The organism is Streptomyces sp. ALB3 (assembly GCF_044385685.1).
GTDB lineage: Bacteria > Actinomycetota > Actinomycetes > Streptomycetales > Streptomycetaceae > Streptomyces.
Genome location: NZ_JBISCE010000032.1, coordinates 228111 through 330217, shown reverse-complemented (window position 1 = coordinate 330217; position 102107 = coordinate 228111). Strand labels below are relative to the sequence as shown.

Annotated in this window: 95 protein-coding genes and 1 pseudogene (1 of these 96 only partly in view); 61 read left to right on the top strand and 35 right to left on the bottom strand. The window is 70.7% G+C overall.

Annotated features, from left to right (window positions below; translation table 11 throughout):
* The first annotated feature begins 147 nt into the window (after window positions 1-147).
* Together ACHFIV_RS20945 and ACHFIV_RS20940 are read left to right on the top strand one after the other, a co-directional pair.
* Window positions 148-846 (top strand): HAD family hydrolase, encoded by a 699-nt coding sequence (locus ACHFIV_RS20945; RefSeq protein WP_398971116.1) that lies wholly within the window; start codon window positions 148-150, stop codon window positions 844-846.
* Window positions 847-1212: 366 nt separating this feature from the next.
* Window positions 1213-2805, top strand: a complete 1593-nt coding sequence (locus tag ACHFIV_RS20940; protein ID WP_398971114.1) for an ABC transporter substrate-binding protein — start codon at window positions 1213-1215, stop codon at window positions 2803-2805.
* A 78-nt stretch (window positions 2806-2883) separates the two neighbouring features.
* On the opposite strand, the gene ACHFIV_RS20935 is transcribed toward ACHFIV_RS20940, so the two are convergent.
* A complete protein-coding gene (locus ACHFIV_RS20935; protein ID WP_398971112.1) occupies window positions 2884-3555 on the bottom strand; it encodes a response regulator in 672 nt (223 codons plus the stop codon).
* Between the two features lie 9 nt (window positions 3556-3564).
* A complete protein-coding gene (locus tag ACHFIV_RS20930) occupies window positions 3565-4410 on the bottom strand; it encodes a RecB family exonuclease (protein ID WP_398971154.1) in 846 nt (281 codons plus the stop codon).
* Between the two features lie 170 nt (window positions 4411-4580).
* Between ACHFIV_RS20930 and ACHFIV_RS20925 the strand changes: the two genes are divergently transcribed.
* From ACHFIV_RS20925 to ACHFIV_RS20915, 3 genes are all read left to right on the top strand, one after another.
* Complete coding sequence (locus tag ACHFIV_RS20925) at window positions 4581-5831, top strand: site-2 protease family protein (RefSeq protein ID WP_398971152.1); 1251 nt, start codon at window positions 4581-4583, stop codon at window positions 5829-5831.
* Between the two features lie 42 nt (window positions 5832-5873).
* On the top strand, window positions 5874-6782 hold the full coding sequence (locus ACHFIV_RS20920) for a tRNA (adenine-N1)-methyltransferase (protein ID WP_398971110.1): 909 nt from the start codon (window positions 5874-5876) through the stop codon (window positions 6780-6782).
* A gap of 196 nt (window positions 6783-6978) precedes the next feature.
* On the top strand, window positions 6979-7566 hold the full coding sequence (locus ACHFIV_RS20915; protein ID WP_398971107.1) for a hypothetical protein: 588 nt from the start codon (window positions 6979-6981) through the stop codon (window positions 7564-7566).
* Between the two features lie 4 nt (window positions 7567-7570).
* On the opposite strand, the gene ACHFIV_RS20910 is transcribed toward ACHFIV_RS20915, so the two are convergent.
* Window positions 7571-7882 carry a ferredoxin gene (locus ACHFIV_RS20910; protein ID WP_398971104.1) on the bottom strand — a complete coding sequence of 104 codons (312 nt, stop codon included), beginning with the start codon at window positions 7880-7882 and terminating at the stop codon, window positions 7571-7573.
* 241 nt (window positions 7883-8123) lie between these two features.
* Between ACHFIV_RS20910 and arc the strand changes: the two genes are divergently transcribed.
* From arc to prcA, 6 genes are all read left to right on the top strand, one after another.
* Entirely contained in the window at window positions 8124-9890 is a 1767-nt protein-coding gene (gene arc, locus ACHFIV_RS20905; protein ID WP_398971102.1) for a proteasome ATPase, read from the top strand.
* Between the two features lie 227 nt (window positions 9891-10117).
* Window positions 10118-11629, top strand: coding sequence for a depupylase/deamidase Dop (dop, locus tag ACHFIV_RS20900; protein WP_398971099.1), 1512 nt, complete (start codon window positions 10118-10120; stop codon window positions 11627-11629).
* 120 nt (window positions 11630-11749) lie between these two features.
* The gene (locus ACHFIV_RS20895) at window positions 11750-11968 is read left to right on the top strand and encodes a ubiquitin-like protein Pup (protein WP_203185214.1); all 219 of its coding nucleotides are present in this window, start codon (window positions 11750-11752) and stop codon (window positions 11966-11968) included.
* 105 nt (window positions 11969-12073) lie between these two features.
* Entirely contained in the window at window positions 12074-12262 is a 189-nt protein-coding gene (locus ACHFIV_RS20890) for an endonuclease domain-containing protein (RefSeq protein ID WP_398971150.1), read from the top strand.
* Window positions 12214-13059 (top strand): proteasome subunit beta, encoded by an 846-nt coding sequence (gene prcB, locus ACHFIV_RS20885; RefSeq protein WP_398971095.1) that lies wholly within the window; start codon window positions 12214-12216, stop codon window positions 13057-13059. The genes ACHFIV_RS20890 and prcB overlap by 49 nt, the downstream gene beginning before the upstream one ends.
* Window positions 13060-13114: 55 nt before the next feature.
* The gene (gene prcA / locus ACHFIV_RS20880) at window positions 13115-13933 is read left to right on the top strand and encodes a proteasome subunit alpha (protein ID WP_398971092.1); all 819 of its coding nucleotides are present in this window, start codon (window positions 13115-13117) and stop codon (window positions 13931-13933) included.
* 63 nt (window positions 13934-13996) lie between these two features.
* On the opposite strand, the gene ACHFIV_RS20875 is transcribed toward prcA, so the two are convergent.
* Window positions 13997-15025: a LacI family DNA-binding transcriptional regulator gene (locus ACHFIV_RS20875; protein WP_398971090.1), complete on the bottom strand. Its 1029-nt coding sequence runs from the start codon at window positions 15023-15025 to the stop codon at window positions 13997-13999.
* Between the two features lie 129 nt (window positions 15026-15154).
* Here ACHFIV_RS20875 and ACHFIV_RS20870 point away from each other — a divergent pair, with 129 nt between their 5' ends.
* The 12 genes from ACHFIV_RS20870 (at window position 15155) to ACHFIV_RS20815 (ending at window position 27142) form a co-directional block, all read left to right on the top strand.
* Window positions 15155-16414: an MFS transporter gene (locus ACHFIV_RS20870; protein WP_398971087.1), complete on the top strand. Its 1260-nt coding sequence runs from the start codon at window positions 15155-15157 to the stop codon at window positions 16412-16414.
* A gap of 9 nt (window positions 16415-16423) precedes the next feature.
* Window positions 16424-17785, top strand: a complete 1362-nt coding sequence (pafA, locus tag ACHFIV_RS20865) for a Pup--protein ligase (protein ID WP_398971084.1) — start codon at window positions 16424-16426, stop codon at window positions 17783-17785.
* Window positions 17786-17906: 121 nt separating this feature from the next.
* Window positions 17907-18842 carry an FKBP-type peptidyl-prolyl cis-trans isomerase gene (locus ACHFIV_RS20860; protein ID WP_398971080.1) on the top strand — a complete coding sequence of 312 codons (936 nt, stop codon included), beginning with the start codon at window positions 17907-17909 and terminating at the stop codon, window positions 18840-18842.
* A gap of 43 nt (window positions 18843-18885) precedes the next feature.
* A complete protein-coding gene (locus ACHFIV_RS20855) occupies window positions 18886-19260 on the top strand; it encodes an FKBP-type peptidyl-prolyl cis-trans isomerase (protein WP_356740094.1) in 375 nt (124 codons plus the stop codon).
* Window positions 19261-19376: 116 nt separating this feature from the next.
* Window positions 19377-20330, top strand: coding sequence for a helix-turn-helix transcriptional regulator (locus ACHFIV_RS20850; RefSeq protein WP_398971077.1), 954 nt, complete (start codon window positions 19377-19379; stop codon window positions 20328-20330).
* Window positions 20331-20344: 14 nt separating this feature from the next.
* Window positions 20345-21301: a helix-turn-helix transcriptional regulator gene (locus tag ACHFIV_RS20845; RefSeq protein WP_104790274.1), complete on the top strand. Its 957-nt coding sequence runs from the start codon at window positions 20345-20347 to the stop codon at window positions 21299-21301.
* 37 nt (window positions 21302-21338) lie between these two features.
* Window positions 21339-21614: a hypothetical protein gene (locus ACHFIV_RS20840; RefSeq protein ID WP_398971074.1), complete on the top strand. Its 276-nt coding sequence runs from the start codon at window positions 21339-21341 to the stop codon at window positions 21612-21614.
* Window positions 21615-21637: 23 nt separating this feature from the next.
* Complete coding sequence (locus tag ACHFIV_RS20835; RefSeq protein ID WP_398971071.1) at window positions 21638-21835, top strand: hypothetical protein; 198 nt, start codon at window positions 21638-21640, stop codon at window positions 21833-21835.
* Between the two features lie 214 nt (window positions 21836-22049).
* Window positions 22050-22343 carry a Sec-independent protein translocase subunit TatA gene (gene tatA, locus ACHFIV_RS20830; protein ID WP_398971069.1) on the top strand — a complete coding sequence of 98 codons (294 nt, stop codon included), beginning with the start codon at window positions 22050-22052 and terminating at the stop codon, window positions 22341-22343.
* A gap of 49 nt (window positions 22344-22392) precedes the next feature.
* A complete protein-coding gene (gene tatC, locus ACHFIV_RS20825; RefSeq protein ID WP_398971066.1) occupies window positions 22393-23355 on the top strand; it encodes a twin-arginine translocase subunit TatC in 963 nt (320 codons plus the stop codon).
* A gap of 18 nt (window positions 23356-23373) precedes the next feature.
* Window positions 23374-24264: a diacylglycerol kinase gene (locus ACHFIV_RS20820; RefSeq protein ID WP_398971063.1), complete on the top strand. Its 891-nt coding sequence runs from the start codon at window positions 23374-23376 to the stop codon at window positions 24262-24264.
* 49 nt (window positions 24265-24313) lie between these two features.
* The gene (locus ACHFIV_RS20815) at window positions 24314-27142 is read left to right on the top strand and encodes a DEAD/DEAH box helicase (RefSeq protein ID WP_398971060.1); all 2829 of its coding nucleotides are present in this window, start codon (window positions 24314-24316) and stop codon (window positions 27140-27142) included.
* A gap of 118 nt (window positions 27143-27260) precedes the next feature.
* Here the strand turns inward: ACHFIV_RS20815 and ACHFIV_RS20810 are convergent, their stop codons facing one another.
* The 3 genes from ACHFIV_RS20810 to ACHFIV_RS20800 form a co-directional block, all read right to left on the bottom strand.
* A complete protein-coding gene (locus tag ACHFIV_RS20810; RefSeq protein WP_398971058.1) occupies window positions 27261-27728 on the bottom strand; it encodes an SPW repeat protein in 468 nt (155 codons plus the stop codon).
* 432 nt (window positions 27729-28160) lie between these two features.
* Window positions 28161-28808 (bottom strand): fasciclin domain-containing protein, encoded by a 648-nt coding sequence (locus ACHFIV_RS20805; RefSeq protein ID WP_398971055.1) that lies wholly within the window; start codon window positions 28806-28808, stop codon window positions 28161-28163.
* 70 nt (window positions 28809-28878) lie between these two features.
* Window positions 28879-30444, bottom strand: coding sequence for a molybdopterin-dependent oxidoreductase (locus ACHFIV_RS20800; protein WP_398971147.1), 1566 nt, complete (start codon window positions 30442-30444; stop codon window positions 28879-28881).
* 221 nt (window positions 30445-30665) lie between these two features.
* On the opposite strand from ACHFIV_RS20800, the gene ACHFIV_RS20795 reads away from it, so the two are divergent.
* Genes ACHFIV_RS20795 through ACHFIV_RS20775 form a run of 5 tightly spaced genes read left to right on the top strand, consistent with a single transcriptional unit; the run spans window position 30666 to window position 36181 of the window.
* Complete coding sequence (locus tag ACHFIV_RS20795; RefSeq protein ID WP_398971052.1) at window positions 30666-31937, top strand: NAD(P)/FAD-dependent oxidoreductase; 1272 nt, start codon at window positions 30666-30668, stop codon at window positions 31935-31937.
* Window positions 31934-32659: a DUF1365 domain-containing protein gene (locus ACHFIV_RS20790; RefSeq protein WP_398971049.1), complete on the top strand. Its 726-nt coding sequence runs from the start codon at window positions 31934-31936 to the stop codon at window positions 32657-32659. The genes ACHFIV_RS20795 and ACHFIV_RS20790 overlap by 4 nt, the downstream gene beginning before the upstream one ends.
* The gene (locus ACHFIV_RS20785) at window positions 32656-33981 is read left to right on the top strand and encodes a class I SAM-dependent methyltransferase (RefSeq protein ID WP_398971046.1); all 1326 of its coding nucleotides are present in this window, start codon (window positions 32656-32658) and stop codon (window positions 33979-33981) included. Before ACHFIV_RS20790 ends, ACHFIV_RS20785 begins: the two co-directional genes overlap by 4 nt.
* Window positions 33978-35372 carry a class I SAM-dependent methyltransferase gene (locus tag ACHFIV_RS20780; RefSeq protein ID WP_398971044.1) on the top strand — a complete coding sequence of 465 codons (1395 nt, stop codon included), beginning with the start codon at window positions 33978-33980 and terminating at the stop codon, window positions 35370-35372. The genes ACHFIV_RS20785 and ACHFIV_RS20780 overlap by 4 nt, the downstream gene beginning before the upstream one ends.
* The gene (locus ACHFIV_RS20775) at window positions 35369-36181 is read left to right on the top strand and encodes a DUF1295 domain-containing protein (protein ID WP_398971041.1); all 813 of its coding nucleotides are present in this window, start codon (window positions 35369-35371) and stop codon (window positions 36179-36181) included. The genes ACHFIV_RS20780 and ACHFIV_RS20775 overlap by 4 nt, the downstream gene beginning before the upstream one ends.
* Before the next feature lie 66 nt (window positions 36182-36247).
* Here ACHFIV_RS20775 and ACHFIV_RS20770 read toward each other — a convergent pair whose 3' ends face one another.
* The 4 genes from ACHFIV_RS20770 to ACHFIV_RS20755 form a co-directional block, all read right to left on the bottom strand.
* Window positions 36248-37003, bottom strand: a complete 756-nt coding sequence (locus ACHFIV_RS20770; RefSeq protein ID WP_398971037.1) for an anti-sigma factor — start codon at window positions 37001-37003, stop codon at window positions 36248-36250.
* Complete coding sequence (locus ACHFIV_RS20765) at window positions 37000-37584, bottom strand: sigma-70 family RNA polymerase sigma factor (RefSeq protein WP_250289256.1); 585 nt, start codon at window positions 37582-37584, stop codon at window positions 37000-37002. The genes ACHFIV_RS20770 and ACHFIV_RS20765 overlap by 4 nt, the downstream gene beginning before the upstream one ends.
* Before the next feature lie 90 nt (window positions 37585-37674).
* Entirely contained in the window at window positions 37675-38136 is a 462-nt protein-coding gene (locus ACHFIV_RS20760) for an ABA4-like family protein (RefSeq protein ID WP_398971034.1), read from the bottom strand.
* Window positions 38133-39095, bottom strand: a complete 963-nt coding sequence (locus ACHFIV_RS20755; protein ID WP_398971032.1) for a hypothetical protein — start codon at window positions 39093-39095, stop codon at window positions 38133-38135. The genes ACHFIV_RS20760 and ACHFIV_RS20755 overlap by 4 nt, the downstream gene beginning before the upstream one ends.
* Window positions 39096-39241: 146 nt before the next feature.
* Between ACHFIV_RS20755 and ACHFIV_RS20750 the strand changes: the two genes are divergently transcribed.
* Entirely contained in the window at window positions 39242-39868 is a 627-nt protein-coding gene (locus ACHFIV_RS20750) for a MerR family transcriptional regulator (RefSeq protein WP_398971029.1), read from the top strand.
* 64 nt (window positions 39869-39932) lie between these two features.
* On the opposite strand, the gene ACHFIV_RS20745 is transcribed toward ACHFIV_RS20750, so the two are convergent.
* Both ACHFIV_RS20745 and ACHFIV_RS20740 read right to left on the bottom strand, forming a co-directional pair.
* Window positions 39933-40775 carry a siderophore-interacting protein gene (locus tag ACHFIV_RS20745; RefSeq protein WP_398971026.1) on the bottom strand — a complete coding sequence of 281 codons (843 nt, stop codon included), beginning with the start codon at window positions 40773-40775 and terminating at the stop codon, window positions 39933-39935.
* Between the two features lie 65 nt (window positions 40776-40840).
* Window positions 40841-41749, bottom strand: coding sequence for a 5'-3' exonuclease (locus ACHFIV_RS20740; RefSeq protein WP_398971144.1), 909 nt, complete (start codon window positions 41747-41749; stop codon window positions 40841-40843).
* Between the two features lie 264 nt (window positions 41750-42013).
* Here ACHFIV_RS20740 and ACHFIV_RS20735 point away from each other — a divergent pair, with 264 nt between their 5' ends.
* From ACHFIV_RS20735 to ACHFIV_RS20720, 4 genes are all read left to right on the top strand, one after another.
* Window positions 42014-43105 carry a glycine betaine/L-proline ABC transporter ATP-binding protein gene (locus ACHFIV_RS20735; protein WP_398971023.1) on the top strand — a complete coding sequence of 364 codons (1092 nt, stop codon included), beginning with the start codon at window positions 42014-42016 and terminating at the stop codon, window positions 43103-43105.
* Complete coding sequence (locus tag ACHFIV_RS20730; protein WP_398971021.1) at window positions 43098-45728, top strand: ABC transporter permease/substrate binding protein; 2631 nt, start codon at window positions 43098-43100, stop codon at window positions 45726-45728. The genes ACHFIV_RS20735 and ACHFIV_RS20730 overlap by 8 nt, the downstream gene beginning before the upstream one ends.
* Before the next feature lie 194 nt (window positions 45729-45922).
* Complete coding sequence (locus ACHFIV_RS20725; protein ID WP_398971018.1) at window positions 45923-46468, top strand: helix-turn-helix domain-containing protein; 546 nt, start codon at window positions 45923-45925, stop codon at window positions 46466-46468.
* Between the two features lie 13 nt (window positions 46469-46481).
* Entirely contained in the window at window positions 46482-47186 is a 705-nt protein-coding gene (locus ACHFIV_RS20720; protein WP_398971015.1) for a helical backbone metal receptor, read from the top strand.
* Here the strand turns inward: ACHFIV_RS20720 and ACHFIV_RS20715 are convergent.
* A complete protein-coding gene (locus ACHFIV_RS20715) occupies window positions 47125-48279 on the bottom strand; it encodes a TDT family transporter (protein WP_398971013.1) in 1155 nt (384 codons plus the stop codon). The two genes, ACHFIV_RS20720 and ACHFIV_RS20715, sit on opposite strands and share 62 nt — an antisense overlap.
* 70 nt (window positions 48280-48349) lie before the next feature.
* Between ACHFIV_RS20715 and ACHFIV_RS20710 the strand changes: the two genes are divergently transcribed.
* Complete coding sequence (locus tag ACHFIV_RS20710) at window positions 48350-49285, top strand: LysR family transcriptional regulator (protein ID WP_398971010.1); 936 nt, start codon at window positions 48350-48352, stop codon at window positions 49283-49285.
* Window positions 49286-49306: 21 nt separating this feature from the next.
* Here ACHFIV_RS20710 and ACHFIV_RS20705 read toward each other — a convergent pair whose 3' ends face one another.
* Together ACHFIV_RS20705 and ACHFIV_RS20700 are read right to left on the bottom strand one after the other, a co-directional pair.
* Window positions 49307-50020 carry a gamma-glutamyl-gamma-aminobutyrate hydrolase family protein gene (locus ACHFIV_RS20705; protein ID WP_398971007.1) on the bottom strand — a complete coding sequence of 238 codons (714 nt, stop codon included), beginning with the start codon at window positions 50018-50020 and terminating at the stop codon, window positions 49307-49309.
* Between the two features lie 111 nt (window positions 50021-50131).
* The gene (locus tag ACHFIV_RS20700; protein ID WP_398971004.1) at window positions 50132-50896 is read right to left on the bottom strand and encodes a FadR/GntR family transcriptional regulator; all 765 of its coding nucleotides are present in this window, start codon (window positions 50894-50896) and stop codon (window positions 50132-50134) included.
* A 38-nt stretch (window positions 50897-50934) separates the two neighbouring features.
* On the opposite strand from ACHFIV_RS20700, the gene ACHFIV_RS20695 reads away from it, so the two are divergent.
* The 4 genes from ACHFIV_RS20695 to ACHFIV_RS20680 are packed head-to-tail and all read left to right on the top strand — an operon-like array spanning window position 50935 to window position 55405.
* A complete protein-coding gene (locus ACHFIV_RS20695) occupies window positions 50935-52296 on the top strand; it encodes a glutamine synthetase family protein (RefSeq protein ID WP_398971002.1) in 1362 nt (453 codons plus the stop codon).
* Window positions 52297-52304: 8 nt separating this feature from the next.
* The gene (locus tag ACHFIV_RS20690; protein ID WP_398970999.1) at window positions 52305-53669 is read left to right on the top strand and encodes an aldehyde dehydrogenase family protein; all 1365 of its coding nucleotides are present in this window, start codon (window positions 52305-52307) and stop codon (window positions 53667-53669) included.
* 4 nt (window positions 53670-53673) lie between these two features.
* Window positions 53674-54465 (top strand): 3-oxoacyl-ACP reductase, encoded by a 792-nt coding sequence (locus ACHFIV_RS20685; protein ID WP_398970996.1) that lies wholly within the window; start codon window positions 53674-53676, stop codon window positions 54463-54465.
* 19 nt (window positions 54466-54484) lie between these two features.
* Window positions 54485-55405 (top strand): DUF2510 domain-containing protein, encoded by a 921-nt coding sequence (locus ACHFIV_RS20680; protein ID WP_398970993.1) that lies wholly within the window; start codon window positions 54485-54487, stop codon window positions 55403-55405.
* Window positions 55406-55432: 27 nt separating this feature from the next.
* On the opposite strand, the gene ACHFIV_RS20675 is transcribed toward ACHFIV_RS20680, so the two are convergent.
* Window positions 55433-56635, bottom strand: coding sequence for an amino acid deaminase/aldolase (locus ACHFIV_RS20675; protein WP_398970990.1), 1203 nt, complete (start codon window positions 56633-56635; stop codon window positions 55433-55435).
* A gap of 398 nt (window positions 56636-57033) precedes the next feature.
* On the opposite strand from ACHFIV_RS20675, the gene ACHFIV_RS20670 reads away from it, so the two are divergent.
* A complete protein-coding gene (locus tag ACHFIV_RS20670) occupies window positions 57034-57999 on the top strand; it encodes a hypothetical protein (RefSeq protein WP_398971141.1) in 966 nt (321 codons plus the stop codon).
* Entirely contained in the window at window positions 57996-59231 is a 1236-nt protein-coding gene (mycP, locus tag ACHFIV_RS20665; RefSeq protein ID WP_398970987.1) for a type VII secretion-associated serine protease mycosin, read from the top strand. The genes ACHFIV_RS20670 and mycP overlap by 4 nt, the downstream gene beginning before the upstream one ends.
* 42 nt (window positions 59232-59273) lie before the next feature.
* On the opposite strand, the gene ACHFIV_RS20660 is transcribed toward mycP, so the two are convergent.
* Window positions 59274-59978, bottom strand: a complete 705-nt coding sequence (locus tag ACHFIV_RS20660; RefSeq protein ID WP_398970984.1) for a serine hydrolase — start codon at window positions 59976-59978, stop codon at window positions 59274-59276.
* A gap of 188 nt (window positions 59979-60166) precedes the next feature.
* On the opposite strand from ACHFIV_RS20660, the gene ACHFIV_RS20655 reads away from it, so the two are divergent.
* Complete coding sequence (locus tag ACHFIV_RS20655; RefSeq protein WP_398970981.1) at window positions 60167-60895, top strand: SseB family protein; 729 nt, start codon at window positions 60167-60169, stop codon at window positions 60893-60895.
* Between the two features lie 72 nt (window positions 60896-60967).
* Here ACHFIV_RS20655 and ACHFIV_RS20650 read toward each other — a convergent pair whose 3' ends face one another.
* Window positions 60968-61333 (bottom strand): DUF1844 domain-containing protein, encoded by a 366-nt coding sequence (locus ACHFIV_RS20650; RefSeq protein WP_391772798.1) that lies wholly within the window; start codon window positions 61331-61333, stop codon window positions 60968-60970.
* 386 nt (window positions 61334-61719) lie between these two features.
* Here ACHFIV_RS20650 and infC point away from each other — a divergent pair, with 386 nt between their 5' ends.
* The 10 genes from infC to ACHFIV_RS20600 all read left to right on the top strand — a co-directional run bounded on the left by infC (window position 61720) and on the right by ACHFIV_RS20600 (window position 72198).
* Window positions 61720-62382 (top strand): translation initiation factor IF-3, encoded by a 663-nt coding sequence (infC, locus tag ACHFIV_RS20645; protein ID WP_398971137.1) that lies wholly within the window; start codon window positions 61720-61722, stop codon window positions 62380-62382.
* Between the two features lie 120 nt (window positions 62383-62502).
* Window positions 62503-62697: a 50S ribosomal protein L35 gene (gene rpmI / locus ACHFIV_RS20640; RefSeq protein WP_030918579.1), complete on the top strand. Its 195-nt coding sequence runs from the start codon at window positions 62503-62505 to the stop codon at window positions 62695-62697.
* A gap of 106 nt (window positions 62698-62803) precedes the next feature.
* Complete coding sequence (rplT, locus tag ACHFIV_RS20635) at window positions 62804-63187, top strand: 50S ribosomal protein L20 (RefSeq protein WP_003970214.1); 384 nt, start codon at window positions 62804-62806, stop codon at window positions 63185-63187.
* A 164-nt stretch (window positions 63188-63351) separates the two neighbouring features.
* Window positions 63352-64191, top strand: a complete 840-nt coding sequence (locus ACHFIV_RS20630) for a TrmH family RNA methyltransferase (protein WP_398970976.1) — start codon at window positions 63352-63354, stop codon at window positions 64189-64191.
* A gap of 148 nt (window positions 64192-64339) precedes the next feature.
* Complete coding sequence (locus ACHFIV_RS20625) at window positions 64340-65488, top strand: sensor histidine kinase (protein WP_398970973.1); 1149 nt, start codon at window positions 64340-64342, stop codon at window positions 65486-65488.
* Window positions 65489-65605: 117 nt separating this feature from the next.
* Window positions 65606-66733 carry a phenylalanine--tRNA ligase subunit alpha gene (gene pheS / locus ACHFIV_RS20620; protein ID WP_398970970.1) on the top strand — a complete coding sequence of 376 codons (1128 nt, stop codon included), beginning with the start codon at window positions 65606-65608 and terminating at the stop codon, window positions 66731-66733.
* The gene (pheT, locus tag ACHFIV_RS20615; protein WP_398970967.1) at window positions 66733-69243 is read left to right on the top strand and encodes a phenylalanine--tRNA ligase subunit beta; all 2511 of its coding nucleotides are present in this window, start codon (window positions 66733-66735) and stop codon (window positions 69241-69243) included. Before pheS ends, pheT begins: the two co-directional genes overlap by 1 nt.
* Before the next feature lie 357 nt (window positions 69244-69600).
* Complete coding sequence (locus ACHFIV_RS20610; RefSeq protein ID WP_398970965.1) at window positions 69601-70941, top strand: transcriptional regulator; 1341 nt, start codon at window positions 69601-69603, stop codon at window positions 70939-70941.
* 87 nt (window positions 70942-71028) lie between these two features.
* Window positions 71029-71559: an NUDIX domain-containing protein gene (locus tag ACHFIV_RS20605; RefSeq protein ID WP_398970963.1), complete on the top strand. Its 531-nt coding sequence runs from the start codon at window positions 71029-71031 to the stop codon at window positions 71557-71559.
* A 363-nt stretch (window positions 71560-71922) separates the two neighbouring features.
* Entirely contained in the window at window positions 71923-72198 is a 276-nt protein-coding gene (locus ACHFIV_RS20600) for a GlsB/YeaQ/YmgE family stress response membrane protein (RefSeq protein WP_398970960.1), read from the top strand.
* A 110-nt stretch (window positions 72199-72308) separates the two neighbouring features.
* On the opposite strand, the gene ACHFIV_RS20595 is transcribed toward ACHFIV_RS20600, so the two are convergent.
* The 13 genes from ACHFIV_RS20595 to ACHFIV_RS20535 form a co-directional block, all read right to left on the bottom strand.
* Window positions 72309-72758 (bottom strand): MarR family winged helix-turn-helix transcriptional regulator, encoded by a 450-nt coding sequence (locus ACHFIV_RS20595; protein ID WP_398970957.1) that lies wholly within the window; start codon window positions 72756-72758, stop codon window positions 72309-72311.
* A gap of 100 nt (window positions 72759-72858) precedes the next feature.
* On the bottom strand, window positions 72859-73725 hold the full coding sequence (locus tag ACHFIV_RS20590; RefSeq protein WP_398970954.1) for a fumarylacetoacetate hydrolase family protein: 867 nt from the start codon (window positions 73723-73725) through the stop codon (window positions 72859-72861).
* Window positions 73726-73763: 38 nt separating this feature from the next.
* The gene (locus tag ACHFIV_RS20585) at window positions 73764-74804 is read right to left on the bottom strand and encodes a cupin domain-containing protein (RefSeq protein ID WP_398970951.1); all 1041 of its coding nucleotides are present in this window, start codon (window positions 74802-74804) and stop codon (window positions 73764-73766) included.
* A 23-nt stretch (window positions 74805-74827) separates the two neighbouring features.
* Complete coding sequence (locus tag ACHFIV_RS20580; protein WP_398971134.1) at window positions 74828-76096, bottom strand: FAD-dependent monooxygenase; 1269 nt, start codon at window positions 76094-76096, stop codon at window positions 74828-74830.
* A gap of 114 nt (window positions 76097-76210) precedes the next feature.
* Window positions 76211-76861: a CoA transferase subunit B gene (locus ACHFIV_RS20575; RefSeq protein ID WP_398970950.1), complete on the bottom strand. Its 651-nt coding sequence runs from the start codon at window positions 76859-76861 to the stop codon at window positions 76211-76213.
* Window positions 76861-77616, bottom strand: a complete 756-nt coding sequence (locus ACHFIV_RS20570; RefSeq protein ID WP_398970948.1) for a CoA transferase subunit A — start codon at window positions 77614-77616, stop codon at window positions 76861-76863. The genes ACHFIV_RS20575 and ACHFIV_RS20570 overlap by 1 nt, the downstream gene beginning before the upstream one ends.
* A 154-nt stretch (window positions 77617-77770) precedes the next feature.
* On the bottom strand, window positions 77771-78508 hold the full coding sequence (locus ACHFIV_RS20565) for an SDR family NAD(P)-dependent oxidoreductase (RefSeq protein WP_398971131.1): 738 nt from the start codon (window positions 78506-78508) through the stop codon (window positions 77771-77773).
* A gap of 14 nt (window positions 78509-78522) precedes the next feature.
* A complete protein-coding gene (locus ACHFIV_RS20560; protein WP_398970945.1) occupies window positions 78523-79494 on the bottom strand; it encodes a fumarylacetoacetate hydrolase family protein in 972 nt (323 codons plus the stop codon).
* 90 nt (window positions 79495-79584) lie between these two features.
* A complete protein-coding gene (locus tag ACHFIV_RS20555; RefSeq protein WP_398970943.1) occupies window positions 79585-80523 on the bottom strand; it encodes a VOC family protein in 939 nt (312 codons plus the stop codon).
* Window positions 80524-80536: 13 nt separating this feature from the next.
* Entirely contained in the window at window positions 80537-81541 is a 1005-nt protein-coding gene (locus ACHFIV_RS20550) for an amidohydrolase family protein (protein ID WP_398970940.1), read from the bottom strand.
* Entirely contained in the window at window positions 81538-82668 is a 1131-nt protein-coding gene (locus ACHFIV_RS20545) for an FAD-dependent oxidoreductase (RefSeq protein WP_398970939.1), read from the bottom strand. The genes ACHFIV_RS20550 and ACHFIV_RS20545 overlap by 4 nt, the downstream gene beginning before the upstream one ends.
* A 23-nt stretch (window positions 82669-82691) precedes the next feature.
* Window positions 82692-83654, bottom strand: coding sequence for a cyclase family protein (locus ACHFIV_RS20540; RefSeq protein ID WP_398970936.1), 963 nt, complete (start codon window positions 83652-83654; stop codon window positions 82692-82694).
* Complete coding sequence (locus ACHFIV_RS20535; protein WP_398970933.1) at window positions 83651-84649, bottom strand: fumarylacetoacetate hydrolase family protein; 999 nt, start codon at window positions 84647-84649, stop codon at window positions 83651-83653. The genes ACHFIV_RS20540 and ACHFIV_RS20535 overlap by 4 nt, the downstream gene beginning before the upstream one ends.
* A gap of 128 nt (window positions 84650-84777) precedes the next feature.
* On the opposite strand from ACHFIV_RS20535, the gene ACHFIV_RS20530 reads away from it, so the two are divergent.
* Window positions 84778-85710 (top strand): LysR family transcriptional regulator, encoded by a 933-nt coding sequence (locus tag ACHFIV_RS20530; protein ID WP_398970931.1) that lies wholly within the window; start codon window positions 84778-84780, stop codon window positions 85708-85710.
* A gap of 222 nt (window positions 85711-85932) precedes the next feature.
* Window positions 85933-87180 (top strand): MFS transporter, encoded by a 1248-nt coding sequence (locus ACHFIV_RS20525; protein ID WP_398970928.1) that lies wholly within the window; start codon window positions 85933-85935, stop codon window positions 87178-87180.
* Between the two features lie 10 nt (window positions 87181-87190).
* On the opposite strand, the gene ACHFIV_RS20520 is transcribed toward ACHFIV_RS20525, so the two are convergent.
* Both ACHFIV_RS20520 and ACHFIV_RS20515 read right to left on the bottom strand, forming a co-directional pair.
* The gene (locus tag ACHFIV_RS20520) at window positions 87191-88228 is read right to left on the bottom strand and encodes a LacI family DNA-binding transcriptional regulator (protein ID WP_398970926.1); all 1038 of its coding nucleotides are present in this window, start codon (window positions 88226-88228) and stop codon (window positions 87191-87193) included.
* 72 nt (window positions 88229-88300) lie between these two features.
* Entirely contained in the window at window positions 88301-89314 is a 1014-nt protein-coding gene (locus tag ACHFIV_RS20515; protein ID WP_398970923.1) for a LacI family DNA-binding transcriptional regulator, read from the bottom strand.
* Window positions 89315-89602: 288 nt separating this feature from the next.
* Here ACHFIV_RS20515 and ACHFIV_RS20510 point away from each other — a divergent pair, with 288 nt between their 5' ends.
* The 7 genes and pseudogenes from ACHFIV_RS20510 to ACHFIV_RS20480 all read left to right on the top strand — a co-directional run.
* Window positions 89603-90919 (top strand): ABC transporter substrate-binding protein, encoded by a 1317-nt coding sequence (locus ACHFIV_RS20510; RefSeq protein ID WP_398970920.1) that lies wholly within the window; start codon window positions 89603-89605, stop codon window positions 90917-90919.
* A 102-nt stretch (window positions 90920-91021) separates the two neighbouring features.
* The gene (locus ACHFIV_RS20505) at window positions 91022-91906 is read left to right on the top strand and encodes a carbohydrate ABC transporter permease (RefSeq protein ID WP_398970917.1); all 885 of its coding nucleotides are present in this window, start codon (window positions 91022-91024) and stop codon (window positions 91904-91906) included.
* 4 nt (window positions 91907-91910) lie between these two features.
* On the top strand, window positions 91911-92819 hold the full coding sequence (locus ACHFIV_RS20500; protein ID WP_398970915.1) for a carbohydrate ABC transporter permease: 909 nt from the start codon (window positions 91911-91913) through the stop codon (window positions 92817-92819).
* 71 nt (window positions 92820-92890) lie between these two features.
* Window positions 92891-95461 carry a family 78 glycoside hydrolase catalytic domain gene (locus ACHFIV_RS20495; protein ID WP_398970913.1) on the top strand — a complete coding sequence of 857 codons (2571 nt, stop codon included), beginning with the start codon at window positions 92891-92893 and terminating at the stop codon, window positions 95459-95461.
* Between the two features lie 562 nt (window positions 95462-96023).
* The gene (locus tag ACHFIV_RS20490) at window positions 96024-97286 is read left to right on the top strand and encodes an ABC transporter substrate-binding protein (protein ID WP_398970910.1); all 1263 of its coding nucleotides are present in this window, start codon (window positions 96024-96026) and stop codon (window positions 97284-97286) included.
* A gap of 131 nt (window positions 97287-97417) precedes the next feature.
* A complete protein-coding gene (locus tag ACHFIV_RS20485) occupies window positions 97418-99892 on the top strand; it encodes a glycoside hydrolase family 3 protein (protein ID WP_398970907.1) in 2475 nt (824 codons plus the stop codon).
* 341 nt (window positions 99893-100233) lie between these two features.
* A pseudogene (locus tag ACHFIV_RS20480) lies at window positions 100234-100564 on the top strand (IS256 family transposase); the annotation flags it as partial.
* Window positions 100565-100651: 87 nt separating this feature from the next.
* On the opposite strand, the gene ACHFIV_RS20475 reads toward ACHFIV_RS20480, so the two are convergent.
* Window positions 100652-101512, bottom strand: a complete 861-nt coding sequence (locus ACHFIV_RS20475) for a 3-hydroxybutyryl-CoA dehydrogenase (RefSeq protein ID WP_398970904.1) — start codon at window positions 101510-101512, stop codon at window positions 100652-100654.
* 196 nt (window positions 101513-101708) lie between these two features.
* Here ACHFIV_RS20475 and ACHFIV_RS20470 point away from each other — a divergent pair, with 196 nt between their 5' ends.
* Window positions 101709-102107, top strand: the 5' portion of a protein-coding gene (locus tag ACHFIV_RS20470) for a glycoside hydrolase family 10 protein (RefSeq protein ID WP_398970901.1). The gene runs 858 nt beyond the window's last position; 399 of the gene's 1257 nt are visible here — the first part of the coding sequence; its start codon is at window positions 101709-101711; its stop codon lies off the right edge, out of view.

Here is a 102107-nt window from a genome sequence, read left to right as displayed (position 1 = left end):
ACGGTAGGACACCGTTCAACGCGCGGTAATGCATCACTCCACGCGTCGTGAGCAGACGAGTCGTAGAATTGTCGGTCCAGTGCAGGCCGGTCGCCGTTCCCACCGGGACGGCGGCCGGCCTTCTCGTCCCTCATGGAGGTGTGCCGGATGACCAGTACGGTCCCCGCGTCCCTGACCCGTACGGCCGAAGGGTCCGCGCTGCAAGCGGTCCTTCTCGACATGGACGGCACACTGGTCGACACCGAAGGATTCTGGTGGGACGTGGAGGTGGAGGTCTTCGCCGACCTCGGTCACCGGCTCGAGGAGTCCTGGCGTGAAGTGGTCGTCGGCGGGCCGATGACCCGCAGCGCCGGCTATCTCATCGAGGTCACCGGTGCCGACATCGCCATCGAGGAACTCACCGTGCTGCTCAACGACCGCTTCGAGAAGCGCATCGGCCGCGGGGTGCCGCTGATGCCGGGCGCCGCCCGGCTGCTCGCCGAACTCGCCGCGCACCAGGTGCCCACCGCCTTGGTCTCGGCCTCGCACCGGCGCATCATCGAGCGGGTCCTGGACTCCGTGGGGCGCCACCACTTCGCGCTCACGGTGGCGGGGGACGAGGTCACCCGTACCAAGCCCGACCCCGAGCCGTACCTCGCGGCTGCGGCGGGCTTCGGGGCGGATCCCTGGCGCTGCGCCGTCGTGGAGGACACCGCGACAGGAGTCGCCGCGGCCGAGGCGGCGGGGTGCCGTGTCGTCGCCGTGCCGTCCGTGTCGCCCATCGCCCCCGCGCCCGGGAGGGCGGTCGTACCCTCCCTGGAGCACGTGGACCTCGCCTTCCTGCGGGGCCTGGTCGACCACGAGTGACCGCCGGTGTCCCGGAGACCTCCTCGTCGGAGGCGGCGGCCGCACCGGTGTGAAGACCGCCCGCCGACGGCGGCCATCCCCCGCGCAAATCAGGTCCATGTCAATCTAGTCGATACCGGGGGAGCGTGACGTTCGTCACTTGACGTGACGTCCCGCAGCCCTCGGGATGGGCCCGGCTGTCCGTTTCGTGACCCCCATACGTCCGCATTGGTAGAGGTGCGCACGAAACATTCCTGAGCGTGACATGGACAACCCGTCATCGGTGATCACCGAGCGAATTCACGGCCGTCCGGCACCGGTCAAGTCCCCCTTCGGCGCCTACTAATCTCAGTTTTCTCACATGCCGGACTGAGGGAGAACGTCCAGATGAACCGCAAGACGCTGGTGCTGCCGGCCGTAGTGGGCCTGCTCGCGCCCGTACTCGCCGCCTGTGGCGGGTCGGACGACGGGGGCGACGCCATCGTGGTCGGGACGACGGACCAGTTCATCGCCTCGAAGGACAACCCGGCCCCGCTCGACCCGGCCATCGGCTACGAGGCCGGAGTGTGGAACGTGCTGCGCCAGACCGTGCAGACCCTGACCCACATTCCGCGTGGCGGTGGTGAGCCGGTGCCCGAGGCGGCCGAGAGCTGCGCCTTCACCGACACGGAGAACGAGAGCTACCGCTGCACGCTGCGCGACGGACTCACCTTCGCCGACGGCACCCCCGTCACTCCGGAGGACGTGAAGTACTCGATCCAGCGCGTCCTCGACATCAAGGACGAGAGCGGCCCGGTCGGTCTGCTCGCCAACATCGACACGATCGAGACCAAGGGTGACAACCAGGTCGTCTTCCACCTGAGCACGCCTGACGCGACCTTCCCCTACAAGCTCGCCACGCCGTCCGCGGGCATCGTCCAGAAGGACAAGTACCCGGCGAAGGCCGCCCGGGACGGCTTCCAGGTCGACGGGTCCGGCCCGTACACCATGGAGCCGGAGGTCAAGGACAACCAGGTCGTCAAGGTGGTCTTCACCAGGAACCCGAAGTACAAGGGCGACCTGAAGATCAACAACCAGAAGGTCGAACTGGATCTCTTCCCGGACGCCGAGGCGATGGGCAAGGCGCTCGACGACAAGAAGATCGACATGATGACGCGCACCATGTCGCCCGAGCAGGCCCAGACGATGCTGGCGGAGCCCGAGGAGGGCGTGAAGCTCACCGAGATGCCCGGCCTCGCCATCAGCTACCTCGCGTTCAACACCGAGGACCCCGTGGTGAAGGACAAGGCCGTGCGCCAGGCGATGGCGCAGGTCATCGACCGCGGTGCCATCGCGAGCAAGGTGTACGGCAGCACCGCCGAGCCGCTCTACTCGCTGATCCCGTCAGGCATCACCAGCCACACCAACTCGTTCTTCAACAAGTACGGCGAGCCCAGTGTCGCGAAGGCGACGGCAACCCTGAAGAAGGCCGGCGTCACCACCCCCGTGAAGTTCACGCTGAACTACACGACCGACCACTACGGACCCGCCACCAAGTCCGAGTTCGAGACGCTGGCGAAGCAGCTCAACGACTCGAAGCTGTTCCAGGTCGACGTCAAGGGAACGCCCTGGGACAAGTACCGCCCCGCACAGAAGAAGGGCCAGTACGCCGTCTACGGCATGGGCTGGTTCCCCGACTTCCCGGACGCGGACAACTACACGGCGCCGTTCCTCGACGAGAACAACTTCCTCAACTCGCCGTACGAGTCGATCGAGGCGCAGAAGACGCTCATCCCGCAGTCCCGCCGCGAGGCGGACCGCAGTGCCGCGGCTCCGGCCTTCGAGAAGCTCCAGGACATCGTTGCCAACGACGTCCCCGTCCTCCCGGTCTGGCAGGGCAAGCAGTACGTCGCCTCGCTCGACGGGGTGACCGGGGTCGAATGGGCCGTCAACTCCTCGGCCGACCTCCAGCTCTGGGAACTCGGGCGCGGAGAGTCCTGACCCGGCATCCTCCGGAAACCGGCGCGGGCCGGGGCCCATGGCCCCGGCCCGCGCCGGTTTCGTCCCCGCCCCGCCCCGCTACTGGGCTCCGGGCCGCACCAGTCCGCTCTCGTACGCGTAGACGGCCGCCTGCACGCGGTCGCGCAGGCTCAGCTTCGTCAGCACATGGCCCACGTGCGTCTTGACCGTCGTCTCGCTCACGAACAGGTCGGCCGCGATCTCCGCGTTGGACAGTCCGCGCGCCACCAGCTTCAGCACCTCCAGCTCGCGCTCGGTGAGGGTGTGAAGGGCGTCCGGGACGGGATCCTCGCCCGAGGGCAGATGGTCGGCGTACTTGTCGAGCAGCCGGCGGGTGATGCTCGGCGCCAGCATCGCCTCTCCCGCGGCCACCACCCGGATGGCCTGCACCAGCTCGACGGCCGGTGCGTCCTTCAGCAGGAAGCCGCTGGCGCCGGCACGCAGGGCCTCCACCACGTATTCGTCGAGATCGAACGTCGTCAGCACCAGTACCTTCGCCGGGCCGTCCCGTCCCGGACCCGTGATCTGGCGGGTCGCCTCGACCCCGTCCATCCGCGGCATCCGGATGTCCATGAGCACCACGTCGGGCTGCAGCGCCCGCACCTGGTCGATGGCCTGCAGGCCGTCACCGGCCTCACCGACCACCGCGAGATCGCCCTCCGCCTCCAGGATCATCCGGAAACCGGTGCGCAGCAGCGGTTGGTCATCGACGAGCAGGACGCGGATAGCCACATGAACTCCTTAAGGGCCTTCGAGGGCCACCGGACGACCGGCCTCGGACCGGGCCGGCTCCATTCTGCCCTGCACAGCCTCCCCGGCTTCCCTCGGGCGGACGGACAGCGGATAGACCGGGGGAGTCCCCCCGAATTCCGGACAGACCGACCGGTGGTCGCACCAGCCGCAGAGCTTCGTCGGCCTCGGACGCCACTCGCCCGTCTCGGTGGCCGTCCGGATCGCGTCCCACAGCGCCAGCAGCTTGCGCTCGACCCGCTCGAGGTCCGCCGGGACCGGGTCGTACGTCAGCACGTCGCCGCTGCCCAGATAGACCAGCTGGAGTCTGCGCGGCACCACGTTCTTCAGGCGCCACACCACCAGGGCGTAGAACTTCATCTGGAACAGCGCGCCCTCCGCGTACTCCGGCCGGGGCGCCTTGCCCGTCTTGTAGTCCACGATGCGGACGTCACCCGTCGGGGTCACGTCGACGCGGTCGATCACGCCGCGCAGCTTCAGCCCTGAATCCAGCTCCGTCTCGACGAACAGCTCCCGCTCGGCCGGCTCCAGGCGGGTGGGGTCCTCCAGGGAGAACCACCGCTCCACGAGCCGCTCCGCCTCGCTCAGCCACCCCGCGAGCCGCTCTCCCGCGGGATCCCCCTCGAACAGGTCCGACAGCTCGGGCTTCGCCTCCAGCAGCCGGTCCCACTGACCGGGGATCAGGGCCTTGGCCTTCGGCGGCGTACGGTCCACCGCCGGGGCGTCGAACAGACGCTCCAGGACGGCATGCACCAGCGTGCCACGGGTAGCGGCTTCACTGGGCTTCTCGGGGAGCTTGTCGATGACCCGGAAGCGGTACAGCAGGGGGCACTGCATGAAATCGCTCGCGCGCGACGGCGACAGGGACGAGGGTGGCTGAGGCGGGCGCGGTGCGGACGTCATGTCGCAGACCCTACGGCCCGCCACTGACACCCAGCGGCATACCATCGACCCCAGAGCTCGCGCACAGCATGATCGTGGCAGAGGCCACCGACCGGAGGGACCCCGTGGACGAGAGCGGCGACAGCGGGCGCCCACAGCCCGGCGCAGGGGGCACGGACCCCGGCTCCGGACCCGGCAAGGGCAAACCGCGACGCCCGGCAGACCCGGGCGGCGGCCTCCTCATGGGCCGCCCGTTCGGAGTGCCGGTGTACGTGGCACCCAGCTGGTTCGTCGTCGCGGCACTGATCACCTGGGTCTTCGGCGGCCAGCTCGACCGGGTCCTTCCCGAGCTCGGCGGAGCCCGTTACCTGGTCGCGCTCTTCTTCGCGATCGCCTTCTACGCGTCCGTGCTCGTGCACGAACTGGCCCACACCGTCGCCGCCCTCCGCTACAAGCTGCCGGTGCGCCGTATCCAGCTCCAGTTCTTCGGCGGGGTCTCGGAGATCGAGAAGGAATCGGAGACGCCGGGCCGCGAGTTCGTCCTGGCCTTCGTCGGGCCTCTGCTCTCCCTCATTCTCGGCGGCCTCTTCTACATCCCGCTCCAGTTCGTCGAGGCGGGCACCGTGCCGGGCGTGCTCCTCGCCGGCCTGATGATCTCCAACCTCATCGTCGCCGCCTTCAACCTCCTGCCCGGCCTCCCCCTGGACGGCGGACGCATGCTCCGCGCCGTCGTCTGGAAGATCACGGGCAAGCCGATGAGCGGCACCGTCGCCGCCGCCTGGGTCGGCCGGGGCCTGGCCATCACCGTCTTCGTCGGCCTGCCGCTGCTCACCCACACAGGTGCCCTCGGGAGCGCCACCGGTGAGATCAGCGGGTTCGAGACCGTCACCGACGCCCTCCTCGCGGCGATTCTCGCGGCGATCATCTGGACCGGCGCGGGGAACAGCCTGCGGACGGCCCGGCTCCGGGAACACCTCCCCGAACTGCGCGCCCGCACCCTCACCCGGCGCGCCGTGCCCGTCGAGGCGGCCACCCCGCTCTCCGAGGCGCTGCGCCGCGCCAACGAGGCGGGGGCCCGCGCCCTCGTCGTCGTCGACGGACAGGGCACCCCGAAGGCCGTCGTCAGGGAGGCGGCCATCGTCGGAGTACCCGAGCACCGCCGTCCCTGGGTGGCCGTCAGCGGCCTGGCCCAGGACCTCACCGACGGCATGAAGGTCCCCGCCGAGCTGGCGGGCGAGGCCCTCCTCGACCGGCTGAAGGCCACTCCGGCCACCGAGTACCTGGTGGTCGAGGAGACCGGTGAGATCTACGGCGTCCTGTCCACCGCCGACGTCGAGCGCGCCTTCATCAAGGCGATGGCCCGCCCCGCGGCCTGACACCCCGGAAAGCGGCCCGCGAAATACCGGTAGGCTGGTCACATGTCCGAACCGACCGGTGCCGCCCGCCGTCGCGGCCCATTCAAAGTCGGGGACCAGGTCCAGCTCACCGACCCCAAGGGACGCCACTACACCTTCACGCTCGAAGCCGGAAAGAACTTCCACACCCACAAGGGTTCTTTCCCGCACGACGAGCTGATCGGTGCTCCCGAGGGCAGTGTTGTCCGTACCACGGGAAACGTCGCCTATCTCGCGCTGCGCCCCCTGCTCCCCGACTACGTCCTGTCCATGCCCCGCGGTGCCGCCGTGGTCTACCCGAAGGACGCGGGCCAGATCCTCGCCTTCGGTGACATCTTCCCCGGCGCGCGCGTCGTCGAAGCCGGTGTCGGCTCGGGTTCGCTCAGCACCTTCCTGCTGCGCGCGATCGGCGAGCAGGGCATGCTGCACTCCTACGAGCGCCGCGAGGACTTCGCCGAGATCGCCCAGCAGAACGTCGAGCGCTACTTCGGCTCGCCGCACCCCGCCTGGCAGCTCACCGTGGGCGACCTCCAGGACAACCTCTCGGACACCGACGTCGACCGTGTCGTCCTCGACATGCTCGCCCCGTGGGAGTGCCTCGAGGCCGTGTCCAAGGCCCTCGTGCCCGGCGGCATCCTCTGCGCCTACGTCGCGACGACGACCCAGCTCTCGCGGACCGTCGAGTCCATCCGCGAGATCGGCTGCTTCGCCGAACCGCAGCCCTGGGAGTCGATGATCCGCAACTGGCACGTGGAAGGTCTGGCCGTCAGGCCCGACCACCGGATGATCGGCCACACCGGCTTCCTCGTCACCGCCCGCCGCCTCGCGGACGGCGTCGAGCCGCCGCTGCGCCGCCGCCGCCCGTCCAAGGGTGCCTACGGCGAGGACTACGACGGTCCCGGCAGCCGGAGCGGCTCAGCCACCCGCGACTGACCCGCACAGAACGCAGGCGCCGCCACCGAGTTCCCCGGCCGACCCGGGAGCCCGGCGGGCGGCGCCTTTCGTCGCCGGGACGACCCCGCCGTTCCCCTCGGGTGTGAGGTGTGGCACGATGCTGGCCACCCCCCGCCCGCCGGCACCCGTCCGGCACCGCCCATCCACGCCTCCAGGACCACAGGAGACACACCGCGTGCAGACCTCCGCGCTCCCGGACCTCGCGCACACCGGCGCCAAGGCGGTGCACTGGCTCGCCACGGCGACGGCGATGGCGGCGGTCGTCGCCGTCGCAGGTCTTCTCCAGCCCGAAGCGGCCACCGCCACGGCCGAGGCCTCCGAGCAACGGGTCGCCACGCAGCACGGCGGCACGCCGGCGCCCGACCCGGAGAGCGTCGCCTTCCCGCTCGACTGCGGCGCCGCGGGACGGACCGTCGCCGACAGCGCGCCCGGCGACCTCGACGGGGACGGCCGGCCGGAGACCGTGGCCGTCGTCCGCTGCGCGGCGGGGTCCGGCACCCCGCCCAGTGGCATCTACGTCGTCACGCAGCCGAGCGGGGCCCCGCCCCGGGTCGTGGCGACCCTGGTGGACCCCGCTCAGAAACTCAACGTCACCGACTTCACCGTCCGTGACGGCCGGATCTCGGCCACCCTGCTCGGCTACTCCTCGGCCGAGGTGCCCCGCTGCTGCCCCGACGAACTGGAGAAGGCCACCTGGCGATGGAAGGGCAGCGCGTTCGTCAGGTCGGCGACGCCCGCCGCGAGCACCGCGCGGGGCGTCTGAGACGTCACTCCGCGTCCGGCCCGAAGACCTCCACGTTGTCCGAAACGCGACGTACATGAATACAGTCGCCCGGGCACTCCTTGGCGGAGTCCACCACGTCCTGGAGGAGGGGCAGGGGCACCGGTGTGGTGGCGCCCTTGTCCTGGAGGAGTTCGTCGTCGGCGCTCTTCACGTACGCCAGGCCGTCGATGTCCAGCTCGAACACCTCGGGCGCGTACTGCACGCAGATGCCGTCGCCCGTACAGAGGTCCTGGTCGATCCAGACCTCGAGGTCCTGCGTGTCACTGTCGCCCGGAGCGTCCTGCTGCACGGTCATGAGTCCTGCCGTTCCCTGCGTATCTGCACCAATTGAAGCCAGCCCTGACGGGTGTTGGACGCTTCGACGATACAACCGGCTGCTTTTGGATGCCGAAGGGTGGGTATTCCCTTGGCGTGAGGGAGAGCGCAAGGGTGAAGATCGGACACACTCCCGGGTCTTTGTGATCTAGGGGTTTCAATCACCACCCACCCAGGTAGGGTCAGGAAGCGTCCAGCTCCCCTTGGAGGAGGTGAGGACCGTGGCAGCCCACGACGACGACATCAACCGCGGCATCCGGCCCGGGCGGGGGTCAGAAGACCCAGCCGGCCAGGTTGCCTTTCTCGAGCAGGAAATCGCCGTCCTGCGACGTAAGCTCGCCGACTCTCCGCGTCATACGAGGATTCTCGAAGAGCGGATCGTCGAGTTGCAGACCAACCTGGCAGGCGTGTCCGCGCAGAACGAGCGGCTCGCCAACACACTCCGGGAGGCCCGCGACCAGATCGTGGCCCTCAAGGAGGAGGTCGACCGGCTCGCGCAGCCGCCGGCCGGCTTCGGTGTCTTCCTGCAGGCCAACGAGGACGACACCTGTGACATCTTCACCGGGGGCCGCAAGCTCCGGGTGAACGTCAGCCCCAGCGTCGAGCTCGAAGGCCTCCGGCGAGGCCAGGAAGTCATGCTCAACGAGGCTCTCAACGTGGTCGAGGCCATGGAATTCGAGCGGGCCGGGGACATCGTCACCCTCAAGGAGATCCTTGAGGACGGCGAGCGCGCCCTGGTCGTCGGGCACACCGACGAGGAACGGGTGGTGAGGCTCGCCGAGCCCTTGCTGGACATCACCATCCGCCCCGGCGACGCCCTGCTGCTCGAACCCAGGTCCGGTTACGTCTACGAAGTGGTCCCCAAGAGCGAGGTCGAGGAGCTCGTCCTCGAAGAGGTCCCGGACATCGACTACAACAAGATCGGCGGCCTGGGCGACCAGATCGAACTGATCCGCGACGCGGTCGAGCTCCCGTACCTCCACCCGGACCTCTTCAAGGAGCACGAACTGCGCCCGCCGAAGGGCATCCTGCTCTACGGCCCCCCTGGCTGCGGCAAGACGCTCATCGCCAAGGCCGTCGCCAACTCGCTGGCCAAGAAGGTCGCCGAGGTCACCGGACAACCCGCGGGGAAGAGCTACTTCCTCAACATCAAGGGCCCGGAGCTGCTCAACAAGTACGTCGGTGAGACCGAGCGGCACATCCGCCTCGTCTTCCAGCGTGCCCGGGAGAAGGCGAGCGAGGGCACCCCCGTCATCGTCTTCTTCGACGAGATGGAATCCCTCTTCCGCACCCGTGGTTCCGGTGTCAGCTCGGACGTGGAGAACACGATCGTCCCCCAGCTGCTCGCCGAGATCGACGGTGTCGAAGGCCTGGAGAACGTCATCGTCATCGGGGCCTCCAACCGCGAGGACATGATCGACCCGGCCATCCTGCGGCCCGGCCGTCTCGATGTGAAGATCAAGATCGAGCGTCCGGACGCGGAGGCCGCGAAGGACATCTTCGCGAAGTACCTCACACCTTCGCTGCCGCTGCACTCGGACGACCTGGCCGAGCACACCGGCTCGAAGGAGGCCGCCGCCCACGCGATGATCCAGTCGGTCGTGGAGCGGATGTACACGGAATCCGAGGAGAACCGCTTCCTCGAGGTCACCTACGCGAACGGCGACAAGGAAGTCCTGTACTTCAAGGACTTCAACTCCGGAGCGATGATTCAGAACATCGTGGACCGGGCGAAGAAGATGGCCATCAAGGCATTCCTCGAGCAGGGCCAGAAGGGCCTGCGCGTCTCCCATCTCCTCCAGGCGTGCGTGGACGAGTTCAAGGAGAACGAGGACCTGCCCAACACCACCAACCCGGACGACTGGGCCAGGATTTCCGGAAAGAAGGGCGAGCGGATCGTGTTCATCCGCACACTCGTCACCGGAAAGCAGGGCGCGGACACCGGTCGTTCCATCGACACGGTGGCGAATACCGGACAGTACCTGTAAAACGCAGACCGGCTGCGGATGCCCGGCAGGGCATCCGCAGCCGGCCGTTTTCCCGGCGGCTCCGGCCACACCCGAACAATGACGCAATTGATCTCCCCACCGGCGCGGAGGCGCTCTAGGCTCTGCCGTACCGCCGAGTCGCGCAGTGCGGGGACGGGCACCGCGGACCAGCAGCGGTACTTGAGCGTCGCTCCCGGACGGGAGCGACGCCGGGCAAGGAGGGCCGCATGACCGTACGGCGAGTGATGGGCATCGAGACGGAGTACGGGATCTCCGTCCCCGGTCAACCCAACGCCAATGCCATGCTCACCTCGTCCCAGATCGTCAACGCCTACGCGGCGGCGATGCACCGGGCGCGCCGCGCCCGCTGGGACTTCGAGGAGGAGAATCCGCTGCGCGACGCGCGAGGCTTCGACCTCGCCCGTGAGACCGCGGACTCCAGCCAGCTCACCGACGAGGACATCGGCCTGGCCAATGTCATCCTCACCAACGGTGCGAGGCTGTACGTCGACCACGCGCACCCCGAATACAGCTCACCGGAGATCACGAACCCGCTCGACGCGGTGCTCTGGGACAAGGCCGGCGAACGGGTGATGGCAGAGGCGGCCGAGCGGGCCGCCGCGATCCCCGGCGCCCAGCCGATCCACCTCTACAAGAACAACACCGACAACAAGGGCGCCTCCTACGGCACGCACGAGAACTACCTGATGAAGAGGGAGACCCCCTTCTCGGACATCGTGCGCCATCTGACGCCGTTCTTCGTCTCCCGCCAGGTCGTCACCGGTGCGGGCCGGGTCGGCATCGGCCAGGACGGCCACGAGCACGGGTTCCAGATCAGTCAGCGTGCCGACTACTTCGAGGTCGAGGTCGGCCTCGAGACCACGCTCAAGCGCCCGATCATCAACACCCGCGACGAACCGCACTCCGACGCGGAGAAGTACCGCAGGCTCCACGTGATCATCGGCGACGCGAACCTCTCCGAGATCTCGACCTATCTGAAGCTCGGCACCACCTCGCTGGTCCTGGCCATGATCGAGGACGGATTCATCAATGTCGACCTGGCGGTCGACCAGCCGGTCCGCACGCTGCACCAGGTCTCGCACGACCCGTCGCTGAAGCAGCTGATCACGCTCCGCAGCGGCCGGACACTCACCGCGGTGCAGCTGCAGATGGAGTACTTCGAGCTGAGCCGCAAGTACGTCGAGGAGCGGTACGGGGCGGACGCGGACGAGCAGACCAAGGACGTCCTGGCCCGCTGGGAGGACACCCTGAACCGCTTGGAGAACGACCCGATGAGTCTGTCGGGCGAGCTGGACTGGATCGCGAAGCGGGAGCTGATGGAGGGCTACCGGCGCCGGGACGGCCTGGACTGGGACGCACCGCGCCTCCACCTGGTGGATCTCCAGTACGCCGACGTGCGGGCGGACAAGGGCCTGTACAACCGTCTGGCCGCCCGCGGCAGAATGAAGCGACTGCTCGACGAGAACGACGTGGAACGGGCCCGTACGAAGCCTCCCGAGGACACCAGGGCCTACTTCCGGGGCCGCTGTCTGGAGCAGTACGCGGACGACGTCGCGGCGGCCTCCTGGGACTCGGTCATCTTCGACCTGCCCGATCGTGACTCGCTGCAACGGGTCCCCACCATGGAACCCTTGCGCGGTACACGTAGTCACGTCGAGGCGCTCCTGGACCGTTGCCGCACCGCGGAAGAGCTGGTCCGGACGCTGACGGGGGGCTGAAAGGCCCTCCGGCTGGGAATCAATCAGATGACCTCCGGACGTTGAGGAAAGTACCGGGCCAATGTCGGACCCCGTAGGTAGGGTCTGATCAAGTGCTTCGAACCGAGCGGGGTGAGCTACATGGCGACCAAGGACACCGGCGGCGGACAGCAGAAGGCGACACGTTCCACCGAGGAGACCGAGGAGCAGGCGCAGGACGCGCAGGCGTCCGAGGACCTCAAGGAGCGGCAGGAGAAGCTGAGCGACGACGTCGACGACGTCCTCGACGAGATCGACGACGTCCTGGAGTCCAATGCCGAGGACTTCGTTCGTTCGTTCGTGCAAAAGGGCGGCGAGTAACAGCCGGAGATTCGGTCCGGACCGCTCGCCGGCGAGCTCGCGCCGTCGGCACGGTGACTTCCGTGGGACGCCCCGCCCACACCGGGGCGTCCCACGGAAGCGCTTCTGCACCGGGAACATGTTGATCACCGTCACCGGGCGGGTAGGGTCCGTGGCGTAGTGCTTCAACTGCAATCCGGCCATCGGCAAGTTGGGGATGATCCTGACTCCGTGCGCAGGGCCATCGCATACTTGGAGGGAAACGCGTGGAAGCCAACACTCGTAGCACCGGGCGTCTACCAGCTGCCTTCCTGACGCCGGGTTCGTCCTCGTTCATGGACTTCCTGTCCGACCACTCACCCGAGATCCTTCCCGGCAACCGCAGCCTGCCGCCGTTGCAGGGTGCCATCGAGGCGCCGCACGGCACGACCATCGTCGCGGCCTCGTTCCCCGGCGGAGTGGTGCTCGCCGGTGACCGGCGGGCGACCATGGGCAACATGATCGCGCAGCGCGACATCGAGAAGGTGTTCCCGGCCGACGAGTACTCGGCGGTGGGGATCGCCGGCACGGCGGGTCTCGCCGTGGAGATGGTCAAGCTGTTCCAGCTGGAGCTGGAGCACTTCGAGAAGGTCGAGGGCGCCACGCTCTCCCTGGAGGGCAAGGCCAACCGCCTGTCCACGATGATCCGCAGCAATCTGGCCATGGCCATGCAGGGCCTCGCGGTCGTCCCGCTGTTCGCCGGGTACGACGTCGACCGTGAGAAGGGCCGGATCTTCTCGTACGACGTCACCGGCGGGCGTTCGGAGGAGAGGGGCTACGCGGCCACCGGCTCCGGTTCCGTCTTCGCGCGGGGATCGATGAAGAAGCTGTACCGCGAGGACCTGACGGAGGAGCAGACACTCACCCTGGTCGTGCAGGCGCTGTACGACGCCGCCGACGACGACTCGGCGACCGGCGGCCCGGACGTGGCCCGCCGGATCTACCCGATCGTCACCGTCATCACCGACGAGGGCTTCCGCAGGCTGAGCGACGCGGAATCCTCGGAGATCGCGCGAGCGATCCTGGAGCGCCGGCTCGAGCAGCCCGACGGCCCGCGTGCCGCGCTGCTCTGACCGGCCCGATGCTTCTCCGACGCACTCGTCACTGACAGAAAGGGACGGATAGCCGGTGTCGACGCCGTTCTATGTCTCACCCCAGCAGGCCATGGCCGACCGGGCGGAATACGCCCGGAAGGGCATCGCCCGTGGTCGCAGCCTGGTAGTGCTGCAGTACGCCGACGGCATTGTGTTCGTCGGCGAGAACCCGTCCCGCGCGCTGCACAAGTTCAGCGAGATCTACGACCGGATCGGCTTCGCGGCCGCCGGCAAGTACAACGAGTACGAGAACCTACGGATCGGCGGAGTCCGCTACGCCGACCTGCGGGGGTACACCTACGACCGCGACGACGTGACGGCACGCGGGCTGGCCAACGTCTACGCGCAGACGCTCGGCACCATCTTCTCCAGTGCGGCCGAGAAGCCCTACGAGGTGGAGCTGGTGGTCGCCGAGGTCGGCGCCGGGCCCGAGGGCGACCAGATCTACCGGCTTCCGCACGACGGCTCGATCGTGGACGAGCACGGCTCGGTCGCGGTCGGCGGGAACGCCGAGCAGATCAGCAGCTTCCTGGACCAGCGCCACCGCGACGGGATGTCGCTCGCCGAGGCGCTGAAGCTGGCCGTCCAGGCACTGTCCCGCGAGGCCAACGGCAACGAGCGGGAGATCCCCGCCGAGAGGCTGGAGGTCGCGGTCCTCGACCGCACGAGGCCGCAGCAGCGCAAGTTCAAGAGGATCGTCGGCCGTCAGCTGACCAGGCTGCTGGACGCGGACGGCGCCGGGGCGACCCCGACCGACGCTCCCTCCGACACGGAGGAGCCCGACGACGGCGGCAGCCCGGCGAAGGGCACGGACGGCCCCGCCGAGGACCCGGGCGGAACCGCGAAGGACTAGCGCCCCGGCCGGAGCGCGGTTGCAGAGCCTTCCGGCCGCCCACGCGGCGGCCGGAAGGCTCTGTCACGCGCTGGGCGGGGGAGCCGTGGAGCCGCGCACCACCAGGCCCACCGGGAGGTCGTGCCGCTCAGCGGGGCGACCCCCCAGGACGTCCAGCAGGGCCGTCATGCCCCGCTCTCCCACCTGTTCGGCCGGCAGGCGCACCGTGGTGAGCTCCGGTTCCACCGCGGTGGCGAGCGCCAGGTCGTCGAAACCGGTCACGGAGATGTCGTCGGGCACCCGCAGACCGCGTCTGCGCACCGCCTTGCAGGCGCCCGCGGCGAGGATGTCGTCGTCGCAGACGATGGCCGTGGGCAGCGGGACGTGGGAGGCCAGGACCGTCTCGGCCGCCTCGCGTCCTGCCCGCACGTCCAGTGGTGCCGTCACGGTCCGCAGGGCGGCGCCGGGGACCTCCCGCACGGCCTCCCGAAGTGCCCTGGCGCGGACCGCGAAGGTCCAGGTGTCCACGGCCGACGCGAGATGGACGATCCGGCGGTGGCCGAGGTCCAGCACATGCCCCGCCACCTGGCGCATGCCGCCTGCGATGTCGAGGTTCACGCGCGCCGCGGCGCCCTGGCCGTCGGGGTCGCTGTCCAGCATGACCAAAGGAAGGTCCGCGCCCCGCAGGGCGCCCAGCGCGTCCGCCGCCATCGACGAGGCGATCACCCCGTCGAGCGCGGCGCGCGCCGAGGCGAAGGGGTCCCTGGCCGGCCCGGTGCCGTCGGGGGACGGATAGAGGACCACGCCGAAGTCGTGCTCCGCGGCGACGGCCGCGGCGCCCGTGTACACCCGGGCGAAGAACTCGTTGGTGAGCGCGGGGACGACCAGAAGGGCGGTGCGGGTGCGGCCCAGCCGGAGGCTGCGGGCGGCGAGATTCGGCCGGTAGCCGAGGTCCCGGGCGCTCTCACGGACCCGCTCGGCGGTCGCCGCCGAGACCCGGCCCCGCCACTTGTCCCCGAGCACGAGTGAGACGGTGGCCTGCGAGACGCCCGCGGCCCGTGCCACGTCACGGCTGGTGGGCCGGGGTGGGGCGGGCTGCTGGGCGCTGCTCACTCGTGCCTCCGTGCTGCGACGGTCGGGTGCGGTGGGATGGACTCCCAGGCTGCCCACATGGTACGTATGAACGTCGAAGTTATACGTAAAACCCCGAGGCTGTGACACCGGCGGGGGAGAGGGGCGGACATGGCCGCGGGATATCTGGACATCCTCCGGGCGCGGCACGCCGCCCGGCTGCTGACGGGAACACTCGTGGGGCGGCTGCCGAACGGCACCGCCCACATCGCGATCGTCCTGTTCACCCGTGCGGAGGGCGGCAGCTACACGCTGGCCGGCGCCCTCGCGGCGGCGTACGGCCTCGCCACAGCCGTCGGGCAGCCCCTGCTCGGCCGGGCCGTCGACCTGTACGGCCAGCCGCGCGTCCAGCTCCCCGCTGCCGCCGTCTCCGCACTCGGCATGGCCGTGTTCGCCCTGGCGGGCCTGGGTTCGCTCCCCGCCGCCTACGCGGCGGTCGTCGTGGCCGGCTTGTTCACACCCCCGCTGGAGGGCGGCCTGCGCGCCCTGTGGCCGACGGTCCTCGGCCGGGAGGACCGCGTGCACCGGGCGTACGCCATGGACGCGGTGGCCCAGGAGATCATGTTCACCGTGGGGCCCCTGCTCGTGACGGTCCTGGTGTCGCTCTGGTCGCCGGCCGCCGCGCTGCTGGCCATCAACGCCATCGGGGTGCTGGGAGCCCTGTCAGTCGTGCTGTCCGAGCCCTCCAGGGCGTGGCGCTCGGCGCCCCGCGAGGCGCACTGGCTCGGCGCCCTGCGCTCCCCGGGGCTGCTCGCCCTGCTGGGCGCCTTCTTCTTCGTCGGCGTCGCCCTCGGCTCGATCACCGTGGCGGGGGTCGCCTACGCCGACGACCACGGCCGGGAATCCGTCTACGGCTGGCTGATGGCCGCGCTCGGCCTCGGTGCGCTGATCGGCGGAGCGGTGTACGGGGCGCGGGAGTGGGCGGGGGCGCCCGAGCGCAGGCTGCGGGTCATCGTCGCGCTGCTCGCGCTGGGCTACATGCCGCTGGCGCTGACGCCGGGCGTGCCCGCCATGACCGCGCTCGCGGCACTGTCCGGGGTGTTCCTGGCCCCGGCGATCGCCTGCTCGTTCATCGTCGTGGACCGGCACGCGCCGCGGGGCACCGTCACCGAGGCGTTCTCCTGGCTCGTCACGACCTTCGGGGTCGGAGCGGCGGCCGGGACGGCGGTGGCGGGCCCGGCCGTCGAGATCGGTGGGACGGCGTGGAGTTTCGCCGTCGCGGGGGCCGGTGGAGCGGCGGCGCTGCTGGTCCTGCTGGCCACCGGAAGGGTCCTCGCAGATCCCGGGGCCGGGCCCGCGGTCGCGGCCGGTTCGGAAAATGATCGAAACGGTGCTGCCGAACCCGGTTTCAGCTCAGGCCATAAGGCGTAATGTTCAGTCATGGACCGCCGCATTTTCGGGCTGGAGAACGAGTACGGCGTCACGTGCACGTTCAGGGGACAGCGCCGACTGTCACCTGACGAAGTGGCGCGCTACCTCTTCCGCCGTGTTGTGTCATGGGGCCGCAGCAGCAATGTCTTCCTGCGGAACGGCGCCCGCCTGTACCTCGACGTGGGATCGCATCCGGAATACGCGACACCCGAATGCGACAACGTGACCGAACTGGTCACGCACGACAAGGCGGGCGAACGCATTCTCGAAGGCCTGCTCGTCGACGCCGAACGCCGCCTGCACGAGGAGGGAATCGCGGGCGACGTCTATCTCTTCAAGAACAACACCGACTCGGCTGGAAACTCCTACGGGTGTCACGAGAACTACCTCGTGGCACGGCACGGGGAATTCTCCCGGCTCGCGGACATCCTCATTCCGTTCCTCGTCACCCGACAGCTGATCTGCGGTGCCGGCAAGGTGCTGCAGACCCCGCGCGGAGCCGTCTTCTGCGTGAGCCAGCGGGCCGAGCACATCTGGGAGGGCGTCAGTTCCGCGACGACGCGCTCCCGCCCGATCATCAACACCCGGGACGAACCGCACGCCGACGCGGAGCGGTACCGCCGCCTCCACGTCATCGTCGGCGACTCCAACATGTCCGAGACCACCATGCTCCTCAAGGTCGGCGCGACCGACCTCGTGCTGCGCATGATCGAAGCGGGCACGGTGATGCGGGACCTGACCCTGGAGAACCCGATCCGGGCCATCCGCGAGGTCAGTCACGACATCACGGGACAGCGCAAGGTGCGCCTGGCCAGCGGCCGTGAGGCGTCGGCCATCGAGGTCCAGCGCGAGTACTACGAGAAGGCCGTGGACTTCGTCGAGCGCCGCGGCATCCGCACCGGCACCGTCGACCAGGTCCTCGAGCTGTGGGGCCGCACGCTGGACGCCGTCGAGGCCGAGGACCTGGACCGGATCGGCACCGAGATCGACTGGGTCATGAAGTACAAGCTCATCGACCGGTACCGGGCCAAGCACAACATGACCATGTCCAATCCGCGGGTCGCTCAGATAGACCTCGCCTACCACGACATCCACCGCCGGCGCGGGCTCTACTACCTCCTGGAGCGCAAGGGCCAGGCCGCCCGCATCTGCAACGACCTGAAGATCTTCGAGGGCAAGTCGGTGCCCCCGCAGACGACCAGGGCGCGGCTGCGCGGCGACTTCATCCGCCGGGCCCAGGAACAGCGACGGGACTTCACCGTCGACTGGGTCCACCTCAAGCTCAACGACCAGGCGCAGCGCACCGTGCTGTGCAAGGACCCCTTCCGTTCCGTCGACGAGCGGGTGGAGAAGCTGATCGCCGGCATGTGATCCGGGCGGTGACGTCCCGCCCCGTATGCGACCGGGCCCCGTACGTTCCTCGTACGGGGCCCTTCCGTCCGCCTAGAGTGTCGGGGGACCATTCACGTGCCGTCTGAGATCTGAGGAACCAGTGCGCCGACTTGCCGGCCTTCTCGTCGTCCCCCTCCTGCTGCTGTCCACGGCGGCATGCGGCGACGACAAGGCCCCCGACTCCGCCTCCAAGAACGGGTTTCCCGCGATCACCGCGGGAGCGAAGTTCGGTGAGAAGCCCACTCTGGCGAAAGGTGAGGGGGATCCACCCAAGAAACTGAAGACCGAAGTCATCAGTGAGGGGGACGGGGCGAAGCTCAAGAACGGCGACGCGGCCGAGGTCAACTACCTGGGCCAGGCGTGGGACTCCACCAAGCCCTTCGACAACAGCTTCGACCGCAAGCAGCCGTTCGGTCTGGTCCTCGGCGGCGGCATGGTCATCCCGGGCTGGGAGCAGGGGCTCGTCGGCCAGAAGGTCGGCAGCCGTGTCCAGTTGGTCATCCCCCCGGAACTCGCCTACGGCGAGCAGGGCCAGGGACAGGACATCAAGCCCAACGCCACACTCGTCTTCGTCGTGGACGTGGTGAGCGGGGAGCCGGTCCCGAAGTCCCCGAAGGGCAGCACGGTCGCCCAGGACAACATCGACCTGCCGAAGGTCGGCGCCAACACCGACGGCAAGGCCCCCAAGGTCACGATCCCCAAGGGCGACCCGCCCAAGAAGCTGGTGTCCAACTACATCATCGAGTCCGACGGGGAGGCCGTGAAGGACAGCGACACCATCGTCGTGAACTACGAGGCCTACCTGTGGAAGGGCGCGAAGAAGTTCGACAGCACCTACCAGACGGGCAAGGTCGCGAGCTTCCCGCTGGCGCAGATCACCGTCAAGGGCCTGAAGGCCGGCCTCGTCGGCAAGAAGGTGGGCAGCCGCGTCCTGCTCGTCATCCCGCCGGACCAGGGTTTCGGCGACCAGGCGCAGCAGACCATCCCCGCCGACTCGACGCTCGTGTGGTCCGTGGACATCCTGACAAAGATGTAAGACTGTCCCGGTTGCCCAGCACATCAGTAAGAGGAGCAGTTCAGTGAGCATCGAGAAGCCCGAGATCGACTTCCCGGGTGGCGAGCCGCCGGCCGACCTGGAGATCAAGGACATCTGGGAGGGCGACGGACCGGTGGCCCAGGCGGGCCAGACCGTCTCCGTGCACTACGTCGGTGTGGCCTTCTCCACCGGCGAGGAGTTCGACGCCTCGTGGAACCGCGGCACCCCGCTGCAGTTCCAGCTCGGTGCCGGTCAGGTCATCGCCGGCTGGGACAAGGGCGTCCAGGGCATGAAGGTCGGCGGCCGTCGCCAGCTGACCATCCCCGCGCACCTCGCCTACGGCGACCGCGGCGCGGGTGGCGGCGCCATCGCCCCGGGCGAGACGCTGATCTTCGTCTGCGACCTCGTCGGCGTCTGATCCGCCCGTCTACAGCAGTCAGGGCCCGTGCCGCAAGGCACGGGCCCCTCGCTTTGGTCCGTACACCCCGGGGCGGTACGGTCGACGGTCGGAGAGCACGTCGAGAAAGGGCGTCGATGGCGATTGCCAAGGCCGAGAGGCTGATGAACCTGGCGCTGTGTCTGCTGGGTACCCGGCGCCCGCTCAGCAAGCGTGAGCTCCGCGGGTCCATCGAGGCCTACCTGGAGGCGGGCTCCGACGAATCCTTCAACCGCATGTTCGAGCGTGACAAGGACGACCTGCGCGAACTCGGCCTGATCATCGAGACCGTGGAGAACCTGGACGGCGACACCGGATACCTCGCGCGCCGCGACAGCAACCGGCTGCCCCCCATCACGCTGGACGCGGAGGAGGCCGCGGCCCTCGGGCTCGCCGCCAAGGTCTGGCAGCAGGCCCGGCTCGCCGGCGCCGCCAGCGGCGCCCTGCAGAAGCTGCGGGCCGCCGGCATGCCCGAGGCCGAGGACGCCTACGAGGTGCACAGTGCCCTCGAACCCCGCATCCCGGTCCACGAAGCCGCCTTCGAACCGCTGATGCTCGCCTGCCGTGACCGCCGCCCGGTCACCTTCGACTACCGCAAGGGCAACTCCGCCCGCCCCGAACAGCGCCAGGTGGAACCCTGGACGCTCGAGTGCTGGCGCGGCCACTGGTACCTGGCCGGCTGGGACCGTGACCGGGGTGCCGAGCGGGTCTTCCGGCTGTCCCGGATCTCCGGCCGGGTCCGCTCCCGCGCCGGGGCCTTCACGGCCCGGGTGCCCGATGCCGTCACCGTCCGCGAGACGGTGGAGAGCTGGGCGGGGGAGACAGCCACCAGGACCGCCCGCATCAGGCTGCGTACCGGCTCCGGCTACCCGCTGCGGTCGCGTGCCATATCCGTACGCGCACTCGGCGACGGCTGGGACGAGTTGGAGATCCCGTACGGACACGGACTGGACGCCTGGCTCGTCGAGTTCGGACCCGACGTGATCGTGAGCGAACCCGCCGATCTGCGGGCCGACGTGATGGACCGGCTGCGCGCCGTGGCCAAGGACTGAGGGGACCCGTACTCGTGGCCACGAACGCGATCGACCAGACCCGCCGGATGCTGTCCCTCGTCACGTACCTGCGGGAGCGCCCCGGCGCGCACGTCCAGGACGTGGCCCGGGCCTTCGGGATCACCGAGGACGAGCTGATCTCCGACCTGGACGTGCTTCCCATGTGCGGGACCAGCTTCCGCGGCGGTGACCTGCTGGACATCGACACCGACGGTGACCGGATCTGGTGGCACAACCCGGACGACGTCGCCGAGCCGCTGCGGCTCGCCGCCGACGAGGCGACCGCACTGCTCGTCGCGGCCCGCGCCGTCGCCACGCTGCCCGGCCTGCGTGAGAGCGACCGGCAGGCGCTGGTGCGGGCGACGGCCAAACTGGAGACGGCGGCGGGCGAGGTGGGGGCCGCCAGCTCGCGGCTCTCCGTCACGTTCGAGTCCGAGGGGGGCGTCTTCGCCGACGTGGACCGGGCGATCTCGGAGCGGCGCAGGCTCTGGCTGCGCTACTACTCGCCCGCACGTGACGAGCTGACCGAGCGCGAGGTGGACCCGATCCGGCTGTTCGCCGTCGGCCACACCTATATGGAGGGCTGGTGCCGGCTCAGCGAGGCCCGGCGCACCTTCCGGCTCGACCGGGTCGCCGAGATCAGGCTGCTCGACGCCCCGTCCGCCCCTCCGGAGCTGGAGCTGCGTGACCTCTCCGAGGGACTGGTGCAGCCCGCCGCGGAGGATCCGGAGGTCGTGATCGAGGTCGGCCCCGGCGGCCGGTGGGTCGCCGAGTACTACCCGCACGACAGCGCGGAGGAGCTTCCCGACGGTGGCCTGCGGATCACCCTCCGCACCCCCGACCCGGCCTCCCTGCGCAGGCTGGCCCTGCGGCTGGGCGGCGAGGGACGCATCACATCGCCCCCGGACCTGGCCGAGAGCGCACGGCTGGCCGCGCGCGAGGCGCTGGCCGCCTACGACGGCGCGCTCTGAGCGGCGGCCACCGGTGCACCGAGGAGACGGAGGTCCCATGACCGCGACATCGAGCACGCACGCCGGGCCGGTCCCGGTGGCGGTGCCCGACACCGTGCGCTTCCGGGCCGCCTGCCCGGACTGCCGTGAGCGGTTCGAGCTCACGGCGGGAGCGCTGCGGCTGGCCATAGGCGCCAGCCGCCGTACGACCTTCTACTCCTTCACCTGCCCCGTGTGCGGTTCCGCGGTCCGCAAGCCGGCCGGGGAGCGCATCATCGAGCTGCTGAGCGGCGGCGGGGTGCGGACACTGCGCCTGCACACCGCCCTGCGCTGACGAGAGACATCGAGGATCCGCCCATGTTCTGGCCCATGCTCGCCATCGCCCTGGGGTTCGCCGGCCTGGCCGTGCTCGGCGTGCTCGCCGTCAGGGTGTTCGTCGAGGCCCAGCGGCTCGCCGGACAGGTCGCGGCGACCACGCGGCGGATCAACCGAGCGGCCGAGGATCTCGAACGAGCGGCCACCACGCTCGCCGACACCGGGGAAGCCCTGCGATAGCAGAGCGCGGCCTCCAGATTCACTGGTTCGGGGGGTACGCTGCTGGAGCGGCCCAGGCAGGGAGGTGGGGGCCGCAACCGGGAGTACGCGCGGGCATTGCCTCGCGTTTACCCCTGCGGGTTACGATCGCTGCCAGCGCGAAGGCTGGACACCTGTCCGGTCGAACGGGTAGCGAGCCCACCCTCCAGACGCCTCAGTGAGAAGGAAGTCGCACATGATCGGCAATCTGAAGCCCCTCGAGATCGTTCTGATCATCGCTGTCATCCTGCTGCTCTTCGGTGCCAAGAAGCTTCCCGACATGGCGCGTTCGCTCGGCAAGTCGGCCCGCATCCTCAAGAGCGAGGCCAAGGCCATGAAGAAGGACGACGCGGAGCCCGCGACGCCCACCACGGAGAACGTCGCGGACACCACCCCGCCCGCGTCCACCGCACGCACGATCCAGGCCGCTCCGGGAGACGTCACCAGCTCCCGCCCGGTCAGCGAGGCCAAGCCCACCACCCAGAGCTGACAGCTGATCCCCGACCCGGGACGCTGCCGCACGAGACGAGGGAAGTGGGTTGCTCAAGTCCGCCCGCAAGCAGGAGAAGGACGACGAGGGGCGGATGCCCCTCCTCGATCACCTGCGTGAGCTGCGCAACCGGCTGCTGAAGTCGGTCCTGGCGATCGTCGTCGCCGTGATCGTCGCGGCGTTCTTCCAGAAGGACATCTTCGAGTTCCTGATGAAGCCGATCCTGGACTCGGTCGGCTGCAGGAACGGCGCCGTGACCATGGTCAACGGCCGTCCCTGCGCGGAGATGACCACCAACGGTCTGCTGTCGCCGTTCACCATCGCGCTGAAGGTGTCCCTGATGGCGGGCGTACTGGTGGCCACGCCCGTGTGGCTCTACCAGCTGTGGGCGTTCGTCGCTCCCGGCCTGCACAAGCAGGAGAAGCGCTATTCGTTCGCCTTCGCCGCGGCCGGGGTCCCGCTCTTCGCCGCCGGCGCCTACCTGGCGTACGCGATCCTGCCGCAGACCGCCGAGATCATGCTCGGCTTCACGCCCGACAACGTGAAGAACCTGCTGCCGCTGGACGACTTCCTGGACCTGATCACCCGCATGGTGATCGTCTTCGGACTCGCCTTCGAGCTGCCGCTGCTGCTCATCCTGCTCAATCTGACCGGTGTCCTGACCGGCGCGCGCATGCTGCGCTGGTGGCGCGGGATGCTCGTCGGGCTGACCGGTTTCGCGGCCATCGCCACACCCGGCGGCGAGCCCATCTCGATGCTGCTGCTCGCCGGCCCGCTCGCGGTGCTCTACTTCGTCGCGGTCGGGTTCTCACTGCTCAACGACAAGCGCAGGCGGCGGGCCGACCCCGACGCCGAGCTGGACGACGACGAGGCGTCCGCGCTCGACCTCACCCCCGAGGCCGTCGGAGCGATCGAGCCGGTGCGGTCCAGGGCCGCCCTCCCCGAGCAGGCCGGTGGTGACGCCGACGGTGGCCGGTCACACCGCCTCAACGGTTACGACGACATCACCTGACCTTGTAAGGTCCCGCGGGTGACCAGCGAGATCACCCTCTTCGTCAATCCCACCGCGGGTGGCGGCCGGGGCGCGCGTGCCGCGCAGCCGGCCGCTTCGGCTCTGCGGGACGCGGGCTTCTCGGTCCGGACGGTCCTCGGTGAGGACGCCGACGACGCCCTGCGGCGGGCCCGCGAGGCCGTGGCGCTCGGTACCGGAGCACTGATAGCCGTGGGCGGGGACGGCATGATGTCCCTCGCCCTGCAAGCCGTCGCCGGCACGTCGACGCCGCTGGGTGCCGTGGCCGTGGGCACCGGCAACGACTTCGCCCGCGCGCTCGGGCTGCCGGTCCGCGATCCGGCCGCGGCCGGCCGGCTCGCCGCAGAAGTGCTGAAGGGCGGGAGAGCGCGCGCGATCGACCTGGGCCGCGTCGGGGAGCGGTGGTTCGGCTCGGTCCTGGCCTCGGGCTTCGACTCACGGGTCAACGACCGGGGGAACCGGATGCGCTGGGCCGGCGGGCGCTTCAAGTACGACCTCGCGATCCTCGCCGAGCTGGCGGCCTTCCGCCCGATCCCGTACCGCGTCAGGCTGGACGGCGGCCCGGTGACCGAGATCGAGGCGACCCTGATCGCGGTGGGGAACGGGAGCACGTACGGCGGCGGCATGCGGATCTGCGCCGACGCGGTCATGGACGACGGGCTGTTCGACGTGACCGTGGTCGGCGACTGCACCCGGACCACCCTCCTCAGGGTCTTCCCGAAGGTGTACAGGGGGACGCACCTCGGGCACCCGAAGGTCACCGTGCACCGGGTCTCCTCGATCGAGCTGGCGGCGGCCGGTGTCACGGCGTACGCGGACGGTGAGCCGCTGGGCGCTCTGCCGCTGACGGCCACCTGCGCACCCGGCGCCGTGCGGGTCCTTGCACCGTGAAATAAAGATCGGGCTGACTGTCATACGGGGCGGGTAGGCTCGTATCAAGATGACAGAGGACCTCTCACCAGCTGAGCGATACCAGGCGTCGCGGGTGCGTGCGGCCGAGCGGGCCACCGCCCTCGGGCCCTTCCGCGAGATGTACGAATTCGGGCTGGACCCGTTCCAGATCGAGGCCTGCCAGGCCCTGGAGGCCGGCAAGGGGGTGCTGGTCGCGGCCCCCACGGGGTCGGGCAAGACGATCGTCGGTGAATTCGCCGTTCACCTGGCCCTTCTGCAGGGCCGCAAGTGTTTCTACACCACGCCCATCAAGGCCCTGTCCAACCAGAAGTTCACCGATCTCGTCCGGCGCTACGGCGCGGACAAGGTCGGTCTGCTGACCGGTGACAACAGCGTCAACGCGGACGCACCCGTGGTCGTGATGACGACCGAGGTCCTGCGCAACATGCTGTACGCGGGCTCCCAGTCCCTCACCGGGCTCGGCTACGTGGTCATGGACGAGGTGCACTACCTCTCCGACCGCTTCCGGGGCGCGGTGTGGGAGGAAGTGATCATCCACCTGCCGGAGTCCGTGACCCTGGTGTCGCTGTCGGCGACCGTGTCCAACGCCGAGGAGTTCGGCGACTGGCTGGACACCGTCCGCGGTGACACGCAGGTGATCGTCTCGGAGCACCGGCCCGTGCCGCTGTGGCAGCACGTCATGGCCGGGCGGCGGATGTACGACCTGTTCGAGGAGGAGACCGACCACGGTGGCCGGGGCACCGGCCGGCGCGAGGTCAGTCCGGATCTGGTCCGGCTCGCCCGGATGGAGAACCAGCGCGGTTACAACCCGCGTGAGCGCCGTCGCGGGAAGATGGTGCGCGAGGCGGACCGTGAGCGCGAGCGCCGCCAGCGCAGCCGCATCTGGACCCCGTCCAGGCCGGAGGTCATCGACCGGCTCGACGCCGAGGGGCTCCTGCCCGCGATCACCTTCATCTTCAGCCGGGCGGGCTGCCAGGCCGCCGTGCAGCAGTGCCTCCAGGCAGGGCTCCGGCTGAACGACGAGGACAAGCGCCATCTGGTGCGGGAGATCGTCGAGGAGCGGACCGCCTCCATCCCTCCCGAGGACCTCCACGTCCTCGGGTACTACGAGTGGCTGGAGGGGCTGGAGCGGGGCATCGCCGCGCACCACGCCGGAATGCTGCCGACCTTCAAGGAGGTCGTGGAAGAGCTCTTCGTCCGCGGCCTGGTCAAGGCGGTCTTCGCCACCGAGACGCTCGCGCTCGGCATCAACATGCCCGCCCGCTCCGTGGTGCTCGAGAAGCTCGTCAAGTGGAACGGCGAGCAGCACGCCGACATCACGCCCGGCGAGTACACCCAGCTGACCGGCCGGGCCGGCCGGCGGGGTATCGACGTCGAGGGCCACGCGGTCGTCCTGTGGCAGAGGGGCATGGACCCGGGGGCGCTCGCCGGACTCGCCGGCACGCGCACCTATCCGCTGCGTTCCAGCTTCCGGCCCTCGTACAACATGGCCGTGAACCTCGTGCAGCAGTTCGGGCGGCACCGTTCGCGCGAACTGCTCGAGACCTCCTTCGCGCAGTTCCAGGCCGACCGGTCCGTCGTCGGGATCTCCCGGCAGGTCCAGCGCAACGAGGAGGGCCTCGCGGGTTACAAGGAGGGCATGACCTGCCACCTCGGTGACTTCGAGGAGTACGCGCGGCTGCGCCGCGACCTCAAGGACCGCGAGACGGAGCTGGCCAAGCAGGGCGCGGCCCAGCGGCGGGCCGCCGCCGCCGCGTCCCTGGAGAAGCTGAAGCCCGGTGACATCATCCACGTCCCGACCGGCAAGTTCGCCGGCCTCGCCCTGGTGCTCGACCCCGGCCTCCCCGCCGGACGGACCAACGGCCATCGCGGGCTCGAGTACCACGACGGGCCGCGTCCCCTGGTGCTGACGGCGGAGCGGCAGGTCAAGCGACTGGCCCACATCGACTTCCCGGTGCCGGTCGAGGCGCTGGAGCGGATGCGGGTGCCCAAGGCGTTCAACCCGCGATCGCCGCAGTCCCGTCGCGATCTGGCGTCCGCGTTGCGGAGCAAGGCGGGCCACATCGATCCGGGGCGGCACCGCAAGCAGCGGGCCACCGCGGCCGACGACCGGGAGATCGCCCGGCTCCGCACGGAACTGCGCGCGCACCCCTGCCACGGGTGCGACGAGCGCGAGGACCACGCGCGGTGGGCCGAGCGGTACCACCGGCTGCAGCGCGACACGCGGCAGCTGGAGCACCGCATCGAGGGCCGGACGAACACCATCGCCCGGACCTTCGACCGCATCGTCGCGCTGCTGACCGAGCTCGACTACCTGCGGGGCAGCGAGGTCACCGACAACGGCCGGCGCCTGGCACGGCTCTACGGCGAGCTCGACCTGCTGGCCAGTGAGTGCCTGCGGGAGGGCGTCTGGGAGGGGCTCAACCCCGCCGAGCTGGCCGCTTGCGTCTCGGCTCTGGTCTACGAGGCCCGCCAGGCGGACGACGCCGTCGCACCCAAGCTGCCCTCCGGGCCGGCGAAGGCCGCGATGGGCGAGATGGTCCGTATCTGGGGGCGTCTCGACGCCCTCGAGGAGGACTTCAAGATCAGCCAGACGGAAGGGGTCGGCCAGCGCGAGCCCGATCTCGGCTTCGCCTGGGCGGTCTACATGTGGGCATCCGGGAGGACGCTGGACGAGGTCCTGCGCGAAGCGGAGATGCCGGCCGGCGACTTCGTACGGTGGTGCAAGCAGGTCATCGACGTACTGGGCCAGATCGCGGCCGCCGCGCCCCGGGACGGGAGCTCGGTCGCGAAGAACGCCCACAAGGCCGTCGACGCCGTACTGAGAGGTGTGGTGGCGTACAGCTCGGTGGGGTGAGGCAGGGTCCGTGGGCCTACGGACGAGGTGAACGCTCCGTGGGCCTACGGACGAGGTGAACGAGGAGTGGCCTCCGGCGGACAGCGTCTGCCGGAGGCCACTCCTGTGCGTGCTCCCGTCAGGTCTTCTTCTTGTTCTTCATCGAGAGTCCCGCGCAGGCTGCCCCCAGCACAATCGCCAGACCACCGACGATCACGTTGTTGAGGACGACGCCCATGTCAGGGCTCTGGCCGACGATCCAGGTCGACACGATGAGCCAGGCACCCAGTGCGACGATGGCCATGCTCATCCCGGTCATCCGCTCGGGCATGGCGGTGAAGCAGAGCGCCAGCACGGCTATCGCGATGCCGATGACGAGGTTGTGCGTCACCAGGGAGGGCTGGCTCGCGGTGAAGTGGAGCACCCACGGCGAGACGGCGCAGTAGAGACCGAGCAGGAACACCGGTGCGTCCGCACCGGCCGTGGTGCGGCCGCCGCCCATCACGCGGTCGTGACGCGCCCGCATTTCCTCGGCGTCAGGATGTCCGGACAGGTCCCTTCCGGTGTGTCCGGAAACATCCCTTCCGGTGTGCGAGATGTTACTCATGAGGCTGATCTCCTTCGCACTTGCTGGAGCAACCGCGTCCAGGGGGTGCGGTCATTGGCTCTTGAGACCAGTGTGCTCTTACATGTCCCTTATGTGTAGTTTTCCGGCGATTGAATCCTGCGGTTCCGTCGCGTCGGCGGGCCGGCGACACCAGACCCGGCGCCCGCAGCGCACGGGTGCCGGATCCCGGCAGCGGCACGTGCGGGGGTTGTGTCCGGCGTTCAGGGGCGGCGTCGACACCGCCCGCCCGCGCCGGCTGCCGTTCCCCGGGCGTCCTCGAAGCCGTGCGCCCAGGGCGTCGCCCGCCGCGGAGCCGGCCACCGCACCGACGGCACGAGCCCCGCGGTCCACGCCTTCCGGCCGTGGGGCCGGAGGACGCGGCCCTCGGGGCTCGTCGGTGTCATGCCGTCAGCGTGCTGACGGGCCGTGGGGTCAGCTCGCCGGCATCAGGACGGTGTCGACGACGTAGACCGTCGCGTTGGCGGTCGGGACGTTGCCGCAGACGACCTCGGAGGAGTCGTTCACGGTGTACGCCTCGCCCGAACCCGCTGTCGTGAGACCGGTCTTGGCGAGGGTGTCGAAGGAACCCTTCTCCAGCTGCTTCGGCGTCAGCTTCTGGCCGACGACGTGCGCGGTGAGGACCTTGGTGAGCTGTGCCTTGTCGGCGAGCAGCTTGTCCAGGTCGGCCTTGGGGATCTTGGCGAAGGCGTCGTCGGTGGGTGCGAACACCGTGATGTTCTCGGCGCTGTTCAGGGTGTCGACGAGACCGGCCTGCTTGACGGCCGTCACCAGCGTGGACAGCGCCGGGTTGTTCGACGCGGCCGTGGCGACAGGGTCCTGCGCCATGCCCGCGAACGAGCCGGCACCCTCCTTCGGGACCGTCGCGCAGCCCGGGCCGAACGGCTCGTCCGTCGTCGCGGCGCTCCCGGTCTCCTTGGCCGGCGCGCTCGACGCGGCCTTGTCCGCACCGGAGTCGGACGCCGAGCTGTCGGAGTCGCCGGAGCAGGCGGTCAGAGCGAGGGGCAGCAGTGCCGCGGCGGACACGGTGACGGCGATACGGCGGAGGTGACGAGAGTTCATGGTGCGCTCCTGGATCGATGGTGGTTCAACAGGGGGAGGGGAAGACGAGGTTCGGTGGCTGAGCCGGTGGTCAGGTCACGTCGACCACCACCGAGTGCCACCCGGTCGCACCGTCAGGGACGGTGCCGACCCGCTTGTCGGTCTGTGTGGCGCCGGTACGGTCCGTCGCGCGGACGTCGAGGGTGTGGTGGCCGGTCGTGGCGGGCCAGTCCCACACCCACTGGCGCCAGGTGTCACGGCCTGCTTCCGCCGCGAGCCGCGCGGTGTGCCACTCACCGCCGTCGACCCGGACCTCGACCCGTGCGATGCCCCGGTGCTGGGCCCAGGCGACACCGGCGACCTGAACCGTCCCCGGTCGCGGCGCGGCGAAGGGGCGAGGTGTGTCGATCCGTGACTGGGTCTTGACCGGAGCCTCGCGGGACCAGTCGCGTCCGACCCAGTAGGCGTCGTACGCGTCGAACGTCGTGAGCTCGATCTCCTGGATCCACTTGCACGCCGAGACGTATCCGTACAGGCCTGGGACGACCATCCGGACCGGGAAGCCGTGGTCGAACGGCAGGGGTTCACCGTTCATGCCGACGGCGAGCAGTGCGTCCCGGCCGTCCATGACGTCCTCGACCGGTGTGCCGATCGTCATTCCGTCCACGGAGCGCGACACGATCTGGTCCGCCGGGTCGCCCCTGGACGGGGGCTCCACCCCCGCCTCGCGCAGCAGGTCGGCCAGCCGTACCCCGATCCACCGGGCGTTGCCGACGTACGGACCGCCCACCTGGTTGGACACGCAGGTCAGCGTGATGTCCCGCTCGACGAGTTCGCGCCCCAGGAGGTCCTGGAAGGTGAGGGTGACGGGTCGCGCCACCCCCCTCCCATGGATCCGCAGCCGCCACCGGTCGGCGTCGACGCGCGGGACCACCAGGGCGGTGTCCACCCGGTAGAAGTCCTTGTTCGGGGTGGTGAACGAGCTCAGGCCACGGATGTCCGGACCGGCTCCGCGCGGTGTCGCGGGGGCAGGTGAGGCCGGAGCCGGGAGCACGATGTCACCGCGCGAGGCGAAGGCCCCGGCCAGCCGGGACGCCTGGAGCCGTCGGCCCAGGAGTCCCGCACCGGCCGAGGCCGCCGCTGCGGAGGTCGCCGCGACGACGAATCCGCGGCGGTCGAAGGCGCCCTGCTCCTCAGCCTCCGTCTCCCCGGCCGCCGGAGACGGGGGGTGGACAGGGGCCAGCCGTCCAGTCAGGAGACAGAGCACCCCCGCGGCCACCAGGGCGCCCGCGACCGAGGGCAGTACGTCGCCCGGGCGGCCCTCGGGCCGCCCGGCCGCGGACACCGCCCCGACCACACCGAAGACCAGCACGGCCGCGGCGCCGGTCCAGCGGTGGCGCAGTGCGAGGATCCCCACGGCCATGGCGAACAGCGCCAGGACCACGAGGATGCCGAACTGCAGCACCAGCTTGTCGTCGCTGCCGAAGTTCCGTACGGCGAAGTCCTTGACGGCCGCCGGAGTGCGGTCGATGACCGCACCGCCCACGGCCGTGACCGGACCCGCCTCGGGACGGACGGCAGCCGCGACCAGTCCGGCGACGCACAGGGCGGTGAACCCGGCGATCAGACCGCTGAGCGCGGCGAACGGGGCGCGCACCCGGCGGGATCGCCCGGACCGGGAGGGCCCTTGCCGCAGCGAGACGTCTTGGTCTGTTGTCACGCCGGGAATTCGGCGCGGATCGCCCGGCGGATTGGTCATTCACCCGACCGAAGGAAGTCCGATCATCGGCCAATCCGTGAGGCCCTCTGTCTCGAATGACCCCTGAGGGGCACTGGGGAACCGCCCCGGCCACGCACGCACGAGCGGAAGGGACCCGGATGACAGGGGAGCGGCGACGTACAGCCGTAGTCGGCAGCGGGGTGGCGGGGCTCACCGCCGCCCACGTCCTGGGCAAGGCCCACGACGTGACACTCGTCGAGGCGGACGAACGCGTCGGCGGGCACGCGCACACCCATGACCTGACCTCTTCGGACGGCCGGACTCACCGCGTCGACTCGGGGTTCATCGTGCACAACCGGCGGACGTATCCGAACCTCCTCCGGCTCTTCGGCGAACTCCAGGTGGCCACGCAGGAGTCGGAGATGAGCATGTCCGTGCGCTGCGAGGGGTGCGGGCTCGAGTACGCGGGTGCCCGGGGACCCGCCGGGCTCCTCGCCCGGCCGGGGTCCCTGTTCCGGGGCCCGTACCTGCGGATGCTCACCGAGGTGCCGCGATTCCACCGGGCGGCGCGGGCGTTGCTCGCGACACCCGAGGACACCGGGGGCACGACCCTCGGGGAGTTCGCGGCGCGCGGCCGGTTCACCCCGTACTTCCTCGCCCACTTCCTGGCGCCCATGGTCTCCGCGGTCTGGTCCTGCGACCCGGTGACGGCGATGCGCTACCCGGCCCGCTACCTGTTCCGGTTCCTGCGGCACCACGGGATGCTCTCGACCGGCGGCTCACCGGTCTGGCGGACCGTCACAGGCGGATCACGCGCGTACGTGGAACGCGTCACCGCGCGGGTGCACTCCGTGAGGACGGCGACCCCGGTCCGGGCGATCCGACGGCACAGCGACGGTGTCGAGCTCGTCACCGTGGACGGCGCCACCGAGGACTACGACGCGGTCGTCGTCGCCACGCACCCCGACCAGGCCCTGCGGCTGCTCGCCGACCCCACCGACGAGGAGCGGCGGACCCTCGGGGCGTTCCGCTACTCCCGCAATCCCACGCTGCTGCACACCGACACGACGCTCCTGCCGCGCAGCCGGGGGGCCGCGGCCTCCTGGAACTACCTGATGCCTTCCTGCGCGGCCGACGTCGACCGGGTCACCGTCAGCTACGACATGAACCGGCTCCAGCGCCTGGACGCCCCGGAGCGGTTCGTCGTGACGCTGAACGGCGCCGACCGGGTCGACCCGGACCTCGTGCGGGCGCGCATGGTGTACGAACATCCCGTCTTCACCCCGGAGTCGGTCGCCGCCCAGGCCGGACTGCCCGCGCTCTCCGGTCCGGTCACCGCCTACGCGGGGGCGTACCACGGCTGGGGCTTCCACGAGGACGGCTGCCGCTCGGGGGCCGAGGCCGCCGCGGCTCTGGGGGTGACCTGGTGACCGGCGCCCTCTACCCCTGCACCATCGCCCATGTGCGGACCGCGCCCCGTCGGTACGCCCTGCGGCACCGCACCTACCTGTGGCTCATCGATCCGGACCGCCCGCCGAGACTGCCGGCCGTCCTGCGCCCGCTGGCCCGCTTCGACGCGCGCGACCACTTCGGCGGCACGGCGCCCACCGTCCGGGCCGGACTCGAACGCTTCCTCGACGCGCGGGGCATCGACCTCGCCGGGGGCACCGTCGCCATGCTCACCCAGGCCAGGGTGTTCGGCCATGTCTTCAACCCCCTGACCGTCTACTGGTGCCACCGCCCCGACGGCAGCGGGCTCTGCGTGGTCGCCGAGGTCCACAACACCTACGGCGAACGCCACTGCTACCTGCTGCGCCCGGACGCCGGGGACCGGGCGGTGACCGGCAAGGACTTCTACGTGTCGCCGTTCTTCGCTGTGGACGGCGACTACCGCATGCGGCTGCCCGAGCCGGACCGGCGGCTGGACCTGACGATCCATCTGGAGCGTGAGGGCACCCGCCCGTTCACGGCGACCGTGCGCGGCACCCGGCGCCCCGCGACTCCCGGCCGGCTGCTCCGCCTGTTCCTGCGGCACCCCTTCTCCACCGCGGTCGTGTCCGCCGCCATCCGGCTGCACGGTGTCCGGCTGTTCCTGCGCCGGCTGCCCGTGCAGCCCCGTCCCCGTCACCAGACCCAGGAAGGCATGCGGTGAAGGTGCCCGTCTCTCCCGTCCCGCCCGTACCGCCCACGGCTCCTGCCCGCAACGGCACCGTCCCGGCCCGGGCCCGGTCCGCCACGATCCCCTTCGCGGGCGTCGACGCGGGCCGATGGCCGGATGTCGCGGCCCAGCCGGCTGCCTCCTGGATCAGGACCGCCGCGGCCGAGAGGATCGTACGGCGGGCCCTCTCCCGGCTCCCGCTGCGCGCCCGGTTCGCCGGCCGCGACAGCGTCGGGCTCGGCGGTCCGCTCATGGAGATCCGCAGGCCCGACGCGTTCTTCCGCCGGATCGGCGCGGGCGGGCTCATCGGCTTCGGCGAGTCGTACATGGCCGGTGAATGGGACTCGCCCGACCTCGTCGGAGTGCTGAGCGTCCTCGCCGGGAACGCGGGCGGTCTGGTGCCCGCACCGCTGCAGAGGCTGCGGAAACTGTGGGCGCCGCGCCGGCCCACCGCGCACGCCAACACCCCGCAGGGCTCCCGCGACAACATCAGCCACCACTACGACCTGTCGAACGAGCTCTTCGCCCTCTTCCTCGACGCCACGATGACGTACTCCTCGGCCGTCTTCCGGGGGTTCCCGGCCGACCAGGACCTGCTGCCCGCAGCCCAGCACCGCAAGATCGACCGGCTGCTGGATCTCGCCGGAGTGGGTCCGGGCACCGAGTTGCTGGAGATCGGCACCGGCTGGGGCGAACTCGCCGTCCGTGCCGCCGCCCGGGGCGCCCGCGTCACCACGCTCACCCTCTCCCGGGAACAGCGGGAACTGGCCCGCGCCCGGATCCGCGAGGCCGGCCACGAGGACCGGGCCGACGTGCGGCTCTGCGACTACCGCCACGTCACCGGGGAGTACGACGCGATCGTCAGCGTCGAGATGATCGAGGCGGTCGGGGAGGAGTTCTGGCCGGTCTACTTCCGGACCCTGGAGCGGTGCCTCGCACCGGGCGGCCGGATCGCACTCCAGGCCATCACGATGCCGGACGACCGCATGCTGGCCAGCCGCACCACGTACACCTGGATCCAGAAGTACATATTCCCCGGCGGACTGCTGCCCTCCGCCGAGGCGATGGACCGCGTCACGGCGGGACACACGGGCCTGCGCGTCCAGCGGCGCGACAGCTTCGGCACCCACTACGCCGAGACCCTGCGGCTGTGGCGGGAACGGTTCGAGGAGCGGGCCGTCCAGGTCGACGCGCTGGGCTTCGACGCGACCTTCCGCCGCATGTGGACGTTCTACCTCGCCTACTCCGAGGCCGGATTCCGGTCCGGCTATCTCGATGTGCAGCAGATTCTCCTGACCCGTGAGGACAGTGCGTGAACACCTCCACCGACACCTCCGGACGGGCGGCGCAGCGGATCGCGCCCGTCATCGAGCAGTTCCTCGGCGGTCCGCCCCCGGTCCGGATCAGGATGTGGGACGGCAGCGAGACCGGGCCCGAGGACGCCCCCACGGTGCACGTCCGTACCCGCCGGGCACTGCGCCGCCTCCTCTGGCAGCCCGGTGAACTCGGCCTCGCCGAGGCCTACGTCGCCGGGGACATCGACCTCGGCGACCACCTCGCCGACGGGCTCCGCGCGGTGCGCCGTGCCTTGCGCGAGCAGCGTCTGCGGGCGCCCCGTCCCGGACTCGCCGACCGCGTCAGGGCGGTCGGCACCGCCCTGCGCCTCGGCGCGGCCGGGCCGCGCCCACCGGTTCCGGCAGCCCGCGCCCGGCTCCGTGGCACGCTGCACAGCAAGGCGCGTGACCGGGCCGCCGTCTCCCACCACTACGACCTGTCCAACGACTTCTACTCCCTGCTGCTCGACGGAACCATGGCCTACTCGTGCGGCTACTGGACCTCCGACGCCCCGGAGTACGGGCAGGCCGACGCGCAGCACGACAAACTGGAGCTGATCTGTCGCAAGCTCGGGCTGGGGCCGGGCACCAGGCTCCTCGACATCGGCTGCGGCTGGGGATCCCTGACCCTCCACGCGGCAGGCCGCCACGGGGTGCGCGTCACCGCTGTCACCCTCTCCGGAGAACAGGCCGCGTACGTGCGGACCCGGGTGGAGGAGCGCGGCCTGGAGGACCTCGTCGAGGTGCACCGCTGTGACTACCGGGACGTCGCCGGCCTGCCCGGCTTCGCCGGCGGATACGACGCCGTGTCCACGGTCGAGATGGGCGAGCACGTCGGCGACGCCGAGTACCCGGCCTTCACGGCGCTGCTGCACTCGGTGCTCCGGCCGCGGGGACGCGCCCTGGTCCAGCAGATGTCCCGCGGGTCCACCGCCCCCGGCGGCGGTGCCTTCATCGAGTCGTACATCGCGCCCGACATGCACATGCGTCCGCTCGGCGAGACCGTCGGGCTCCTCGAAGCCGCCGGACTCGAGGTCCGGGACGTCGAGTCCCTGCGTGAGCACTACGTACTGACCGTCGAGGCCTGGCACCGCACGCTGGAGGAGCGCTGGCCGGAGTTCGTGGCCCTGGCCGGCGAGGAGACCGCCCGGGTGTGGCGGCTCTACCTGGTGGGAGGCGCGCTCGCCTTCGAGGAAGGGCGCATGGGCGTCGACCAGATCCTCTCCGTGCGGCCCGGCGCGGGAGGCGCGGCCGGAATGCCGGCCACCCGGCACGGCTGGTACGAGGATCCGGGCACGGTCCCCGCGCCGCGCCCGGACACCGGGGCCGCGCCGGTGGACGAGGCGGGCCGGGGTCCGGGGGCCGGGCGGTGAACGGCTTCGCGTGGGGGGCGTTCGGTGTGAACCTGGCGGCATCGGCGGGCGCCGCCCTCGCCGTCATGCTCGGGACGTTCCTGATCGCCCTGCGCAAGGGCGTGCACCGGATCGTCGACGTGGCCTGGGGTCTCGGTTTCGCGGCCGTCGCCGTCGTCTCGTACGCCATGTCGCACGGCCACGGGGACGGCACGCTCCGCGTCCTGGCCACCGTGCTGACCGCCGTCTGGGGCCTGCGGCTCGCCGTGCACATCGGCCGCCGCGGTCGTGGCCACGGGGAGGACCCGCGCTACGAGGCCGTGCTCGCCAGGGCACCGGGCGATCCCCGTGCGTACGCCCTGCGGAAGGTCTACCTCCTCCAGGGGGCACTGGTCTGGCTGGTCTCCCTGCCGGTGCAGGCCGCGTACTACCTGGCGGGGCCACCGGGAGGCTGGGCCTGGGCGGGGACCGCGCTCTGGGCGGTGGGGACCGGCTTCGAGGCGGTGGGCGACGCACAGCTGGCACGCTTCAGGCGCGATCCGGGGAACAAGGGACGGATCATGGACCGGGGGCTGTGGTCCTGGACCCGTCACCCCAACTACTTCGGGGACTTCTGCGTCTGGTGGGGGCTCTTCCTCGTCGTCTGCGCCGACCCCGCGGTCGCGGCGGTGTCACTCGTCTCGCCCGTCGTGATGAGCCTCCTGCTGATCAAGGGCAGCGGGAAGGCCCTGCTGGAGCGGCACATGGAAGGGCGGCCCGGGTACGCCGGCTACCGGGCCCGCACCAGCGGCTTCCTCCCCCTGCCGCCGGGCACAATCCGCCGCGGCTGAACCCCGGGTGAGGGACGTGGGTGGCCCCGGCCTCGAAGGCCGGGGCCACACCGATGTCGTGACCGCTCAGGCGTCCGGGAAGTCCATGAGGGCCACCGGCTGCGTGGTGGGCTCCTTCGAGCCGCCCGCGGGTTCGACGGTGATGCCCATGCCGGATGCGCCGTCCACGGGACCGTCCAGCAGCACCGTGTCGTCCGTCGTCGACGGGTCCATCAGTCCCGCCGACCGCATGCTCCCGTCGTCGTCGAACCACAGCTGGTAGACCTTTCCGCCCGGCGGCCGGGCCATGTCGGAGGCCAGGAAGACCGCGCGGTTCGCGCTCCGCGAGACCACGACCGTGCCCCGGGCGCCACCGCCCAGCTCCCCCGAACTGGTCCTGGCGTCCGGAGCCGCCAGCACCCGGGCCACCTGCTCGTTCTGCTGGCGGGCCTGGATCGCCTCCTGCCGGGCGTCCCGCGCGACCTGGTTCTGCCACACGGCGACCCCGCCGAAGGCGGCAGCGGCGGCGAGGCACGCGGCGAGTGCGTACGACGACCAGCGGCCGGCCCGCCCCGGGGCGACGCCGGAGCGCTCGCTCGTGCTGTGCGGCGGTGCCTCCTGCCGCACGGTCGCGATCTCCCGCAGCACCCGCTCCCGCAACCCGGGCGGCGGGACGGCGGACACGGCGAGCCCCAGCCGTGCGGCGGTGGCGGACAGCTCCCGTACCTCCTGGGCGCACGCCTCGCAGGCACCCAGATGCCGCTCGAACGCGAGGCGCTCCTCGTCCGGCAGGGCATGCAGGGCGTAGGCCCCGGTCAGTGTGTGCAGCTCGGCCGTGCTCATGCGCTCACCCCCAGGCAGTCGCGCAGCCGGATGAGTCCGTCGCGCAGTCGTGTCTTGATCGTTCCCAGTGGCACGGACAGCAGCTCGCCGACCTCGCGATAGGTCAGCCCGCGGTAGTACGCCAGCGTCACCGACTCCCGCTGGAGCTCGGAGAGCGTCCGCAGACAGCGCCGGACCTGTTCCCTCTCCAGTCGGCTCTCGACCTGCTCGGACACCTCGTCGAAGTCCGGGGTGCGGTCGAGCAGCGCGGCCCTGTGCTCCCTGGCCGCGGCCGCCTCGGCCGACCGGACCCGGTCCACCGCGCGGTGGTGGGCGAGCGTCAGCACCCAGTTCATGGCGCTGCCGCGGGACGGCTGGTAGCGGGGGGCGGTGCGCCATACCTCGACCAGGACCTCCTGGGCCACTTCCTCGGACTGGGCCGGGTCGCGGAGCACGCTCCGCACGAGACCGAGAACCGGCCCGCTGACCTGGTCGTACACCTGGGTGAAGGCGTCCTGGTCACCACGGGCGACCTGGACGAGCAGCTCCTGCAGGCCCGGACCGGGCGCGGGGGCCCGACTGATGTGTACGGCTTCTCTCACGCGGACGATCCTCCCGGAGCACGCATCGGTTTCCCGGGTGATTCGGAGCCGACCGCCCCGCGGATTGGTGTTGCCGCCGATTCTCCGGTCTCACACATCCTCCCCCGTGGGCGGCGCCGGCCGGGACGGAGACTTCCGGACCCCGCGGACCCCGCGGATCACGAGGAGGACGACCAGGCCGATCGGTGAGAGCAGAATCGTCAGCACGAGCAGGGGGCCCGTCACCAGCGGGGACAGCCCGAGCCTGCGCGACTCCAGGAACATCCACTGTCCGAGCAGCAGGTCCCAGGCGATGATCTGCGCCCAGACCGCTCCGGCGCCGTCGGCCGAAGCCGTGAGCTCGCGGAACGTGTCGATGTCCGGGTCGCTCACCGCCGCCCACAGCTCCGGGAGGACCGGCGCGGCCATCACCGCCCAGAGCAGCAGCAACGGCAGGACGGTCAGCGGGGAGGAGGCCACGCGCGCGGTGGGACGCCAGCGCGGGGCGAGGATCATGAGCAGCCAGAACGGGGCGGCCGCCATGAACGTGACCTCGAAGAGGGCACCGGTCACGGGACGAGCTCCTTGTCCTGCGCGGCGGCCGACGGGGCGGAGGCGGACGGGCGGAGCGCCGCGAGGGCTCCGGCGGCCGTGGTGACGAGGACCAGCCCCGCGGCGGCGAGCGTCACCCCGTCGGGGTGGGACAGCGGCTGCCCGCGCAGCGCCTGCCACGTCACCAGGGCGACGACCGCGGCGTAGGCACCGGAGGCGACGAGTACCAGCCGCAGGCGCACGCGCGCGTCGCGCAGCCGGGCGGACCGGGGCGCCAGGAGGATCAGAGCGAGCACGAACAGCGGGAGGAGCTGAAGGGCGTGCATCCCGACGAAGTGAGGGACGCGCAGGTCACCGCCCGTCGTGGACCAGCCGGTCAGAGGCATCGAGGGGCCGCCGTCGGGCACTCCCACCGCGTGGGCGCCGACCACGTCCGCGGTGTCGAGGCCGCCGGCCGCGCGCTGCCCGGCGGAGGGCCGCGCCATCAGGAAGCCGAACCCCGCGCCCACCAGGGCGATGAACACTCCCGACCGCACAGCCCAGGCGGCGGCGGGGTCGGCGATCCGGGCGCGCAGCAGCAGGAGCGCGATGACGAGTGTGCCGGTCCACAGGACGACGACGGTGGCGCCCATCACGCTGTACAGCGTGGCGTCGAGCGGGGTCTCGTTGTTGAAGTGGCTCCGTTTCCCCCTGACGACCTGGCCGATGATGATCACCATCTCCCCGAGGGACGCGAGGGCCACCACGGTCCCCGCCCACCAGCCGGTGCGCCTCCCGTGGGTCAGGAGCGTCAGCATCCACGCCAGGGCCGGTGCGTACACCAGGAACGAGACGGCGAACTTGAACGGCTTGGCCCAGATCGGCGCACCCCCGACGACCCGGTCGTCCACCAGGATCCCCACGGCCGCGACCACCGACAGCAGGAGCATCGAGGCTGCGAACAGGAGTAACGGCCGGTGCCACGTACGCCATGACTGCATGGAGACCCCCCAGGGCATTTATGGATAGCTGGACTGTCCGCTATCCGATAGAGGGACTATCTATGATGAGGGGTCGGCTTGGCAAGCATGTGGAGGATGAACGCACGGTGCGCATCGGCGAGTTGAGTCGGAGGTCCGGAATCCCGGTGCCGACGATCAAGTACTACGTACGTGAAGGGCTGTTGCCGGCCGGCAGGCTGACCAGTCCGAACCAGGCGCACTACGACGAAGGGCACGAACGCAGGCTGCGGCTGATCCGCGCACTCCTGGACGTCGGCGGACTGTCGCTGTCCGCCATCGCGGAGGTCCTGGTGGCGGTCGACGATCCCGGTCAGCCGCTGCACGACGTGCTGGGCGTGGCGGCCGGGCGCATCATTCCGCCCCGGCCCGAGCCCTCCGAGGGCGAGAGCGCGGAGCCCGGGCGGACCTGGGCCGGGGAGGAGGTCGCCGCGCTGCTCGCGCGGCGCGGCTGGCTGGTGGACGCCGACAGCCCGGCGGGGCGGTCCCTGGAAGAGGTGCTGACCGCTCTGCGCAGGGCGGGGCACGGCGGATTCGTCGAGCTGCTGGACGTCTACGCGGACGCGGCGGAACGCGTGGCCGGCGCGGACCTCGACTACGTCCGGGGGCGGGTCGCGCGCGAGGACCTGGTGGAGAGCGTCGTCGTCGGCACGGTGCTCGGGGAGGCCATGCTCGGCGCCCTGCGGCGGCTCGCCCATGTGGACGCCTCCGCCCGTGCCTACGAGGGCGGAGGGAAGGCGGAGCGGGAAGGGTGAGGCACGCACGGAACCCGGTCGGCGTCCTGGACGGCGACCGGGTTCCGAAGGGCGTGGTGGAAGGTCAGGCGGCGCTCTCCTGCTCGCGTTCCACCTGCTCGTTCCACTCGCGCTTGACCGCACGCCACGCGTCGTCGTTCTGGCCGAGGCGCCAGTAGCCCGAGATCGACAGCTGCCGGAGGGGGACGCCCCGCTCCAGGCGGAGGTGGCGCCGGATCTCCTTCACGAAGCCCGCCTCGCCGTGGACGAAGGCCTGCACCTCGCCCTCCGGGAACTCCAGTCCGCTCACCGCCGCGACGAGTGCCTCGCCGACCGGACGGCCGCCGCGGTGCAGCCAGGTCACCGACACCCCGTCCGGGGCCACGAGCTTCTGCTCCTCCGAGGAGTCCGGCACCTCGACGAAGGCGCGCACCACGGCGCCCTCGGGCATGTGCTCCAGCGCTGCCGCGATCGCGGGCAGGGCGCTCTCGTCGCCCACCAGCAGATGCCAGTCGGCCGAGGCCTCCGGGGCGTAGCCGCCACCGGGCCCGAGGAAGGTCACCTGGTCGCCACGCTTCGCCCGCGCCGCCCAGGGGCCGGCCAGGCCCTCGTCGCCGTGCACGACGAAGTCGATCGCGAGCTCGCGGCTCGCGGGGTCCCAGGAGCGCACCGTGTACGTACGGGTGGTGGGCCACAGCTCGCGCGGATACTCCTCGCGGATCGCGGCCATGTCGAAGGGGTGGCTGTAATCCGCGCCGTCGGGGGCGAAGCAGAGTTTGACGTAGTGGTCGGTGTATCCCTCGAGTGTGAAATCGGCCAGGCCGTCGCCACCGAGGACCACGCGCACCATGTGCGGGGTGATCTGCTCGGTGCGCAGGACCTGCGCCCCCTGCGCCTTCGGTGTCCGGCGTTGCGGCCGCTCTGCCACGAGGTTCTCCCTGCTCTGTGCGTGCACGAGACCGTGCTTACTTAGGCTTACCTAAGCTAGCACTCTCACGCCTGGAGTGTGAGAAGCAGGCGCTGCAGGGCGTTGCCCAGGCCCCACCGCGCCGCCAGCGCCTCGAGGGCCGCCGGGTCGCGCGGTTCGCGGGGGAGCGCGGGGTCGAAGGCGGGCAGGGGCACGTCATCGGCCACGCGGACGACCTTCGGGGCGACCGCGACGTAGTCCCGGGCCTCGTCCAGCCGCTTGCGCTGCGAGGGCGTCAGCCGTGCCGCCGGGTCGTCCACCGCGGCCATGATCCCGGCGAGGTCGCCGAAGGCGTCCAGCAGCTTCGCCGCCGTCTTCTCGCCGATGCCGGGCACCCCCGGCAGTCCGTCGCTCGGATCGCCGCGCAGCAGGGCAAGGTCGACGTATCCGCTGCCGTCCACGCCGTACTTCCCGCGCAGCCAGCTCTCGTCCGTCACCTGGAGCGTCCCCACGCCCTTCAGGGGGTAGAGCACCCGCACCCGGCGGGCGTCATCGACCAGCTGGTACAGATCGCGGTCGCCGGTCACGATGTCCACCGGGCCGGTGGCGCGCCCGGTCAGCGTGCCGATCACGTCGTCCGCCTCGTACGGGGAGACGCCCACCCGGGCGATGCCGAGGGCGTCGAGCACGGCCTCGATCACGGGGACCTGCGGGGAGAGGGTGTCGGGGACCTCCTCCTCGTCCGGGACCCCCTCGCCGGTCTCGGCGGCCACCCGGTGCGCCTTGTACGTCGGGATCAGGTCGACCCGCCACTGCGGGCGCCAGTCCGCGTCCATGCAGGCCACCAGGTCGTCCGGCCTGTGGTCCTGCACGAGTCTGGCGATGAAGTCGAGCAGTCCCCGCACGGCGTTCACCGGGGTGCCGTCAGGGGCGCGTACCGAGTCCGGGACCCCGAAATAGGCGCGGAAGTAGAGGGAGGCGGTGTCGAGGAGCATCAGGCGTCGCGTCACAACCCCGATCATGCCGCACCCCACCGACACGGAGGGCGCGGGAGCGTGCGGTTCCCGCGCTCACGGCCTTTCGTGGTGAGCTGGGTCACACGCGTGTTTGATGCGCGTAAGCGAGGGCAGGCGCGGCACCGGAGCGGACCACGTCCATTTTTCAACGAGTGTGCGTGCTCTGCGGGCCGAATCCGCACCGCTCCACGGTCTGCCGACGGGGGTGGCAGACCGTTTTTCGGTTCAACGCGTGAGGTGTATGTGTCAAGGCTGCAAGCTGAGCACTTGTACAAAGTGTTCGGCAGACGACCCGATCAAGCCGTGCAGAAGCTCGAAGGCGGTACCCACCGCGACGAGCTGCGCGCCGACGGAACGACCGCAGCGGTGATCGACGCCTCGTTCACCGTGGAACCGGGCCAGATCTTCGTCGTCATGGGACTCTCCGGATCGGGGAAGTCCACCCTGCTGCGGATGCTCAACGGCCTGCTGGAACCCACCGCCGGCCGAGTGCTGTTCGACGGACAGGATCTGACCGCTCTGGGCGCCAGGGAGCTGCGGACCGTCCGCTCCACCAAGATCAGCATGGTCTTCCAGCACTTCGCGCTCTTCCCGCACCGGAGTGTGCTCGAGAACGCCGCGTACGGCCTCGAGGTGCAGGGCGTACCGCGTGCCGAGCGTGAGAAGCGGGCCACCGAGGCCCTGGAGCTGACCGGCCTGGCCGGCTGGGAGAAGTCCTGGCCGGACGAGCTGTCCGGCGGTATGCAGCAGCGTGTGGGCCTGGCCCGCGCGCTCGCCACCGACGCAGACCTGCTGCTGATGGACGAGTCCTTCAGCGCGCTCGACCCGCTGATCCGCCGCGACATGCAGGACCAGCTCCTCGAACTGCAGAAGCGCCTGAAGAAGACGATCGTCTTCATCACCCACGACCTCAACGAGGCGATGCGCCTCGGTGACCGCATCGCCGTGATGCGGGACGGTGAGATCGTCCAGCAGGGCACCGCGGAGGACATACTGGTCCGGCCGTCGAACGACTACGTGGCCTCCTTCATCCAGGACGTGGACCGCTCCCGGGTGCTCACCGCCGGTTCGATCATGGAGAAGCCCGAAGCGGGACGCTCCGACAAGGACCTGATGGCCGACGCCCCCGCGACGGTGTCCGCCGAGACCCCCATAGCCGAGCTGTTCACCCCCTGCTCCACCAGCGGGGTGGCGGTCGCCGTCACCGACGCGGCCGGCGGGGTCATCGGGGTCGTGCCGCGCAACCGGCTGCTCGCCGCGCTCGGCGAGGAACCGCAGGTCGACGGCCAGGTGCCCGCCCAGCGTGAGGCCAAGAAGGTGATCGCCGGTGCCTAGGATCTCCTTCGGCGCGTGGGTCGAGGACGCGGTCGACTGGCTCCAGTCGAACCTCACCTGGATCTTCGACGCCATCAAGACCGTGCTCGGCGGCATGTACGACGGCGTGAACGCCGTGCTGAGCGGCGGTGAGCCGCTGCTGATGGCCGGGATCTTCGCCGTCATCGCGTTCTGGCTGCGCGGTGTCGTCCCCGCCGTGCTCACCTTCGCCGGCTTCGCGCTCATCGACTCCCTCGCACTCTGGGACGATGCGATGGCCACCCTCTCGCTGGTCGTCGTGGCAGCCGTCATCACGATCGTGATCGCGGTGCCCACGGGTATCTGGGCGGCGCGCAACAACAGGGTCAGTGCCGCGCTGCGGCCCGTGCTCGACGTCATGCAGACGATGCCCGCCTTCGTCTACCTGATCCCCGGCGTCATGTTCTTCGGCGTCGGCGTCACCCCCGGCGTGATCGCCACGATCGTCTTCGCGATGCCGCCCGGCGTCCGGATGACCGAGCTCGGCATCCGCCAGGTCGACGGTGAGCTGGTCGAGGCCGCTCAGGCGTTCGGCACCACCCCCAAGCACACGCTGACCCGGGTGCAGCTCCCGCTCGCCCTGCCGACGATCATGGCCGGGATCAACCAGGTCATCATGCTGGCCCTGTCGATGGTCGTCATCGGCGGCATGGCCGGCGCCGGCGGTCTCGGCGAGAAGGTGTACGCGGCGATCACCCAGCTCCAGGTCGGACTCGCCGCCGAGAGCGGGATCGCCGTCGTCATCCTGGCCATGTACCTGGACCGGATGACGGGCGCGCTCAACGAGCGGGTCTCCCCGCTCGGCCGCCGCGCCGCGGCCAAGGCCGCAGCCGGTGCGCGCCGCCTCACGTTCACGCACTACAAGCCGGGAACGGCCGTCGCGATGACCGGTGTCATCGTCCTCGCGCTCGTCGCCGGGGGCCTCAACATCGCCGGTTCCGGCGACTCGGAGGCCGAGCAGGCCGGAGGCGGGAACGTCGGTAAGGGCCAGAAGATCAACATGGGGTACATCCCCTGGGACGAGGGCATCGCCTCCACGTTCCTGTGGAAGGAGATCCTGGAGCAGCGCGGTTACGAGACCGGGGTCACCCAGCTCGACGCCGGTCCGCTCTACTCCGGTGTCGCCCGCGGTGACATCGACTTCCAGACCGACTCCTGGCTGCCGACCACGCACAAGGACTACTGGGACAAGTACAGCGCCCAGCTGGACGACCTGGGTGCCTGGTACGGCCCCACGTCGCTGGAGCTGACGGTCCCGTCGTACGTCAAGGGCATCGACTCGCTCGAGGACCTCAAGGGCCAGGGCGAGAAGTTCGACGGCAAGATCATCGGCATCGAGGCCAGTGCCGGGATGATGGGCACGCTCAACAAGAAGGTGCTCAAGGAGTACGGCCTCGAAGGGGAGTACGAGGTCGTCTCGTCCAGCACCTCGTCGATGCTGGCCGAGCTGAACGCCTCGATCAAGAAGAAGGAGCCGGTCGTGGTGACCCTGTGGTCGCCGCACTGGGCCTACGGCAAGCACGACCTGAAGAAGCTCAAGGACCCGAAGGGTGCCTGGGGCAAGGGCGAAGAGGTCCACACCGTCGCCCACAAGGGCTTCGCGAAGAAGGCTCCGGCCGTCGCCAAGTGGCTCAAGGACTTCCAGCTCAGCGAGAAGCAGCTCACGAGTCTCGAGAACGAGATCCAGAACGCCGGGCAGGGCCAGGAGCAGGACGGCGTCCGGGCCTGGCTGAAGAAGAACCCGGGCCTCGTCGACAAGCTGGCCCCGGTACCGGGCGGCGCGGGGGGCAAGCAGCAGGGCAAGGACGCGGGCAAGACCGTCGACATGGGGTACTTCCCGTGGGACGAGGCCATCGCCAGCACCTACCTCTGGCAGAACCTGCTGGAGGACCGCGGCTACCGGACGACGGTCAAGCAGCTCGACCCGGGACCGCTCTACACCGGTCTCGCGCAGGGCCAGCTCGACGTCCAGTTCGACTCCTGGCTGCCGACGACGCACAAGGACTACTGGGACCGGTACAAGGACGATCTCGTCGATCTCGGTTCCTGGTACGGGCCGACCTCGCTGGAGCTGACGGTCCCGTCGTACGTCAAGGGCATCGACTCGCTCGAGGACCTCAAGGGCCAGGGCGAGAAGTTCGACGGCAAGATCATCGGCATCGAGTCGAGCGCCGGGATGATGGGCACGCTCAACAAGAAGGTGCTCAAGGAGTACGGCCTCGAAGGGGAGTACGAGGTCGTCTCGTCCAGCACCTCGTCGATGCTGGCCGAGCTGAACCGCTCGATCAAGAAGAAGGAGCCGGTCGTGGTGACCCTGTGGTCGCCGCACTGGGCCTACGGCAAGCACGACCTGAAGAAGCTCAAGGACCCGAAGGGTGCCTGGGGCAAGGGTGAGCAGATCCACACGGTCGCCAAGAAGGACTTCGCCAAGGACTTCCCGGAACTGACCGGCTGGCTGAAGGACTTCCAGCTCAGCGAGGCGGAGCTGGCGTCGCTCGAGGTGGAGATCCAGAAGGGCGGCGCGGGCAAGGAGAAGGAGTCCGCCCGCCGCTGGATGGACGCCAACCCGGACGTGGTGGCGAAGCTGGCGCCCGTCGGCAGCTGATCCGCCGGTCCGCGGGACACGACGAAGGGGACGGCCCCGGTAGCGAACCGGAGCCGTCCCCTTCAGGCTGGTCTGAGGGAGTCCCCCGAAGGGTCCTCGTCCGTCCCCGTCCGTAAACTTCCGCTCCGTCTCGCGAACGACATGCGTAGGGTGCTGGCAACCGGGAGGATGGCGATCCGGGGAGGGAGCCGGACATGGACGAAAAGGAAGCCCTTCGAGTGGGTGCCGCGGTTCGCCGACGCCGCAGGACCCTCGGTCTGACCCTGGCCGCGGTGGCCGGGCGCAGCGGCCTGTCCGTACCGTTCCTCAGCCAGATCGAGAACGAGCGGGCCAGGCCGAGCCCCAGGTCCCTGGACCGGGTGGCGGACGCACTGGAGACCACGACGGAGCGGCTGCGGGCCGCGGCGGACTCGGCACGCGCCGTGGACGTCGTCCGGGCGGACGACGAGGACGGCGTACGCAGGCTGGTGCGCGGACGGCACCAGCTCAGCGCGCTCGAGTTCATCGGCGAGCAGGACCTCGGTCGCGAGTTCCAGCATCGCAACGACGAGATGATGTACGTCGTGGAGGGCGCCGTCGAGGTCGAGGCCGAAGGACGGGCGCACCGGCTGTTCCGCGGCGACACCCTTTTCCTGTCCGGCGGGGTCAGACACCGGTGGCGGGCCACGGTGGCGAGCACCCGGCTGCTGGTCGTCTCGGTCGCCGAGCACATCGACGCGACCTACGACTCGCGTCGCTGACGGGGAGGTGCCGGTGCGCGTCGTCTCCCTCGTCCCCTCGCTCACCGAGGCCGTCGCCGTCACCGCCCCCGGCCTGCTCGTCGGGGTCACCGACTGGTGCACCCGCCCCGCCGGGCTCGATGCCGTCCGGATCGGCGGCACGAAGAACCCCGACACCACGGCTGTGACGGCTCTGCGTCCCGACCTCGTCCTCGCCAACGAGGAGGAGAACCGGGAGGTTGACCTGGCAGCCCTGCGAGCGGCCGGGCTGAACGTCCTGGTCACCGAGATCCGCACCCTCGACCAGGCCTTCAGCGAACTGGAACGGGTGCTCACCGCGTGCGGGCTGCCCCCGCCGCACTGGCTGGAGGAATCCAGGAGGGCCTGGGCCGCGCTGCCGTCCGTCGCCGCCCCGCGTCCCGCGATCGTGCCCGTCTGGCGCCGGCCCTGGATGGTGCTGGGCCGCGACACCTTCGCCGGCGACCTGCTGGCCCGCCTCGGGTTCAGGAACGTGTACGCCGGCCACCACGACCGCTACCCCCGTATCCCGCCGGCCGAGCTGAACGCCTCCGGCGCCGAGCTGGTCGTACTGCCGGACGAGCCGTACCGCTTCACCGCCGACGACGGACCCGAGGCCTTTCCCGGCCTGCCCGCCGTACTCGTCGACGGGCGTCACCTCACGTGGTACGGACCGTCACTGGCCGAAGCGGCCGGGGCGCTGCGAGCAGCGCTCCGCTGAGCAGTCCGCCCAGTGTCCGCACACCGGCGACCGCCCAGGCGGCCACCAGCAGCGCGTAGAGCGCCACGGCCAGCCAGGTGAAGGTGTGCAGCCCGGTGTGCCGCGCCAGGCCCGCCGCACCCGTGACACACGTGCCGACCGGGAAGGTGAACCCCCACCACGTCATCGTGAACCGCATGCCGCGCCGTACGGCACGCACCACCAAAGCGGCGGACAGGGCCAGCCACAGCAGGGCGAACCCCATCACCGGCACCCCGTACAGGACGGCGAGGACACCGAAGGCCGAGGCGTACGGGGCGGCGATCGCGCCCGGCGCCACATCGGCCAGCTGGTTGACGGCCGTCGTCGACTGGCCCAGTGGCCCGAGCACCAGGAACAGCGTCGGGGTCAGGGCCAGGGGCGGAGGGCCCTGGTGGACCAGCCGCGCGAAGACGAGCGGCAGGACCACCAGGGTCGCCAGCAGGGACAGCCCGAACATCGCGTAGCAGGCGAGGAGCAGGGCCTCGCGTCCCTGGCCGGGGGCCAGCTCGGGCACCAGCAGCGGTCCGACCGCGGCCGAGACCATCGGCGCCACCAGCGGGAGCAGCCACACCGGCGACGCGGTGCCGGGGGCGGGACGGTGGCGTACGACCATGAGGTAGGGGATCGCCACGGCTGCAGCGAGGCCGGTGACCGTCCCGGCGGTGAACAGGAGCACGTCCGCGGCGACCGCGGCCCGATGCCCGATGAGGTCCTGACCGGCCACCACGGTGCCCGCCCCCACGGCGAGCAGCGCCATGGACAGGCAGCCGTGGAACGGGGCGACCGCGGGGTCCATGAGGTGGGCACGGGCCTGGTCCCGGTGGAGGATCCAGTGGCCGGCCCGGGCCGTCAGCACGGCGGCCAGCAGCACGGCGGAGACGGCCCACACCACGACGCAGGCGGTCCGCAGGCCCGGTACGTCCACGGGCAGCGTGGCGCCGGCGGTCGCGACGACGGCGGTCCCCATGACCGTGGCGTACCAGTTGGGGCCGAAGTGGCGCAGGGACGGCAGCGGGAGGGCGGCGGTACGGGGCGCGGGCGTCCCGGCCCGGACCGGCGGAAAGATGGCCATGCCACGATTCTCGGCGCGGGGAGCGCCGCCCACCAGGGAGCGCGGGGCTATGAGGTCATAGGCTGGCCTTATGTCCACGCCGGTGCCACCGTCCTCCTCGCTGCCCCACCGTGTTCCCGACCTGGGAGCCATGGTGCTGCTGCTCGCCGTGGCCAGGCACGGCAGCCTGGGCAGGGCGGCGCGGGAGGTGGGCATCAGCCAGCCCGCCGCCTCCGGCCGTATCCGGTCGATGGAGCGGCAGCTCGGCGTCGCGCTCCTGGACCGCTCACCGCGCGGATCCCGTCTGACCGACGCGGGAGCCCTCGTCACCGACTGGGCACGCAGGGTCGTCGAGGCGGCCGAGGCCTTCGACGCGGGAGCACAGGCGCTCAGGGACCGGCGCGACTCGCGGCTGAGGGTCGCCGCGAGCATGACCATCGCGGAGTACCTGCTGCCGGGGTGGCTGATCGCGCTGCGGGCCGCGCGGCCGGGGACCGCCGTGTCCCTGCTCGCGGGCAACTCGGCGGCGGTCGCCCTGCGGCTGCTCGCCGGTGAGGCGGATCTGGGCTTCGTCGAGGGGCTGTCGATACCGGAGGGGCTCGACGGCACGGTCATCGCGCACGACCGGCTCGTCGTCGTGGTGGCTCCGTCGCACCCCTGGGCGCGCCGGGGCGGGCTGACACCGGGCGAGCTGGCCGGGACGCCCCTGATCCTGCGGGAACACGGCTCCGGCACCCGGCAGGTCCTGGACGCCGCGCTCGCCGTGCACGGGGGGCTGGCACGCCCGCTCCTCGAGCTCTCCTCGACGACCGCCGTGAAGGGCGCGGCGGAGAGCGGCGCCGGCCCCTGCGTGCTGAGCGAACTGGCACTGGGGGAGGAGCTCTCCGCGCGGCGCCTGGTCAAGGTCCCGGTCGCGGGCGTCCGGCTGCGCCGTCAGCTGCGCGCGGTCTGGCCCGCCGGCCACCGGCCGACGGGACCCGCACGCGACCTGCTCTCCCTGACCGCCGGAGACCCGGGCCGGCCCTGACCGCCGCCGGGAGGGGAGGGCTCACGCCGAGGGCACGGCCGCCCCGGCCCGGGCAGCCGCCACCAGGGCCCGCATGACGCGCAGGTCGTCCCCCATCTCCGGATGCCACTGGACCCCGAGCGTCCACGGGCCGCCCGGCAGTTCCACGGCCTCCACCGTGCCGTCCGCCGCGTGCGCGGAGGGCACCAGGCCCGGTGCGAGCCGGTCCACCGCCTGGTGGTGGTAGGTGGGTACCGACGTCTCCTCGGGTACGAGCGAGGCGTACAGCGTCCCCGGGACAGGCGTCACCGTGTGCTCGCCGAGTACCCCGGACCTGCCGAACGGGCCGGCGTGGCCGTCCAGGTGCTGGGTCAGCGTGCCGCCCAGTGCCACGTTGAGCAGCTGCATGCCGCGGCAGATCCCGAGCACCGGGGTTCCCGCCGCCCTGGCGGCCCGGAGCAGGGCCACTTCCCAGGTGTCGCGCTCATGAGCCGGCGGCCCCGTCCGGAAATCGCGCTCCGCGCCGTACAGCCCCGGATCGACGTCGGCGCCGCCCGCGATCACGAGACCGTCCACCCGGGCCAGGGCGGCCCCGGCCCGCGCCGGGTCGTCCGGCGGCAGCAGCGCGGCCAGCCCGCCGGACCGCTGGACCAGCCGCGGGTAGGCGGAGGGGAGCACCGCCGCGGGGAGTTCCCAGACGCCCCAGCGAGCCGCCGGCTCCAGATAGGTCGTGATGCCGATGAGCGGTTCGTGCATGGCGCGGTCCCTCCGGCGGCCGGCCTGCGGGCCGGCCCGGTGCAATGGTGTTGCGCCATACCTTTGTTGGTACAGCGCCGCCGCGCAAGAGCGGTGATCCAGAAGGCGTGATCAGGCCAGGAATCCCCGGAGCAGCGCTGCCGTCCCGGCGCAGTGCTCACGGGAGACCGCCCGGGCCGCCTCCTCGTCCCGGTCGAGCACCGCTTCGACGAGGGCCGCGTGCTGATGCTGCGAGTGTTCGAGGTTGCGGACCAGCAGGGGTATGCAGTCCAGGAGTTCGTTGACGTCCGCACGCACGGCCGCGTACCGGCTCGCGAGGGAGGGCGAGCCGGAGAGCCCGGCGAGCGTCAGGTGGAAGTGGGTGTCAAGCCTGCGGTAGTCGGGCAGAGGTGCCTCGTGTGTCGCCGCCAGAGCCGCTCGCAGCCGGTCCGCCCCCTCGCCGTCGAGACCGCGCGACGCGCAGAGCCCGGCCGCCCCCGACTCCAGGACCTCACGGAAGAGCAGCACGTCCTCGATGTCCACGCCGGCGGCCCGGCGGCGCAGCTCGTCCCCGTCGGCCGGGCCGGTGCGGGGGAGTACGAACGTCCCGCCGTGCCGGCCCCGTCTGGCCTCGATCAGGCCCTGGTCCTGGAGCACTCCCAGCACCTCGCGCAGGGTGACGCGGCTGATGCCGAGTATGTCCGCCAGCTCACGCTCCGGGGGCAGCCGCCCGCCGCCGGGCACCAGGCCGAGTCTGACCACCTGGAGGATCTGCTCCAGCGCCTCCTCGAAGCCGTTGCCCGCGCGGACCGGCCGCAGCGCGGGCAGCAGCCGGCCGGAGGCCCCGGTCTCTTCCGCCACGTCCCGATTCCCTTCCCCCCAATGGTTTTCTCCCATACCTTAAGCCTTCCGGCTGACCGAGCGAGGAGCATCCCGTGACGCACCGAACACCCCCGCTGGGGACCGACGAGCTGCGCGTGCTCGTGGAGCGCGGTGAGATCGACACCGTGGTCCTCGCCTTCCCCGACATGCAGGGCCGGCTGCAGGGCAAGCGGTTCGCGGCGTCCTTCTTCCTCGACGAGGTGCTGGAACACGGCACGGAGGGGTGCAACTACCTGCTGGCCGTCGACACGGACATGAACACGGTCGACGGATTCGAGATGTCCTCCTGGTCCAACGGCTACGGCGACTTCGCGATGCGCCCCGACCTCACCACCCTGCGCCGGATCCCCTGGCACGAGGGCACGGCCCTCGTCATGGCCGACCTGGCCTGGGACGACGCCTCACCGGTCGCCGCCGCGCCCCGCCAGATCCTCCGGCGGCAGCTGGAGCGGCTCGCCGCACACGGACTGACCGCCCACGTCGGCACGGAACTCGAGTTCATCGTCTTCAAGGACACCTACGAGCAGGCCTGGGACCTGGCCTACCGCGGTCTCACCCCGGCCAACCAGTACAACATCGACTACTCCGTCCTCGGCACCGGCCGCGTCGAACCGCTCCTGCGGCGCATCCGCAACGAGATGGCCGCCGCCGGACTCACCGTCGAGTCGGCCAAGGGCGAGTGCAACCCCGGCCAGCACGAGATCGTCTTCCGTTACGACGAGGCCCTCGTCACCTGCGACCAGCACGCCGTCTACAAGACCGGTTCCAAGGAGATCGCCGCCCAGGAAGGCGTCTCGCTCACCTTCATGGCCAAGTACAACGAGCGCGAGGGCAACTCCTGTCACATCCATCTCTCGCTCCAGGACGCCGACGGACAGAGCGTCATGGCGGGCGAAGGGGGCACGATGTCCCCCGTGATGCGGCACTTCCTCGCGGGCCAGCTCGCCGCCCTGCGCGACTTCTCCCTCCTGTACGCGCCGAACATCAACTCCTACAAGCGGTTCCAGCCCGGCTCCTTCGCCCCGACCGCCGTCGCCTGGGGCCACGACAACCGCACCTGTGCCCTGCGGGTCGTCGGACACGGCCGCTCGATGCGCTTCGAGAACCGGCTGCCCGGCGGCGACGTCAACCCGTACCTCGCGGTCGCCGGTCTGGTCGCCGCCGGTCTCCACGGCCTGGAGAACGCCCTGGAACTCCCCGACGCGTGCGAGGGGAACGCCTACACCGCCGGATACGAACAGGTCCCCACCACACTCCGTGAGGCCGCCGCTCTCTGGGAGAGCAGCGAGGTGGCCAGGGAGGCCTTCGGTGACGACGTCGTCGCGCACTACCGCAACCTGGCGCGCGTCGAACTGGAGGCCTTCGACGCGGCGGTGACCGACTGGGAGCTCCGCCGCTCCTTCGAACGCCTGTGAGGCACCCCGTGATCCATGAGCACCGTGTCATCAACCCGGCGACCGAAGAGCTCGTCGCCACGGTCCCCGCCACCACCGCCGAGGAGGTCGGCGCCGCCGTCACCCGCGCCACCACGGCCCAGCGCACCTGGGCCGCCCTGGCTCCCGCCGACCGCGCCCGGCTCCTGCGCCGCTTCGCCGTCCTCGTGGACGAACACGCCGAACGGCTGGCCGGGCTCGAGGTCACCGAAGCGGGACACACCCTGGGCAACGCCCGCTGGGAGGCGGCGAACGTCCGCGACCTGCTGGACTACGCGGCCGGGGGAGTGGAACGCCTGACGGGTCGGCAGATCCCCGTGCCGGGCGGCATCGACCTGACGTTCCTCGAACCCCTGGGCGTCGTCGGAGTGATCGCCCCGTGGAACTTCCCCATGCCGGTGGCCGCCTGGGGCACCGCCCCCGCCCTCGCCGCAGGCAACGCCGTCCTTCTCAAACCCGCCGAGACCACCCCGCTCACCGCCCTCCGGCTGGCCGGGCTCGCACTCGAAGCCGGGCTTCCCGAGCACCTCTTCCAGGTGCTGCCCGGCGCGGGGGACGTGGCGGGCAGCGCACTCGTCGCACACCCGGGCGTCTCCAAGATCGTCTTCACCGGCTCGACCCGCGTCGGCAAGCAGATCATGGCCGGGTGCGCGGACCGGGTGAAGCGGCTGACCCTCGAACTCGGCGGAAAGAGCCCCAACATCGTCTTCGCGGACGCCGACATCGAGGCCGCCGCGGCCGCCGCGCCCATGTCCTTCCTGGACAACGCCGGCCAGGACTGCTGTGCCCGCACACGCATCCTGGTCCAGCGGTCCGCGTACGACCGCTTCCTGGAGCTCCTGGTCCCGGCCGTCGCCTCCGTCGTCGTGGGAGACCCGTCGGACGAGAAGACCCAGATGGGCCCGCTGATCTCGCGGGCCCAGCTGGAGCGCGTCCGGGGCTACGTCCCCGGCGACGCGGACGGCTTCCGGGGCAGCTCGCCCACCGGCCCCGGCTTCTGGTTCCCCCCGACCGTACTCACCGGGATCGCGCCCGACGCCCCCGTCGCGACCGAGGAGGTCTTCGGCCCCGTCGCCGTCGTGCTGCCCTTCGACGACGAGGACGACGCCGTACGGCTGGCCAACGCCACCGACCACGGCTTGGCCGGCTCCGTCTGGACCCGCGACGTGGGCCGCGCCCTGCGGGTCTCCCGGGCGGTCCGCGCCGGCAACCTGTCCGTCAACTCCCACTCCGCCGTCCGCTACTGGACCCCCTTCGGCGGGTACGGGCAGTCCGGGCTCGGCCGTGAACTGGGGCCCGACGCCCTCGCGGCCTTCACCGAGACCAAGAACGTCTTCATCGGCACGGAGGCCTGAACAGATGACCACCGAATCCGGCAGCGTCTGCCGCCGACTGACCGGCCGCACCGCCGTCATCACCGGTGCGGGCAGCGGCATCGGCCTCGCCACCGCCCGCCGGCTGGCGTCGGAAGGAGCCCACGTCGTCTGCGGCGACATCGACGAGCACGCGGGAAGGGCCGCCGCCGAGGAGGCGGGAGGCCTCTTCGTACGCGTCGACGTCACCGACCCCGGCCAGGTCGAAGCCCTCTTCGCGGCCGCGGACGACACCTACGGCTCCGTCGACATCGCCTTCAACAACGCGGGTATCTCCCCGCCGGACGACGACTCCATCCTCACGACCGGGCTGGAGGCGTGGAAACGCGTCCAGGACGTCAACCTCACCTCCGTCTACCTCTGCTGCAAGGCCGCCCTCCCCTACATGAGGCGCCAGGGCCGCGGCTCGATCATCAACACCGCGTCGTTCGTGGCCCGGATGGGCGCCGCGACCTCCCAGATCTCATACACCGCGTCGAAAGGCGGTGTCCTCGCCCTGTCCCGGGAGCTCGGTGTGCAGTTCGCCCGCGAGGGGATCCGTGTCAACGCCCTGTGCCCCGGGCCGGTCGACACCCCCCTGCTGCGGGAACTGTTCGCCGCGGACCCGGAGCGTGCCGCCCGCAGGCTCGTGCACATCCCGGCCGGCCGGTTCGCCGAGGCCACGGAGATCGCCGCCGCCGTCGCCTTCCTGGCGAGCGACGACTCGTCCTTCGTCAACGCCACGGACTTCCTCGTCGACGGCGGGATCTCGGGAGCGTACGTCACACCCCTCGACTGACGCTCCCTAGAGTGGTGCCATGAGCAACGCGACGCCGCCCGGCTGGTACCCGGGCGTGCCCGGCACGGAGCGCTGGTGGGACGGCACGGCATGGACCGTACACACCCGCCCGGCGGCCGTGACCCGGCCCGTGGGGCTCCACCCTCCGTACGTGCCCCACGGATCCGGCGACGCCACCGGGGGCGGCGGCCGGACGACCCGGGCCGCCGCCCTGGCCGTGGCGGGCCTCGCGGTCGTCGCCGCCGCCGTCACCGGGTTCCTCGTGCTGGGCGAGGACGACGGCGGCACGCGGCCGGTTTCCGCGCCCAGCGGTACGCCGCCGCCCACCGCGACGGGCAGCGCCGCCCCGGCGCCCGCTGAGGGCCCGCAGGACGACCCCGCCGTGCTGGTCGACCAGCTCAACGGGGTCACGCTTCCGGTACCCGACGGCTGGGAGAAGCCGGAGAACACCCTCGACGACGCCTCCACGATGCGTACGGCCGGCTCCTACACCTGCCCGGGCGCCTCAGGAAGCCTCTGCTACCACGGCACGGTCTCGGTCCGGACGGCGAGCGGCACCGACCTCACGGCCATGAAGGCACTGGCCGAGGAGGACATCGGGGCGGCGGCCGACCGCGCCTACGGGAGGAACGCCGTCGACGACCTCGTCCACGGGGGCATCACGTCCCAGAGGGAACTGGCGTCCAGGTCCGTGACCGTGGCGGGGCGCACCGGACACCTCGTGCGCCGGCAGGTCACCACGGGCAGGGGCCCCGGCGGCTACGTGCAGTCGCTCGTCTTCCCCTCCGCGGTGGGCAGCGAGACCCCGGTCGTCGTGCGGTTCGCGTTCGACGCCGGCAGAAGGGAACTGCCCCTCTCCCTCATGGACGCCATCACCCGGGGCATCCGGCCGGTCGGCGACGCCACCGGCGGCGGCGTGGGCAGCACCGTGGCTCCCTGACCGGGGACCTCACCTGACCGGGAGACCTCAGAGGAACGTGCGGCCCTCACCGCGGTACGTCGGCACGGTGGCGGTGATCCGCTCACCCTCGATCAGCCGCAGTTCGTCGAAGCGCTCGCACACCTCACCGGCCTTGGCGTGGCGGAACCACACCTTGTCCCCGATCAGCAGATCGTCAGCGGGTGCCCCGAGCAGGGGCGTCTGGACCTCTCCCGGGCCTTCCTGCGGGTCGTAGCGCAGCCCCTCGGGCAGCCAGGGCACAGGCAGCCGGTCCGCGCCCGCCGCCCCGGACGCCGGGTAGCCGCCGCCGAGCACCGTCACCACTCCGACGCCCGGCCGCCGCACCACGGGCTGGGCGAACAGGGCGGCCGGACGGCCGGTGAACGAGGTGTAGTTGTCGAAGAGCCTCGGGACGTAGAGACCGGACCCCGCCGCGATCTCCGTCACCGCGGACTCCGCGGCGGTGTGCTGCACGCTGCCGGTCCCGCCCCCGTTCACGAACTCCAGGCCGGGTGCCACCGCGCGCACCGCCCGCACGACCTCCGCGCGCCTGGCCGCCAGCTCCCGGCGTGCCGCCGCCTGCATCAGCCGGACCGCGCGGGACCGCAGCGGCCGTCCGGCCACCGCGTCACCCACACCGGCGACATGGCCCTCGTACGCCATCAGCCCCACCAGCCGGAAGCCGGGCCTGCGGTCCACCGACCGGGCCAGCTCGGCCAGTTGGGAGGGCGAACGGAGCGGTGAACGCAGCGCGCCGACCCTGACCCGGCCGCCGAGCAGCCGCAGCGAGGTGTCCAGCTCCAGACAGACCCGGATCTCCTCGGTGCCACCGGCCCGCGCGGCGTCGATCAGCTCCAGCTGCGCCTGATCGTCCACCATCACCGTCACGGCCGCCGCGAGCTTCGGATCGGCCGCCAGTTCGGCGTACGCGGACCGGTCGGCCGACGGATAGGCCAGCAGCACGTCGTCGAACCCGGCACGGGCCAGCCACAGCGACTCCGCGAGGGTGAACGACATGATCCCGGCGAAGCCCGGACGTGCCAGCACCCGCTCCAGCAGGGCACGGCAGCGCACCGATTTGCTCGCGACCCGGACGGGCTTGCCACCCGCCCTGCGCACCAGGTCGTCGGCGTTGGCGTCGAAGGCCTCCATATCGACGACGGCCAGCGGGGCGTCGAGATGGGCGGTGGCCCGGTCGTAACGGCTCCGGTCAGCTGCGCGGACAGTCATGACCGCAGCTTGCCAGACACCCGTACCACTGGGTAGGGGACGTTCGGTGCAGATCATCCCGCGCCCCCGGCCCGTTCCCACGGGGGGCCGTCCACCCCGTAGAGTGACCGGTACACGATCGACCCGGCGGGCCGTGCCCCACAGCGGTCAGTGGGCGGTGGCGGGGACGTGGACCAGGGGGACGGATGAGTACCGAAGCGCAGCGCGCTCCCGTGCCGCCCCGCCCGTCGGGCCCGCCGCCCGTGCCGGGTGGCCCCGTGCCCCCGGCCCCGCGCGCGCAACCCGTCCCGCACGCCGACCCCGCGCCGCCCGTGCCCGGCACGGCGCCCACGTCACCGCCGCCCGCTCCTCCCGCCCCGCGCGGCGAACCCGTCCCGCCGGTGGAGACGACCACCCGGCTGCGCCCCGTCCCGCCCGCGCCGACGGCCTGCCCCGCACCCCCGGCGCCCCCCGGCCCGCCGCCCCCGCCCGCCGCCACCAGGCGCAGGCCCGTCGGCGCGGTCGACCTCACGCCGCGGCCCGGCGCGACACCCGCCCCGCCCGGCGCCTACTACGCGTACGCGGAGACTCCCGCCGAGACCACCACTCGGCTGCGACCCGTCAGGGCCCGGAACCCGGTCAGGACCGCGGCGGCCGCCGTCTGCGCCGTGCTCGGCCTCGGTCTCATCGGCGGTGCGGTCACCGGAAGCTGGCTCACCGGACACTCCGCGGCCGAGCCGGGCGACACCGGCGCGTACGCCCTGGGCCGCTCCGCCTGGCACAGCGTCCCCGTCGACACCCTCTTCCCCCGGACCCTCAAGGGCGACGGCGCGGGCCCGGGGGCCACGGACCGGGTCTGGACCAGGGTCGCCGTCGCCGGTGACAGCGGCTGCGCGGCGGGCCTCGATCCGCTGCTGCTCAAGACGCTCCGCCCGGTCGGCTGCGAACGCCTGGTGCGCGCCACCTACACCGATGCCACGCGCAGCAGCGTCACCACCGTCGGCATGGTGTTCACCGAGGCCGGCACCGACGCGATGAGCGCGCTCGGCACGCGGTTCACCACCCAGCGCCTCGCCGGGCGCGCGGACCTGATGCCCCGTGCGTACCCGGTGAAGGGCACCGTCGCCGCCGGGTTCGGCGACCGGCAGCGCGCCAGCTGGACGGTCCACGTCCTGACCGAACTGCCCGTCGTCGTGTTCGCCGTCTCCGGCTTCGCCGACGGCCGTACGGTCCCCGATCCGCAGCCCGCGGCCGAGGCGATGACCGGCGGCGCCACCACCGCTCCCGCCCAGGCCGGACTCGGCCACGAGGCGAAAGGCGTCGCCGACCGGGTGGAACGCACCCTGCGCAGGACCGTCACCGACCTCGCGGAGAAGCCGGAATGACCCGTCCCCACCGGCTCAGGGCGCTCGCCGCCGTGGCCACCGCCACCGCCTTCACGCTGCTGCCCGCCGTCCCGGCCCACGCGGACGCCATCCGGGACCAGCAATGGGGCCTGGAGGCCCTGCACACCGACACGGCCTGGCAGACCACCAAGGGCAAGGGCATCACGGTCGCGGTCCTGGACACCGGCGTCGACGACGCCCACCCCGACCTCGCGGGTCAGGTGCTCCCGGGCAAGGACCTCATAGGCTTCGGTGCCGGACGCGGTGACCGGTCCTGGGCCCTGCACGGCACCGCCATGGCCGGCATCATCGCGGGCCGTGGGAACGGCCCCGGGCGGACCGACGGTGTCCTGGGCGTCGCCCCGGAGGCGAAGATCCTGCCCGTACGGGTGATCCTCGAGTCCGGGGACCCGTCACGCGCCAAGGCCCGCGAATCACGCGGAACCGCGCTCGCCGACGGCATCCGCTGGGCGGCCGACCACGGTGCCGACGTCATCAACCTCTCCCTGGGCGACGACAGCGAGTCGGCCCACCCGGAGCCCGGGGAGGACGCCGCCGTGCAGTACGCCCTCGGCAAGGGAGTGGCCGTCGTCGCCTCGGCGGGAAACAGCGGGGAGAAGGGCGACCGCATCTCCTACCCCGCCGCCTACCCCGGCGTGATCGCGGTCGCTGCGGTCGACAGGTACGGCACGCACGCGGCGTTCTCCACGCGTCGCTGGTACGCGACCGTCAGCGCCCCCGGTGTGGACATCGTCGTGGCCAACCCCGACCAGCACTACTACATCGAGTGGGGAACGTCCGCCGCGTCGGCGTTCGTCTCCGGGGCCGTGGCCCTCGTGCGCGCCGCACATCCCGGCCTCTCGCCCGCGCAGATCAAGACCCTGCTCGCGGACACCGCCCGCGACGCCCCGGCGGGGGGCCGCGACGACGCCAGGGGATACGGCATGGTCGACCCCGCCGCCGCGATGGAGGCCGGGGCGAAGCTGCGACCGGACGGCCCGGGCGCCCGGGCCGCCGGCTACCGCGACGAGTACTTCGGCTCCGGACCGGACCCCCAGGGCGGCGACGGAGACCCGGCCGGCTGGCTGGCCCCTTCGGCGGGTGGCCTCGGAGCCGTACTCCTCGCCCTGGCCGTGGTGCTGTGGCGCGGCAGGAACAACGGCGGCGGGAACACCGTGGGCGGCAACCCCGCCGGGTACAGCCCGTTCCCCACCGGGGGACCGCTGCGTTGAGCGCGGCGCGGGCCGGTGCCGTGGCGCCCCCGTCCGCCCCGGTCAGGCCGCCGGCCCGAGCACACCGGCCGCCGCCCTCGCGACGGACTCCACGAGAGCGATGCCCGCCTCCTTCGTCGCGTGCCCGCGCGACAGCACCGCCATCAGCAGGGTGCGCCCGCCGCTCCGCACCCGCCCGATGCTGTTGACGTCCCACAGCCCCGTCGTCGTCCGGGGCATCCAGCCGTTCTTCAGCCCCGCGCACGTGCCCGCCGCGGACACACCCCACCGCTGGTCCGCCTCCACCTGGCCCATCAGCTCCGCGATGTACGCCCGCGAGTCCGCCGAAAGCTCCGAATTCGCCCCGTACACCGCCTCCAGCAGCCGCACCTGGTCGGCAGCCGTCGTCCGGGTCAGGCCCCACGCGTGGGCCGCCCGCGTCCCGGTCAGCCCCAGCCGTCCGTTGGCGGCGTCGAGGGCCTCCTCCCCGCCGATGACCCTCAGCAGCGCGGTGGCCGACGCGTTGTCGCTGCGCCGGATCATGGCCTCCGCGTACGCGTGTTCGGCGCCGTTGAGCTCCCGGTTCCCGTCCTGCGCCCCGAGCAGCAGTGCCGCCAGGATGCCGACCTTCACGACGCTGGCGGCGTCGTACTGCCCGCCCCCGTACACGGCTCCGGCGCCGCTCTCCGTGTCCCGCAGGGCCACCGACACATCGGCGCCCCGCGCCAGGGGCGCCAGCGCCCCGGCCAGCTCCGCGTCGAGATCCACCTGGGGCTCCTCGCTCCCGCCCGCCGTGGCCGACGGGGTCGAGGCGGACGATACGGCGGCCCACGGCCGCGTGCGCGGCATCCGGCGCACGAGCCACGGGACACGCCCATCCGTGGCGGAACCGGCCGGCAGCAGCCCGTGCCCGACCTGTCGCCCGGGTGGGGGAGCCGACCCACTACGCTCGTCGTGTGGCGCTCAAGAACATTCCCGATCCCGGTTTCTCCGACGACGACGGCACTGCCTCGCCCGAACTGACGGCGGCCCTCGCGGCGTGGGCGCAGGACCGGACGGCCGTCGGCCCGGTCCTCGCGGCGCTCCGCGGCGCCCGGCTCCTCGTGCCGGTCGTCGCCGTGCTCGGCGAGGTCGAGGTGGACGAGAACGGGCTGCGCCGGGAGAAGACCAGTGACATGGCGGTGCCGACCCTGCAGGCCGGTGGCCGGCGGGCACTGCCCGCCTTCACCTCCACCGCCGCACTGGCCCGCTGGGACCCGCAGGCCCGCCCCGTCGCCGTACCCCTGCACCAGGCGCTTCAGGCCGCGGCCCACGAGAAGGCGGACACGGTGGTGCTCGACCTGGCGGGACCCGTCGCCTTCGAGCTGACCGGCCCGGTGCTGCTGGCACTGGCCGAGAACCGCACCAGCGCAGACCCGCTCGACGACCCCGCCGTCGTCGACGCGGTGCGGGCGGCTGCCGCCTCCGAGCCCACGGTGCTGCGCGCCCACCTCGGGCCGGGCCGGGCGGACGGCACCCTCGCCCTGGTCCTCTCCCCGGACGCGGTGGTCGCGGACGCCGCCCGCCGGGTCGCCGACGCGCTCTCGGCCAGCGAGGTGCTGCGTGCCCGACTGGTGCGCGGGATCGACCTGGCGCTGCTGCCGGCCGACGCCCGGGCCCCGGGCGAACCGCTGTTCAGCCGCTGACGCGGGCGAGCCCGCCGCCTGGGGACAGGGGGCGGGCTCGGGGACGTGCGGTGACGGCCGGCAGTGTGACGACTAGCCGTAGACGGGACCGGTGTACTTCTCACCCGGGCCCTGGCCGGGCTCGTCCGGTACGAGCGAGGCCTCACGGAACGCCAGCTGGAGCGACTTCAGACCGTCGCGCAGCGGCGAGGCGTGGAAGGTGCTGATCTCGGTGGCGCTCGCGTCGAGCAGCCCGGCCAGTGCCTGGACCAGCTTGCGGGCCTCGTCGAGGTCCTTGTGCTGCTCGCCCTCCTCGGTCAGGCCGAGCTTCACGGCTGCCGCGCTCATCAGATTGACGGCGACGGTCACGATCACCTCGACCGCGGGAACCTCCGCGATGTCGCGGGCCATGTCGTCGAAGCCGGGGTTCTCGGTGCTGGGGGTGGTCGAGTCGCTCATGCCCCACACGATAAGGCCACGCCGGTGCCGCCCCTGCTGCGGGAGCCGCCCGGGCAGCGGGTTAGCCCCAGCACCGGGGAGCTGCTAACCTTGTGTAACGACCGGCCGGACACCTATGTGACCGGCCCACAAGTGGAGGCTCCGATCTCCCACCTGACCGTCCTCAGGGACGGCGGGTCACCGGTCAGGTGGCAGCCATCGTTCCGTACGGACGATGGGGCCGCCCGATAGCGCCCCGCGGTTGCACGCGGCGGTGTTCCGGTATTTCCAGGAGCCCCGCCTGTGTCCCGTCCGGGGCATTTCTGCTTTCCCGGCTCGGTTGGTCATACAGAAGACGTTACGCGGCTGTCCGCCAGGCGGTCGCGTGGTGCTACCGAGGAGGATCCATCAGCGCCGAGCCCCGCATCAACGACCGGATTCGCGTTCCCGAGGTGCGACTTGTCGGTCCCAGCGGCGAGCAGGTCGGGATTGTTCCGCTTGCCAAGGCCCTGGAGCTCGCACAGGAGTACGACCTCGACCTGGTCGAGGTGGCGGCGACAGCCCGTCCCCCCGTGTGCAAGCTCATGGACTACGGGAAGTTCAAGTACGAGTCGGCCATGAAGGCCCGTGAGGCGCGCAAGAACCAGGCGCACACGGTCATCAAGGAAATGAAGCTCCGGCCGAAGATCGACCCGCACGACTACGACACCAAGAAGGGTCACGTCGTCCGGTTCCTCAAGCAGGGGGACAAGGTCAAGATCACGATCATGTTCCGCGGTCGTGAGCAGTCCCGTCCCGAGCTGGGATTCCGTCTGCTCCAGCGTCTCGCTTCGGACGTCGAGGACCTCGGCTTCATCGAGTCGAACCCGAAGCAGGACGGCCGGAACATGATCATGGTTCTGGGCCCGCACAAGAAGAAGACCGAAGCCATGGCCGAGGCCCGCGAGGCCCAGGCCGCCCGCAAGGCGGAGCGTCAGGGATTCACCCCCGACGCCGAGTCCGAGGGTGAGACCGCTGAGGCCCCGGCCGCAGCGGCCGAGGCTCCGGCCGATACACCTTCCGAGGCGTGACCTCCGGGGGCCGCCATCCAGGCGCCCCCGGGTCCCCCGGAACCCACCCAAAGATCTGACGCCCCTGCAGTCCGGTGCCCGCACCGTGAGGGGCGCCACTGACGAGGAGATAACGGCGCGATGCCGAAGAACAAGACGCACAGCGGTGCCAGCAAGCGCTTCAAGATCACCGGCTCCGGCAAGGTGCTGCGCGAGAAGGCCGGCAAGCGCCACCTGCTCGAGCACAAGTCGTCCAAGAAGACCCGCTCGCTGACCGGCACGGTCGTCGTGGCTCCGGCCGACGCCAAGAAGATCAAGAAGCTTCTCGGCAAGTAGAGGGCGACGCCTCCGGTGAAGCCGGAGGCGCGACCTCCATCCGACCGGGACCAATTCGTTTCCGGGCCGTGTGAGTGAACCACGGCCCCGCTGCAAGGAGTTAAAAGTGGCACGCGTCAAGCGGGCGGTAAACGCCCACAAGAAGCGCCGGGCGATCCTCGAGGCCGCCAGCGGTTACCGCGGTCAGCGTTCGCGCCTGTACCGCAAGGCCAAGGAGCAGGTCACCCACTCCCTGGTCTACAACTACAACGACCGCAAGAAGCGCAAGGGCGACTTCCGTCAGCTCTGGATCCAGCGCATCAACGCGGCTGCCCGCCAGAACGGCATGACGTACAACCGCCTCATCCAGGGTCTGAAGGCCGCCAACATCGAGGTGGACCGCAAGATCCTGGCCGAGCTCGCGGTCAACGACGCCAACGCGTTCGCCGCGCTCGTCGAGGTCGCCCAGAAGGCCCTCCCGAGCGACGTCAACGCCCCGAAGGCCGCCTGATCCAGGCAGTACTTCCAAGCGTCCCCAGCGTTTCGAGCCGGACCCGCAGGCGTGTGCCGTCTGCGGGTCCGGTGCGTTGCACCACGTGTCGCGTACGCAGTCAGCCGTACGCAGAGAAACGTACGCAGAGAAGCTGACCTACGCAGAGAGGCTCGCCGCCGACCATGGGCACCCCCGAACTGATCTCCGCGCGATCACCGCGAATCGCCGCCGCACGCCGGCTGGCCAGGCGTAATTTCCGCGGCAAGGAGCGCAGGTTCATCGCCGAGGGGCCGCAGGCCGTACGCGAGGCAGCCGCGCACCGCGGAGTCGACGGCGAACCCACACTGACCGAGCTCTTCGCCACCGTGGAGGCGGCGGAGCGCCACGCCGACATCATCGACGCCGCTCGTGCCACGGGCGCCCGCGTGCACCTCGCGGACGGCGAGGTGCTCGCCGACGTCTCGCAGACCGTCACCCCCCAGGGACTGATCGGCGTCTGCCGCTTCCTGGACTCGCCGTTCGACGACATCCTCGCGGCGAAGCCCGCCCTGGTCGCCGTCCTCGCCCACGTACGCGACCCCGGGAACGCGGGCACCGTGCTGCGCTGCGCGGACGCCGCCGGCGCGGACGCCGTCGTGCTCACCGACGCGTCCGTGGACCTCTACAACCCCAAGTCCGTCCGGGCGTCCGTCGGCTCCCTCTTCCATCTGCCGGTGGCCGTCGGCGTGCCCGTGGAGCAGGCCGTGAGGGGGCTCCGGGCCGCCGGTGTGCGCATCCTGGCGGCCGACGGCGCCGGTCAGGACGACCTCGACGACGAACTCGACGCGGGCACCATGGGAGGGCCCACCGCCTGGGTCTTCGGCAACGAGGCGTGGGGCCTGCCGGAGGAGACGCGCGCCCTGGCCGACGCCGTGGTCCGGGTCCCGATCCACGGGAAGGCCGAGAGCCTCAACCTCGCCACCGCCGCCGCGGTGTGCCTCTACGCCTCCGCGCGGGCCCAGCGCCCCCGGCGGGCCGGCTGATCCCCGCCGGCGCCCCACCGATCGATACGGGCCACACTCCGCCGGTGCCCGCCCGGAGGGTGTCGCCCGGCCGCCGGCGCCTAGTAGGGTGACGAACTGGACGAACTCGGGGACCCACCGCACCGGTTCGAGAGGTGGGGTACGGAGGATGGCTGTCGGCATGAGCAGGCCGCGAGCGACACACACGGCCGCCGTGCGCGCCCTCTCCGGCGGGACCGGCGCGAGCCAGGCCGTGGGGGACCCCGCGACGGACGTCGACCCGGACGACCTGCCCGACGGTCTCGTCGTCGCCGACGAGAACGGCGAGGTCATCTGCTTCAACGCGGCCGCGGCCCGGATCACCGCCACACCCGCACCCGCCGCGCTCGGCCGCTCCCTGCACCAGGCGCTGCCCCTGGAGGACCTCAAGGGGCGACGCTGGTGGGACCTCACCGACCCGTACGGCGGGCTCGCCATCCGGGTCGGCCAGCCCGAGCGGAACCTGCTGCTCCCCGGCGGCCGCGAGGTCCTGGTCTCCGCACGGTACGTACGCGAGACCCCCACCGGCCCGGTCCGCCGGCTCGTCGTGTCGCTGCGCGGCACCGAGGCGCGCCGCCGCACGGAGCTCAGTCACGCCGAGCTGATCGCGACCGTCGCCCACGAGCTGCGCTCGCCGCTGACCTCGGTCAAGGGCTTCACCGCCACGCTCCTGGCCAAGTGGGAACGGTTCACCGACGACCAGAAGCGGCTGATGCTGGAGACCGTCGACGCGGACGCCAACCGGGTCACCCGGCTCATCGCCGAGCTGCTCGACATCTCCCGCATCGATTCCGGCCGGCTGGAGCTGCGGCGTCAGCCCGTGGACATCTCCGCCGCCGTCGAACGCCACATCCAGGCCCTCACCGCGAACGGCCAGGCGCCCGACCGCTTCCTCGTGCACACCCGTCAGCCGCTGCCCGCGCTCTGGGCCGATCCGGACAAGGTCGACCAGGTCCTCGGCAACCTGCTCGAGAACGCGGTGCGCCACGGCGAGGGAACCGTCACCATCGAGATCGCGCCCGCACCGGCGAAGAGCGACGAGACCGGAACGGCGGTCACCGTGAGCGACGAGGGCCCCGGTATTCCCGAGGAGTCGATGAGCCGCGTCTTCACCCGCTTCTGGCGGGGCAGCAAGCGTGGCGGGACCGGCCTGGGCCTGTACATCGTCAAGGGCATCGTGGAGGCGCACGGCGGCACCATCACGGTGGACCGGGCACCCGGCGGTGGCGCCGAGTTCCGATTTATCCTGCCTGTGGGGGCTCCGGCGTATCTCGCCTGAGCAGCCCACGGGCTTCTCCGCCGCTCGGCGGCCCGTAGACTCGACCTTTGGCACCTTTGCGTCCTCAGTCGTCGAGCGGGGGACCGCACCATCAGCCAATCGGAAGCACGGGAAGAGATGTCGGCACCGAACAAGTCGTACGACCCAGTCGAGGTCGAGGCACTGAAACCGGAAGAGATCGAGCGCATGCGGGACGAGGCGTTCGCCGCCTTCGCCGCCGCGGGCGACCTCGACGCGCTCGCCCAGGCGAAGACCGCGCACACCGGTGGCACCTCGCCCCTGTCCCTCGCCAACCGGGAGATCGGCGCCCTGCCGCCGCAGGCCAAGGCCGAGGCGGGCAAGCGCGTGGGCCAGGCCCGCGGCGCCGTCTCCAAGGCCCTGGCAGCCCGCCAGGCCGAGCTGGAGGCCGAGCGTGACGCCCGCGTCCTGGTCGAGGAGGCGGTGGACGTCACCCTGCCCTACGACCGGACCCCGGCCGGTGCGCGCCACCCGCTGACGACCCTCATGGAGCGCGTCGCCGACGTCTTCGTCGCCATGGGCTACGAGGTCGCCGAGGGCCCCGAGGTCGAGGCGGAGTGGTTCAACTTCGACGCCCTGAACTTCGTGCCGGACCACCCGGCGCGTCAGATGCAGGACACCTTCTTCGTGCAGGGCGCCGACGGCGCGAAGAGCGATGAGTCCGGTGTCGTGCTGCGCACGCACACCTCGCCCGTCCAGGCGCGCTCGCTGCTCAGCCGCAAGCCCCCCGTCTACGTGGTCTGCCCCGGCCGGGTCTACCGCACCGACGAGCTCGACGCCACCCACACCCCGGTCTTCCACCAGATCGAGCTGCTGGCGGTCGACGAGGGCCTCACGATGGCCGACCTCAAGGGCACCCTCGACCACATGGTCCAGGCGCTCTTCGGCCCGGACATGAAGACCCGGCTGCGGCCGAACTTCTTCCCGTTCACCGAGCCGTCCGCCGAGATGGACATGGTCTGCTACGTCTGCCGCGGCGAGTCGGTCGGCAACCCGGACCGCCCCTGCCGCACCTGCGGCAGCGAGGGCTGGATCGAGCTCGGCGGCTGCGGCATGGTCAACCCGAAGGTGCTCGTCGCCTGCGGTGTGGACCCCGAGAAGTACAGCGGATTCGCCTTCGGGTTCGGTATCGAGCGGATGCTCATGTTCCGCCACAACGTCGAGGACATGCGAGACATGGTCGAGGGCGACGTCCGGTTCACCCGGCCGTTCGGGATGGAGATCTGATGCGCGTCCCGCTTTCCTGGCTGCGGGAGTACGTCGACCTGCCGGTGACGGAGACCGGCCGTGACGTACAGGCCAAGCTCGTCTCCGTCGGCCTCGAGGTCGAGACCGTCGAGCAGACCGGCGCCGGCCTCAAGGGTCCGCTGGTCGTCGGGCAGGTCCTGACCATCGAGGAGCTGGAGGGCTTCAAGAAGCCCATCCGCTTCTGCACGGTCGACGTCGGCACGGCCAACGGCACCGGCGAACCGCAGGAGATCGTCTGCGGCGCCCGTAACTTCTCCGTCGGCGACAAGGTCGTCGTGGTCCTCCCGGGCGCCGTACTGCCCGGCGACTTCGCGATCGCCGCGCGCAAGACGTACGGCAAGACCTCGCACGGCATGATCTGCTCGACCGACGAGCTCGGCATGGGCGACGACGGGACGCACGGCATCATCGTGCTGCCGCCGGAGTACGAGCCCGGCACCGACGCGATCGAGCTCCTGGAGCTGGTCGACGAGGTCCTGGACATCGCCGTCACGCCCGACCGGGGCTACTGCCTCTCGATGCGCGGGGTCGCCCGCGAGGCCGCCGTCGCGTACGGGCTGCCGCTGCGAGACCCGGCGCTCCTGGACGTGCCGCCGCCCAACGCGCACGGCTACCCGGTGAAGGTGTCCGACCCGTTCGGATGCAGCAACTTCACCGCGCGTACGGTCACCGGGCTGCGGCCCGAGGCGCGCTCCCCGATCTGGATGCAGCGCAGGCTGCAGAAGGCCGGGATGCGTACCGTCTCGCTGGCCGTCGACATCACCAACTACGTGATGCTGGAGCTCGGCCAGCCGCTGCACGCCTACGACCGCACCCGTGTCGCGGGGGCGATCGGTGTGCGCCGCGCCCAGCAGGGCGAGAAGCTCACCACGCTCGACGGCGCGAAGCGTGTCCTGGACGCCCAGGACCTGGTCATCACCGACGACCGCGGGCCGATCGGCCTCGCGGGCGTCATGGGCGGAGCCGACACCGAGATCGCCGACCACGCCGAGGACACCGGGACGACCGAGGTCGTCATCGAGGCCGCGCACTTCGACCCGATCGCCATCGCCCGGACCGCGCGCCGCCACAAGCTGAGCTCCGAGGCGTCCAAGCGCTTCGAGCGCGGTGTCGACCCCAAGGCCGCCGCCGCGGCCGCGCAGCGCACGGTCGACCTGCTGGTCCTCCTCGCGGGCGGCACGGCCGAGGCCGGCGTCACGGAGATCACCGCCCCGTCCGCGCCCCGCACCATTGCCATGCCGGCGGACCACCCCGACCGGGTGGCCGGTGTCGCCTACGGCCGAGAGACCGTCGTACGCCGCCTCCAGCAGGTCGGCTGCGACGTCTACGGGCAGGACGAGCTGATCGTCACGGTGCCGTCCTGGCGCCCCGACCTCGCCGAGCCGAACGACCTGGCCGAAGAGGTCATCCGGCTGGAGGGGTACGAGAACCTCCCGTCCACCCTGCCCACGCCGCCGTCCGGGCGCGGGCTCACCGACCGCCAGCGGCTGCACCGCCGCGTGGGCCGTGCCCTGGCGGGCGCCGGTTACGTCGAGGCGCTGAGCTACCCGTTCATCGGCGACGCCGTCCTCGACCAGCTCGGCCTGGAGAAGGACGACGCCCGCCGCCGCACGGTCACCCTCGTCAACCCGCTCTCCGACGAGGAGCCCGCGCTGCGCACGACGCTGCTGCCGGGCCTGCTCGGCGCGCTGCGTCGCAACGACGGCCGCGGCAGCCACGACCTGGCGCTCTTCGAGACGGGCCTGGTCTTCAGGCCCACCGGCGAGGAGGCCAAGGCCGTCCGTCTGCCCGTCGACCGCCGTCCCACCGACGAGGAGATCGCCGGACTGGACGCGGCGCTCCCGCGTCAGCCGCGCCGTGCCGCCGCCGTCCTGGCGGGCGCCCGCGAACAGGCCGGCTGGTGGGGCAGGGGCCGCCCCGCCGGCTGGGCGGACTCCGTCGAGGCCGCGCGCTCCATCGCCCGTGAGACGGGCGTCGAGGTGACGGTCCGCGCCGACCGGCACGCACCGTGGCATCCCGGCCGCTGCGCCGCGCTGTACGTCACGGTCGACGGCGAGGAGACGCTCTTCGGACACGCGGGCGAACTGCACCCGCGCGTCATCAAGGAGCTCCACCTGCCCGAGCGGACCTGCGCCATGGAGGTCGAGCTCGACGTCCTGGAGCAGGCGGCCGACGGCGTGCTCCAGGCGCCCCGGATCTCCCTCTTCCCGGTGGCGACCCAGGACGTCGCCCTCGTCGTCGCCTCGGACGTGCCCGCCGAAGCGGTGGAGAAGGCCCTGCGCGAAGGCGCCGGCGGCCTGCTCGAATCGCTGCGGCTGTTCGACGTCTTCACCGGCGAGCAGATCGGTGAGGGCAACAAGTCCCTGGCGTACGCGCTGCGGTTCCGTGCCCCGGACCGCACGCTGACCGTGGAGGAGGCCTCGGCGGCCCGCGACGCCGCGGTCGCCCTGGCCGCCGAGCGCACCGGCGCGGTGCTGCGCGGCGCCTAGTCACCGAGTGGTGAGAAGGGGCGTATCCGGTCACCGGATACGCCCCTTCTGTTCTCGCGGGGCGGCCCGGGGACCGCACGCGGCCCGTCTGTCATCGGGGCAGCGGGGCCGCGCGATCCGGCGCCGTACGCCCTGCCACGGAGTGTCGGGCAGGCCGGCAGGACGAACGGCGCGGGGCGGGTCGTCGAACTGTTACGAGGGGGAGCCGACGACCCGGCCGCCTCTTGCGAGGCACTCAGTCAACCCGGCGGCGCCCCGGCGCGGCAGAGCGCACAGCCGGACGCTTCGGGCATTGCGTTCACACCCCGTGTGAATCGTGCTCCACTAGGCTCTTCGCGACACGCACATGGGGGGGCAATGGAGCCCAACGTCCTGCTCGAATCGCTGATCGACGAGGCGGGTGTGTCCCGTGCCGGGCTCGCCGGCCACGTCAACCAGGCCGGCCGCGCCCGCGGGCTGTGCCTGCGCTACGAACACACGGCGGTCGCCCGCTGGCTGAAGGGCCAGCGCCCGCGAGGGCAGGTGCCCGACCTGATCTGCGAGGTCCTCGCGGACCGGCTGGACAGACCCGTCACCCTCGACGACATCGGCATGGGGGTCTCCGGGGTCCACGCGGTGGACCGGGACACGGGTCTCTCCGGCTTCGTCGACCGCGCGACCGCCCTGTGGCGCTCCGACGAACAGCAGCGTCCGCACCTCGCCACCGCGCCCGCCGTCACGGGCACGACAGCCGTGATGCCGGTCTGGGAGTGGGAGAACCCTCCCGACGACACCGACGTCTCCCGTCCGGGGCCGGCCCGCGTGAGCACGGCGGACCTGGCGATGCTCCGTGCGGCCCGCACGCACTACGAGCAGATGTACCGGAAGGCGGGCGGTATCGCGACCAAGGCACGCGTCGTCGGCTTCCTGAACGCCGAGACGGCACCGCTGCTGCGCGGCGGGTACAGCGACACCACGGGCCGGGAACTGCACCGTGCCACCGCCGGGCTGGTGGCCGTCGCGGGCATCTGCGCCTACGACTCCGACGCCCACGGGCTCGCCCAGCGCTACTTCCACCAAGCCCTGCGCCTCGCCAAGTCCAGCGGCGACCGGGGTCTGGGCGGCTACGTGATCGCCCTGCTCGTGAACCAGTCGCTGTACCTGGCCGAATACCGCCGGTCCGTCGCCTTCGCCGAAGCGGCCCTGCGGGCGGCGGGCCCGCACATCACGCCCGCGCTGGCCACCGATCTGCACGCGATGCAGGCCAAGGCCTACGCCCAGCTCGGCGACCACCGCGGCGCCCTGGAGTGCATCCGCCGCGCGGAGGCCGAGGCCGGACGCATCCGGAGCGGGGGTGAACCCGCCGAGACGGGGTACGTCCAGCCCGGTCTCGTCAACGTCCAGGTGGCGGAGGCCCTGCTGCGACTGGGGGATCTCTCCGGTGCCCGGGAACACGCTGCGGCGGCCGTACGCTCCCCGGCGCACGATCGCGGGACCGTGCACCGGCTCGCCATGCTCACCCACCTCGAACTGCTTCAGGGAGAGGCCGACAAGGCGGCCGGCACGGCCTCGGACATGGCGGAACGCGCCCGCGGCATGGAGTCCCAGCGGCTCCGGGACCGGATGCGTTCCGTGCGGGAACACCTGGCCGCCAGCGGCAGCGCCGACGCCGAGGCGGCGGCCCGTCTCATCGACGGGGCGCTCCGCGTGCCCCTGTGAGCCTCGCCCCAGGAACCTCCAGACGTTCCCCCGCGGGGCGGACCCTGCTCCGATATTGCCATCGACCAGTCGGAAGGTGGCAGAACAGTGCAGTGGACGAACTTAAACGAACAGACGGTGTACGAGAATCCATGGTTCCGGGTCAATCTGGCGGATGTCGTCCTCCCCGACGGCCGGCATCTGGACCACTTCCTCATCCGGCTCCGGGCCGTCGCCGCGGCGACCGTCGTCAACGAGGCCAACGAGGTGCTGCTCCTGTGGCGCCACCGTTTCATCACCGACAGCTGGGGCTGGGAGCTCGCGGCAGGTGTGGTCGAGGACGGTGAGGACGTCGCCGCCGCGGCGGCACGGGAGATGGAGGAGGAGACCGGCTGGCGCCCGGGGGAACTGCGTCCGCTGATGACCGTGGAACCGGCCAACGGCCTCGTCGACGCCCGGCACCATCTCTTCTGGTCCCGGGAGGCGACGTACACCGGTCATCCGGCGGACGACTTCGAGTCCTCCCGCCGCGAGTGGGTCCCGCTCAAACTGATCCCGGACCTGGTCGCGCGCGGTGAGATACCGGCGGCCAACATGGCGGCCGGCCTGCTGATGCTCCATCACACACAGCTGGGCTGACCTCACGTGCCGGTGCGGCGGGAAGACCGGGGGGACCCGGCCGGCCCGCCGCACCGGAGGCGGATCAGTCGCAGGGGCGCCGCCCAGGGTGCACACGCGCCGGGCTCGGCCCGATGACGCGAGGCCGGACCGGGCGCTCGCGGCGGTCGGCATGTGAACGGTCATGCCGGAGTCGGACACCGCAGCGGTGGCAGCGCGACGGACGGCCCACTGCCCCGCGGCCCCGTCCTGCCCTGCGCGAGTGCGTAAGCCCGCCGGAGTCGCGCCCTGCCGGAGGCGGCAGACATGCGGTGTTTGAAATGGCCGGGACGGTAAAGACGGTGCATTGACACAGGCTTTATACGACGAGGTAGGAGACGCATCATGGGCATCATCGCCTGGATATTCATCGGGTTGCTCGCCGGCGTCATCGCCAAGGCACTCCTGCCGGGCAAGGACCCCGGCGGCATCATCATCACGATGCTCATCGGCATCGCGGGCGGACTGCTCGGCGGCTGGCTCGGCAAGGTCATCTTCGGAGTCGACTCCATCGACGGCTTCTTCGACCTGTCCACCTGGATCGCCGCCGTTGTCGGCTCCATCATCCTCCTCGTCCTGTACCGGGTCGTCACCGGCAACCGGCACTCGCGTCGCGCCTGATCCCCGACTGCCCGCAGTCCGCGCCCGCCACGAACGGCTCCCCCGCTGCTTGCCGGGGAGCCGTTTGCCGTGCACCGAGCGGACCTCGTCCGGAGGACGCTCTGCCAGGCTCATGCTCCGCTGCGGAGCGACTCCTCATCCAGCGAGGCGAGTCTGCTGAGGATGTCAACGGCTATCGCCCGTTCACCCTCGGGAAGTGCTCTGAGAAGTAGCTCGTTGATCCGTTCCGCCGGAGCGATCAGGGAGTCGAGCAGCGCAGCCCCCTCATCGGTGAGATGCAACAGCGTTCGTCTGCGGTCTTCCTCGTCGCGCACCTGGCTCACGAGAGCCTGGTCGGTCAGACGGCGGACCATCAGATTGACCGTGGAGCGGTCCAGTGAGGTGAGGCGCCCGAGAGTCCGCTGGTCCACCCCGGGCTCCCGGCTGAGAGCGTTGAGGACGGCGAACTTCTGGGAGGTGATCTCACGGGACACGTGCTGGGCCCAGAGGGCCGTGTGCACCTGCTCGGCGCGCCGGATCAGATGGCCGATGTAGTTGGGCAGCTCCAGTGCGCGCGCCACGGTGCTCCCTCCGTCCGTCGTCTAGGTGGTGCCGTCCGGGGGACAGCCGGTCCTCATGGAGTCTAGGAGTGCGCGGCACCACCCTGTGTGCGACCTCCCGTCAGCGGTCCCGCCGTCCGGGGCGCTGCTCGTACGGGGTGGCCAGGGAGCCGTCGACACCCACTTCGAGGCGGCCGACCCGATCGATCTCCAGGACGACGCGGTCCCCATGGCTGAGCGGTCCCACGCCGGCGGGCGTGCCTGTCGCGATCACGTCGCCGGGGTGGAGCGTCATGACGGACGAGGTGTAGGCGATCAGCTCCGCGACCCCGAAGATCAGATCGGCCGTGTTGGTGCGCTGCCGGGTGGCGCCACCGACGTCACAGCGCAGGTCGAGGGAGTCGGGGTCCGGTATCTCGTCCGAGGTGACGATCCACGGCCCGATCGGAGTGAACGTGTCGAACGACTTGCGCGTGGAGCGGTCCTCGCCTGAGCGCACGGTGATGTCCAGCACGCAGGTGTAGCCGAAGACGTGGTCCAACGCGTCGTCCACGGCTACATGACTGGCGGTGCGTCCGATGACGACGCCGAGCTCACCTTCCTGGTCGGTGCGCTTGTCGGTGTAGGGCAGGAGGATGTCCTGGCCCGGGCCGATGACCGAGGAGTTGGCCTTGAGGAAGACCCCGAGGTCGGCGACCGAGGTGGTGTAGGCCATCTCGGCTTTGTGGTCGAGGTAGTTGACCGGTGCGCCGACGACCTTTCCGGGCCGGGGCAGGGGGGCTTCGAGGGCCGCTTCGTCGAGCGGGACGCGAGCGCAGCCTGTGAGGTCGACCCGTACCGCTCCGTCGTGTGCGACGGTCTCGATGTGCTGGTGCAGCGCACCGGCCACGCTCGGGGTGCCGGTTCCGGTGAGTTGTTCGGTCACGTCGACGAGGTCGTCGCCGTCGACGACGCCGAGGCGTCCCTTGTTGAACAGGGCCAGACGCATCGTGGCCTCCTTGTGAAGTGTCGGATGGGGGAGGGAGATCAGGCGCCGGGGTCGGCGTCCTCGGTGCGGTAGAGGCCGAGGGAGCGCATGACGGGCTCGTCGCTGTACGAGAACAGGACCGCGTCGCCGGACGCGGAGGCGTTCAGATGTCGGTAGGAGGCCCAGCCGGGCACGGCGAAGGTGTCGTGCTCGGCCCAGTCCAGTCGTACGCCGTCCACGATCGTGGCGCCTTCACCGCGGACGACGTTGAAAATGGTGGAGGCTGTGTGCCGACGGCCTGCCCCCTGGAATCCGGGGCGCAGGCGCTGGACGCGGCAACCGATGGTGGGCATGACCGGACCGCCCGTCCACGGGTTGGTGTACTCCAGGACGATGCCGTCGACGTCGCTTCCCTCGGCCGTGTCGGCGATGCCCTCCAGTGACCGCTGGGTCTCCTGCCAGGTGTAACGGGTGACGGGGGAGTTGGGCCCGTCCTGCGAGAGCCAGACGGGATTGAGCCTGCCGTGGAGGAACTGCCTGCTGCCCGCGTCGTCCGCTCGGGTAACGGGCTGGAGGCGCTGGTGGAACTTCTCGTAGAAGCCGGCTTCCAGGGCGTTGACCAGCGGGTAGTCGAGGGCGTCGAGCCAGATCATGGGCGCGTCGCCCTCGTGGGTGTGGTCGTGCCAGTGCCATCCCGGGGTGAGCAGCAGATCACCCGGAGCCATGAAGACGCGCTCGCCGTTGACCGTCGTCCACGCGCCGCTGCCCTCCAGGATGTAGCGGAAGGCGTTGGAGGTGTGCCGGTGGGCCTGTGCGGTTTCGCCGGGCAGGATGACCTGCAGTCCGGCGTAGAGCGTGTTGACGGTGGCCGGGGGATCGGTCAGACCGGGGTTGACGAGCATGAGGACCCGGCGTTCGGCCTCTTCCAGCGAGAGGGTCCGGGAGAAGTGCAGCAGGAGGGGCCGCAGTTCCTGCCAGCTCCAGCGGTAGGGAACGGCGCGGCTCTTCGGCCGGGCGGGGAACAAGTTCCCGTAGAAGCGCCAGAGCGGAGCCGCACCCAGGTCCGGCAGGGCCTTGTAGGCGAGTTCGTCGGTCGTCATGGTGTCCTCCTGCGGTTGCTGGATCACGGAACGGGGACGCTGGCCGGGGACGGCGTCCACACCCAGGAGACGTCGTCGAAGTCCTCGGGCCCACGTGACGCGAAGAGCTGGTTGCGGAGGGTGGCCCCCATGCCCTCCAGGTGGCAGATCTCGCCGAAGCGGCGTGCGTTGGTCTGGATGAGGGCCGCGCGCTCGCGGCGCTGATCGGCGTACGCCGCGAAGGCGTCGGCAGGGTCGGTGAACCGGCCGAGAGCCCCTCCGAGGGCGACTGCGTCCTCCAGTGCCTGACAGGCGCCTTGGGCCAGGTACTGCAGCATCGGATGCGCGGCGTCGCCGAGCAGTGCGATCCGGCCGTGCACCCAGTTGTCGACGGGGAGACGGTCGAACAGAGGCCAGCGCCGGTCCCGCGCTATCAGGGGCAGGGCGTCCCGCACGGCCTGGCAGGTTCCCGAGAATCGTTCCTCGAGTTCGGCCTCGGTGCCCCAGGCGTCGGAGTCCGGTGCGTAGTGGTCGCTCTCGAACACCGCGACCTGGTTGTAGAGCTCGCCGCGCCGTACCGGGTACTGCACCAGGTGCATGCGCGGCCCCGCCCAGACCATCACCGCGTCCGAAGCGGCATGCTGTGACATCCGGCCGGTCATCCTGTGCGCGGGCAGGGCTCCACGGAACGCCACGTAGCGCGAGCAGACAGGCTCGCCGTCACCGACCAAGGCCTGGCGCAGCCGCGAGTGCAGACCGTCCGCCGCCACGACCGCGTCGGCCGTCAGCTCCGCCGCAGTCCCGGCGAAACGCAGGTGGACCGCTGAGTCGTCCTGTTCGGCGTGCGTGACGGTGTGCCCGGTGCGCAGCGTGATGGCGGGGTGTTCCTCGCAGGCGGCGAGGAGCGCGGCATGCAGGTCCGTGCGGTGCGTGACCAGGTAGGGGTGACTGAAACGCTCGACGTACGCAGGGCTGCGGAGATCGAGAGAGGTGACCTGATCTCCGCTCAGGGCGTCCATCATCACGAGCCGGGGCGGGGCGACCGCGGCGCGCTGGACGGCCTTGAGCACCCCCAGTTCTTCCAGGGCCTGAGAAGCGTTCGGGGCGAGTTGGAGGCCGGCTCCGATCTCCCCGAACCGGGAGGCTCGTTCCACCAGGGTCACGTAGTGACCGGCGCGGGCGGTGGACAGCGCTGCGGCCAGACCACCGATACCACCGCCTACCACGGCGATGCGGAGGGGGACAGGGGTCACGGACATACGGCCTCCTTGGGCAGGGAAGTGGAGGACACCGACGGAAGGCGACGAGAGCAGCCGCCTGAAATGATCAGTACGCGGATCATTGGTGTACGGATCATATTGCGAGGGTGTTGCCCCGGTGTCAACGGCTCAGCCGGGAAAGGTCAGCAGCGACTCAAGCCCACGGGATCAACATGCGGCCGTGTGGCTGTCCGCGTACACAGGAGCGTCGGTGTGCGCCGTGACGTCCGCGAAGGTGACACCCGGGGCTGTCTCGACGAGGGCGAGGCCGCGAGCGGTCACATCCAGCACACCGAGATCGGTGATGACGCGGTGTACGCAACGCCGGCCGGTGAGGGGGAGCGTGCACTCCTGGACGATCTTGGGGCTGCCGTCCTTCGCGGTGTGCTCCATGAGGACGATGACGCGGCGGGCGCCGTGGACCAGGTCCATCGCCCCGCCCATGCCCTTGACCATCTTGCCGGGGATCATCCAGTTGGCGAGGTCGCCCCCGGCCGAGACCTGCATGGCGCCGAGAACGGCGGTGTCGATGTGCCCGCCGCGGATCATGCCGAAGGAGAGCGCGGAGTCGAAGAAGGAGGCGCCGGGCAGGACGGTGACGGTCTCCTTCCCGGCGTTGATGAGATCCGGGTCGACCTCGTCCTCCGTGGGGTAGGGGCCGGTGCCGAGGATGCCGTTCTCGGAGTGGAGCACGACGTGGACTCCGGGCGGGAGGTAGCCGGGTATGAGGGTGGGGAGGCCGATTCCCAGGTTGACGTAGGAGCCGTCAGTGAGCTCCTCGGCCGCGCGGGAGGCCATCTGTTCACGTGTCCAGGGCATCAGACGCTCACCGTCCTCTTCTCGATACATTTGGCAGCGGCTTGTCCGGGAGTGAGTTCCACGATTCTCTGCACGTATATGCCGGGCAGGTGGACCTCGTCGGGTGCCAGCTCGCCGGGTTCGACGAGCTCCTCGACTTCTGCGACGGTCACGCGGCCGGCCATGGCGGCGAGCGGGTTGAAGTTCGCGGCCGCTCGGCGGAAGACGAGGTTGCCGTGCCGGTCGCCGCGCCAGGCCCGGACCAGGGCGAAATCAGTGGTGATGCCGTGCTCCAGAAGGTACGTGCGTCCCGAGAACTCCCGGGTTTCCTTCTGTGGTGAGGCGACGGCGACCGATCCGTCGGGTGCGTAGCGCCAGGGCAGGCCACCCTCCGCCACCTGAGTGCCGACGCCGGCCGGCGTGTAGAAGGCGGGAATGCCCGCGCCGCCGGCCCGTAGGCGTTCGGCGAGCGTGCCCTGCGGGGTCAGCTCCACCTCGAGCTCGCCGCTGAGGTACTGCCGGGCGAACTCCTTGTTCTCGCCCACGTAGGAGCCGGTGACCCGGGCGATGCGCCCCGCAGCGAGCAGGACGCCCAGGCCGCGGCCGTCCACGCCACAATTGTTGGAGACGACCTCCAGCCGGGCTGCCTCCTGCCTGTGCAGGGCGTCGATGAGGACATCGGGGATTCCGGAGAGCCCGAAACCGCCGACTGCGAGTGAGGCGCCGTCGGGGATGTCGGCGACCGCCTCTGCGGCACTTCCGCTGACTTTGTTCACGTGCGTGATTCCTCTGGTGTGACGGCGCCGGGCAGGACCGTGGTCCAGCCGACGCCGATGACGGGGCCGGCGCCCGGTTGCGAAGCGCGGGCCGCTGTCCGGTCCCGGCTTCCGGCGGGGCCGGGGATCGGAGCCACCTTGCCTTCGAGCCGGTTCACTCAGCGGCCTCGGGGCGCAGGGCGTCGGAGACGGACTTGACGCCGCCGTGTGCGGTGAGGCCGCCGTCGACAGGGATGTCGGCTCCGGTGATGAACGACGACTGGTCGGACAGCAGGAAGACCACCAGCGGCACCACTTCGTCGACGCTTCCGGTACGCCCCAGCGGGGTTTCGCGGATGTTGGTCTCGCGGAAGGCCGGGGCGGCGGAGGCGGTCATCTCGGTCTCGATGTAGCCGGGATGGACCGTGTTGACACGGATACCGCGCGGGCCGAGCTCCAGCGCCGCCGTCTTCGACAGTCCCCGCAGCGCCCACTTACTGGTCGTGTACGCGACCGGGTAGTGGGCGGTGAGGGCGGCGGAGGAGCCGACGTTCACGATCGAGGAGCCCGGGGGCATCAGGGGCATGAGGTGCTGGATGCCCAGGAGAGGGCCGGTGACGTTGACCGCGTGGACGCGCGCCATGTCCTCGGGGCGCACGTCGCCGACGCGGGCACGCCAGGTGATTCCGGCGTTGTTGACCAGACCGTGGACCTGCCCGTGGGTCTCCCGCAGTTCGGCGGCGAGTTCGGCCCAGTGCTGCTCGCTGGTGACGTCCAGGCCGCGGCAGCCGTCCCCGGGTTCGACGTCCGTGGCGATGACGTGGGCGCCTTCGTGGGCAAGGGCGGTGGCCTCGGCTGCGCCCTGACCACGGGCTGCGCCGGTGACGACGACCACCTTGCCGAGCAGTCCCATGGGGTGCGGGCCGGTCACGGCCGCTTCCGGTTTCGGCGCCGGCCGGCCGGCAGGGGCAGGGGCTCAGCACCGGGGACAACGGTGTTGGTGAGCGTGCCGACACCCTCGACGGTCAGACTGACGGTGTCGCCGGGCTTCAGCGGTGGCGGGGTCTGCTCGCCGCGCAGGCCCCACAGCTCGGCGAGGCAGCCGCCGTTTCCGCAGGTCCCCGACCCCAAGACGTCCCCCGGCACGACGCGCGTGCCGCGCGAGGCGTAGGCGGTCATCTCCTCGAAGGTCCAGCTCATGTGGGACAGGAGGTCCTCGCCGATGGTCTCCCCGTTGATCGCGGCGGTGAGGGCCAGCCGCAGGAAACCTTCGGAGTCGCGGTAGGGCTCCAGCTCGTCCGCGGTGACCAGGTAGGGGCCGAGGGTGGTTGCGGTGTCCTTGCCCTTGCAGGGGCCGAGGCCGACCTTCATCTCCGCCGACTGGAGGTCGCGCGCCGACCAGTCGTTGAGGACCGTGTAGCCGACGATGTGGTCATGGGCCCGCTCCGGGGTGAGGTCGCGGCCCTCGCGGCCGATGACGGCGGCGACCTCGAGTTCGAAGTCGAGCGCGGCGGAGCCGGGCGGCACCGGGACGCCGTCATGGGGGCCGTAGACCGCGTGGGGGTTGGTGAAGTAGAAGGTCGGTGCCGCGTACCACTGCTCGGGTACACCGGCGACGCCGTCGACCGCGCGGCGCACACCTTCGACGTGCTCCTCGAAGGTGACGAAGTCGCGGACGGACGTGGGCTGGAGTGGGGCCAGCAGCCGGACCTGGGAGACATGAGGTCCGGCCGGTACGTCACGTGCCGCCGCACCTGCGGCGAGCAGGCCGGGCAGCCCGTCGGTCTCCGCGAGCAGCGTGGTGAGCGAGGTGACGCCGGGCAGGGGGAGGAGTGTGCCGTCCTCTTCGACAACGGCAACGCGGTGGCGGTGCTGATGTTCGTAAGTGGCGAAACGCATGGTGCGGCTCCAGGAGGGGCGGGGAAGGGCTGCCGCGGCCCTGTACGTGACACGGCCGCGGCAGCCCCGACAGGAGAGGAGTGGTCCGGCTCAGACCGGCGGGGCGACGAACACGCCGCGGTCGGGGTCGTTGAAGGACTCCTTGGCGACGAGTTCGTTCATGGCGTTGGCGGTGCCCCACTGGTCGGTGACCTCGGGCTTGGAGAAGTCGTAGACGTGGGGGTGCCAGGTGTCCTCGTCGAGGTTCTCCAGCTCGGTCGTGTACTCGACGGTGTTGCCGTGCGGGTCGAGGAAGTACGTGAAGGTGTTGTCACCCGCCATGTGCCGCCCGGGACCCCAGATCTTGCGGAAGCCGGCCCGCATGACCCGGCCGGAGCCGCGCATGTACTCGTCGATGCCACGCATCTCGAAGGAGACGTGGTGCAGGGCGGTGTGCGGGCCCTGGGCGATGGCCATGGAGTGGTGCTGGTTGCTGATCCGCATGAAGTGCATGACCTCGCCCATGTGCGGGGAGCTGAGCGTGTCGGAGAGGGCGAAGCCGAGGTGGCGTTCGTACCACTCGCGCGTGCGGTTCAGGTCGGGGGAGTTGAGGACGACGTGGGAGAGCTTGACCGGGATGGCCTCCTTCTCCTCGATCTTCCTGTGCTGCCGGACCTCGACGTCGGCGGACACCTCGATGGTGCGGCCGTCGACGTCGAAGAAACGGAAACCGTAGCCGCCGCCCGGGGTGTCCACGGAGCCCGGCCGCGAGATCAGCTGCACACCCCCGGCCAGCAGCCGCTCGGCGAGGGTGTCCACGTCGGCCGGGTTCGCCGCCCCGTAGGAGACGAGGTCGAGCCGCTTCTCCTCGGCCTCGCGCAGCCGTACGACGTACTGCTCGGGGGAGCCCTCGGCGGCCAGGAAGGAGATGCCGGAGTCCTCGGCCACCTTGGTGAGGCCCCAGACGCCGGCGTAGAAGTCGAGCTGCTTGTCGTAGTCCGGCACCGCCAGGTCGACGTGACGCAGGTGGGTGAGCAGGCGTGCGCTCATGGTGGGTTCCTCCTCAGGCGAGGGTGAGATCGAGCAGGGCTGAGGCGTTCCGGCCGCTGACGGCTTCGAGATCGGCCTCGGACAACCGGGCTGCGCGCAGGGCGGCGACGGGGTCGTCGGTGCCCATGTCGAAGGGGAAGTCGGAACCGAGCAGGACGCGGTCGGGACCGGCGACCCGGATCAGTTCGCGCAGGACGTGCGGGTCATGGACGAGTGAGTCGAAGTAGAGCCGCTTGAGGTAGCTGCTGGGCAGGTGGGCGCAGCCGGCACCGGCGTCCGAGCGCGCGGTCCAGGCGTGGTCGGAGCGGCCGATGTGGGTGGGCAGGTAACCGCCGCCGTGCGCGGCGATCAGCTTCAGGCCGGGATGGCGGTCGAGTACCCCCGAGAAGATGAGGTGGGAGAGCGCGACGGCGTTCTCGGTGGGCTGGCCGACCGTGTTGGACAGGTACCAGCGGTCCAGGCGCTCGTCGAGGGTGCAGCCGAAAGGGTGCAGGAAGACGATCGCGCCCGTCTCGTCGGCCCGGGACCAGAACGGCTCGTACGCGGGGTCGGACAACTCACGGCCCGGTGCGTGGCTGGAGATCTCCACGCCCAGGAGTCCCTGTCCCAAGGCGTCGTCGAGGGCTACGACGGCCAGATCCGGGTGCTGGAGCGGTACGAGTCCGAGCCCTCGCAGCCGCTTCGGGGCCGCCGCGCAGTGCGCCGCGGTTGCCTGGTTGGCCAGCCGGTACACCTTCTCGGCGGTCGTCTCGTCCGCCCAGTAGTGGTAGTGCGAGGGGGACGGGCTGACCAGCTGGACGTCGACGCCCTGCTGGTCCATCGCCGCAAGGCGCACAGCGACGTCCGTCAGTCTCGGGATGCGCTCACCCACCATGGGCCCATTCACCGCGAGAGCCTCGGCGCCGTTGCGTCGGGCGTCCAGAGCTTTTGCCGCGTCATGGCCGGGCAGGCCCGCCACGAGTGCCTCGACCTCGGGAAGCAGGACGTGCGCGTGCACATCCACGGTCGGGAAAGTCACGGCAGCTCCCTGAGCATCGTCATGGTGCGGCCCATCAGGCCGGGAACATCGGCGTCGCGTACGCCGTCGAGCTGCCACTGCCCGATCTGTACGGAGGCCTCGACGACCGGCCGGACCCTTGCGATCCGTCGTTCGTAGTACTGCTGGAACAGGGTGTCGTCCCAGGTGCCGGACTCGGTCAGGAGCTGTGCGAGGACCCAGGCGTCCTCCAGGGACAGGGCGGCGCCCTGGGCGAGGGTGGGCGGGCAGCAGTGGGCGGCGTCGCCGACGAGGACGACCCGGCCCCGGTGCCACGCGCCCTCGACCAGCATGCGGTCGAACCAGGTGTAGTTGACCTGGGCGGGGTCGGTGATGTGCCCGGTGATCTCGGGCCAGTTGCCGCCGTAGGCGGAGGCCAGGCGGCGCATCTCGTCGGCGTACGACTCCGGGGGGATCGCGGCGCGGTCGCGGTTGGCTTCGACGACGTACGCGTAGAGAGTGGTGTCGCTGGTGGGGCAGTAGCCGGCGATGAAGGCCGGACCGCCGTAGGCGAGATCGGTACGCTCCACGCCTGCCGGGCGGGGGGCGGCGACGCGCCAGATGGCCATGCCGGTCGGCTCGGGCTTCGCCGTGATGCCGATGGCGGCCCGGGTCGTGGAGCCGAGGCCGTCGGCGGCGATCACCAGGTCGTAGCGGCCCTCGGAGCCGTCACTGAAGCGGACGGAGACGCCGTCGGCGTCCTGGTCCAGGATCTCCGCCGTGACCCCCAGCCGGACGGAGGCGCCGCTGGCGCGCACGGCCTCGATCAGGATGCGCTGGAGCTGGGGCCGCTGCATGCCGACGGTGGCGGGGAGGTCGTCGCCACCGCTGCGGATGTCGTCCTGCGCGTGCAGGACGGTCCCGTCAGGGGCGGTGATGCCGACCGACCCGAAGCCGAAGCCGGAAGCCTCGACCTGCGCCCACACGCCCAGCTCGCGCAGCACGCGCAGGGCGTTGCCCTGGAGGGTGATGCCGGAGCCGGCGGTGGCGTTCCAGTCGTCCTTGGCCTCGATCAGGTGCACGTCGACACCGGCTCGCCGGAGAAGGAGCGTCACGGCGTTCCCGGCAGCGCCGCCACCGATCACCAGGACCTCACGAGCTTTGTTCATAGGGAACTCCTTTGTTCCTCGGCCTACTTGACGGCGATCGGGTTGATGGGGGAGCCGACCGCGCCGGTGATGGGAAGGGGCGCGGCGGTGAGCCAGAACGCGTACGCGCCGTCGGCCGCACAGTCCTCGGCGAGTGCGTCGAGGTCCCACATCTCGCCTATGAGCAGGCCCATGTTGGGGATGGCGACCTGGTGCAGCGGCTGGAAGGCGACGTCGAACTCGTTGGGCCGCACCTCGAAACCCCAGGTGTCGGTCGCGACGGCGGCGATCTCGGTGCCGTGCAGCCAGCCGGCGGTGGTGAAGGAGAGGCCGGGGGCGGGTCCGCCCGCGTAGTCGCCCCAGCCGTCACGACGGGCACGGGCGAGCTGTCCCGTACGGATCAGCACGATGTCGCCGCGGCCGACAGTCACGCCCTGGGCTTCGGCGGTGGCCGTCAGGTGCTCCTCGGTGATCGCGAAGCCGTCGGGCAGTTCACCGCCCTCACCGATCGTGCGGCCGACGTCCAGGAGCACACCGCGTCCGGCGACGTGCGGAGCCATGTGCTCGATGCCGGTGACCAGGTCGCCTTCGGAGGTGACGGTCCTCGCCGCGTCCCGGCCGTTCCACGTCTTGCCGTGGTCGAAGATGTGGCCGAGCCCGTCCCACTGGGTCGAGCACTGCAGCGGCATCGCGATGACGTCGTCGGCGCCGCCGAGGCCGTGCGGGAACCCCTGCAGGCCGAGTGCCGCGTCGGTGCCGGTGTCGAGCATGGTGTGGACGGGATTGGTGCGCCGGCGCCACCCCTTCTGGGGGCCGTTCATGTCGAAACTCTGGGCGAGCGAGAAACTGGCGCCCCGGCGGATGAGCGCGGCGGCCTCGCGCCGCTTCGCCTCGTCCAGGAAGTTGAGGGTGCCGAGCACGTCGTCCGCGCCCCAGCGTCCCCAGTTGGAGTACGCCTTGGCGGCCTCGGCGATCGAGCCCTCGGGGTCGGTGCGGTCGAGGGTCATGAGGCCTCCGTGACACAGCGGGTGCGCTGAGCACCGAGTCCGGTGATGGAGCCGTCCATGACATCTCCGTCGCGCAGCAGCCGTCCCCAGTGCATGCCGTTGCCGGCCGGGGAGCCGGTCAGTACCAGGTCACCGGGCAGCAGCCGGGCCGTCTGCGAGGCGTAGGACACCATGCGCGCGACGTCGAAGATCATGTCCTTGGTGGACTCGTCCTGCATGGTCTCGCCGTTCAGCTTCAGCACGAGGCGCAGGTCGTCGGTGTCCGCGACCGACTCGGCCGGCACGATCCAGGGGCCGAGCGGGGTGAAACCGGGCGCGTTCTTGCTGCGCAGCCAGTCGGTTCCGATCTGCGGCATGTCCCTGCGGAACACGGTCGCCCGATCGGTCAGGTCGTTGGCGATGGTGTAACCGGCGACGTGGCCGAGGGCGTCCTCCACGGACACCTGGTGGGCCGGCCTGCCGATGACCGCCACCAGCTCCAGTTCCCAGTCGGGCTTTCCGGCCCAGGACGGGAGTACGACGTCGTCGTAGGGGCCGGTGATCGCGCTCGGCAGCCCGATGAAGACGTAGGGCAGGTCCTCGTCCGCCCTGCGGTCCATGATCTCTGCGGCCTCGGCACGCCGCTCCTCCTCGGAGCGGTCGTCGCCCGGCGCCCGGTGCGCGACATGCAGGTCGATCACGTGCTGCCGGTAGTTCGCCCCGGACTGGAACACCTGCCGCGGTTCGACAGGAGCGTGCACCCGGAAGTCCGCCAGCGGCCTTCGCTCGGACTCGCTGTCGCCGGCCAGCGCGGTGAGCCGCCCCGCAGCCGTGTCCCAGGTCTCCAGGAGGTCTCGGATGGACAGGGACTTGTCACCGAAGGCAGCGCGCAGGTCGACGACCTGGGCGTCCGCCGTCACGAGCGCGGGGAAGGCGGGGCCGTCCGGTGCCGAGAGCGTGGCCAGAGCGAACGGCCCGGCGAACAGCGCGGGCGCGGATGCAGATTTCACGAACATGTCCTCCTGATTGCGGTGGGACTAATCTGGACCCAGCACCCGGGATCACGGAAATCAATTCTGTGGATGGCTCTCATCCATCGCGTTTATTCCTTCCTGGTCGGCGCCTTACCGCAAGGGGAAAACTCGTGGATCTGGCTCGCCTCGACCTCAACCTCGTCGTCGCTCTGCGTGCCCTGCTGGAGGAGCGCAACGTCACGCGCGCCGGGCAGCGCGTCGGGCTCAGTCAGCCGGCGATGAGCGCTTCCCTGGCCCGGTTGCGCCGCCACTTCGGCGACGATCTGCTCGCCCGTGTCGGCGGGCACTACGAACTCACCGCCCTCGGCCAGGTTCTCCTGCTCCGCACGTCAACCGCCTACGAAGTGGTGGAACGCCTCTTCGCGAGCCAGGCCGACTTCGATCCGGGCAGCGAGAAGCGCGAGTTCAAACTGGTGGCGTCCGACTACGCGGTCGCCGTCTTCGGCGCCGAGCTCGCCCGGGTGGTCCACGAGGAGGCCCCCGGCATCCGGCTGCGCTTCGTCCAGACCCCGCCCACCGTGGTCGACGACACGGCGACTCTGCTGAGCACCACCGACGGGCTGCTCATGCCGCACGGCGTCATCAGTGACTTTCCCGCCACCGACCTCTACGAGGACAACTGGGTCTTCCTCGTCGCGGACGACCACCCGAGCGTCGAGGACCGGCTCACCCTCAACGATCTGGGGCGGCTGCCGTGGGTCACCTACCAGCGGACCTACGACGCCCCCGCTGTGCGACAGCTCGGCATGCTCGGCATCGAGCCGCGCGTGGAGGTCTCCGTCGACAGCTTCCAACTGCTGCCGCTGCTGGTGGCGGGCACGCGGCGCATCGCCCTGATCCAGGAACGGCTCGCCCGGCTCCTCGCGCCACTCGCCGCCGTGCGGACCGTGGATCCCCCCTACGAAGCGGTCCCGCTGCGGGAGGCGATGTGGTGGCACCCGGTCCACACCCACGACGCGGCCCACATCTGGCTGCGTGAGACGACTGCCCGCGTGGGCAGGCGCATGGCTGACGTGTCCGAGGCGCCGATCGCGGACCGATGAGCATGCGTCCCCGCGGTCGCCGGTGAGACCCGGCCGGGAGACATCGCGCCATCCACCGCCTGGATCGCCGTCATCAGAAACTCGGATCGCGTGGGGGGTGGGCAGCGCCGCGCCCGGACCGCATAGTCATGGCACATCACGCGCCCATGCGCCGCGATCTCCGAAGCCGGACTCGCCCGCTTCATGGCGCGACCTTCCCGCCTCGCATCCTGGAGTGCCGCCATGCCGGTTTCTGCTGACCCGCCTGTCAGTGAGCGCGAAGACCCCCCGGCTGTGGCGGGCAGGCTGCCGGCTGCTCTGCTGATGGCCGGCAGTTGTCTGCCCATCCTCGGCGCCGTGCTGCTTGCTCCGGTCCTGCCTCGCATGCAGGACCACTTCGAGGGTGTGCCGGGTGAAGCGGCGTTGGTCCCCCTGGTGCTGACGGTCCCCGCGCTGTCACTGGCTCTCCTCGCCCCGTTCGCGGGTGTCATCGTCGATCGGCTCGGCCGTAAACGCCTGTTGGTCGTGGCGACGATCCTGTACACGCTGTTCGGCACGGTGCCGCTGTGGCTGGACTCCCTGCACGGCATCGTGGTGAGCCGCGTACTGCTGGGGATCGCCGAAGCCGCCATCATGACCTGTTGCACGACCCTGATCGGTGACTACTACACCGGCAAGGTCCGTGACCGCTATTTCGCCCTGCAGACGATGTGCGCGTCGGCGTCCGCCACCGTCTTCTTCGTATGCGGAGGTGCTCTCGGGGCGATCAGCTGGCGTGCGCCCTTCTGGCTGTACGCGGTGGGTCTGCTGCTTGCCCCCGCCATGGCCTGGATGTTGCCGGCGCCGGCGCCCAGTGCCGGGCGTGTTGCAGGTGAGGAGCCCGTCGAGGCCGAGCGACGGCCCTTTCCCGTGCGCCGGATAGCCGGCCTGTGCCTGCTGACGGTGTTCGGTGCGGTTGTCTTCTACGCCGTCCCTGTGGAGATGTCCTACCTCCTCGACGACCTGGGTGTGGATTCCACCGGCGTCATCGGAGCGGTCACGGCGATCGCCAGCGCCGCCACCGTTGTCGGCTCCATCGTCTTCACCCGGCTCACCGACCGGCCACGACGTCGGCTGCCCGCACTCTTCTTGTTGTGTGCCGCCGGCTTCCTCGTCATGGGAACCGCCGAAAGCCTCCCCGTGTTGATTGCGGGCGCCGTGCTGAACTGCGTCGGGACGGGGCTGCTTCTGCCCTCGCTGCTGACGCTGGCGATGTCCCGGCTCGACTTCGCCGACCGAGGGCGCGGTACCGGACTGTGGACGGCGGCGTTCTTCCTCGGTGAGTTCGTCTGCCCGCTGGTCCTCCTCGGAGGCAAGGAGGTTCTGGGCGACCTGGCATCGGCTGTCGGGCTACTCGGGCTGGTCACCCTGCTGGTCTCGGCCGCCCTGCTGCCCTTCACGCGCCGTACGACGCAGCGGGAGCTGCGTCATCGTGCTCCTGAACAGCCCTGACCGGTCCGGGTCATCGCGCCGGCGCGGCCAGGGTCGACCGGCGCACGACCAGTTCCGGCTGCAGTACGACATGGGCGTGTTCGTGGCCGGCGCCGGGGGTCGTCTCCTCGACGAGCAGGCGGCCCGCCTGCCGGCCCATCGCCACGGCGGGCCGGCGCACCGAGGTGAGCGGGACGACGGCGGACGCGGCGCATTCGATGTCGTCGTAGCCGACCACCGCAAGATCCTCGGGCACCTTCAGCCCGGCTTCGTACAGCGCCTGGAGTACGCCCAGGGCAAGCAGGTCGTTGGCGCAGAAGACGGCGGAAGGGCGGCGGGGGAGCCCGAGGAGGCGGTGCCCCGCGTCCTTGCCCGCGCCCACGGTCAGGTCCGCACAGGCGAGCTCCCTCAGGGCTGTGAGCTGGAGTCCGGCCTGGGTGACGGCGTTGACGGCTCCCCTGCGGCGGCCCCGTACCTGCTGGAGGTCCGGACCGCTGACATAGGCGATGGAGCGGTGCCCTTGCTCGATCAAGTGGCGTACCGCGGCGTACCCACCCGTCACATCGTCGATGCCGACGGAGCAGGCGCCGGGCTGGGGGCCGTACTGGTCGGCGACGACGAAGGGAACAGCATTCCGCCGGAAGGAGGCCACTGTGCGCCCGACAGCCTCTCCGGAGGTCAGCACGGCACCCCGGATCCGGTGCGAGGTGATCAGGGAGAGATGGCGCGTCTCCTCTTCGGGGTCGCGGGAGCCGGTGCAGACCATCACACCGAGGTCGGCCTCGCGGGCGGCCTGTTCCACGCCCGAGGCCAGGGCGGTGAAGAACGGGTGAGCCAGATCCGGCACGAGCACTGCGAGGACACGGGCCGCCCGTCCACGCAGGTGCCGGGCTCCTTCTGTCCTTACGTAGCCCAACGAGTCGATGACTGCCAGTACGCGGGTCCGGGTGGGCCCGGCCACGAGTTCCGGGCGGTTCAGCACGTTGGAAACGGTGCCGAGGGAAACGTCGGCCTCCCGCGCGACATCCTTGATGCCTACTCTGCGGCGTACGGCATTCTCATGGTCCATCAGAGTCCTCTGCATGAGCCCTGGTTCAAGACACCTCGGGGAGTGCGCGGCAGGACCGCTTCCATACACGGTCTAGCTGCCGCTCAGGGCGGTGGTGCTGCCCCTTACCACCAGTCGCGGTGTCATGGAGGTCTGCATGGCCCTGTCGCGTCGGCCCTCCACGCGTTCGATCAGCATGCGAGCGGCGGAAGAGCCCATGGTGTGCCCGGCCTGGTCGACGCTGGTCAGCTGGACGGGGGCCAGAGCGGCCAGAGCCGTGTTGTTGTAACCGACGAGCGAAAGGTCTTCCGGGATACGCAGCCCGAGTTCGTGGGCCGCACGATAGATGCCCAGAGCGGCCACATCCGCGCCGGTCATGACGGCGGTCGGCCGTCGCTCGTCCGTCAGCAGAGTCATGCCCGCCTTGAAGCCTCCTTCGTCGGAGTACGCGGCGTGATGGACCTGGACGCGCTCGGCGAGGCCGTGGCGTTCCATGGCAGAGCGGTAGCCGGCGGTCAGGACGACCTCGGGGGTGCGCTTCCACTGATTGGCCTTCGTGCCGGGGGCGGACACAAGGGTGATGTCCCGATGGCCGAGCGCCACCAGATGATCCACCACCAGCCCCGCACCCGTGTCGTCCGCGTCGACCACCGAGTCGTGAGCGTCGGTGCCGTCGTGGTGGCCGATGACGACGGTCGGGGTGGCCGCCGCCGTCGCCAGTACCTCGGCGCGCGAGGTCCCCGGAGCAATGAGGATCAGGCCGTCCATCTGACGGTCGACCATGGAACGAATCGTCTTCGCCTGTTCATCCGGGTCGAAGCCGGCCGCGCCGATCAGCACCGTGTACTCGCTGGTGCGGAGCTCCTCCTGGATGCCGTCGAGGATGTCCGCGAAGAAGGCGTTGCGGACGTTGTCCAGGAGCACGCCGATCGTGTACGTCCGCCCCCGCATCCCTCGAGCCGCCGCCTGTGGCCGGTAGTCCAGCTCGGCGATGGCAGTCCGCACCTTCTCCTGCATGCCCGGGCTCACGCCGTAGGCGTTGCGCAACACCTTGGACACCGCGGCGACGGACACGCCCGCATGCCGCGCGACATCGGTGATGGTCACACGCTTGTTCTGCTTCGGTGCGGCGGACCCGCCCATTGTCAGCACTCCGGATTTCCTAGGCATCGGTGTAACGGTCTACATGATGACGCCTGAATGACGACAAGGCTACTGTCCGGCGCTTCGGTGTTACAGCTCCGTGTCTTGACGGATCCCTCAGTGCGGTGCAGGGTGTTGCTCACTTCGTGGTGGAGAACGTTACACACAGCCTTCCGCGCGGTCGGCCCCGTCTGCCTTCCTCAGCGCCGCTCGCCGTTCCTCGCCCCTCTCAAAGCCCTCCGGGAGTCCTCCGTGTCCCTTCGCATGCCCCGCGTTCGTCGTGCGCGTCTGAGTTTGTTCACGGCCGGCACCGCCTCACTGGCCCTGCTCACCACCGCCTGCGGCGGTGGCGGCGCCGGATCCTCTGCCGCGCCCAAGGAGTTCAGCTACCTGAGCGTCACCGAGAACACCACCGTCAAGACCGCCCTGACCACCATGTCCAAAGGTGCGTGCAAGTCGGCGGACGACGCGCTGCCGCTGAAGGTGGAGACCGTTCCGCAGGCGAGCCTGGACCAGAAGCTGCAGCTGCTGGCCGGCCAGGACGCCCTGCCGGTGCAGTTCGCTGCGGGCAACGCTCCGGCGTTGACGCAGCAGTTGGCGAAGTCGGGCAAGATCGCCGATCTGGAGAAGGAGCTCAAGTCCCTCGGCGTCCTCGACCAGCTGGAGCCTGCCGCCGTCTCCACGATCAAGGCGTTGTACGGCGGCAAGGTCGAGGTGCTGCCGTACGAGTACAACATCGAGGGCATCTTCTACAACAAGAAGCTCTTCCAGGAGAACGGCATAGCCGTGCCGGGCACCTGGGACGAGCTGGTGGCCGGCGCGGCGAAGCTGGACGCCAAGGACATCCAGCCCTTCTCAGCCTCCGGTCAGCAGGGGTGGCCGATCACCCGCCTGGTAAGCGCCTACCTCTACCGCAGCCTGGGCCCCGACGCTCTCCAGAAGGTGGCCGACGGCAAGGCGAAGCTCACCGACCCCGAGTACGTGAAGGCCGCGGAAGAGATCGCGGCCCTGGGCAAGAAGGGGTACTTCGGCAAGGGGGTCGGCTCGATCGACTACGACACCGCGATGAACCAGTTCCTCAACGGCAAGGCCGCCATGTTCTACATGGGCAGCTGGGCGCTGGCCAACGTCTCCGACGCGAAGCAGAACAAGGTCGGCGCGCAGAACGTCGGCTTCATGCCCTTCCCCGCTGTCGCCGGTGGCAAGGGCTCCATCGACCAGTACCCCTCCAACGTCGGCCTCGGCATCACCCTCGGCGCGAAGTCCTTCGACAAGAAGACCGGCGCATGGGCGTCCTGCATCGCCGAGAACTACGGCAGCACCGCGCTCAAGGACCACGGCTCCATCTCCGGCTTCAAGGTGAACACCGAGGTGAAGGACGCCAACGAGGTCACCACACAGGTCCGCGACACCATCAGCACGTCCAAGCAGAACGTCCTGTGGTTCGAGGCCCTGTTCAGTACCAAGGCCACCACCGTCAGCCAGACCAACGCCGCCGGCCTGGTCGGCGGCAGCATGAGCCCGCAGCAGTTCATGCAGACCGTCCAGGACGCGCTGGCCGCCCGGTGAGCGACCGGGGGCGGCCCATCGGCCTCCTCGCGCCACACGCGTGGGCCGCCCCCGGTTCCGTCTCGACAGGCTTCCTCAACGGAAACGAAGTGGACACCATCCATGCACCGCGTACTCGGTGACCGCAGGGCCATCGCGATCCTCCTCGGTCCCGCCCTCCTGGTCTATTCATTGATCATGCTGGTCCCGATCGTGTGGTCGCTCGGGTATTCCTTCACCAAAGGCAACACCATCGACGGCTTCACCGGAAACGGGGTCGCCAACTTCTCCCGCCTGTTCGATGACCCGGCCGTCCGTGACGCCCTCTGGTTCACACTTAAATACGCCGCCATCGTCACGGTAGGACAAGTGATCGCCGGCTATCTGCTGGCACTGCTCTACGTATTCTTCCTCAAGAAGTCCTCGGCGCTCATCCGCACCCTGGCCTTCTTCCCCGTCGTCCTGCCCACGGTCGCGGTCGGCCTGCTCTTCCAGAAGTTCTTCCAGGTCGCCCCGCAGACAGGCCCGGTCAATTCGCTCCTCAACGCGGTCGGGCTTGATTCCATCGATTTCTTCGGCAGCGCGGGAAGCGCATTCTGGGTGCTGATCGTCATGGACATCTGGCGCTCCATGGGTTTCTACGCTGTGCTGCTCTTCGCCGGCCTGGTGGACATCCCCGACGAGGTCCTCGAATCGGCCCGCCTCGACGGCGCCTCGGGGCTCCGGCTGATCCGCCACATCGTGCTCCCGCTGTCCCTGCCGGTGCTGATGTCGTCGCTCATCTTCAGCATCAACGGCACCCTGAAGGTCTTCGACTCCGTCGTCGCCCTCACCAACGGCGGCCCCGGCAACGGCACCACCCCGCTGACCTTGTACATGTTCCAGACGTCGTTCACCTACAGCGACTACGGCTACGGCAGCACCATCGCCCTGCTGCTGACGGTCGTGTGCCTGCTGGTGAGCCTGGTCGTCTACCGCGTCTCGCAGCGCGACATCACGGAGGGCTGAACACATGGCCATCGACACACCTGTGAAGACCTCCGCAAGCCGCTGGAGCCGAGGGCCGTCCGGGAACGCCGGGCCGAGCCGCAGGCCCAGGACACCGCGCCGCCTGTGGGTGAGGATCGTCGTCACCCTGCTGCTGGTCGTCGAAATCTACCCGCTGATCTGGATGTTCCTGACCTCCCTGAAGTCGAACGACGACTATTTGAACAACTCGACCTGGAGCCTGCCCACGACCTGGGAATGGGGCAACTACTCCGAGGCCTGGACCACCGGCCACCTGGGCCTCTACGTCCAGAACAGCCTGCTCGCCGTCCTGCCCGCGCTGGCGCTCATGCTGCTCCTGGGCACGGCCGCGGGATTCGCCCTGCAGATCATGGTGTGGAAGGGCCGCAGCCTCACCCTTCTCGTCTTCCTGGCGGGCATGATGGTCCCCCCGCAGATGATCCTCCTGCCGCTGTTCACGGTGTACTTCCAGGCAGGTCTGTCCGGCACCCTGTGGCCGCTGATCCTCACCTACACCGGCACCGGCCTGCCGCTGACCGTCTTCATGATGGCCACGTACTACCGCACCGTCCCCCGCGAACTCTTCGAGGCCGCCACCATCGACGGCGCCGGCATCCTGCGCGCCTTCTGGACCATCAGCGTGCCCCTGGTCCGCAACGCCCTGCTCACGGTCGGCCTGGTGCAGTTCTTCTTCATCTGGAACGACCTGCTCATCGCGCTGACCTTCACCAACAACCAGGACCTCCGGACCATCCAGGTAGGTCTGCTCAACTTCACCGGAGACTTCGGCGCCACCCGGTACGGGCCGCTGTTCGCCGCGATCTGCATCAACGTGTTCGGCACCCTCCTGATCTATCTCTTCCTCAACCAGAAGGTCATGAAGGGCCTCACCTCGGGAGCGGTCAAGGGCTGAGACACGCCCGCGACCCCCGCTCCCGTGTACGTGACGAAAGGCTTTCCTTGCTCCCCCCTCAGCCCTCGCCGGTGTCCTTCGAACATCTCCCGGACGGCCTCGGAATCGGGGCCCCCGCCCCGCGCCTGACGTGGACGTTGCCGAAAGGCGGCGGTTCCCAGGAGGCGTACGAAGTCGAACTGACTCGCGCCGGACGGGCCGACCGCACCGGCCGCGTCGCCGGCCGGGACCAGGTGCTCGTCGCCTGGCCCGGCGCACCGTTGACCTCCCGCGAACGTGTGACCGTTCGTGTCCGCGTCTGGACGACGGACTCCGAGGCTCCCTCGGGCTGGAGTCGGCCGAGCGTGGTCGAGGCGGGCCTGCTCGACGCGGCCGACTGGCACGCGGTCCCGGTGGGTGCAGCCTGGGACGAGGACCCGGAAGCCGGCCGTCGACCGGCACGCGTCCGCAGGGACTTCCACCTCGACGGCCGTGTCACCAGCGCCCGCCTCTACATCACGGCGCACGGCTTGTACGAAGCGGAGATCAACGGGCGCCGGGTCGGCGACGAGACCCTCGCTCCAGGCTGGACGGTCTACCCGCACCGTCTGCGCTACCGCACCCATGACGTCACCGGTCACCTCACCGAAGGCGCCAACACCATCGGCGCCTGGCTCGGTGACGGCTGGTACCGCGGCAAGTACGGCTTCGACGGCGGCACCCGCAACATCTACGGCACCGATCAGTCGCTCATCGCCCAGCTCGAGGTGACGTACGAGGACGGGACCACGGCCACGGTCGCCACGGACGGCACCTGGAGCGCCGCCCCCGGGCCGATCCTGACCAGCGGCCTGTACGAGGGCGAGACGTTCGACGCCCGGCTGCACGATCCCGGCTGGGCCACCCCGGCCGGCGCCGCCGCGGGGGAGTGGGCTCCGGTGCGTACCCACAGCCGTGACCTCGGCACCCTCGTCGCCCCTACAGGCCCACCGGTGCGCTGCACCGAGGAGATCGCACCGGTCGAGGTGACCCGCACCGGCGACGACCGCCACCTGCTCGACTTCGGCCAGAACCTCGTCGGCCGCCTCCGTGTCACTCTCGACGGCTCGGCCGGCACCGCCGTCACCCTCCGGCACGCCGAGGTCCTGGAGGAGGGCGAACTCGCCACGCGGCCGCTGCGCGAGGCCTACGCCACCGACACCCTGATCCTGTCCGGACGGGGCCCGTTCAGCTGGGAACCACGCTTCACCCTCCACGGCTTCCGCTACGCCGAAGTCAGCGGCTGGACGGCGGAGCTGACCGCCGCCATGGTGACCGCCCGGGTGTACCACACGGACATGCGGCGTACCGGCTGGTTCGAGTGCAGCGACCCGCTGGTCAACCGTCTGCACGAGAACGTCGTGTGGAGCATGCGCGGCAACTTCGTCGACATTCCCACCGACTGCCCCCAGCGCGACGAACGCCTCGGCTGGACCGGCGACATCCAGATCTTCGCCCCCACCGCAAGCTTCCTCTACGACTGCGCGGGCATGCTCGACTCCTGGCTCACCGACGTCGGCCTCGAGCAGCTGCCCGACGGCACGATCCCCTGGTACGTCCCCGTCATCCCGGGCGAACCCATGTGGACACCGGTCCACCCGGGAGCCGCCTGGGGCGACGTCGCCACGCTCACCCCCTGGACGCTCCACCAGCGCTTCGGAGACCTCGACCTCCTCCGCCGCCACTACCCGATGGCCAAGAAGTGGGTCGACCTCGTCGAAAGCCTCGCCGGTCCGACCCGGCTGTGGGACACAGGCGTACAACTGGGGGACTGGCTCGACCCGGCCGCACCACCCGACGACCCGGCCGCAGGCCGGACCGACCGCTACCTCGTCGCCACCGCCTACTTCGCCCACTCAGCCCGCCACCTCGCCCTGGCGGCAGCCGTGCTGGGAAACGACGCGGACGCCGAGCGGTACAGCGCACTCGCCGACGAGGTGGCCGATGCCTTCCGCCACCGGTACGTCCTCACCTCGGGCCGCATGACGAGCGACAGCCCCACCGCCTACGCCGTCGCACTCGCCTTCGGCCTGCTGACCCCGCCGCAGAGGCAGCCGGCCGGAGACCGCCTGGCCGAGCTGGTCGTCGAGGACGACGCCCGCATCGCCACCGGCTTCGTCGGCACCCCACTGATCTGTGACGCGCTCACCGACACCGGGCACCTCGACATCGCCTACCGCCTGCTCCTGCAGACCGAATGCCCGTCCTGGCTGTACACCGTGACCATGGGCGCCACGACTGTCTGGGAACGCTGGGACAGCCTCCGGCCCGACGGCTCCCTCAACCCCGGGGGGATGACCTCGTTCAACCACTACGCTCTCGGAGCCGTCGCCGACTGGCTCCACCGTGTGGTCGGCGGCGTCACCGCCACGGCCCCCGGATACCGAAAGATCACCTTCCGCCCGTGCCCCGGCGGCGGCATCACATCGGCCCGCACCCGGCACGAGACCCCCTACGGAACGGTCGCCATCTCGTGGGAGCAGACCGCCACGGGGCTGACAGCCGACGTCGTCGTACCGGAAGGCTGTGAAGCAGTCGCGGAACTGCCCGGCTGCACACCGGTCACCCTGGGGCCAGGCGAACACGCCCTCGACACGGCGAAACTCGCCATGAAGGTTGTCTGACCAGACCCTCACGCATCAGCTACAGGGAGCCCGGCGCATGCCTGCATGCGCCGGGCTTTCTCTTGTCATTCCAAGTTTCGTCGAACTCTCCGGTATTCGTCCTGTGGATGGTCTCCATCCATTGCGCTGATAAATGGCAGACCCATAAAGGGTTTCAATTGAAATTTCAGATCGCTTTGTTGATGAAAGGGGCAGCCTTGATGGTTGTGAGATTTCCTTGAGGTGCGTGCTCCCCGAGGGTTGACCTGTAGCGGTGAGAGGCCATAGTTTCCCCTTTGTTGGCTGAAGCACTTCGCGAATGGTTGGCGCCGGACACCGAAATGGCTTGCCGCGCGACGCGGCGGCCATCTCGAAAGAGCCGAAAATGCGTTGCGCCTGCCGAAGGTGTTCGTAAACGATCCCTCCCCGAGCTGGGGCCGGCCGAGTACCTGACTGCCCGGTCGGCCCCGCCCCCCACGGCGGCCCGTCGAGCGGCCGCCGAATCGTCCGCGAGAGCCGCTGGTCCCAGCAGCACCTCGGCACCGCACATCACCTTCTCCCCTTCTCCTGCACGGAGCCTGCTATGAGAACCTCCCGCCGCGTCCGGGCCACCGTCATGGTCACGAGCCTCGCCATGAGCCTGAGCGCTTGCGGTGGGTCCGGCTCGGCAGCCACCGACGACGGCACCCTCGAGATCACCGCCAATATCACCGACCGCTCAGCCATGAAGACTGTCGTGGCGGCCTTCGAGCGGGAGAACCCGCAGGTGAAGGTCGCGGTGACCTATGCCGACACCGACCAGCTCCAGAGCACCCTCCCCGCCCGACTGTCCTCAGGCACGGCGCCTGACATCTTCACTGTCTGGCCCGGCTACGGCAATCCCGCCGCTGTGCGGACGCTGGAGTCCGCAGGCCGACTCGCCGATCTGTCCGGTCTGGAGTTCGCGCGCGAAGTCCCGGAGGACACCAAGTGGGTGACCCGGGTCGGCGGCGCCACCTATGCCGTGCCGGCCAACTACAGCGGTATCGGTGCGATCTACAGCAAGAAGGCCATGCGTGACATCGGCGGCACCACCCCGGAGACGTGGGACGAGTTGCTGCAGCTGTGCGACAAGGCGAAGGCCGGCGGCAAGGTGCTGTTCGCGCTCGGCATCGAGACGCCGTGGGTGACCCAGCTCGTCGATTACGCGTTGGCCGCCACCACTGTCTACGCCGGTCATCCCGAGTTCGCGACCGAGATGGGTGGTGGCCGGGCCACCTTCGCCGACTCCGGCTGGAGGAAGGCGTTGGAGAAGTACGTCGAGCTCGATGAGCGGGGCTGCTTCACCAGCGATCCCTCGGGAACGAGCTACGAGACGTCCATCCAGGACGTTGCCGAGGGCAGGGCGGTGGGCGTCGTACAAGTCGCCAGCAGCACCTCGGCCATCACCGCGACAGCGCCGGAACTACGACTGGCCATGTTCGCCCTGCCCGCGAGCAACGACGCGGCACAGACCCACATGCCCGGCGCCGTGTCAGCCGCCTACGGAGTCAACGCCGAGAGTGACGACAAGGAGCTGGCCATGAAGTTCGCCGCGTTCCTCGGGTCCGACACCGGCCAGAACCTCTACAACCAGGACAGCGGCACTCTGCCTGCCATCCCCAGCGACCGCTTCACGGCCGACCCCGTTCTCACGGAACTGGTCGCACACCAGAAGGCCGGCACCACCGTGCCGTTCATGGACCAGCTGTGGCCCAACCCCCAGGTCCAGCAAGAGCACTTCATCCAGATCCAGAAGCTGTTCTCCGGGCGCACTGACATCGACGGCGTCCTTGCCGCCCTCGATGAGGCCTACCAGGAGGGATAGGCCGCAGGCGCCGCGCCCAGGCGGCGCGCGCCAGTGAGCAACCCCTCATCCCCGCAAGGTGCGGCGTCACGCTGCTCGCGCCGACCAAGGCGCTGTTCTGTCCTGCCCCGATTCCTCATGGAAGAGCCGCCATGAACCGTCGTACATTTCTCTCAGCCGCCGTCCTCACCGCTCTGGCTTCCGGCATCGCCCCGGCCGCCGCAGCGCCCCGCCGCACCGCGGGAGCCGCCCCCGACAGCAGGGCCGTCGCCCTCCTGGCCAGGATGACCGCAGCACAGAAGGAGGCCCTCGTCCGCTGCGACTTCGCAGCACTGAGTTCTCTGGGCATACCTGCCCTGACCATGGTGGAAGCCTCAGCCGGCCTGCGCGGGGAGACCGGCGTCACGGCCTTCCCCGTCCCGCTCGCGCAGGCCGCGACATTCGATGCCGTCCTCGCCGGCCGGCTCGGCCAGGCGCTGGGAGCCGAGGGACGCGCCAAGGGTTACAACAACCTTCTGGGCCCCACCGTCGACACCGCCCGCACGTGGCACTTCGGCCGGCAGGCCGAAAGCATGGGGGAGGACCCGCTCCTCTCCGGCACCCTCGGCGCGGCGCTCACCCGGCGCATCCAGGAACAGCACGCCGTCGCCACCGTCAAGCACTTCAGCGCCTACACCCAGGAAGTCAACCGCTTCTTCGTCGACGCGCAGATCTCCGACCGGGCACTGCACGAGATCTACCACGCGGCCTTCGAACGCATCATCGACGCCGTGCCCGTCACCTCGGTGATGATGGCCTACCCCAAGATCAATGGAACGTTCGCCACTCAGAGCCCCGCACTGTTCGACGACCTCAAGAAGACCATCGGTCTGGAGGGCTACACCGTCCCCGACTTCTGGGCCGGTGACAATCCCGTGGGAGCCGTCAAGGCAGGCATGGACCTCGGCGGACTTGGCCCCGGAGGCGTGAAGATACCTGTCGGCGGCCTCACCGACGGCAGCGTCCCCACCACCCGCCTGGACGACGCCGCCCTGCGCATCCTCCACACCATGTATGTCAACGGCCTGTTCGACCACCCCGTCCCGGCGCCCGCCGCGAACGTCAGTACCCAGGCACACAAGGACCTCGCCCACGACCTCGCCGTCAACTCCACGGTCCTGCTCACCAACCGCAGCCAAGCCCTCCCGCTGACCTCCGCCATCAAGTCGCTCGCCGTGATCGGCCCGGCCGAGAACACCGCTCTGACGGGAGTGTCCGGCTCCACCTACGTGAACCCCGGCACCTGGACCACTCCGCTGGCGGCCATCAAGGACCGGGCCGGTACCGGGGTCGCCGTCACCTACCGTCAGGGAACTGTCGGAGACATCCCCCTCACCGCCGTCCCGGCGACAGTGCTGCGCACAGCCTCCGGCGCGGCGGGGCTGACCGGCAGCTTCTACGCCTCGGCCCAACCGTCCGGCACTCCGGTCGCCACACAGGTCAGCGCCGGTATCGACTTCACCAGTGCGCCCGTGGCCGGTCTGCCCGCCGTGTGGTCGGCCCGCTGGAGCGGCACCCTCACGCCGACCGACACGGGCCCGCACCGTTTCTCGTTGCTGCCGGCAGGCACCACCAAGCTCGTCATCAACGGCAGGACGGTCGTCTCCGGCACCCGACACAGCCGCCGGTTCTTCCTCGGGCCGTACGACTACCCGCTCCAGGGCACCGTCGACCTCACGGCGGGCAAGGCGGTGAGCATCAGCGTCGAGTACAGCAACAGCACCGCCGACACCGGCACCTGCGGCCTCACCCTCGGCTGGCAGCCGAAGTCCCTCATACCCGCCGCGGTCGCCGCAGCACGGACCAGCGACGCCGCCGTCGTCATCGTCAACCGGGTCGCGGGCGAGGACATGGATCACGGCTCCCTCGACCTGCCGGGCGACCAGAACAAGCTCATCGCCGACGTCGCAGCAGCCAACTCCCGCACCATCGTCGTCCTGAACACCGACGGCCCCGTCGCCATGCCGTGGATCAACGATGTCGAAGCGGTCGTCCAGCTCTGGTACGCCGGACGCGCCACGGGCACCGCACTGGCAGCCGTCCTCTTCGGCGACGCGGACCCTTCAGGCCGTCTTCCGGTCACCTTCCCCGTCACGGCGTCCCAGGGTCCCGGGGCCACGGAGGCCACCTACCCGGGCAATGGCCCCACGGTCTCTCACGGCGAGGGTCACCTGGTCGGCTATCGCTACTACGACGCGAAGAACCAGAGTCCGCTGTTCCCCTTCGGACACGGCCTGTCCTACACCACCTTCAACCTCGGCTCCCTGGAGACGTCCTTCGACACAGCGACCAAGACACTGACAGCAGCCGTCACCCTCACCAACTCCGGTTCCCGCGAAGGCACCGAAGTCGTGCAGCTCTACGCGGCCCTGCCTGCCGCCGCCCAGGCCGAGCCACGGCGACTGATCGGCTTCCGCAAGGTCACGCTCGCCCGAGGTGCAAGCACCCGGGTCACCTTCAGCGTTACCGCCCGCGACCTGTCCGTGTGGACTGCCGGCGCCTGGAAACTCACCCCCGGCTCCTACACCGTCCACGCCGGCCGCTCCTCACGCAGCCTGTCTGTGCAGCGCCTCGTCACCGTCAGCTGAGCCATGTGGTCCGGAGGACCATCCGCGAGCCGAGGAAACTCATCTGGATCTTGATGGTGATTCCTCCGGGCAAGCATCACGTCGGTCTTCACGTTCGATCTCGTCCCGTCGTGAAGGCCGGCGTCGCGCTGATCCCGCGAAGAGCACCCCCTGGGTACCCGATGCCGAGGCGCACCTGCGCGGACAACGCCCAGGACTGTGGATTGTCTCCGGAGAACGCGCGACAGGCGCACCTTCCCGTGTGAGCGTCCGTCGAGTCACCGAGTAGGCCCGCGCTGCGGACGCGGGTCGGGCAGGCGCTCCCGTGCTCAGCGAACACGGCACCGCAGAGGCCCGTTCCGATCGACGAGATCGTCCGCGAGGGTGCTCGGCGGATGCCGGCCGCAGCCTCGGAGGCGGAGGCGGAGGCGGAGGTGGACCAGTACATGGCCGAGCTCGGGGCAGCGTGACGAGGCCGGACATCGACTGGAGGTTTGCAACGGCCGCCACCGGCCGCGGACCCTGACCACGGCTGCTGGGCCGGTCGAGGTGGCCGCCCCGCGGGTGAACGACAAGCGGGTCGACGAGACGACGGGTGAACGGCAGCCGGTTCTCCCCGAAAACCTGGCTCCGTGGTGCCGGAAGTCCCCGAAGATCAGCGAGGTGCTGCCGCTGCTCCACCTCCACGGCCTGCCGTCGATGAGCCGCCCACGGCCCTGACCTCGGGTGACGTGCCCCGGCGAGCCCGGCGGGGTGAGCGCCGGGCCCGGGGGCGGGCGGTCAGTCGTACGGGTAGAACCCCGACCCCGTCTTGCGGCCGAGCCGGCCCGCGTCGACCATCCGCTGGAGCAGCGGGGGAGCGGCGTACAGGGGCTCCTTGTACTCGGCGTACATCGAGTCGGCGACCGAGGCCACGGTGTCCAGGCCGATCAGGTCGGCGAGCTTGAGCGGCCCCATCGGGTGGGCGCAGCCCATCTCCATGCCGTTGTCGATGTCCTCCCGGCTGGCGATGCCCGACTCGAACATCCGGATCGCCGAGAGCAGGTACGGGATCAGCAGGGCGTTGACGACGAAGCCCGAGCGGTCCTGCGCGCGGATCGCGTGCTTGTCGAGCACGTTCTGCACGACGGCTTCGGCGCGCTTTATGGTCTCGTCCGAGGTCGTCAGCGCGGGGATCAGCTCGACGAGCCGCTGCACGGGGGCCGGGTTGAAGAAGTGGATGCCGATGACCTGGTCCGGCCGGGAGGTGGCCACGGCCAGCTTCACCAGCGGGATGGACGAGGTGTTCGAGGCGAGAATGGCGTCCGGCCGGGTCACCACCTGATCGAGCACCTGGAAGATCTCCGTCTTGACCTGCTCGTTCTCCACGACGGCCTCGATCACCAGATCGCGGTCTGCGAACTCACCGAGGTCGGTGGTGAAGCTGAGGCGGCCGAGGGTCTCGTCGCGCTCCTCCGCAGTGATCTTGCCGCGTTCGGCGGCCTTCGAGAGGGAGTTCTGAAGCCGGGTACGCCCTATCTCCAAGGCCTCGCCGGTGGTCTCGGCCACCATGACATCGAGGCCGCTGCGGGCGCACACCTCCGCGATGCCTGCGCCCATCTGGCCACAGCCCACCACTCCGACGCGTGCAATGTCGGCCATAGAGTCCGTCACCTCGTGCCTTTCGCTGATCTCGTGCGGCAGTTCCCGTTTGATTCCGGTGCCCGCCTCGACCCCACGACGTTACTCCGCGATTCCCTCCCGGTGAGCCGCGGGTCGGGCGGTCCGGTGGCGGGCATGATCTGCGTCACGCGCTGCCGGCGTGACACACGGGAACAGCAAGACGAAAGGTGCACAGATGCGTCGTATGGGCCGGAGGTCATGGGTACTGGGCGCGGCGAGTGTGGTGGCCGCGCTCATGACAGCGGGTGATGCCGTCGCGGCGCGGCGGCCGGAATTCCCACGGCGCCGGGGCCGTCGCGCGGGAGAGGCCGAGCTGCGCGGCGTGTGGATCGCCACGGTCGCCAACCTGGACTGGCCGTCGGCGCCGGGCCTGAGCGCCGCCGCCCAGGAGGCGGAGCTGATCGCCCATCTGGACCGCGCGGTGGAGCTGCGGCTGAACGCCGTGGTCCTCCAGGTCAGGCCGAGCGCCGACGCCCTGTGGCCCTCGTCGTACGAGCCCTGGGCCCAGTGCCTCACCGGCGTGCAGGGAAAGGATCCGGGATGGGACCCGCTGGGTACGGCGGTGCGCGAGGCG

Bases quoted from the DNA above. Each gene is read 5' to 3' on its own strand.
- ACHFIV_RS20945 (WP_398971116.1), top strand. From the start codon at position 148: ATGACCAGTACGGTCCCCGCGTCCCTGACCCGTACGGCCGAAGGGTCC.
- ACHFIV_RS20940 (WP_398971114.1), top strand. From the start codon at position 1,213: ATGAACCGCAAGACGCTGGTGCTGCCGGCCGTAGTGGGCCTGCTCGCG.
- ACHFIV_RS20930 (WP_398971154.1), bottom strand. From the start codon at position 4,410: ATGCAGTGCCCCCTGCTGTACCGCTTCCGGGTCATCGACAAGCTCCCC.
- ACHFIV_RS20920 (WP_398971110.1), top strand. From the start codon at position 5,874: ATGTCCGAACCGACCGGTGCCGCCCGCCGTCGCGGCCCATTCAAAGTC.
- ACHFIV_RS20910 (WP_398971104.1), bottom strand. From the start codon at position 7,882: ATGACCGTGCAGCAGGACGCTCCGGGCGACAGTGACACGCAGGACCTC.
- dop (WP_398971099.1), top strand. From the start codon at position 10,118: ATGACCGTACGGCGAGTGATGGGCATCGAGACGGAGTACGGGATCTCC.
- ACHFIV_RS20895 (WP_203185214.1), top strand. From the start codon at position 11,750: ATGGCGACCAAGGACACCGGCGGCGGACAGCAGAAGGCGACACGTTCC.
- ACHFIV_RS20870 (WP_398971087.1), top strand. From the start codon at position 15,155: ATGGCCGCGGGATATCTGGACATCCTCCGGGCGCGGCACGCCGCCCGG.
- pafA (WP_398971084.1), top strand. From the start codon at position 16,424: ATGGACCGCCGCATTTTCGGGCTGGAGAACGAGTACGGCGTCACGTGC.
- ACHFIV_RS20850 (WP_398971077.1), top strand. From the start codon at position 19,377: ATGGCGATTGCCAAGGCCGAGAGGCTGATGAACCTGGCGCTGTGTCTG.
- ACHFIV_RS20840 (WP_398971074.1), top strand. From the start codon at position 21,339: ATGACCGCGACATCGAGCACGCACGCCGGGCCGGTCCCGGTGGCGGTG.
- ACHFIV_RS20835 (WP_398971071.1), top strand. From the start codon at position 21,638: ATGTTCTGGCCCATGCTCGCCATCGCCCTGGGGTTCGCCGGCCTGGCC.
- tatA (WP_398971069.1), top strand. From the start codon at position 22,050: ATGATCGGCAATCTGAAGCCCCTCGAGATCGTTCTGATCATCGCTGTC.
- ACHFIV_RS20815 (WP_398971060.1), top strand. From the start codon at position 24,314: ATGACAGAGGACCTCTCACCAGCTGAGCGATACCAGGCGTCGCGGGTG.
- ACHFIV_RS20810 (WP_398971058.1), bottom strand. From the start codon at position 27,728: ATGAGTAACATCTCGCACACCGGAAGGGATGTTTCCGGACACACCGGA.
- ACHFIV_RS20805 (WP_398971055.1), bottom strand. From the start codon at position 28,808: ATGAACTCTCGTCACCTCCGCCGTATCGCCGTCACCGTGTCCGCCGCG.
- ACHFIV_RS20795 (WP_398971052.1), top strand. From the start codon at position 30,666: ATGACAGGGGAGCGGCGACGTACAGCCGTAGTCGGCAGCGGGGTGGCG.
- ACHFIV_RS20770 (WP_398971037.1), bottom strand. From the start codon at position 37,003: ATGAGCACGGCCGAGCTGCACACACTGACCGGGGCCTACGCCCTGCAT.
- ACHFIV_RS20755 (WP_398971032.1), bottom strand. From the start codon at position 39,095: ATGCAGTCATGGCGTACGTGGCACCGGCCGTTACTCCTGTTCGCAGCC.
- ACHFIV_RS20740 (WP_398971144.1), bottom strand. From the start codon at position 41,749: ATGCTCCTCGACACCGCCTCCCTCTACTTCCGCGCCTATTTCGGGGTC.
- ACHFIV_RS20725 (WP_398971018.1), top strand. From the start codon at position 45,923: ATGGACGAAAAGGAAGCCCTTCGAGTGGGTGCCGCGGTTCGCCGACGC.
- ACHFIV_RS20715 (WP_398971013.1), bottom strand. From the start codon at position 48,279: ATGGCCATCTTTCCGCCGGTCCGGGCCGGGACGCCCGCGCCCCGTACC.
- ACHFIV_RS20710 (WP_398971010.1), top strand. From the start codon at position 48,350: ATGTCCACGCCGGTGCCACCGTCCTCCTCGCTGCCCCACCGTGTTCCC.
- ACHFIV_RS20705 (WP_398971007.1), bottom strand. From the start codon at position 50,020: ATGCACGAACCGCTCATCGGCATCACGACCTATCTGGAGCCGGCGGCT.
- ACHFIV_RS20700 (WP_398971004.1), bottom strand. From the start codon at position 50,896: ATGGGAGAAAACCATTGGGGGGAAGGGAATCGGGACGTGGCGGAAGAG.
- ACHFIV_RS20685 (WP_398970996.1), top strand. From the start codon at position 53,674: ATGACCACCGAATCCGGCAGCGTCTGCCGCCGACTGACCGGCCGCACC.
- ACHFIV_RS20680 (WP_398970993.1), top strand. From the start codon at position 54,485: ATGAGCAACGCGACGCCGCCCGGCTGGTACCCGGGCGTGCCCGGCACG.
- ACHFIV_RS20675 (WP_398970990.1), bottom strand. From the start codon at position 56,635: ATGACTGTCCGCGCAGCTGACCGGAGCCGTTACGACCGGGCCACCGCC.
- mycP (WP_398970987.1), top strand. From the start codon at position 57,996: ATGACCCGTCCCCACCGGCTCAGGGCGCTCGCCGCCGTGGCCACCGCC.
- ACHFIV_RS20650 (WP_391772798.1), bottom strand. From the start codon at position 61,333: ATGAGCGACTCGACCACCCCCAGCACCGAGAACCCCGGCTTCGACGAC.
- rpmI (WP_030918579.1), top strand. From the start codon at position 62,503: ATGCCGAAGAACAAGACGCACAGCGGTGCCAGCAAGCGCTTCAAGATC.
- ACHFIV_RS20630 (WP_398970976.1), top strand. From the start codon at position 63,352: ATGGGCACCCCCGAACTGATCTCCGCGCGATCACCGCGAATCGCCGCC.
- ACHFIV_RS20625 (WP_398970973.1), top strand. From the start codon at position 64,340: ATGGCTGTCGGCATGAGCAGGCCGCGAGCGACACACACGGCCGCCGTG.
- pheS (WP_398970970.1), top strand. From the start codon at position 65,606: ATGTCGGCACCGAACAAGTCGTACGACCCAGTCGAGGTCGAGGCACTG.
- pheT (WP_398970967.1), top strand. From the start codon at position 66,733: ATGCGCGTCCCGCTTTCCTGGCTGCGGGAGTACGTCGACCTGCCGGTG.
- ACHFIV_RS20610 (WP_398970965.1), top strand. From the start codon at position 69,601: ATGGAGCCCAACGTCCTGCTCGAATCGCTGATCGACGAGGCGGGTGTG.
- ACHFIV_RS20600 (WP_398970960.1), top strand. From the start codon at position 71,923: ATGGGCATCATCGCCTGGATATTCATCGGGTTGCTCGCCGGCGTCATC.
- ACHFIV_RS20590 (WP_398970954.1), bottom strand. From the start codon at position 73,725: ATGCGTCTGGCCCTGTTCAACAAGGGACGCCTCGGCGTCGTCGACGGC.
- ACHFIV_RS20585 (WP_398970951.1), bottom strand. From the start codon at position 74,804: ATGACGACCGACGAACTCGCCTACAAGGCCCTGCCGGACCTGGGTGCG.
- ACHFIV_RS20575 (WP_398970950.1), bottom strand. From the start codon at position 76,861: ATGCCCTGGACACGTGAACAGATGGCCTCCCGCGCGGCCGAGGAGCTC.
- ACHFIV_RS20565 (WP_398971131.1), bottom strand. From the start codon at position 78,508: ATGGGACTGCTCGGCAAGGTGGTCGTCGTCACCGGCGCAGCCCGTGGT.
- ACHFIV_RS20560 (WP_398970945.1), bottom strand. From the start codon at position 79,494: ATGCGTTTCGCCACTTACGAACATCAGCACCGCCACCGCGTTGCCGTT.
- ACHFIV_RS20555 (WP_398970943.1), bottom strand. From the start codon at position 80,523: ATGAGCGCACGCCTGCTCACCCACCTGCGTCACGTCGACCTGGCGGTG.
- ACHFIV_RS20545 (WP_398970939.1), bottom strand. From the start codon at position 82,668: ATGAACAAAGCTCGTGAGGTCCTGGTGATCGGTGGCGGCGCTGCCGGG.
- ACHFIV_RS20540 (WP_398970936.1), bottom strand. From the start codon at position 83,654: ATGACCCTCGACCGCACCGACCCCGAGGGCTCGATCGCCGAGGCCGCC.
- ACHFIV_RS20535 (WP_398970933.1), bottom strand. From the start codon at position 84,649: ATGTTCGTGAAATCTGCATCCGCGCCCGCGCTGTTCGCCGGGCCGTTC.
- ACHFIV_RS20525 (WP_398970928.1), top strand. From the start codon at position 85,933: ATGCCGGTTTCTGCTGACCCGCCTGTCAGTGAGCGCGAAGACCCCCCG.
- ACHFIV_RS20520 (WP_398970926.1), bottom strand. From the start codon at position 88,228: ATGGACCATGAGAATGCCGTACGCCGCAGAGTAGGCATCAAGGATGTC.
- ACHFIV_RS20505 (WP_398970917.1), top strand. From the start codon at position 91,022: ATGCACCGCGTACTCGGTGACCGCAGGGCCATCGCGATCCTCCTCGGT.
- ACHFIV_RS20500 (WP_398970915.1), top strand. From the start codon at position 91,911: ATGGCCATCGACACACCTGTGAAGACCTCCGCAAGCCGCTGGAGCCGA.
- ACHFIV_RS20490 (WP_398970910.1), top strand. From the start codon at position 96,024: ATGAGAACCTCCCGCCGCGTCCGGGCCACCGTCATGGTCACGAGCCTC.
- ACHFIV_RS20485 (WP_398970907.1), top strand. From the start codon at position 97,418: ATGAACCGTCGTACATTTCTCTCAGCCGCCGTCCTCACCGCTCTGGCT.
- ACHFIV_RS20475 (WP_398970904.1), bottom strand. From the start codon at position 101,512: ATGGCCGACATTGCACGCGTCGGAGTGGTGGGCTGTGGCCAGATGGGC.